We start from the raw sequence: 115,343 nt of genomic DNA on the forward strand, positions 1-115,343 counted from the left end.
ATAAATCAGTTGATAATACTGTACCTTCTACTACATGGTCTAATAAAATTGCTGATACTTCTTCTGCTGATAAAGCATCTAAATCAACACCTTCGAAAGCTGAATTAACTGGTGCAAATACTGTATACTCTCCTCCTGATAATGTCTCTACCAAGCCAGCTTTTACTACTGCTGAGACTAATGTTGATAGGTCATCTGTTGCTTGAGCTAACTCTACGATTGTAGGTAACTCTTCTTCTACCATTAAAACTTCATCAATGATATGTACTACACCATTAGAAGCTTCTACATCTGCTCCAACAACAGTTGCATCTCCAATCATAACTGTTGATCCTTGGATACTTACTGTAAATGTTGCTTGTCCAAGTGTTTGTATTTCTTGGCCATCCTCTAAATCACCTGAAAGCACTGAACCTTCTACAACATGATTTAATAAGATTGCAGCTAGATCTTCTACAGGAACATCATCTATAGAACTTCCATCTAAAAGTGCAGCAAAAGCAGCATTGTTAGGTGCAAATACTGTAAGATTTGCTTCGGGATTGTCTAACGTTCCATCAAGTCCAGCTGCTGTAATTGCAGCGTTTAATGCCGTTAAATTTGTATTGCTTGCAGCCAATCCAGCAATGGTCTGCTCTTGGTTAAGGTCGTTTTCGTTATCTTCTTCACATGATGTAAATGTGAACAACATAGAAAACACAAAAATTAGTTTAAGTAAATCTAAAGTTTTCATCTTGTTTAAAGATTTATGGTTTTGAAATTCGACTTACTTAATTTTGTGTAACGTTTATTTGTTTAAACAATAAGCAGCAAAATTAAACAAAAAATATTTACATCTTAAAATAATACAATAAATTATCACTTAAAATGAAATAAAATCAAGGTTTTAATTAAATATAGTTCAACAAAAAAAAAGTTCATTTTTTTTTTGAAAGAAATTTCGAAAAATGCCAACGTTAAACAAAACGCAAAAAATTAGGCTTAAAATGAAAAAAGCTACCTTCTTTCGAAAGTAGCTTTTTCATATTATTCATAATCTATAGAATAATGAAGTCCTATATTTTCATGTCGACCTTTTGCTCCTGTTATAATTAGATAAGTTATCGTAATCATATTCCTTAATTCACATAAAGGTTGGCTTATTACTGTCTTCTTATATAGTGTTTCTGTTTCATCATATATCAGTCCCGTACGCTTAAAAGCTCTTTTTAAACGTTCGTCTGACCTTACAATACCAACATAGTTGGACATTACTCTTTGTAAATCACTTCTTGATTGAGAAATCAATACCATTTCTTCAGGAACAGTTGTCCCATCTTTATTCCATTCTGGTATTCCTTCTTTCCATGAAGTTTTATCAATCAACTTTAATGCGGTAACATAGGCTTCATGAGCATAAACAGCAGCTTCTAATAATGAATTGGAAGCCAATCTATTTGCTCCATGCAATCCTGTACAAGTACACTCTCCACAAGCAAGAAGATTTCGAATACTTGTCTCTGACTTTGTATTTACTACTATACCTCCACATAAATAATGAGAAGCTGGAGCGACAGGAATTAAATCTTTAGTGATATCAATGCCTGATTCTAGACACTTTTGAAAAATGGAAGGGAAATGATCTTTTAGTTCTGCTTTATCAATCACTGTTGCATCAAGCCAAACATGGTCTTTACCTTCTTTTTTCATTTCAGAATCAATAGCCCTTGCGACAATGTCCCTTGGTGCTAAAGATCCTCTTTTGTCATATCTTTTAACAAAGTCCTCTCCTTTACTATTGCGAAGAATAGCCCCTGCTCCACGCATTGCTTCAGTAATTAAGAAAGCATTTCCTTCATTACCTCTTTGGTATAAAGCTGTTGGATGAAATTGCACAAACTCCATGTGATTTACCAAGCCTTTTGCTCTATAGGTCATCGCTATACCATCGCCCGTTGCAACACTTGGATTGGTTGTCGTATTGTACACTTGACCAATTCCTCCAGTAGCTAATAGAGTAACTTTCGATAATATTGTTTCTACTTCTCCTGATGTTTTATTTAATGCATAAACACCAAAACACTGCGTGTCTTCACGGTATTTGGTCACTACTTCACCCAAATGATGTTGTGTAATCAAGTCGACCGCATAATAATCAGAAAGAATCTCTACATTATCATAGCTTTTTACAGCATTCAATAAAGCTCTTTGAATTTCCTGACCCGTTACATCCTTAAAATGTAAGATTCTATGATCAGAGTGACCTCCTTCTTTGGCTAATTTATAGTCACCATCTTCAGATTTATCAAACTGAGTTCCCCATTCGATTAACTCTCGAATACGGTCAGGTCCATTTTCAACCACTAGTTTAACTACCTCTTCATTATTAATATGAGAGCCAGCATCTAAGGTATCTTTAATATGTTTTTCGTAGGAATCATCGGCATCAATTACAGCTGCGATTCCTCCTTGTGCATATCTAGTATTACTTTCAAACGGATCATCTTTCGTAATAAGACAAATTCTAGGGTGATGATTTTTATCTTGAAAGTGTTCGCATAATTTTAATGCGTAACTTAATCCTGCAATACCAGAACCCACGATTAGAAAATCAACTTTCATCATGGTTAAGTGTAAAAAAATAAAGCTGTTTATATCTTAAATACAAACAGCTTTAATCTATAATTAAGATAGTTCAAACATTTTTTCGATTGAACCGATTGCTTTTAATCGAATATCTTCTGGAACATCTACTTCTGGATATTCATACTGTAAACAGTTATAAACTTTTTCCAATGTATTCATCTTCATAAAATGACACTCAGAACATGCACAAGTGTTATCTTCTTTTGAAGGTGCTGGAATAAGGTTTTTATGAGGAACAGCTTCTCTCATTTTGTGAAGAATACCTGCTTCTGTTGCTACAATATATGCATCCGAATCATCTTCTTGTACATACTTTAATAAAGCTGCCGTTGAACCAACAAATGAAGCTACCTTTAATAAAGGCATTTCAGATTCTGGATGAGCAATGATTTTTGCATGAGGGTATTCTTTGTGTAAATCCAAGATCTTTTCTAATGCAAAAGCTTCATGAACTACACATGCTCCATCCCATAGTAACATATCACGACCTGTTTCCTTCATGATATATTTACCTAAATTTCTATCAGGAGCAAATATAATTTTCTCGTCTTCAGGAAGACTATTAATAATCTTAAGTGCGTTGGTAGATGTTACAGTAATATCAGTATATGCCTTTACTTCGGCAGATGAATTGATATAAGTAACTACGGTATGATCAGGGTGTGCTTTTACGAAATCTCCAAACTCCTTTGCTGGAGCGGCTTCCGCTAATGAACAACCTGCTTTAAAGTCTGGAAGAATTACCTTTTTGTTAGGATTGATAATCTTTGCAGTTTCTGCCATAAAATGAACTCCTGCAAATAAAATTATATCAGCTTCTGTTTCTGCCGCTTTTTGTGCTAGTGCTAAACTGTCTCCAACAAAATCTGCTAAGTCTTGAATCTCAGCATCTTGGTAATAATGGGCTAAAAATACAGCGTTTTTTTCTTCTTTTAAACGTGTAATTTCAGCTTTAAGATCGATTGGGTTGTTTTCCATTACATCGATATAACCCAACTGATCTGCTCTATCTTTAAGCTCTTGTGTAAGCATTTTCATTAATTCTACGAAATTCTATTTAGCGCAAAGTTAATGAAACTTTGGGAATTGAAAGTCCTATAAAAGGTAAAAATAGATTGAACTATTAAATTTTAGGACATTTCTTACAATGCTTCCCTTTTTTCTTATACTTTTTACAACAGTCTTTTTTCTTACAAGTCACATCAGCTCCCATTTCCTCATTTCCTAAAGAAAGCATATCAAGTAAATCTCTACTTGTAGTGGATAAAAATATAGGATCTTGTTGTCTCATGTTTGATCTATTTTATTTAGACTAATTCTACTTAACACTGCAATATATGTCATTAATTAGATTAAATCTAAATAAAGACTCCCTTTTTTTTCACATAAACACTTTTTAAACCATAATCACATTTATTAAAGGGCGTATTCTCAATACTATACACATCAATAGATTGATTTATTTTTCAACAAAATCAATTTCGAAGACATAAATTGAAACATATTTGAGCATTTGATATAATCACATCTATAACAAACTGTATTCAATACAATAAATGTTGTTTTTTTACACATTTCATGAAAATACGTGTAGAAATGTCACCTTTATTAATTTTTCATTTGCATGCTGTCTACATTTCTATATTTTTGTGATAATCGCAATTTTTTTGACGGCATTTATTTTTAGAAAAGGAACGTGGAAAACGAGCATTCAACAAATAATTCAGACCATAATAACGGAGATAAAATTGTTCACATCGATGGTATGTACCAAAACTGGTTCTTAGATTATGCATCTTATGTAATCTTAGAAAGAGCGGTACCAAGCATTTATGATGGACTAAAACCTGTACAACGTAGAATTCTTCATGCTATGAAGGAATTAGACGATGGTAGATTTAATAAAGTAGCCAACATCATCGGTTCAACTATGCAGTATCACCCTCACGGTGATGCATCAATTGGTGACGCAATTGTTCATTTAGGGCAAAAAGAGTTACTGATTGAAACACAAGGTAACTGGGGTGACATCCGTACAGGAGATAGTGCTGCAGCTCCGAGATATATTGAAGCAAGACTTTCTAAGTTTGCTTTAGAAGTAGTTTTCAATCCTAAAGTAACAGATTGGCAACTATCTTATGATGGGCGTAAAAAAGAGCCTATCAACTTACCTGTTAAGTTTCCATTATTATTAGCACAAGGTGTAGAAGGTATCGCCGTTGGTTTAGCGACGAAGATTATGCCTCACAATGTCAAAGAACTAATTAAAGGTTCTATTGATTTATTGAAAGGTAAAAAAGTACATCTTGTTCCTGACTTCCCAACGGGCGGTTTAGCAGATTGTTCTAATTATAATAATGGCTTAAAAGGTGGTAAAGTACGCTTAAGAGCAAGATTAGAATCTCCAGATAGTAAAACTTTATTGATCAAAGAGATTCCATTTACGTGTACTACTTCTAGTTTGATTGACTCTATCATTAAAGCCAATGATCAAGGGAAAATCAAAATCAAGAAGGTAATTGATAATACTGCAAAGGATGTCGAAATTGAAATTCAATTAGCGAATGGTCAATCTCCTGACGTTACTATTGCTGCATTATATGCTTTTACTGATTGTGAAGTTTCTATTTCTCCAAACTCATGTGTGATTGTAGACGAAAAGCCAGTTTTCATGGGTGTAGAAGAAATTCTTAAAAACGATACAGATCATACGGTAAATCTTCTTGAGGCTGAACTAAAAATTAAAGAAGGTGAGTTACAAGAAAAAATCTTATTTAGCTCACTAGAAAAAATATTTATCGAAAACAGAATCTATAGAGACATTGAAGAATGTGAAACATGGGAATCTGTTTTAGAAACAATTGATAGTGGTTTAACTCCATATAAACCAAGCTTCTATCGAGAAATTACTGAGGATGATATCATTCGTTTGACTGAAATCAAAATCAAGAGAATTTCTAAGTTCGATTCATTCAAAGCGGATGAATTATTAAAGAACTTATTAGAAGAGTTGAAAGAAGTTCAATACAACTTAGAGCACCTCATCGACTTTGCAATTGCTTATTTCAATAACTTATTGAAGAAGTATGGTAAAGATTATGAACGTTGTACTGAATTAACAACTTTCGATACAATCCAAGCCTCTAAAGTTGCTGCGAATAATGCCAAGCTTTATGTCAATAAAAAAGAAGGTTTTATTGGTTACAACTTAAAACGTCAGGATGGTGTAGAAGAAGTAATGGATTGTTCGGATATCGATGATATTATTGTCTTTAGAAATACGGGTGAGTATGTAATCACGAAGATCGGAGAAAAGAAATTCGTTGGAAAAGGCATACTACACGCTGAAGTATATATTAAAGGAGACGAAAGAAAAGTCTACAATGCTATTTATTTAGATGGCGCTACAGGTATTACTAGAGTGAAGAGATTCCAAGTGCCTAGTTTCACTCGTGATAAAGAATACAATGTCACGAAAGGATCTCCTAAATCTAAAGTTACGTACTTCTCTTCTAATCCAAATGGTGAAGCTGAGATCGTAGGTGTATCACTTTCTCCTAATTGCTCTGCAAAAGTAAAATCGTTTGAATATGATTTTGCAGATCTTGAGATCAAAGGAAGAAGTTCACAAGGTAATATTCTTACTAAATACCCTGTTCGTAGAGTGACTTTAAAACGTGAAGGTGTTTCTACATTACCAGCAATTGATCTTTGGTATGACGATGCTGTTGGCATTTTAAATAAAGATGAAAACGGTAAGTACTTAGGTAAGTTTAAAGATGAAGACCGCATTATCGTTTTCTATGAAGATGGTGAATATGAATTAACTAACTTTGAAGTAACGAATCGTTATGATGCAAAGAAAGTGGTATTAATTGAGAAATTCTTACCTTATAAAGCAATTTCTGCTGTTCATTATGATACTAATAATAGACAGTATTACATCAAACGTTTCCATATCGAAACGTCAACGATGAACAAACGCTTTAAATTCATCAATGAAGCCAATGCTTCTCGTCTACTTCTTGTCACTACACAACTTTCTCCTGATGCTGAATTAACGTATACGAATGGAAGAAAACGTGAAAAGACAAAAGTGAACTTGAAAGAATTTGTTGAAGTGAAAGGTTGGAAAGCTTTAGGTAATAAGTTGCCTTACGACAAAGTCACTGACGCAAAACTTTTAAGCAAAGATGATCCAGTTGATGAGATTGAACAAACAGAGAAAAATGATTCATCGTCCGACCAGAATAATAAAGAAGATGATGGAAAAGATACATTAAAGTTATTCTAATATAACAATAGGAAAGAGGAGTTTAGGCTCCTCTTTTTTTTAATCAATAAATATCTTTTGCTGAGAAAATGTTCTATTATTTTGGACTAACATATAATACAGTCCTGATTTTACTTTTTCATAAAAAGTTATTTTTACATCAAAATTTTCAGAAGTGGCTTGAACTGTTTTGGTAAAACAACTTTGTCCTAAATTATTAAATACTAATATTTTCACATCGCTGTTTAAAGTTGCATTTTCAATCACAACTGTTATCTCCTCCCCTATATTTATAATATTGGGAGTCAATCTAACATTAAATTTTGATGTATTTTGTTTCATAAAATAAATAGGATCATAGTACACACTTGAACCATCGAGATCAACTTGATGAAGCCGGTAATATGCAAGATCCAAGGGTGATTGATCTATAAAACTATATTCTATAAGTGTATTACTATTTCCAGCCGCTTTTGTTTTATGAATAACTTTCCACTCTTTAAGATTTGATGATCTTTCTAAAGTAAAATAGTCACTATTCTGTTCTGATAAAGTAGACCATTTCAACTTAACTCTATTGGATTTCTCTTGGACAAAAAAGTATTTGAGATTTACTGGCAGGTCTGCATTTTCATTAATTTGAATATCTGAATAAGCACTAGGTGAAATTTGACCTTTATTAAAACCTCCACTTAAATTCAGTATATCATTTGTTCCAAAAGCCCAAAATACAGAAGATGCACCAGCTGATGCATCATAATTCCCATCAAAATTATTGGGCATTTTTGCTATTGATAAATCACCATCTATATTAATCGTTCCATCTAAAAAAAGCATACTAAAACGATCACTTATATATACATCTCCATTAATGTTGAGCACTCCAGCTACAGATAATAATACATGTGATAAATAAACAATTCCAGATGTAGTAATTGTTACTGTATCACCATATTCAACGGTTAAACTCCTTGCAGTGGTTCCTTCATCATCACTTACAAAAGCTATATTATTAGCTGTATTTATCAGTGTACCATCTGCTAAAGTATAATCTTGACTTAATCCTTCTACTTCTGACCCTATATTTAGACCACCCAAAAGTTCTGCTGTTGTAAACTCTATATCCACGGAAGCTGGATCTAAGTTAGGATCACCTCCACCTCCATATATGTGATTAGAATGGGTAATAAATAAAAGTAAAATGAATAAACGAATCATGGTAGGTTGGTTTATTTGAAAAAACACACTTGATTCTTTTTAAGTTCAAACCATTTTGTACAAAAAAAGAGGATTACTCCTCTTTTCATTATTCTTCGATTTCTAAGTGCTGTTTTTCTTCAAATTCATCAGGCAACAACTTTTTAGGATTTAAATTTCCTTTCTTTTTCATCTCATTTACAAGTGAAATAAAATTCCCTTTTCCTTCTGAAAGTTGCCCCATGGCTTTGTCAACATCTTTTTTAGAATCACCAATTCTTTTTTGGAGAAGAACCATTGTTTCTACAAAACCTCTAGCCTTATCATAGATTTTAGTGGCCTGCTTAATGATATCCTCAATGTTTTTTTGCTGATGTTCATTTCTCCACAACTCTTCAATCACTTTCAAAGTAGCCATCAAAGTAGTTGGACCAACAATTACTACTTTCTTTTGATAAGCATATTCCCAAAGTGAATCATCTTCTTGCAATGCCACTAAAAATGCAGGTTCAATCGGAACAAACATCATCACATAATCTAACGTTTTAATTTTATCTAACTGCTGATAATTACGTCTAGAAAGTTCATCAATATGCGATTGTAATGCTCGAATATGTAAGTGTAATTCATGTTGTTGTTCTGCTCTCTCCTCCGCATTGATATACCTTTCATAGGCATTTAGTGAAACCTTTGAGTCGATAATAATTTGCTTTCCCTCAGGATAATTTACAATCACATCGGGCTTTTGTAAATCACCATCTTCTGTTCTATATGTAGGTTGAACTAAGTATTCGTGACCTTCTCTTAATCCTGATTTTCTTAAGACAGAATCTAGAATCATTTCTCCCCAATCTCCCTGGGTTTTTGTATCTCCTTTCAGCGCTTTTGTTAAATTTTGAGCATCTTGAGAAATTTGATGATTCATTTTTCTCAACATTTCTAATTCTGTTCTTAAAGAGGTTCTTTCATTGGATTCTTTTCCATAATTGTCCTCTATTTTCTTTCTAAAGCTTTCGATTTGATCTTTAAAAGGATTTAAAACAGAATCGAGATTATTTCTATTTTGAGAGGTAAATTTCTGTGAGTTTTCTTCAAGAATTTTTTGTGCTAAATTTTCAAATTCAGTTTTGAATCGTTTGTTTAATCCCTCGATTTCTGAGGTCTGCCCCTCTAATTTCTCTTCAAAAAAAGATAATTTTTCTTTTAAGGCTACAATTTCCTCTTTTTGCTGAATCCCTTCCTCTTGGAGGTTTAGATTAAGGTTTTCAAGTTCACCTTTCGCTTTTTGAACTTCTAATAAAACTCCTCTATTATTTGAATTCTCACGTGAGACTATTTCATAACTGTTTTTCAAATCTGTAAATGAAGTACTTAAATCATTTATCTTTAGATTCTTCTCTTCAATCCTAACATTAGCAGTTTGAATATTAATTTTTAAATGCTGATTTTCCTCTTTTAGACTTTGTACAGCCTTTTCATTTAATTCATTTTTTTGATTCAGTTTTAATCTTTCTTTTACTTCTAATTTAAATCGAGCTTCTTCGGAGGCATATTTTTGCTTGTAAAAAAAATAGAGAACACATGCACCTATTAGTAATCCAATAGTGAAACATATAAAAAGTAAAATAATAATGCTGCTTTCCAATTGCATGTTTGTTGACAGTAAAATGATTTAATGTTTGAAGGGTATATTTCGAATAAAGTTACTTTTTTATTAGGTAAATAACACATTACAAACTCAAATTAATTAATACTTTATTGCTTTTCAGTGTATAAGATTTAAGACAATTGTATTAATGTTAAAGTGATACATAAAATAATAAATATTGTTAGACGTCAAATCATAAAGAGTCGTCCTAAATCCACTTAATAGTATATTTTCAACCATTTTATTTTCAACACATTGAATAATACAAATGAATAATAAATTAATGAAACACGATAGCTATATTCTATTATTTCATCTCTTAAATATTCTTTTTATAGATTATTGTTCCTAAATTCTAGTAGTAACTTAGCACTGTTTTTTAACAAAAGGCCAAAAACTATATAATTTTATAACTCAAAAAAGAAAATGAAACAACTAATACTACTATTTTTATGTCTATTCCCATTGTATTCCTTTGCTCAAACCGATTCACTCCTGATGGTCAATGGTGATGTTATAGTTGGTGAAGTAAAAAAAATGGACAAAGGTGTTGTAGAAATAGAAACTGATTATTCTGATTCAAATTTTAAAATAGAATGGAGTGGGATTAAGGAGTTGACTTGTCACACTTATTTTTTAGTGACATTATCGAATGGAACAAGGTTAAATGGTAGAATAACATCTACCAATCCTAAGCTATACCATGTAATCACCGATGATCAAGGAACAGTTGACGTCAAGCCTGAAGAAATAGTTTACCTTAAGTCGGTTGAAAAATCATTCATGAGTAAAATGTCAGCAAATTTTGACTTAGGATATAGTTTTGCGAAAGCTAATAATCTATCACAATTAAATGCCTCTGGTGTCATTGGTTATTTAGCCAATCGTTGGTCTCTAAATTTATCATTGAATAGCTTAAGATCTACACAAGATGATGTTGATGCAATAGAAAGGAATGATGGTACTTTGACTGGTAATTATTTTTTACCACATGATTTTTATGCTACAGCAGCATTTAGTTATTTATCCAATACAGAACAATCTATTAATCTTCGTACAACTACTTCATTAGGTATTGGTTGGTATATTATTCATACAAATGCCGCCTACCTTGGTATATCAACAGGTGCATCATTCTTATCTGAATCCTTTGATGAGACTTTAGATGAAAATGATCAACCTTATATTAAACCATCAAATACTGACGCTGAATGGTATTTACAACTTGATGTGAATTTATTTGACACTGGAGATCTTTCATTTAATTCCAACATAAAAGGATATAGAACAATAGGCGTTGATCGTTGGAGAACCGATTTAACTGCAAATATAAAATACGATTTACCTTATGATTTCTACATTAAAGCAGGAACTGTATTGAACTATGATAGTCAACCTGCAGAGCCAGGGAAAGAAGTCGATTACCAATATACACTAGGTTTTGGTTGGGAATTATAGATTTTTATAAAAAGTTGTCATCATTCTTTATTAAAAAATAACTTTCATGTATTATTTTGGAGTTTGATAATACTGTTACGAGATGACTGATAAGATTTTTTTTAATAAAGTTGGCAAACGAAGAAAGATATTAATCGGTTTAGTGATTACTCTTCTATCATTAAACCTATTACAATTATACTTAAGATCAGATAATACAACTCACCTTCAAGATAGAGTTCAAAGTAAAAATGTCGAATTAGTTTTAACCTATGCTAAATTAGACTCGATTTCTACTGAATTGAACAAACAAATTCAGATATTAGAGATCATGAATGAAGATATTGATTCTCTTACACATCTTAAAAAATCACTAGAACAAGAAAAAAGAGAATTAAGATCTAAACAATTATTAGAGGAAAATAGGTACAATCAAATAAAAAATAAAGTGGTTGTTTATGAGGATATTTTAAAAAGAAGGGATCTTCAAATTACTTCTTTAAAAAACATGAATGATTCCTTAATTACTGAAAATAATTATCTTAAAGAAGAAAAATCATCCCTTACTACAACTATAAATTCTTTGAAGAATGAACAAGGGAAACTTGAGAAAATTATCGATGAGGCGAAGCAATTAAAAGCTTACAATATTTCGATTTGGGGAGGAGATGAAGTCTCTAAACTAAAAGAAGGCAATCATTTTAAGCGAAAAAACACTTCTAAAGTCTCCATACAATTCAATATTACACCTAATAAGTTATTAGAAGGCGATCAGAAAGATATCTTTTTATGCCTAGTTGATGAAGAAGGTGCAACGATTTATAATCCTGATAGTAATATTAAATTTTTTAGATTAAAAGGCTCTAAAGAGAACATGTTTTATACTTCTAAAAAAACATTCTCCTATTCTAAAGATATTGATAAAATGGAGCTTTTATATCAATCAGAAAATTTACTCAATAAAGGTTCCTATAGTGTCAACCTATATTGTGACGGGATGTTATTGGGACAATCCTCATTTTCGATTAACTGATTTTTTCAGATATTATCCTTAATATTTGCCTAATCATCATTTTTTGACATATTTTTTTCTATTTTTCCTATATTATGTATCTTATTCAGATAGTTTTTTTGCAAATTTGAATATTAAGATACTCTGTACATTTTTTATTTTTAGATGAGAGCAAATACTTACAAGGAAATTCCCGAACAAAAACCCGAGCATGCTCCTAAATCCTCTACCTCAATTTGGAGAGAAAGATTGTCTAAACTCAAATTAATTTCTAATGATGAGGGAGATGACAATAGTGGATATATACAAAAAATTATTTTTGTAACTTTTTTAGGTATTCTCTATATCGCAAATGGATTTCAAGCGGAAAAATCACATCTAAGAATCAATAAACTTGAAAAGTCAGTTGAAAAGTTACGTGTTGAATACAGTACCTTAAAATATGACTTTATCAATGAGAGTAAACGATCGCAAATCGAAGAAAGAGTTGCTCCACTTGGATTAGTTCCTTTGGAAAGTGCTCCTATCGTTATCTCAGTTTCCAATTTAGAAGACAATTAATTAATAAATAAATGGGAATTAGAAATTCCATATTACTAAGAGTACGCTTTGCTTTTTTACTCATCGTATTTATTGCTGCAGCAATTATAGTACGTATCTCAGACTTACAATTTTTTGAAAGAGATAAATGGGAAAAAGCAGGAAAAGCAAATAGAGTAAAAGTTAGAAGAGTCGATGCAACAAGAGGTAATATTCTTGCTGATGATGGCAGTCTTATGGCTACTTCTATTCCTTTTTACAAATTAGCTTTTGATCCATGTGTTTCTAACGACAGTATTTTTAACAGTGGCATTGATTCATTGAGTATTTTACTTTCAAAATACTTTAAAGAAAAAAGTGCAGGAGATTATGATAGTCTTTTAAGAAATGCTCGTAAAAAGAAGCGTCGTTATCTGATCTTAAGTCATAAACTTGTCAAACATCAAGATAAAAAACATATTGACAACTGGCCTATCTTTAGAGAAGGACGTCATGCTGGTGGTTTAATATTCTCAAAATACGAGAAGCGATTTAAACCTTTTGATGAGCTGAGTAGAAGAACAATTGGTTTTATCAGTAAAGATGAAAAAGCACAATATACTGGTCGTGGCTTAGAATACAGTTTTAATAAAGACTTAGCCGGTACTGATGGAGAGGCTTTGTTCCAAAGAGTTTCTGGAAATCAATGGAAACCATTGGATGAAGGTGCACAAGTGAGAGCTGAAAATGGTTTGGATATACAAACGACCATCAATATGGATATTGAAGAACATGCACATAATGTTCTTGAAAAAGCACTTATCGATCATGACGCTAACTTTGGTACTGTATTATTAATGGAGGTTAAGACTGGTGAAATCAAAGCAATCGTCAACCTTGGGAAAAATTCAAAAGGAGAATATGTAGAAGATTTTAATTATGCTATTCAAGGTGTAATGGAGCCAGGATCTACATTTAAAAGTGCATCCATGTTAGCTCTTCTTGAAGAATATGATATTGATCTTGATGAACCTGTAAATACTGGGGATGGTAAATATATGTTCTATGATGAATGTATAATGACAGATGCTCACTTTAATGGATTCGGTATGTTAACTGCTGAAGAAGTTATTGAAAAATCATCAAATATTGGTATCTCAAAATTAGTCTTTAAATATTTCAGAGAAGATCCAGAGCGTTTTATGCATTATTTGGATCGTTTCAATTTGACTTCCACAATTGGTTTTCAAATGGAAGGAGAAGGAAAACCTTATATCAACCGCCCAGGAGACCCTAGTTGGTCTGGCTGTTCATTACCTTGGATTTCAATTGGTTACGAAGTAGAGACTTCTCCTTTACAAATGCTTACTTTCTATAATGCAATTGCCAATAATGGTAAAATGGTTGAACCAAGAATTGTCAAGAAAGTATTGAGAGGAAATGAAGTTGTTGCTGAATATGGTGTAAAGACTATTCACAATAGCATCGGTTCAGAAAGATCTTTAAAAGCATTGCAAGGGATGTTGAAAAAGGTGGTGGAAAGTGGAACTGCAAAAAAAATCAATATTACTGAGTTCCCTATTGCAGGTAAAACGGGTACAACGCAAAAAGTAAAAGAAGGAGTTTATACAAAAAACTACTTTACTTCATTTGTTGGTTATTTCCCTGCCGATGCTCCAAGATATTCTATGATTGTCGCAATTGATGAACCTAAAGGTGACAAAAGATATGGTGGTGATGTATGTGCTCCTGTATTCTTAGATATTGCAGAAGTAGTTTATGCAAGAACAACCGAAAGAGATATACATTTTGTAGACAACGAAAACGAAAAAGCTTTTCCTTATATAAAAGCAGGAAATTATAACGATTTATTATTACTATCAGACGCTTTTGATATTCAACAGATATCAGAAAATACCTCTCAGTGGGTTAAAACAAAAGTGAAAGGAGATACGATTGCATGGGTCAATGCCAAAGTACAAAAAGGTAGAATGCCTGATGTTAGAGGTATGACCTTAAGAGATGCAATGTATTTAATTGAAACGGAAGGTGCTTCTGTACATACAACAGGTACAGGTCGTGTTGTTTCACAATCAATCACTCCAGGAGGTCGCGTTAATAGTAAAACAAACGTCTATCTCAAACTACAATAATTGAAGAAACGTGGAGAGAATAAAGAAAATATCAGAAATACTAAAAGGGATAGAATACGACTTGATCCAAGGCGACCTTTCGAATGAGGTGACAGGGATTGAGCTGGACTCGAGAAAATTAACAGACGGCAATCTTTTTATAGCAATAAAAGGAACGGTGATGGACGCTCATCAATTTATCCCCAAAGCGATTGAGTTAGGTGCAACAACAATTTTATTAGAAGATGAACCTGATACACTTCATACAGGAGTAAATTATATTAAGGTTAATAGTACTTCACAAACAGTCGGTTTGGTAGCTGCGAATTTTTATGATAATCCATCTGAAAAGATTAAAGTGGTTGCCATTACAGGTACAAATGGAAAAACAACTGTAGTAACACTACTCCAGAATTTATTCATGAAATTAGGATATAATACTGGAGCATTAACTACTATTGAAAATAAGATCAATGATGAGGTAATTCCAACCAAATTGACAACACCTGATCCTGTTACTTTGCAATACTTATTACATGAAATGGTAAAGAAAAACTGTTCTTTCTGTTTTATGGAAGCTAGTTCACACGCAATTGTTCAAGGACGTTTAAATGGTATCCAATTAACGGGAGCTATTTTCAGTAATATTAGCCATGATCATTTAGATTATCATGGCACAATGAAAGAATATATTAACGCCAAAAAAAGACTCTTCGACACTTTACCAAAAAGTGCATTTGCTTTAGTTAATATTGATGATAAAAGAGGTAATGTAATGTTGCAAAACTGTAAAGGTAAACATTATACTTATGCTCTTCAGACTATGGCAAACTTTAAAGGTAAATTGATTGACAATACTTTTGAAGGTATTCAAATGGACATCAACGGGCATGAAGCCTGGTTCCAATTGATTGGTTCTTTTAATGCCTATAATGTTCTTTCAGCATTTGCTACAGCCTCTTGTTTGGAAGAAGACGAATTGACAACACTTCAAGCATTATCAGAATTACGTCCTGCTAGAGGTCGTTTTGAACAAATTGTTTCCAAAAACAATATTAGAGGCATTATAGATTATGCTCATACTCCAGATGCATTAGAAAATGTATTGGAAACTATTAGAGATATTCGAGAAGAAGGCGAAAGAATCATTACAGTTGTTGGATGTGGAGGAGATAGAGATGCTGCAAAACGTCCCGTAATGGCAAAAACGGCCGCTATGCTGAGTGAAGTTGTTTTTCTAACTTCTGACAATCCAAGAACAGAATCACCAGAAGATATTCTTGAAGAAATGGAAGAAGGGATCTCTCCTACTCAAGCAAAAAGAACAACGGTAATCGTTGACCGAAGAGAAGCAATTCAGAAAGCAGTAGAAATGGCTGAGCCAAGAGATATTATACTTGTCGCTGGTAAAGGACATGAAACTTACCAAGAAATAGAAGGAGTTCGCCATCATTTTGATGATAAAGAGGAACTTTTCAAAGCTTTTAATAATTAATTAGTGCGATCTTAAGAAATTAGAAATATGTTATATCATTTATTTGAATACTTACACGACAAATACGACATAATGGGAGCCGGTCTCTTCCGATACATTACTTTTAGGGCTATGATGGCTACCATTTTTTCTATTTTACATATAGGATTTTTTGGTAAACCAATCATTCAAAAACTTCAAAAGTTACAAATGGGCGAGATCATCAGAAACCTCGGCCTTGCTGGACAAATGGAAAAACAAGGCACTCCTACTATGGGTGGTATCATCATCATTGGAGCCGTTGTATTTCCCGTTTTATTATTTGCTGATTTGAGCAATGTCTATATTCAACTTCTATTGATTACAATTCTTTGGACAGGAACTATTGGTTTCTTGGATGATTATTTAAAAAGGGTAAAAAAGAATAAAGACGGATTAAGTGGACGCTTTAAAATTGTTGGTCAAGTAGGATTAGGACTGATTGTCGGAATAACTTTAGTTTCTAATGAAGATGTAAAAGTTCGTCAATTCTCTGAAAACCTAGACCGTTCGAAACAAGTCTACGAATATGTTGAAGGTGTAGATTATGAAGATCTAAGGACATTAGAAACGACAGTTCCTTTCTTAAAGAACAATGAATTTAACTATGAGACAATCTTCAACAATACGACGGTTTCTCACATTCTATATGTAATACTTGTAATTTTCATCATTACAGCGGTGTCAAATGGTGCCAATATTACAGATGGACTTGATGGATTAGCAGCAGGAACATCAGCAATTATCGCTACAGTTCTAGCCATTTTTGCCTATCTATCTGGTAACATCATTTTCTCAGAGTATTTAAATATCATGTATATTCCTAACTCTGGAGAGATCTCAATTTTCGCAACTGCTCTAGTGGGTGCTTGTATTGGTTTCTTATGGTACAATGCCTTCCCTGCCCAAGTATTTATGGGAGATACAGGTAGTTTAGCTTTAGGTGGTGTTATCGCTTCATTGGCCATCGTTCTTAGAAAGGAATTAATGATACCTCTTCTTTGTGGTGTCTTTTTAATAGAAAACTTATCGGTGATCATTCAAGTATTTTATTTCAAATACACAAAGAAAAAATACGGTGAAGGTAGACGTATCTTTTTGATGGCACCATTACACCATCATTATCAGAAAAAAGATATCCCTGAACCAAAGATTGTAACCCGTTTCTGGATCATCAGTATCTTATTGGCTATCACGACAATTCTAACACTTAAAATCAGATAATAATGGATGAATTATTAATCTTAGGTGCTGGAGAAAGTGGTGTTGGTGCTGCCTTACTAGGAAAAGCAAAAGGTTATAAGGTGTTTGTTTCTGACTTTGGTAAAATCAATGAAGAACAAAAAAAGACGCTGACGGGAAATGAAATTGCTTTTGAAGAAGGTAGTCATGATTTAGCTCCAAAAACACCAAAAGTTGTTGTAAAATCTCCTGGTATTCCTGATACTGTTCCAATTATTCAGTTATTAAAAAAGAATGGTTGTGAAATTATCTCTGAGATAGAATTTGCATCTAGATTTACAGAGGCAAAATTGATTGCGATTACGGGTACAAATGGGAAGACAACAACTACAAAATTAATCCATCATTTACTCACAAAAGCTGGAATTAATGCAGGTTTAGCAGGTAATATTGGAATTAGCTTTGCAAAACAAGTATTAGAAAATAATTTTGATTGGTATGTGTTAGAAATCAGTAGTTTTCAGTTGGATGATATTATTGATTTCCATCCTCATATATCATTACTTTTAAATATCACTCCTGATCATTTGGATCGATATGATTATGATATTCAAAAGTATGCTGATTCTAAATTCAGAATTATAGAAAACAGTACTAAAAATGACTTTTTCATCTATGGTGCTGATGATAAAATTACAAATGAGGAGGTTCAAAAAAGAACAGTTTCACCTCAATTAGTTCCTTTTTCTAATTCATTTCTTGAAGAAGATACATTAAAAATTCCTTTCCAAGGAGATATATTGTCTTTTAACGATTTACCTCTAAAAGGTCCTCATAATGCTTGGAATATGAGTGCTGCTATATTAACAGCATTATACGCAGGTATTTCTCAAGATAAAATTCAAAAAGCGTTACCTTCCTTTGTAGGTGAAAAACACCGTTTACAAAAAGTGGATACTATTGATCGTATTACCTATATCAATGATTCAAAAGCAACAAACGTTGAAGCCGCTTTATTTGCACTTCAGAGTTTTGAAGACCCTATCGTTTGGATTGCCGGTGGTACAGATAAAGGAAATGACTACACTCCATTATTAGATATCGTAAAAAACAATGTAAAAGCATTGATTTGCTTAGGAGTTGACAATAGCAAATTAATAGCTTCTTTCTCTTCTATTATACCAACAGAAGAAACTCAGGACATGAAAGAAGCTATTCAACTTGCGAAAAAATATACAGACACAAACGAAGTAATTCTACTGTCACCTGCTTGTGCAAGTTTTGATTTATTCAAAAACTACATGGCAAGAGGAGATGAATTTATTAAAGCTGTAGAAGAGATAAAGTAAGATACTATGGATAAAATCTTAAAAAAACTAGAAGGAGATAAAGTAATATGGGGTGTGATGATTACACTCTCAATGTTTTCTGTACTTGTGGTTTATAGTGCGACAGGATCATTGGCCTATATGCAAGCTGGAGGAGATAATGAACATTATTTATTACGTCACTCTACTTTAGTTTTTATTGGTTTAATCGGTGCTTTTGTTTGTCATAGAATTGATTATGTCTACTACTCAAGATTGTCAAGGTATGCACTACTTCTATCTATTCCATTATTGATTTTTACCTGGTTATTCGGGTCTGAAATCAACAGTGCATCTCGATGGATTAACATCCCTATAATCAATTTTACTTTTCAACCTTCTGATTTAGCTCGTTTAGCGTTAATTACGAACATGGCTTCAATGCTTTGGAAAAGGCAACGTGATATTGGTGAATTTAATAAAGCAATTGTTCCCCTATTAATTTGGACAGGTATTATCTGTGGATTGATTGGTGTATCTGATATTTCAACTGCTTCTTTGTTATTCTTAACGATAATGCTTCAGTTATTTATAGGTCGTGTACCTGTCAAATACCTTTTCATGTTAGTTGTAATTGGAGCGTTAGCAGGACTCTTTGTTTATCAATTCGGACAACGTGGAGGTACTGCAGTCAGTCGTATTTCTTCGTTTATGAGTGAAACGGATGTACCTTACCAAGCTGAACAATCTTATATTGCAATTTCTACTGGAGGTCTTTGGGGTAAAGGAGTTGGAGATAGTACACAAAGAAACTTCCTACCACACTCCTATTCCGATTTTGTGTTTGCCATTATTGTCGAAGAATATGGTTTAATTGGAGCAATTCTTATCATTGGACTTTATCTCACACTGCTTTATCGGGGTATGACTATTGTGGCCAATTCCCAGAAAGCCTTTGGAGGGCTTTTAGCAGCAGGGTTGACCTTTAGTTTAATCTTACAAGCCTTTGTACATATGGGAGTTGTAGTTGGTTTATTACCTTTGACAGGTCTACCATTACCATTGATCAGTATGGGTGGTACATCTTTACTCTTTACAGGGATGACTGTTGGAATTATCCTAAGTGTAAGTAAATCAACACAAGAAGATTCTGAAGAAGTAAGATTAAAAAGAGCAGAAAGAGCCAAAGAAAGAAAAGGGCAAGAAGGAACAAATCGTCCAAGAAATGTTCGATTAAAACCTTAAGAAAATATTGAAATAATTATCCTTATTAAGGTCTTTAGTATATAAAAAATATGCTGAAGACCTTTTTTTCATATTGTAACAAACACAATTATTACAGATGTAAGGTTTCATTCTTTTTATAAGAAAAACATCAATTAATATCAAAAAAAGCTCAATTTAGACATTATAAGTTTAATAATAAAAGTGATTTAGGAACACTAATTCATATTTTTATAACTAAACTTTCCCATTAATACCTAAAACTATTACATAAGATCCTTTAGCAAAAAGGATTAAAATCAACTCAAATATTCTTTTTTATGTTTAGACAGTATCAACCAAATCTTGTGAATTACTGTGCATACTCCATTAAACAATCATATTCAAAATTTAGTAACCTCAATTGAGAACCATCTCATTATTAATGAAATGGGGTTAATTGAAATATTGCAAAAAAGCCTAGATAAGATTGTTTCTTTCTCGCAGTGTAAATATGGTTTTATTGGAATTGTTGATCAACAAGATGGAGTTCTGAACTATAAGTACTTAGTGGAGAAAAAACCTTCAAATGGTTTTAATCCTTTTGATAAGGCATTATTAAAAAATCCTTTAGAAGTCAATGTTTCAAAAGCATATCAATACCTTAAAGACATTCCCTATATCAAAAAACCAATTTTTTCTTTTGATAAAGATAGAGCTGAAAAAAATCTCCCATGGTATTCCAATATATTAATCCCAATTCACAAAGATGATCATCTTATTGCTGTTTTAGGATTGAATGATCGTAAAAAAGGATTCGGTCAACAATTTTCCCTTAGAATGAAACCTGTGGTAGATACTTTTGGGAAAGTAATTAGAAAATTATCGAAAAATACAGATATAAATAATATACAAAACAATTCTATTTTTGAGACTCCTGTGAATAAGCATATGTATGATATGTTGATTACAATTGACCATCTGTGGAATATCAAAAAGAGAAATTACATTTGGGATAGTAAAATTGGTGTTTCGAAAGAACATATTATGGATTATGTCTTCGATCAAGATTACAATGTATTAGAAGATCTACTTATACTTTCTCAGAAAACAAAAACGTCTCAAAAAGGAAGTATTCGTATCAAAAAGAAAAAGAAAGTCATGATTTTAGCAATCAAAGTGCATTATAATTCCTCTACGAATACCTATGATGTTTTTGCAAAAGATATTACAGTTTCTTCGAACCAAAACATTCAAGATAAAAAGAACATAGACCGCAAGAAAATATTAGATTTCTGCTTTAAAAATCCTGTAATCAACAGTTTCTTTTAAAAAAGGAAAGAGCCATTGAAATAAATTCAGTAGCTCTTTATCATTACAACTTTTCTTCAATTTTAGCTAGCAAATGATGGCCATATAATTTTGGAAGGGAATGATCTTGAGGATTTCGAATACCTAATAATTTTTCAGCTTGTAGCATTGTCAGGTTTCTATACTTTACTTCTAATGAGTTAGTTGCAAAACGATTTTTTAATACATCGTAGCATTCTTCTAATGATAATTCAAAAGGAGATTTTGTAAGCATTTTTATAATGTTTTAAGTACTGAACATTATAAACATCAAAATTTTGGAAGGGGATTCTATTTTTTTGTCATGAATCAGACCACATCTATTGTACCACCGTGGCTTTACTGCTCGGTTGGTATCTATCATAAGATAGCTTTCTTGATGTTTAAATTAACTACTGCAAGTCTACTAGAACATTAAAATAAAATCAAGATTTTTTTTATTTATTAACATGAAATGAATTTGTTGTGGTATATTGAAATATCACAATTTAGTTGTAAATTAATGTCAAACCTAGATGACATGCAATCAAAATATATCTACTTTTTTTCTATACTCTCAATTTTGTTCGGAAGTTGTTGTGAAGAAAACCAACCGATACAGAATTCACCTTATAATCTAGAAATTCCAGAACACTTTGGGAAGCAATTTGTATTACCTGATGACAATCCTTTGACTGAAAAAGGAGTTGAATTGGGGCGTATGCTATTTTATGACAAACAACTTTCTAGAGATTTTTCAACCTCATGTGGATCATGTCATCAGCAAAAATTAGCTTTTACTGACGGGAAAGCTAAAGCGGAAGGTATTCATGGAAGAGTGGGTGAATTTAGTAGTATGTCAACTGTTAATCTCATGTGGACAGGAAAATTCTTTTGGGATGGTAGAGCAGCAAGCTTAGAAAGTCAAGCATTAGACCCTATTCAAAATGTATTGGAAATGGACATGACTCTTGAAGAGGTAGCAGAAAGACTAAGTAATGATCCTAAATATCCTGCTTTATTTGAACTCGCATTTGGAACACCTGAAATAACTCCAGAAAATATAAGTAAGGCCATCGCCCAGTTTGAAAGAACATTAATCTCCGCTAATTCTAAATATGATCGATTAATTTTAGGTACCTATACTCCTACAGAAGAAGAAAAATTGGGAATGGATTTATTCTTAACCCATCCTATTGCTGGTGAAATCAGAGGTGGAAATTGTGGTGATTGTCATTTAGGTGTGCTAACCTCTGGTGATCCTATAGCTTTTAGAGGATTTCATAATAATGGACTAGATACAGATGCTAATCTAAAAGAAGGTATCAAAGGAGTTACTCAAAATGAATTTGACAAAGGCAAATTTAAAGCTCCAACACTTAGAAATATCGCTCTTACCGCTCCATATATGCATGATGGCAGGTTTAATACGCTAGAAGAAGTTTTGGAACATTATGACGAACATATTCAAGAAAGTCGAACATTAGATCCTTTGATTACGGAAGCTAGTAATGAACCTATTTTCCCTGGTGATCCAGTAAAATTACATTTAACTCAAAAAGAAAAAAATGCTATTCTTGCCTTTCTTCATATGCTAACCGATGAGGAATTTGTGAACAATCCAGTACACTCAGACCCTTTTGAAGAGTTGGGAGATCAATAAATAATACTTTAATTTAGGACTCTAAGCTCCAACAAATTAATAATGAGTCAAAACAATAAAGCCTTAACAGGAAATATCTTTTCAATATTTTTTTCATTTTCAATACCTACTGTACTTGGCATGTTAGCAATAACATCTGCGGGTATAATTGATGGAATGTTTGTTGGTAAATTTGTTGGAACTGATGCTTTGGCAGCTGTATCGTTATGTGCTCCTATTTATTCTTTATTATTTGGTGTTCCTATCTTATTTTCTACAGGAGGGGAAGTTTTTTGTGGAAAGTTTATTGGTGAAGGAAATATAAAAAAAGCCAGAGCAACTTTTACTTCCATTTTATTAATCATAGGTATTTTTAGTCTCGTTATTACAATTTTCGGACTATTATTCACAGAAAAAATTGCTTTAATATTAGGAGCTGATGAAAAAATAAAAGCAATAGTAATTGATTATTTGACTGTAATTATTGCACTTACACCGGTGATGTCATGTTATGCCCTTACTTATTTTATTCGAGTTGACGGGAGGCCAAATTTAAGTTTCACATCACTTCTTTTAGTTGCGATTGCTAATATCATATTGGATTATATCTTCATTGTACATTTTCAACTTGGTGTGCAAGGTGCAGCATTAGGCACTTCTATTTCTTATTTTATTTTACCATTGTTACTACTTCCTCATTTTTTCTCCAAAAAAGGAAATCTTTCTTTTTATTTTAATAAAATTGATTGGAACATTATCAAAGGAATTACCTATAATGGTTCTTCAGAATTTCTAAGTGAATTATCAGGAGGTATATTATTTTTTGTGATCAATATTCAAATGATTAAATATTATGGTACTGATGGAGTTGCTGCTTTCGCCATAGTTGGATACTTAATTTATCTGATGATTATGTTTACCTATGGCATGTCTGATGCTTTAAAGTCTATTGTAAGTTTGAATTACGGTGCTAAATTGATGCATCGAGTGATACAGTTCTTTAAGTTATCATTGAAAAGTTCATTTGTTATTGGAGGGATTACAGCATTAATCACCTATTTGTTTATTGATGGTTTTTCTAATCTATTTTTAGATGTTGAAAGTTTACAAGCAAAAGAATTAACAGTTTCATTTACGATTCAAATCTTGCCCGTTCTATTCATTCTAGGCCTCAATATTCTATCTTCTTCTTTTTTCACCGCATTACATCATCCCAAGCCTTCATTAATTATATCTTTATTAAGAACTTTATTTTTACCTGTTGGTTTAATATTTATACTCACGTATTTCTACCAAGGCCATGGTATTATTCCATCAATTGTAGCAGCAGAAAGCATCACATTAATCGTTGTTATTGGTCTTTACTTACACTACTACAAAAGTAAAGAGTGGATAGATGAAGGAAAGAAAGCTTTTGAATAAGCTGAATGGAGAAATATTTTAGGACATTCCATTAATATTCCATTATGTATTATCAATTACTTTAAATTTTCATCAAATTTGGAATAATCAGAAAAACAGATCATTCTAAATATGAGTTTACTAAAAGACCTTCAAAAAAGAAGTAACAATACTTGTGAGCTTTGCGGAGCTCAAGAAAATTTATCCCCATTCTTAGTCGAACCAAAATCCTCTGAAGATGCCAATGACCACGCCTATTTATGTGGTAGCTGTCAAGAACAAATTCAGGATAAAGAAAAGATGGATGCAAACCACTGGAGATGTCTAAATGATAGTATGTGGAATGAAAATCCTGCAATTCAGGTGCTAGCCTGGCGAATGCTAACTCGTCTTAGAAGTGAAGGATGGCCTCAAGATCTATTAGACATGTTATATTTGGATGAAGATACTTTACAATGGGCTGAAGCTACAGGAGAAGGTATCAGCGACGAAGATAAAGTCATCCATAAAGACAGTAATGGTGCAATTCTAGAAAATGGTGATAGTGTTGTTTTAGTAAAAGACTTAAATGTAAAAGGTGCAAACTTCACAGCCAAAAGAGGAACAGCAGTCCGAAATATCTCATTAGTACATGATAATCCTGAACATATTGAAGGAAAAGTAAACGGTCAACAGATTGTTATTCTCACTAAATATGTCAAAAAATAAATAATAAAAGGAGTGCCATTCAAGTACTCCTTTTTTTATATCCTATCAAGATTAATATTCTTTATTATTATAATAAAAACATCAATTATTCGTAAAACAGACACTTTATTTTACATTATTATATAATCTGCATTCGTATTAAAAACCCTTCACTAAAAGTATGTTATTGAGTCATTAACCTTATTGTTTCACATCCTTTTACTTCCTTAATTTGAAATAATCAGAAACATCTATCACGCAATATTACTGTATTTTTAATAAAATGACTTATACAAATAACCAAATAGAAGGATTACAAAATGTACTTTCTAAAGAGTACGATAAAAAGTTATTTCTATCATTTAATGATATCATTTCATATTATTCAAAAGGTTTTAGTTCACAATCCAAAAAAGAAATCGCTCAAAGTATATTATTAATTTATAATATTGATTATAGAGAACATTCTTTATTTATCGAAAACCTATCTTTCTATAAAAAAAAGACGATTATACAACTTCTTCAAGATTTTAATATCATAGATGATACAATTGAAAATCGATGGAAAGAATTTTTGGAAGTTGTTGAAATGGAAACATTAATCTATAGATCTAACATAAAAAATTAGTCTAGCGTAACCTTTTCTTCTTTTTTACTGTCATTCATTTCATTAATATCTCTGTATTGTTGAAATGGAATTTTTAGAAGGTTAACTATCTGACTATTTTCTTCAGATTCCATATGTGTATCAATTCCATAAACTAAAGTACTATTATCTACCTCTTGATAAGTACCAAAAACATGATCCCAAATAGAAAAAATATTCCCATAATTTGTATCAGTTAGGGGCTGTTGATAATGATGATGAACATGATGCATGTTTGGTGTTACAATAACCCAACTTAAAATCTTATCTAATCTCTTCGGTAAAACGATGTTTGCGTGATTAAACTGAGATAAGATTACCGATAGAGATTGATATAAGAAAATCATCCAAATTGGTACACCCACTAAAAACACCCCTAATGTCGTTGCTGTTAGACGTAAAAAACTTTCGCCAGGATGATGTCTATTTGCTGTCGTAGTATCCACATGTGTATCCGTATGATGGATCAAATGAAAAAGCCAGAACCATTTTACTTTGTGATTGAAATAATGGATACTATAAGCACCTACTAAATCTAATAAAGCTAACCCTGTAAAAAGTACTATTGGTAATGGATAACTTTTCATCCACTGCATATACCCAAAATCATTAGCGACAACCCATTCTGATGTTTTTACCATTACAAATGCAAGTGACAAATTAACAACAGCTGTAGTTATCGTAAAAAAGATATTCGTCAAAGCATGTTTCCAACGATTATGTTTTTCAAAACGAAATAAAGGTTGAAATCCTTCAATGATTAGAAAAAACATAATACCTCCTACAAGAAGTAACGTTCGATGGAGAGAAGGCATGGTAGAAAAGTAATCTATTATATTTTGCATTGAATTGGATTTAATCAAAAAGTTTATGTTAAAAAATGAACGGAAATTTGAGCTGTATTTTTAAATCATAGTTTTCAATTTTCTATTTTCATTTCAGTTTCTTTAAAAATAACAATAGATTATTTGAATTTTACAAAACAACTGATAAGTACCATAATATTCTTGGAATAGTACAACGATTTGTGATGGATTTGAAGAGAGAATGACTAGGTTTTAGCCAAAATGTGAACTACTTCATGTATTATTAAAACTTATTCACAACCTTTTTTGAATGTTGCCGTTCATTAAACCACATCACAACAACGATTAACAGATATTAGAAACCACTAATCTAATTAACAATTTGTTGTAAAATACCCCCATTATTTTCAGGTCTTTAAAAATATTTATGTCGTTTTCGACATCAATGGTGACTCATTTCTATGCCCAATTTTTTACTATTACTTTATTGCACTAACACTTTACTGCAAAGGCAATGAACGAGGTTTAAAATCCTTTTTCATTGCCACATTCGCCCACTAAAACCCAAAAGATATTCGAAATACATAATAATATACTCTATTTTATACTACTTGATAATACTTTAATTGTTGATTTAGATACTTATTAGATTGAATTGGATAAGTATTTAGGGGATGCCCCCACAAAGAAAACACAGTATAATTTTAAAGCTCGCCATTATATGGTGGGCTTTATTTATTTTAGAAGTCTCTCTTGTTCAAGTGTTAGTAACCTTTTTATAAAGAAAGGTTGTGACTTCCAATAACCATCTGTAATTGGTGTAATGGCTACACCTGTACTTGTACCACAATGAATCATTTTCACTTCTTTACCTTCAATTTTATACACCATTCCAATATGGAAAATTGATTTATAATCATCAGCATTATCTGTTCCGAAACAAACAACATCACCTTCTTGTACTTCATAAAGATCCACTGTTTTCCCTAGCATTGCTATTCTCTTTGTATTGTGAGGAAATTCAACACCAAATTGCTGATATACATAAAGTACATAACCAGAACAATCAAAGCCTTGATAAGGGTTAATAGCTGAAAATTTGTAAGGAACGCCTATATAATCATCTGCTTTCTTAGCAATTAAATAAGGTGGAATATTAATATTTTCTGCCTTAAAATAAGTTTCATAATTCCCTTCTTGAAATGAAAATGCAAAAGGCGAAAAGGAATTAATTTCTTCTTTCTCATTGACGGTTTCAGCTATTTCAGAATCGATTGTAAAACCCAGTTGTGCTATAGCTCGCAATTCATCATTAAATGTATTATCTGACAAATTATAAGTTGTTTTTGCTAATTGATTTAGATATAAAGTCAATTTATCATGTAAAATTTCTAATGGTTGTTCCCCTGTGGAAACTAAGGCTTCATGTCTTTTATACAATTCCGCACTTCGTTGAATGTACTTCCATTGTGTTTTTGAGAATTTTGGTAAGCTTTGGGCTTTAAACCAACAGGCCCAACTCATATATTTGAATGGATAAGCCGATTTTGTTTCATTTTGATGGGCTTTCATACCCAATTTCATTACTTTATCATATTTCCCTTTATTTAATAATTTCTGAAGTTTTTTTTCATTTTGAGCAATAGTAGAATTGATTAAGCCAATTAAAAAAAATGCGAGTAATAAAAATTTCATATTGTACAGAGGATTAAACTTTATCGATTTATTACCGATTCAAATCAAAGTTGATTAAATTGAATAAAAATAGAGGTTATTTAATTTAGTACTATTAATGTAATCAAAATATCATAAGAAATAAACCATTGAAACTTTTTTCAATGTTCTTAAATTATTTATTTCTTTAGGATAAATTATTCTAACTTTTCTATCAATAGTCATTTTCCCTTAGCATCAATACTAAAGATTTCTGTATGAAATACAATATTCAAGCTGGAGATACTCTATATAGTATTTCTAAAAAGTTTAATACAACAACAGCTGAATTATTATCATTAAATGGTTGGACTAGTCCTCCTCCATTACAAATCGGACAAGAAATAACGGTTAAAAACAATGCTGAAAAACCACAGGTTACAAATTCTGATACGTACACAGTTGTCCAAGGAGATTCATTATATGCTATAGGTCGTCAATTTAATATTAGCCCATCAGCAATACTTTCCTTTAATAATTTAGACCAAAATGCAGGTTTATTTATAGGACAGATTTTAAAAATACCTTCTGCAGAAAAAGCTAATACTCAAAAAGAAAAAAGCCCTACTAATACATCAAAACATATCGTTTCACAAGGTGAATCACTTTATGCTATTAGCAAAAAATACAAGACGACACCACAAGAATTGTTATCCTACAATCAATTAGATAATATTTCTCCACTTTACATTGGACAAGAGCTAAAGATACCTTCTCCGACCGTAAAGGAAACAACGACAACAATTTCTCCATCGCCTTCTATACAACAAAAAAGAATCTACACTGTGATTCAAGGTGACACACTTTATCAAATTTCTAGAAAAGTTGGATTAAGCCCTCAACAGATATTAGAATTAAACGGTTTAGATGGTTCTACTCCTATCTTTATTGGGCAAGAATTAAAAGTGCAAAAGAATCAAGATTCAATTACTCCAACAGTCCATAAACCTACAACAAAACCAATCGTCAAAACTTCTCAAAGGACACATACAGTACAGAGAGGAGAATCGCTATATGCTATAAGTAAAAAATACAAATGTACTCCTGCAGGTATTTTAGCAGTGAACGGAATGGCTCTAGATGCAACAATTTATATAGGACAATCATTAAAAATTCCTACTGAAAACAAGCAAAAAGACCTTTCTTCAAGTACTCCTCAAAATACTTCGGGTACTTCAATAAAAAGAAATATTTACACTGTAAAATCTGGAGATTATATTTCTAAGATTGCAAAACAATTTAATATCACACCACAAGCACTTGTTGCACACAATCATTTACCGCAAGGAAGAATATATGTTGGGCAAGAACTAAAAATACCAACTAACTTATCATCTTCAGAGTCAAACTCTTCTTTACAAGGAAGTCGAGGCATCTATCAATTATCCAAAGTTGATGGGAAACAGAAGATTAATATAAAATTACAAAGTACTATTTCACCTAATAGTAGGATTTCTCAAAATGATCTTCAAGGTATTCAAGCAAGATTAGTAGAACTTGGTGTTTTATCCTCTTTACATTCAGAAAATGCTCAACATCTTAGTAGAAGTAATGGAGGTCAGATTCCAGGTTCAAAGATTCCCAAAACACTTTCTGCAATTAAAAGTCTGCAGAATAAATACCGTTTAAATTGGTGGGTAGAATCCCCTAAAAGAACAGAAATGTTAGGGACAAATAGTTTCACGTATGGTGAAATTCACACCAATGATATTACACACAAATTCCTTAGAGAATTCACAAATTATACACTTACATTTCCACATCCACTTACTGGGCAAAGCGAAACAGCCGAATTTAAAAACTTTGTTAGAAGTGGATATAATCAATATTATGATGGTGTTGGTTATGTTGGGAAATCACTCCCTTCTAGTATTCCATTACATGTATATACTGAAGTTGGGTTGTCTAAAACACTTGCACAAGCAATGCAGGTAGTTTCAAGTCATGAAGGTAATTTTGATGCAATCAACAGTTATGACAAAGCCTTCTTTTCTTATGGATTTATTCAATTTGCAGGAGGTGGAAGAGGTCTAGCTCCTGTGATTGCTAGAATGAAAGTGAGTCAACCAAATCTATTCAAAAAAATCTTTCAATCTGCTGGTATTGATGTCACTTATACCACAAGAAATAATGATATACATCAAGGAGAATTAATTATTAATTTCCCTGGCAAAGGAACACTTAAAGGTGAAGCAGCGGAAAAAGAATTAAGAGGAAACCATCAAATGTATGGGCCTTTTATACGTGCAGCATTCCATCCTGACTTAATCAAAGCTCAAATCGAACAAGCTGTTAAAGCGTATGCTAAACCTGCTTTGGGTATTAAATTAAATATTCAGACAAATGGTTTCAGTTCAAGTAATGTTCCTCTAACTGATTTTATTAATTCAGCGATGGGATTAGGATTCGCTATAGATATGACGGTTAATAAATGGATAGTAAAAACAGGTCAAATGTTTTCAGATGCAATTAACACAATAGCACGGAAAAGGGGATTGATTTCTTTTGAACAATTAGCTTTAATTGATGAAAAAGAAGTCATTCAAGAAATCGTAAATAAGGAAGGCCCTGCCGATAAAAGAGTGGCAGATAGAGGAAATAGTATGATGCATTCAGGATTAAGCTTTGCCAAAAACCCATCCAAGGGTGCAGGTTTAATTGCTTAAAAAAAGGGAAGACACTTCATAAAGTATCTTCCCTTTTTGTTGGATTACAAAAGATTTATCCTTCTAATTGATTCACTAATGTAATATATTTCGATTCTGCATCTGAAGCAGCAGTTCCTTCAATTTTCTTCCATGCATCCCATTTTGCATTTCCTTTAAAATCAAAACCACCAGGTCTATCCGTATTGACATCCCCTACCGTAGCTTGTTTAAAGAGAGCATAAAGTTTTAATAAATCATCATTTGATGGTCTTTCTGAAAGTTGATTTACTCTTACTTGAGCGTCGTTAAAAGCATCTGAAGCCATAATAGTAATAATTGCGTTGTTTATATTTAAAAATTAATCATTAACTCTAGTCCATAATTCTGTTCTTCCAAAGAGTTTGATACCAACGTACCCTCTCATTTTTAAAACATTTGGGCCAGAACTTTGAATACTTCCACTATACGTTTTTCCGGAATCAGGATCATAGACTTCTCCTTTTTCCCATTCACCATTACCTTTATATTCAAAGTCAGTAAGAATAAACATATCTTCCAGTAACCTATCTCTCAAAGAAGCATCAGGATTTAATTTATCAATTCTTGGACCTCCATCTTCTTCTTGATCTCGTTCCATCCAAACAATTCTACCTTGTGCTTTACCTTGATCATCGACTTCAATAGATACATGAGCATCTTTTAAACCCGTCAACCATACTCCTTCAATGAAATTTAATTGAGTATCGCTCATAATGCTTGTTTATTTTAGTGTATTCAAAGAATGTTTATTCACTTAAAAGTAATAAAAAATATGAATCTCTACCAAATAACGGTTAATTTCCGTTGATAAAAATTCATATTTCTTAAAAATTGAATGCTAAATAATTGAATTATTATCTTTTGATAAAGATAAAATCACCTCCCTCATCCCCCGTTTGATTGATAACACCAAACTGAGGGACATTCTCACTATTATTCATTACAGCCACTCTAAAACTATCAAAAAGTCCACGAGCACTAATATATTGTTCTTTATTACTGACTAGTCGTTTCTGTAAATATTTTACAAAGACACTCTCATCAGGTACTTCTTTTAAGGTTCCAGAAGTCATTGCCTTTCTTGACGGCAATTCTTCTAAAGATTTGATTGCTTTGTCCACATTATCAAAAGCTGCTCTAGTCTTAAATATAGAGCCTGAAAAACATGCATCTGAAATCAATAAAACATGTTTTGCACGAAAAGAGGCTACATATTCCTTAATCGTTGAATTCCTCACCCAATTAGCAGTACTTTTTGCTTTTGCGTCAGAAGGTAACCAATAGCCCGCATTGCGTTTTGGATCCCAATGTCCATGCCCTGCATAAAAAATCAATATATGATCATTGTCTGCAGAAGATTCCATCACATTATCAAATTCTTCAATAAGTTGTTCTCTTGTTGGGCTTAATAACAAATGAATATCTTCTTTTTCAAAAGAATAATACGTTGTCAATATTTCTGATAATGCACTTGCATCTTTTTCGGGGTTATCAAGACTAGCAATTTTCCCATCGTTATAGGAATTAATTCCAATTATGATTGCCTTATACTTCGGTTTTGGAACAAAATCCTTGATATCAAAACCTAAGTCAGAAAATGAATTCTTTTCTGGTTTGACCTCTTCTGTATCTTCTTTTTCCTCTTTATCATCAGATTGCGTAGAATTTCTACTTAGTGCCTCCTCTGTCTCTTCTATTTCATTTGGTTTTAATACCTTATTTAAAGCAATCTCATATAATTTCCCATTATTAGAATAATATGCCTTTTGAGTTGAACCATCTATACAAGGTGCATGATTCATTTTACTCTGATTAATAGAAAGAATAGGTTCAGGATCTGACCATGTAGTAGCACTTGTCTTCACTGTCATCATTACATCATAATCAAAATTATCCTCACCTAATCTTGATGTAAATAGCAATGTTTTTCCATCCGGCATTATTCGTGGTTCTTTCTCACTGTATAAATTAACACCTTCTGGTAATCGAGTAGCCTCAGACCATTTATCGCTTTCTTCTAAGGTCGAATAATATATAGCATATTTTAAATCAGTTGGGTCAGAAGCATCTTCTAGTCTACAAAAGTAAAGTCCTTTTCCATCTTTCGTTAATGATGGATACAATTCATATCCTTTTGTGTTCACCCCCCCTTCTAATTTTTGTGGTTTTCCAAGCCTTCTCCCCCACCTTTTCATTCTGTAGATATCACTTCCTGATTTTTTTCCTTTTGCTGAAAAATATATCCAACGGCCATCGTAGCTGATCATAGGGCCTGTTGGGTAAGGAAGATCATCTGGAAGTACCAAAGTAGTAGGAGGCATAAACTTACCATCCACTTTATTTGAAAGTAAAAAGGTGAAACTTTCCTTATTTTCTCTGGCAAATAACAATGTTTTACCATTTGAAGTCACACTTGGGAAACGTTCGTCACCCTCTAAATCAAATTCAACTGGAAAAAGTGATTGCCCATAACAAGTATAAACACCAGATAATAAGAAGAAAAAAAATAAAATTTGACGTCTATTCACAATGCGTATTTTCTATGGATTTAATAATCTGTATCTTTATGCGATTTTATATTAAAAAAAGAAGTTACAAACTTCATACCTCAAAAGATGCAAAAACAAATTGTCAACAACCAAAAGAAGAAGGAATCACCAATCGTAAGTATTTTGGTGAACATTGTCATCCCTTCTTTAATCATGTCTAAACTAAGTGACCCTGAGTATTTAGGTGACACTAATTCTGTTATCATTGCCATTGCATTTCCAATTGTATATGGTCTTTATGACTTTGTTGTTAGAAAAGATGTAAGTATCATTGCCATCCTAGGTTTAGTCAATGTTGGTCTTACTGGAGGTATTAAACTTTTACAACTTCCTTCTGATTACATCGCAATTAAAGAAGCATTAATTCCAGGCTTGATCGGTGTGATTGTATTCATCTCTAATTTCACAAAATACCCATTAGTAGAGAAGCTATTATACAACGAGAATTTTCTTGATGTTAAAAAAATAGAAACTCAACTAAAATTTAGAAATACGAAAGCACAATTCGATAAAAGATTAAAAAATACCTCTTTTATGCTTGCCGGATCTTTCTTCTTATCTTCAGCATTGAACTATATTTTAGCAAAAGTGATTATTAAAAGTGACTCTAGCACAATTGAGTTTACAAAAGAGTTAGCTCAAATGACCGCTTGGAGTTGGGTAGTTATTGCTATTCCATCTACAATTGTAATGATGGGTGCATTAATGTATCTTATTAAAGGAGTCAAAATGTACACTGGCTTTGAGATGCAAGAAGTAATCATTGGAATGGAAGAACCAAAACAGGAGAAATAATGGCAATCATAGGGACATCTATTGAAGAAGCAAAAAAGACATTAGAAAAAGGTCAACTGATTGGCTTGCCTACTGAAACAGTGTATGGTTTAGCGGGAAACGCTTTGAACCAAGAAGCTGCTGCTTTAATTTTTGAAACCAAAGAAAGACCAAGTTTTGATCCATTAATCGTTCATAGTAATTCTTTGGAACGCCTAAAACCTTATATTTCTGAACTTCCAGAAAAGGCAGAACAATTAGCAAAAGCTTTTTGGCCTGGTTCTTTAACGATGGTGCTGCCAAAATCTGAACAAATACATGATCTCATTACTAGTGGATTAGATACTGTTGCGGTTCGTGTACCAAATCATACTTTAACGTTAGAGTTACTTGCTTCATTGGATTTTCCAGTTGCTGCTCCAAGTGCGAACAAGTTTGGTTATATTAGCCCTACCACCGCACAACATGTTGAGGATGGTTTAGGTAAACAAATACCCTATATTCTTGACGGAGGAAGTTGTAATGTGGGTGTAGAATCAACTATTGTAGGCTTTCCAAAAGGTGTACCTACGATTTATAGAAAAGGAGGAATACCTGTAGAAGAAATAGAAAAAGTCATTGGTCCTGTAAAGGTAAATGCCCAATCATCTTCTCAGCCGAAAGCACCAGGAATGTTACATAGGCATTATGCTCCTAATTCTACTTTGCTTTTAGGGTATATCCCTGAATTGATTGAAGAACATAAAAATAAAGATATTGTTACCTTATCATTTAAAGATACATTTGATACTCTTCCAAATGATAAACAGTTTATTCTCTCTCCCACTGGGGATTTAAAAGAAGCTGCACAAAACCTTTTTAAAACTTTACGCTATATCGACAAGCTAAATCCTGATTTTATTTTGGGCGAATGGATGCCGGAAGAAAGTCTTGGAAGAGCTATTAATGATAGAATTAAAAGAGCAGCATCCTTAGGATAGCTGCTCTTCTTTTATTGTTTGAAATTCTTCTGTACTTTGGATTGTAGTCTTAAAAATGAGAGTACATCTTGTTCCAATTCCTTCTTGAGAATCAATAGACAGTTCTCCTTTATTTCTCCTTACAAAATCCTGAACTAAGATCATTCCTAATCCTACTCCTTTTTCTCTAGCGGTACCTTTTTTAGAAAACTGAACTAATGGATCTCTTAAATTCTTTAAATCCAATTCAGTCATACCTACTCCATTATCAGTAATTGTTATTTCCACCTGAGTGTCTCTTTTATACGCTTCTACAGTGATAACACCATTACCATTAGAGGAAGTAAACTTCAGTGCATTCGAAAGGATATTTCTAATTACACAATCTACACTATGTTTATCAATTTTGAGGATAATATTCTCTTCAAAATCTGACATAATTTTAATCTTTTTATCTTGTGCATTGGGCGATAATAATTTTATATTTCGATCTATAATATCTGAAATATTGTTTTCTTTTATATCAAATTTCAATGCATTTGACGCTGATCTAGACCATGAAAGTAAGTTTTCCATTAAACCCATCATATTTTTCATAGAGTTCAACATATCTTTTGAAAGGTGTTGAATCTCATCAGAACTAAAAGCGTTAGATCTTTCCATTAATAATTTCAAGAAACCAATCTGAGTATTTATTGGCCCTTTTAAATCATGAGAAATAATTGAGAAAAATTGATCTTTAACTCGATTACTTTCCATCAATTTCTTTTTAGATGTTTTTAATTTTCTATTTCCTTGTTCTAATTCTGCAAATTGATTTTGTATCATCTCATACATCTCCTGAAAAGAATCCGCCAAAGCTGCTACTTCTTTAGTAGGCTTCTTTAATTCTGAAAAATCGACGTCATTTCCTTTTGCTACATATCCATTTTCAATGACTCTTCTTGTTTTATCTTGAAGAACTGTTATAGGAGATGAAACTCTAGATGCAGTATAATAACCAACGATTACTGTAAACAATACCGCTACTAAAGAGATTAATAAATAAGATAATTTTACTTTCCACATCAAAGAAACGAACCTCCTAGAAACTTCTGTACTTAATGAATCGAATTCAGATTCTATATAAGAGGCTGTACTATTGAGTTTACCTTTTAATCCTTCTGAATTGTTTTTACCCAATTTGTAATAAATTAAGACAATTTCATTATATGCTGATAAAAAGTTACCTGCAGCTTTAATAAACTTTGCATTATTAACAGGATTCTTTTCTAGCTCTTGTTGAAGTTGTCCTGTAGATCTATTGATAGCTAATACATGAGAAGTTTTGGGATCTAACAAGTATTTCATACCATTCAATTGCATTTTATCATACAACTGAACATGTTTTAAATCTTTTAAAGAACTTAAAATTTCAGCATTCTTATACATTTTACCATATAATCCTGTTGAATCTGAACCAAGATCTTTTTTTGCTTGAATTAAATGATATACCTGATCATTGTATCTATCAATAAGGCTATCAATAAAAAGTAAATTGGGTTCTAGTTCCCATTCCTTTATTTGTTCATGATGTAATAAATTATCAATACTGACAGAGACTAGATGTACTCTATTACTTCTTTGCTTCAAGAATTCAGATAATGATTCTTCATTATAATAATTAGAGGAAAGGTCATTTGTAATATCAGTAGCATCCCTTTTGATAAGGTCGAGAACACTTACTTCAAGATTCATTAGCCAAGCTTTCACTTGATCTAATTCTTCACTTCTATGGATGTATTTATACGTTATAAATGATATACAGCTAAATAAGATAGAAAAAGAGATAAAGACCGTTAGTATTCGGCTTCTTAAACTTCCATTGTTCATAATTCAATCGCAAGTTAGTTTATTACATCAAGATAAATAATAATATTAGTATTCACAATAACGCCTCATTTATGTTGAGTAAAAGTTGTAGAAAGTAAGCAAGAGTAAGGTAGTTTGGAAAGAAATTAAATAAGTTTAATTCCTAAAATTGATGCATCATCTGTTTGAATATTATCACTTTTCCATTCTATATATGTTTTCTCAATATATTCTTTTTGAGCTGTGAGTTCTTCTACATGAAGATCAATCAATAATTCTTTTAATCTTTCATTGGTAAAAGGTTGCCCTTCTTTGTTTTCTTGCAAAATAAGCCCATCTGTAAATAGATAAAGTTGAAGGTTTTTGACTCTATTCAAAGGAATATACTGCGTATTAGCAATATACTGTGATGGATCTTCATTTTGCCCTAGTGCAACATCATCACCTGATAATTCCTCAAAACTTTCATCTCTCAAAACAAATACGGACTGCCCAGCTCCTGCGAACTCCAGCATTTGCTTTTGCCTATCCCATACACAGACTGATAATTTTAAGCCTACATCAAAAATAAATTCATCTTTCTTTTTTAAGTCAGTAAATGATTTATTAATGGCTTCAAGAATTCTACTTGATGTCGCTAATCTTTTTACATTGACAACTTCATTAATAATTGAAGTGATTACCATTCTAGCCAAAGCAGCTTTCAAATCATTTTTTCCAGTGTCTCCAAGAAAAAAGAATACTCGACTATCTCTTTCATAAGTACAAATAAAATCACCCGAAATCTCACCTTTTGTACTATGCATATGGAAGAAATTTTCTAAAGAAAGTTGATATAAACTACTGTTATACATCTGTAGTTTGAGTACCCTTTTCACAGATTTCAAATGTTCATGTATTGTTTTATCAGCTGACAATAAAGCATTTTCCAATTGTGATCTTTCAGTGTTTACTTCCTTAGAAACAGCAATAGAATTTTCTAATTCGACGTCTACTTCCGTCAATTTACCTTTTACTTCTTGGAGGTCAATATCAACGGCTCTTTTATCTTCATGAAGTTTCTTTATTTCTCTACTGATAACATCCATTTTTTGAAGCATATCAGTAGAAATTCCCATTTCTTCGTACTTTTTAAGATCAAAAGTCAAAGGAGAATCAACTAAATCATCTAAGGAAGTTTTTAAAGCATATACAGGTCTTGCCAATTTTCTTCCACCATATACTACACCCATCAAGAAAAATACACCGATTATAAACAAAAGAGCATTAAGATAAAATCTTACTTTATACCATTCAGCAAAAGCTTCTTCTTTTCCCCATTCTATAACTAAATACCAATTTAGTCCACCTGTTCTTACCCAATGTGTCATGAAAAGTGCATTAATCCCATTTACAGAAACATCTTCTGTCATGACTAATACGTTCTTTTTACTATTTTCAACAACAGCAGGAGCTACTTTTAATAAACCAATAATCGATTTATCTTTCTTTGCTTGTGCTAACTCTTTTTCAGAAACTCCTTGTTGTGATAACATCAATAATACAGCACTTGGATTATCTCTAAACTGTCTAGTATTAGACCTTAGTTTTCCATCTTTTCCAATCAAATAGATATCAGCAGTCTCCGCATCGTCAACATTGGCAAAATTTCTATTCATTTGCCATTTGTTAGGATTGTAGACATATAATAAATAAACTTTTCGATTACGAATATGAGGTACTTTTACAAGTAAAAAAACGCGTTTTTGATCTCCTTCATAATAATATGGAGTTAAATCCATCCACGAAAAAAGATCATCTTCAACCTTTTCCATTTTATCCTTTAATTGAAGAGATTGAAAAAATTTACCGTCGATAGATGCTCCAATAAGTTTTTCAGAATTCGCAGAAGCCAGTACTTTTTGATCATCAATTAATAGCACATCTTCAACATTGGTGATTTTTTGAAACTGTGTTAATTGACGTTGAATCTTTAGAAAATCTTCTTTTTTCTTTTTGGCTACTTCAGGTATACTATTATTTATGATGTAATGAACGGTATCTGCTTCAAGAGCTACTCTTCCAGAATGTTGGTTTATTTTTTTAAGATTTGACGTCAAAAAGTCAGCATATAATTGCTCAACATTCTCAATGTTTTCACTAACTAATGTCTTTGCTAATAAAGCAGTAGTTTTTTCTTCACTTTCAATAGTCTTTTTTAAGTAATCTGAAATTGCAAGTGTTACATCTTCCAACCTTTCTTCTACCGCTTTCGTTTCAAACCGAGTTAAAACAGAGTTAACGACAACTACAAGGACGAATAAGGCGAGTATTACTATTGTAAAAAAATAAGAAAATATACTTGATTGTATCTTTCTAAACATATAAATATTACTATTAAATCGTTGTTCTTAAGTCAAAATAAGGGATTAGCCTCATTATTATATTAATATAATACCAAAATCAATCCACAGAAACTTTATTTCAATATTTATGTATAATTCGATTCTTTTTTTAATAAAAAAAGAAGCAACCTTATCATTAAGATTACTTCTTCTTTGTATGTTAAGAAAATAACAAGATCTATTTTTTCTCGATCTCTATCATTTTCACTTTAATTACTTTATTCTCTTCAGAGAGTTCATCATCAGAATTTCTTTCAATAACCTGTTTGACTTGTTTTCCATTTTCTAATATAACATCAGCCTCGATCACTGTAATTCCATTTTCAATTGAAACATTCATTGTATTGATCGATTTTACTTTTTCTTGATGTTCTAAGAAAACCGCATTTTCTATTTCTTCAACAAAAAGTTGGTCTTTATCTTCAACTGATCCAGATTGCCCAGTCTTTTTAATTTTTACAATTTTCTTTCTTGATGAATCACTTTCAAAAACATCTATGTCAATATCTAAATTATCATCTGTAGTCCAATTGAGATCCACATTTGTACCGTTAGAAACTTTCTTAACAATACCTTCTAATTCTTCATTAGAAATTAATACTGTTCTTTCCTCCTTTTTACCATTTTCAAGTGATACTTCAGCCATTAATGTAATTCCTTCGTCATTACTATTAATTTTAATATCATTTACTCCTGATACATCTTTACCAAATCGTTCTTTTACATTAGGAAAAAATGAAAGTTCAGAATGTTCAATTGCAGTAGATAGATCTTCCTCTATATTAATTTTCACGGAACTTTCTCCGCAACTAAAAAGGAATAACGAGCTACATAAAGTAATTATTTTTACAAAAGGTTTATACATGAATATAGAGATTTAAACTGAACTGTTAGTAAATATTCACTAAGTAAATGATTATTTAATGAAACACCAACAAAAGCTTAAACAAGAGGCATAGACTTAATCTTTTTTGACAAAATTTCAGAACTAGAAACCTCTAACCAATTATCTAAGAGGTCAGCATAGATACTTCTAAAATCCACACTGTAGATTAAATCTCCTCTATTTAAAGTAGATAAATCAGGTGATTCATTGACAAATCCAGGGTTTCTTAAATTTTTACCAATCAAAAATACATTATTGGCAGCTCCATGATCAGTACCTTGAGAAGCATTTTGAGCAACTCTTCGTCCAAACTCAGAGAATGTCAAAATGATAGTATCATCAAATGTATTTTCCTTTTCTAATTCAGAAACAAAAGCTTCCATACTGTTCGAATAATCTTTTAACAAACGGCTTTGTGTTCCTTTTTGATTAACATGCGTGTCAAAACCACCGAGGTTTGCATAAAACACCTTCGTATGAATTCCTGAATTTATAAGTTCTGAAATATTCTTAAGACTCTTACCTAATTGTGTATTAGGAAATTCCTTTTTACTCTTATAAATTTTACTTTTATCGTAGATATATTCAGCAGATTGATTTGCTTCAGCAAGTGTTTTATAAAGATAGCCTTGATTATCTTCATCTAAATCTTCTTGTTGTGCTTTCTTAGCTAATTGATCAAATTGATCCACCTTCAAACTTCCATAGAATAAACGAGGATCTTCCACAGCAATACCTTTTTTCTCTTCACCCTTCATTGCTAAAGAAAGTGTATTATCAAATTCAATCGCTTCATCAGCACCTTGACAGAAAGAATCCAAATATCTTCCAATCCAACCTGATTGTAAGTACTGATCACTGTCTGATGCAGTATGCCATATATCCATACTTCTAAAGTGTGATCGATTTGGGTTTGGATAACCTACATTATTGATCACTGATAAATATCCTTTATTATAAAGATTAGCGATACCTTTCATTTCACCATTAATACCTAATTCATTACCAAGTTTAATGATATCTTTCTCCTTCAAACTTAAAGTTGGTCTCGCTTTATGGTATAAATCATCCAAATAAGGTACTACCATATTCAAACCATCATTTCCACCTGAAAATTGAACAACAACAATTCTTTTCCCTTTAAAAGCTTCAATATTCTCGCCTAATGATTGCTGTAAGAACATTGGCGTAAACAATGTTCCTGCTGTAAGTAAGGATGCGTTTTTTAAAAAAGATCTTCTTTTCATAGTCACAAAAAATTAACAAAGTTGGTATTCAGGTAATGATAAAATTTGGATTAAATTCTCTTTAAAATCATCTATCTTATTAGAGGCTAAATAATTTTTAGCGTCATCTGACAAATCTCCTCTAATTAAGAGATCGCTTAGAGAACATTTCTTGTCTGATTGATGTGATTCCTCAATTTGGCTCCAATTGATTTCACAATAGAATCTTTTATACTTTTTAGCGTTTCTACGGTCCTCCATAGGATCGCTATCATAATCTTCTTTATAAGCTATAGGAACAGTTCCATTATTCAATAAAATCGATGGTAAGCGTAATCGTTGTGCTAAACGTGAAGCATCGATCCAATTTTTATCACCAGGCCAACCTGCTACATTAGGCGGATTTAGTAATAACTGATCCAAGTTTCTTTGGATTAGAATCCATGTATTTCCTTTTTTAGGATTTAAATCAAATTGCTTTTTCAGCGTAACAATTAATTCGATTGGAGACTTAATTTTAACACCTATATTTTCATCAGCATAAAACCATTTAGATGAAAAAATAAAAGCCATCGTCTCTGCTATATTATAATTACTATCGTATAATTTATTTGCTATTTTTTGGATATGATCATTATTAGGTACTGGATTTACAAAGTATTTATAGATCTTCAATGAGATGAATTGAGCACATTCTTTTTTGGCTAGAATCATATCAAAAACATCATTTCCATCAAAATCCCCTGTTTGTCCAAATATTGTTTTTTCACCGTAATCATGAATCCTTTTTCTGAAGACAAATTCAAAGTTTTTATTGGTACCCCATCCCGTAAAAGCTCTTGCTATTTCTTTTACATCCTTTTCAGTATAACCAATATCTCTTCCTAGGGTAAATAATTCACAAAGTTCTCTAGCGAAATCTTCATTAGGTTTCTTCTTTTTATTTTGTTTTAAGTGAAGATAATTCACCATCGCACTAGATTCTGAGACTGCTTTTAATAAAGTTTTAAAATCTCCTAAGCCGTTTTTCCTTAAAATGTTAATATAATCAATAGAAATATATGGATTAGTGATTCTACAAGCAAAGTGACCATGCCAGAAAAGAGCCATTTTTTCAGCTAAATCATCTTTTCCATAAGACATTTGATCAATCCATCCAATTACAACCTTTCGGTTATACTCATTTTGAAGCTTCTTTCTTTCCCTTCTTTTTTCATCAGTTTGCATCGAATTCATACTGTAATCCAACCTCATTTCTTCTAATGAAGGAATTTCAATAGAAAACATTTCAACCTCAGTAGTTGGTAATAGTGGTGTAATTATATCTTTTGATTTCAAAAGATTATCTGCTTGTTTTCTATTTAAACCAAAGCCTGCTCTAGAGTATAAGTGTAAGAGTTTTTTATACGATTTATTCATATGTTAGTAAAATAAGTAGTTTATAGATCTATATCATTCATTTTAAGAAGGATAGATATAATTCATTTCAAAAATATTATTCTCTAAGCTAATAAATATTTGTAACAAAATCTTTTTTTTAGAAAATTTAAACAAGTCCTTTCTCTTTATACTGTATATTTGAAGAGTAAAAATAATTTGAAATTATTTATCAATAATTATATCCTACAATGAGAAGAAATTTTACTGCTTTAGGAGTCGATTTACCCTCCTTAATTAAAGATTTAGAAAGACAGTGTTTACACGCTAAAAAACATATTTCTTCTCAAAGTCTTGAAGTAGCGATTTTATCCCCAACAGGTAAAAATGAACTTCAACTCATGGAATCTACAAAGTTAATGGAAGTACTTGCTCAACATTTCGAAGAATCTGAAATGGATTTTGAGTTTGGTACTTGTCAAGGTAATGATTATTGTGTTGAAGTAAACTGGTAAATCGTCTATTTATAAAATTATCAACAAACTAGCATGGCTAAAAAAATTCTAATCATAGATGACGAACAAAGTATTCGTTACACACTAAGAGAAATCTTAGAGTTTGAAAACTATGAAATTGATGAAGCAAAAGATGGCGAGGAAGCTTTAGAAAAATTAGTTGTCAATAACTATGACGTTGCTCTATGTGATGTAAAGATGCCAAAGAAAGATGGTATTGAAGTACTAACAAAAGCAATGGAAATGGGAAAAGCCCCCCAATTTATTATGATATCGGCACATGCCAATATTGATATTGCAGTAGATGCAACTAAAAAGGGTGCCTTTGACTTCATTTCAAAACCGCCAGACTTAAATAGATTACTCTTAGCAATTCGTAACGCTTTAGACAAATCATCTTTAGTACAAGAAACGAAAGTTTTAAAGAAACAAGTTGCTAAAAAATACGACATCATCGGAGAAACAGAACCTGTGAAACTGATGAAAGACACCATAGAAAAGGTGGCTCCAACAGAAGCTAGAGTTCTAGTTACTGGACCAAATGGTGCTGGTAAAGAATTAGTTGCTAGATGGATTCATGGCAAAAGTCCAAGATCTAAGCAGCAATTAGTAGAAGTAAACTGTGCTGCAATTCCTTCTGAATTAATAGAAAGTGAATTATTTGGACATGAAAAAGGATCTTTTACTTCGGCACATAAACAACGTATCGGTAAATTCGAGCAAGCCAACGAAGGAACATTATTCCTTGATGAAATTGGTGATATGAGTTTGTCTGCACAAGCGAAAGTACTTCGAGCATTACAAGAAAATAGAATCACAAGAGTTGGTGGAGATAAAGAGATCAAAGTAAATGTCCGAGTTGTAGCTGCAACAAATAAGGACTTAAAAGCTATGATCAAAAATGGTGAATTCAGAGAAGATTTATACCACCGTTTAAGTGTAATTGTCATCAAAGTTCCTTCTCTTGCTGAAAGAAAAGAAGATATTCCATTACTTGTAAAAAAATTCTTAAAAGATATTGCTGGAGAATATGGAAAATCGGAAACTAAGATTACCGATGAAGCACTTGAGAAAATGAAAGAACCTGAGTGGACAGGTAATATCAGAGAACTTCGTAATGTTGTTGAAAGATTGACCATTATGAGTCCAAATGAAATAACAAAAGATGACGTAGAACGATACGCTTTCTTATAAGAAAAAACCTTATCTATTTTTTATGTAGATAAGGTTTTTTTTATGGATGTGAAAATACCCAATGGGAACCATCTTCGAAATACTCTCTCTTCCATATCGGAACAGTTTCTTTTAATGTATTTATAGCGTACTCACAAGCTTCAAAACTTGCTTTTCGATGTGGAGTAGAAACAGCAATTACTACGGCAATCTCTCCAACTATACAATCTCCTACAGCATGGACAATACTTACTTTATCAGCATTGAACTTTTCTTTTACAGATTCAGCTATTTTTTTTAATTCTGAAATTGCCATTGTATCATAAGCTTCAAAAAATAATTTAGTAACCTTTTTTCCTTCTAAATTATCCCTTACTGTGCCTATAAAAACATCAATCGCTCCACAATATTCTGATTTAACACTATCAATTATTTCTGAAGTATCAATCTCTTTCGTTTGTTGTAATAGTATCATAAAGAACTTTTAAAATCATCCACCACTCATAGGAGGTATTAATGCTATCTCATCATTTTGATGAATAATTTCATCTCCTTGAGCATGTTCACCGTTTACTGCCAATGCTATTGATCTTAGTTTTTTTAATTCCACATATTCTTCTTTAAGCTGTTCTAATAATTCAGCTGAAGTCATTGTATCAACCTTCAAAGAATAATCTAATGTATTACTTCCTATTATATCTTTAGTAATACCGAATAATAGTATTTTCATATCTCGAAAGTGCAAAGATTTGTCTATAAATCAAAATAGGATAATTATTAAAAAAATAAAAAAAGGCATACTCCGAAGAATATGCCTTTAGTAAGATCTTATCTCTAAATTATAGAGAAATACCCATGAATGACATGAATGCCAAGCCCATCAAACCTGTGATGATGAAAGTGATACCTAAACCTTTTAAAGGAGCAGGAACATTTGAATATTTCATTTTCTCACGGATAGCTGCTAATGCGATAATCGCAATTAACCAACCTAAACCTGATGAGAAACCATAAACACCTGCTTCAACGATATTATAATCTCTTGGCACCATAAAGAATGCTGCACCTAAGATCGAACAGTTTACTGCGATCAAAGGAAGGAAAATACCTAATGAACCATAAAGCGATGGTGAGAATTTCTCAATAACCATTTCCACTAACTGTACTGTAGAAGCTACAACAGCAATGAAAAGAATATATGTTAAGAAGTCTAAGCTTACGCCCGCATATTGCTCACCTAACCAAGTAAGTGCTCCTTCTTTTAAAATATAGTTATAAACTAACCAGTTTAGTGGTACAGTAATCGTTAATACGAATGTTACCGCAGCACCAAGACCTAATGCTGTGTCCACTTTCTTAGATACGGCCAAATAAGAACACATTCCTAAGAAATAGGCGAACACCATGTTGTCGATAAAGATCGACTTAATTGCAAGATTTAATAAATCCATTTTGTGATCGTTTGTTTTAAGATGAATGTTCTAAGCCTCTTCTACGTAACCATTTCTCCAACGTTGTACCCAAATGATCATACCGATGATAATGAAAGCACCTACTGGAGATGTCATTAAACCGTTATTTACATATGCTTCAGGTAAAACACGAATATCGAATAAAGTACCTGATCCTAATAACTCTCTGAAGAAAGCTACAACCAAGATTACCCATGCATATCCAAATGAAGAACCTAGACCGTCAAGAATTGAATCATATGGCTTGTTAGCCATTGCAAACGCTTCGAGACGTCCCATTACAATACAGTTTGTAATAATTAGACCTACGTATACACCTACCACTTTAGAAACATCGTATAGATAAGCTTTTAATACTTGGTCTACAATAATTACTAATGATGCTACAATACCCAACTGAACGATGATACGGATACGTTGAGGAATTGCATTACGTAAAAGCGATACGATTAAGTTAGAAAAGATAACTACAAATGTTACGGCGATTGACATAACTAGTGTAGGTTCTAACTTTGAAGTTACCGCTAATGCTGAACAGATACCCAATACCTGAACTGTTACTGGGTTATCGTCATCCAAAGGATCAGTTACAATAGCTTTTCTCCTTTTAGAGAATAATGCTTCTGATTTTTTTGCTGCTACAGTTTCTGTGCTCATTTCTTTCGTTTTTTGCTGTAATTAAAATTAACAAATTTCGATCTACTGGGCCATTGAAACCGCAGAAGCACCTTTTTCTAAGAATGGTTTATACTCTTCTAAGTACATTTTAACCATATCATTAAGACCATTTGCAGTAAGTGTTGCACCTGACATACCGTCTACTTCAGAATCAGTAATATTAGTATTACCTTCTCCTTTCAACATAACGATTGGTGTTAACTTACCTCCATTAAAGATCTTCTTACCGATATAACGATCTTGAACAGCTTTATCACTAATTCTAGCACCTAAACCTGGAGTTTCACCTTTATGAGAGAAAACCACACCTTTCACAGTCTCTAAATCAGACTGTAATGCGAAGTATCCCCAGATGTCATTCCAAAGTCCATAACCGTACATTGGCAAAATATAACTATCTACTTTACTACCATCTTCACTCATGAATTTATAAACTGGTAGAATTGCAGATTCTCCTTTCTTTAATTTTTTCCACTCTTTTGAAATATTTAATTTCTGAAGAGCAGCTGCGTCAATTGCTTTACCATCAATACCAACTACTTTAATTCGTTGATCATAAACTTTTGCAATTTCTTTCTTTGGAGAATCGCTCATTTCTGGTAACACTGAAAGCATAATTTGCTTTTTAGTATCTAAAGCGATCTCTTCTTTTTGCTTCTCACTAAGAGAAACTGCAGTAAAAGACAAGATACCACCAAGGATAATTGTCATTGCTACCGCAAAACCGATGACATAACCGTTAGACTGTTGCACGTTTTAATCTTCGTTTTTTGTTTGCATTAACTACATAATGGTCGATCAATGGAGCTAAAACATTCATAAGAAGAATAGCTAACATGATACCTTCAGGATACGCAGGGTTTAATACACGGATAATTACCGTCATTATACCAATTAACGCACCGTAAATCCACTTACCTGTATTTGTTTGAGATGCTGACACTGGGTCAGTAGCCATAAATACGATACCGAAAGCGAAACCACCAATAATTAAGTGGTACCAAGCTGGCATAGCTAGATAAGTAGCACCCTCAGGAGCAAGAACATTTAATAATAATCCCATTGCTAAAGCACCAACGATTCCAGAAATAATGATTCTGAAATCAGCAACTTTCGTCCAGATTAAAATTAAAGCACCAATCAAACACATTAAAGCAGATGTTTCACCAATTGAACCTGGGATTAAACCAATGAAAGATGTCATTGCTAAATCAGCAGGAGATGTAACCCAATGTGCATGCTCTGCAACATATTTTGCAACTTCAGCTCCTTGGTTTTGAGCTTCAACAGCCATACCTAAGAAAGTTGCACCAGTATAACCATCAACTGTTTGTAATCCTTCACCTAATTCAATCCAAACTTTATCACCTGAAATGGCCGCTGGATAAGCAAAGTATAAGAATGCACGAGCAGTTAAAGCTACGTTCAAGATGTTCATACCAACACCACCAAATACTTCCTTAGCAACTAAAACAGCAAAAGCTGATGCTAAACCAATTTGCCATAAAGGTAAAGAGGCTGGAACTACTAGTGGAATTAAAATACCCGTAACAAGGAAACCCTCAGTAAGTGGGTGATTTCTAAATACTGCAAAAGCGGCCTCAACTGTACCACCTGCTGCATAAGAAACAATAATTAATGGTAAAGCTAACTTTAAACCAAAGATAAATTGAGCAACAAAAGATGCTGTCTCAGGGTCATTAGTAGCTAAAGAGTGTTGGTAACCAACATTCCAAATACCAAAAATAATTGCAGGTAACAAAGCGATAACTACTGTAAACATAACACGCTTTAAGTCTACAGCGTCACGAACTTGTACCCCTTTAGATTTTGTCACATCCGGAGGAGTGAACATAAACGTTTCACCTGCTTCGAAAACATAGTAAAGCTTTTCTAGCTTACCACCTTTTTCGAACATAGGCTTTTGTTTTTCTATTAGATCGTGAATGAATTTCATTTCTATAAGATATTATACTTATTTAATTAAGACACCAATTAGTCCAAACGCATTGTATCTAAACCTTGACGAACAATTTTTTGAATATCATGTTTAGAAACATCAATGAATTCACAAAGAGCAAAATCCTCTTCCGCGATTTCATAAATTCCTAAAGCTTCCATATTCTCATAATCGTAAGCTAAGATTGCTTTCAACAAATACATTGGATAAATATCCATAGGTACTACTTTTTCAAAGCTACCTGTTACTGCGAATGGTCTATCTTGACCGTTCATATTAGTATCAAGAGCATAAGTTTTTGAAGCACTACCGAATAAACCGAATGCGTTATGGAAACTCAAACGATTAGTAATTGGTGCTAACCACCCATCTGATAAGAAGAAACGAGCCTTGTTACCTTCTTCAAGGGCAGTAACCATGTTAGAATAATAACCTAGAAAACCGTCTTTTGTTACAGAATATCCTGTTAAAACGTTTCCTGAAACTACACGAACATTATCACCTTTGATTTTTGCAGCTACAATTGTATCCAAACAAGCACCAGCATATGTTTCAACATACTCAGGCGAATCTACTTTTGGACCAGCAACAGCAATAATTCTTTTTGCATCATACTTTCCTTCTTTGAAAAGCTTACCAATCTGAGCTAATCCTTCAGGAGTAATAGTCCAAACTACATCATTAGCGCTTGTGATTGGTGCAGTATGATGAATCTGAACACCAACGTTACCCGCTGGGTGAGGACCTGAGAATTTATTTTTCTCAACGCCTGCAAGACCATCAAATAATGCTGAAGATTTTGAACCATCTAAACCAAGGTACACCTTTGGAGCAAACTTTTTCAATACGTCAATACCAGCTTGGATGAAGCTTTCCTGACCTTTCAAAGTAAACTCATAGTTTGGTGCCAATGGATGGCTATCAAATGTAGATACAAATATTGCTCTCGGTGTATCTGTAGGGTTAGCTACGATAGCATAAGGACGACGTACTAGCTGTGGCCAAACACCACTTTCTAATAAAGTTGCCTGTGCTTCCTCTTTGCTAACCTGATCGATAGGTTTAACCGGGAATTCTTTGTACTCAACTTGCGCGTCAGCTTTCACTACAACGGCAAGTAATTTACGGCGTTCTCCACGTAGAACTTCAACGATTTCGCCGCTTACAGGTGATGTATATTTTACTTCTTCTAATTTCCCATCAATTAAGATTGGGTCACCTGCCTTTACTTTCTCGCCTACTTTAACCACAGCCTTAGGACGAATCATCCCAGGGAAGTCCTCTGGTTTAATGGCAAATGTTGTGGGAGTATCAATGTTCTTAGCAATGCTTTCAACAGCATTACCTACTAGTTTGATATCAAACCCTTTTTTTAATTTCACGTTATTAGACATCGGATATTATCGAGTGACAGAGTAAACGCTCCTATATTTTTATCTGCAAACTTAATAAATTCATATTTGCTTTGAAACTTAATTCACAAGTGATTTTCATTACTTTTTCAAAAAATACTGAATAACAATGAATATCTTTTTGTGCATTAACAAATTATTTAGAATAACAGTTATATCATAAATTGTATATTGCAACGTTATAAAATAAAAACAAAGTAAGAATAACAATTTTTTAAAGCCGTGAATAATACTGAAATATCTGCTATTTGGGAACAAATAAACCATAGAAAAGACGTTGTTAAAGTACACAATTTGCACTTTATCAAGGTAATAGATCAATCTTTAGAGAATCCACATCTTATTGCTTGGGACTTTTATAATAAAGAGGTTACTATCTCTGAAGTACCTTATATCAACACTGTTGATGACCAACCAATCAACCTTAAAGACTATAAATATCTATGGGTTATGGATGATGACCCTAAAGAGCAAGCCTTATTTAGAATCTTACTAAATAACGAAGAAAGAACATTAAATCTTAAAACTTTGTTCCATCCTGCACATAAAAGTTGCAATCTCAAGGTAAAATATTTAGGCATGACTCCTGAAGAAGTAATTGCTGAATAAAAAAAGAACTATCTGTATTTTTGATTAAAAATTTAGACAAACAAACAAAATGTTTAATCTCAATCTTTTAATCAGTTCATACAGATAGTTCTATATACTTCGTATTATGAACAAAAATTTATCTTTCGAAGATAACTTCTTTGTTGGCTACTCTTGTTCTTTTGTTATAGATACCTCCTTCTCCAGCAGGTCCACAACCAATGATCATACTGATCTCAGCATCTTGAGGTAGATCTAATAATTTTTTGATTCTTTTACTGTCAAAACCTTCCATTGGACAAGTATCATATCCTTCAGCTTTCATACTATACATAAAAGTCATCGCCGCAAGTGACACACTCTTATGTAAAGTAATTCTCACATCTGTTTTTGTTACTTGACGAACCATTGGTCTTTTAGTACCTAGATACCATGCATAAGCTTTTTTGAAAACACTTTTTACACTTCCAAGGTGATCGTTGTTATACAGCATTGGAATAAGCTTCTCATAGTAACTTAAGGCCTTTTTCCTATCCTTTGGATCCATATCTTCTTTTAAAGAAGACTTCATTTCATCAAGGTTAAAAGACGCTCTTTCTTTCCATAACTTTGGACGTACAACAAACAACACTAGTTCTCTTGCGGTAGTAGCCGCCTTTTGTCTCATACAATTTTCAGCAACTTCTTTTTTAAGTTCTTCAGAAGTGATTCTGTAGAATTCCCACATTTGCATGTTAGAACTATTAGGAGACAAGGTTGCTCTTTCTAAGCTTCTTTGTACTGCATTATGATCAAAATCTACATCTTGGTCATATATACGTACTGATCTTCTTGATTGAACGATCTCGTCAAAATATTTGGCGTTGTCAGTCATTTTTTTGTCTGATTTGATACTTTAATTGTCAGTGTAATGAACGATTACTATTTTTACAACTACTTTAAATCTAAAATAATTCATCTTTTTAAGTAGCATTTACAAGTAATCATCTAATAATTGCAAATTTAAAAAATTACTATAATTCATTATGTTAAAATTTATTTCTAAACTCTTACTCTTACTCACTATTCCATTTTATATCATCTCTTGTACTAGTGAAGAAGAAGTAGAGACCGGTAACTTGACTTTTTTTGCTGATACGACAGTAGGTTTTTCAAAACAATTTATCACTATCACTATCACTGATAGCAATGATGACGAGGTTATCACAGGTACTTTAAGACAATATGCAACTAACCCAACTTGTGGAATGTCTTCAGATATCGATGTATTTACTGCTGATTTACCTGAAGGAAGATATTTTGTATATGCTGTAGAAGCTGACAGTGAAAACCCTCCTGTTGAAGGTGCTTGGTTTACAGGTTTAGAAGGTTATAGAGTAGATGTAACGGCAGGAACTTGCCAACGTTTTTCTTTAGGTGAAGATCCATTTGATGAAAGACCTAATCCAAATGCACGTTTGAAAGGCTTGAAAATGCTAAAAATTACACAAGTCGGAAATGATTTACTGTAATGAAAAAAAAGAGTTAGTTTTTAAAGCTACCTCTTTTTTTTAACCTCCAATCATTGACATCGATTCAAGATCATTATTATTTAATTTTTCTTCTTCAAATCCTGACAGTTTCTTGGTATCCAAATGCTTTTGGATCTCATTTATGATTAATTCATCTGACACTTCATTTTGAAGTAATTCTTTTATTTTCAGTCCTTTCTGAGAGTATAAGCAATTTCTTATTTCTCCTAAAGAGGTTAATCTTAATCGATCACAAGACCCACAGAAAGTTCTTGAAAAAGCAGGTATTATTCCTAATGAACCTTTTAATTGGATAGAGTTATATACCTTTGAAGTAGAAGCATTTTGATTTTCTGTCAAATCAGAATATCTAGATCTTAATTCTTTTTCAATCACTAAATAGTTCCAATTTGTTTCTACCCCCTCTCCTTTTCCATTAAAGGGCATCTCTTCAATATATCTTACATGAATTGGATATCTTTCAGCAAATTTTGCCATAGGAAGGATTTCATCAGTATTCTTCCCTGCCATTACAACCATATTCACTTTCACATTAAAATTCATTTCCATCATTTTAATGAGTGAACTTTTCACTTTAGAAAAATCATTTCGCCGTGTAATTTTATGAAACTGCTCCTCAGTTGTAGCATCTAAACTTAGATTAATATCTTTTATCCCTAATTGATGTAATCTTGGAAGATATTCTTCTAATAATACGCCATTTGTCGTAATCGCAACTTTCTTTATTCCTTTAATACTGACTAACTGTGTCAGAAAATTGATCAGCCCATTTCTTACAAATGGCTCACCTCCAGTAATACGCACTTTTTCCACACCATTTTCAGCAAGAATACGTACTACTCTCAACATTTCTTCAAAAGACAATAATTTATCTTTCTGAACAAATTTCATATGTTCAGGCATACAATATGTACATCTAAGATTGCATCGATCAGTCACAGCTAATCTTAAGTATTTTATTTGTCTTTGAAATTTATCGATTAACACTATTCAGTAATTAAGGTGTAATGAACTGCAATTTAATAAAAATAAATAGCCCTGTACTCTAAAAATGAATACAGGGCTAAATTATTTAAAGAATTAAAGACTTATAATAAATCTTTATGTGTTAAATCTTTGTATACTTCCCATAATGCAATTGCTACCGCTACACCAATACATGGTTGTGCAACAAATACAAATAAAAACATTAAGTATGGGTTTGGAAACATGATATATGGAATAGAGATTGCCAAACCTACAATCACTAACATACTTTCAATAAAAACTTTTCTCATGATCTAGTTGATTTATTCTGCAGCAGCAGTTAGTGTTTTAATATAATCTTTTACTTCTTCAGCATTTACTACTTCTTTTACATCAGGATCTGAAAGCCATTTATATTCTTTACTTCCTGGTGTTCTTTTAGATGGCTCAGGATGTGCTCTCCCATGGCAATTCAAACATGAAATAGTTGGATTATCACTAGTAAGATTTTCAACAACTGGCTGATGTTCATCCACTGCTTCAAAAGTTCTTGAACCTTCATGACATCCATAACAGTTCATTGAATTAAATTCACCTCTATATCTGATGGGTTCATGATAAGTTTTCGTTACATAACGCATCAAGTGACGATAACCATCCAATTTAGCTTTCATTGTTCCTTGAAAACCATAATCTGCGTGACAACTATAACATTCGTGCTCTGAAATCCAACCATTTTTGTAATGTCGAGCAGCTAATGTTTGAGAATGAGAATCGAACATCATATCATTCGCCATTGGTGCCATAACATGACAACTCTGACAAGAGGTTGACTCTTTTGAAGTAACAAAAACATGATAATTACCTAATAATATGGCTAACAAAGGGAATACAATAATTCCAAAGAGAACCATTGATCTTACCTTTGCAGATAGTTCATGTCTATTTGCTCTTAATTGGTACAGCAATACAACTTCTACGATAAGAACGAATATTGCTAATATGTCTAATATTATTTCCATGATCTTATGAAGTTAACTAATTATACCTTTTTTATACTTACAGCTGTAACCTTATAATCAGGCTCCTTAGATACAGGATCATGATCATCAGAAACAATATTATTTACAAGGAATTTAGCATCATAAAATGCTCCAAATATTACTCCTGGAGTTTCATGCTCTGATACATCAACAATACCTTCCATTTTACCTCTACTACTTGTCACCTCAATACGATCTCCTTTCTTCACATTATTTAAATCTGCATCCTGTGGATGGAATACAAATCTACCTGGCCCTGCTGAATGTTTCAATTCAGGAATTCTATAGGTCATTGTGCCTGTATGCCATTGAGATATAACTCGACCTGTAGTTAAGAATAATGGTTTTTCCTCTGAAACATCCTCCTTACCAGGAATATAAGGACGAGCAAAAACTACTGCTTTTCCATCAGGCTTACCATAGAAATAGACAGGATTACTTGCATTGACATGTTTATCAGCAAATGGATCTCCTTTAATATATCTTCTAACTGTACCTGGGTGATCTTCTGAAGGACAAGGCCATTGAATACCCCTAGCTTCTTTTAAACGTGGATATGTGATTCCACTGAAATCGTATTTACTACTTTTCGATACAATTCTATATTCATCCCAACATTCATTAGGTGTTTTATAAGATATAAGGTCTCCTTTACCCATTCTATTAGCAAAATCAACTAGGATATTGAAATCTGACCTTGCATTACCAACTGGATCTCTAAGTTTTTCTATAATTTGATATCTCCTTTCCGTTTGACCATATACACCCTCTTTTTCAATATATAAAGCTGCAGGAAGAAGGATATCAGCATATTTAGCTGTTTCTGTATCTTCAAATATTTCTGAGACCACCAAAAAGGCTTTTTCCATACCTTCTCTATAATATCTGTTATTAGGTAAACTTTGAGCTGGGTTTGAACACATAATTAATGCAACTTTCACCTCATCTTTTACCATACCATCAAACATCGCTAAAGCATGTCTACCAGGTTTAGGAGCAATTGTTCCCTCAGGTACTTTCCAAAGTTCCTCCATTTCACGTCTATGCTGTTCTTTAGCTACCAAACGACCATTAGGTAATAAGTGAGCTAAAGATCCAGTATCACGAACACCTCCACATGCATTACATTGTCCTGTCAAAGACAATGGTGTTGCCCCTGGGCGACATATCTGACCTGTTATTAAATGAAGTGAATTTAAAGTATTATTAAGAAATACACCTTGAACTCTTTGATTAATTCCCATAGTCCATAACGACATCGTAGCTTTTGATTTAGCAAATTGATACGCTACTTCTCGAATTTCTCTTGGAGTAATCCCCAATTCATCTGCAACTTTTTCTGGGCGATAATCTTTTAAGAATTCTTTATATTCTTCAATGGAGATTTTATTTTTCCCATCACTGAAATTGACACTTTTAGCAATAAAGTCATTATCCAACAAGTCCAACTCGGCCATTACACAACACATAGAGTTAAGTAACAGCATATCCTTTCCAGGTAAAACGGGAAGGTACATATCAGCATGTTCCGCTGTTTTTGTTTTCCTTGGATCTACAACAATAATTTTAACATTCTTATTTGCTTTTTTACGAATCATTATCCTTTCCCACAATGGAGGGTGACATTCATATGCATTTGAACCAATCAAAAAGAATGTTTCCGCGTAATCTATATCTACATAAGCCCCAGGAGGCTCGTCTTTTCCAAAAGTTTGTGTATAACCCACTGCAGCAGATGCCATACAAAGTCGTGGATTACCATCTACATTATTTGTACTAAAACCTGCTTTGAATAATTTATTTGCTGTATATGATTCTTCTATTAGTAACTGACCTGATCCATAAAAACCAACACTATCAGCACCATTTTTTTCCATTGACTCCTTAAATTTAGAAGTCATCAATGTCATTGCTTCTTCCCAAGTTGCCTCCTCTAATTTTCCATTCTTCTTAATTTTTGGAGTTTTTAGACGATTCGGGTTTTTCATCAAAGAGTCAAGCATTGAACCCTTAATGCAAATCACTCCTTTATTATGTGCTTCTTGGTCTCCCCTTACACGAACTAATTTATCTTTATTCATTCCTAACATCACACCACAACCAGTTCCGCAATATCTACAAACTGATTTATGCCAAGATTCCACTGGCCCTTCATCTACGATTAGTTCTGTTAATCCCCAACCACCGAGAGCAGCACCTCCTACAGCGACTGTACCTCCAGTTAGTTTTAAAAAATCTCTCCTCGAAAGGTTAAGATTTTCTTTCTCATTTTTGTTCCCCATTAGACAGTAAGGTTAAACTTTAAATTAGTGTCTTATTATTAATACAGAAATTAAGAATTTTAAGTTTAGGAATTAAAAAAGTGAGTATTTTTTTCTATTAAATATGATGGAAATCATACAAAATTAACTTTATTCTATATTGCCTAAAACAATTTAATATAAAATTGCACGACATATTAATTTAAGATATTTTTACACAATCAATATTTATCTAACTTTTTTTAGTATGTCAAAAAAATTACTAATATCTGCAACGATTTTACTACTGATAAGTAATTTTGTTATTGGTCAAGAATTTACAATCGACGCTCAATTAAAACCTCGATACGAACATAGAAACGGCTTTGGTGCTCTTAGACCTATAAATCCAGCTACTGACAGGCCAGATGATTTTGTTTCCCAAAGATCTCGTTTGCGCTTTTTGTTTAATGATAAAAACGAAAAGTTTAAAATGGGCTTTTCTATTCAAGATGTTAGAACATGGGGAGAAATAAACCATTTTTCAAATAAAGACAATGGTAACCTTACCATACATGAAGCTTATGGTGAATTATTTTTCTCAAAATCATTTTCTGCAAAAGTTGGTAGACAAGAATTAGTTTATGATGACCACAGAATATTTGGTTCTGTAGATTGGGCACAACAAGCTAGAAGTCATGATGCATTAGTTTTGAAATATGAAAAAAACTTTAAACTTCATGCAGGTTTATCAATTGCAACTTCTGGTGAGAGATTATTCTACACACCTCAAGAATATTATAATCCTACTTCAACTAATGGTAAAGCAAATAGTTATAAATCAATGCAGTATTTGTGGTTTCACAAAGACTTAGAAAACTTTAAATTGTCTGCCTTATTCTTGAATCTAGGAATAGAGCAAACGGAGAATGCTAATAGTACTGCAGCTGACGATTATGAGACTGTTTACCAACAAACTATTGGAGCTCATGGTGAGTGGAAACCAGGTAAATTTGGATTAAACTTCAATGTATATTATCAATTTGGAAAATCTGGTGTAGGTACTTCTCAAAAAGATATTAGTGCTTATAATATTATGTTAGACTTACTATTCAATCCAACTGATAAATTAGGTTTAGTCCTTGGTGGAGAAATTTTATCAGGCACATCATATACTGACGCTGGTGGAGATGAAACTAATTTCTTTAATCCTTACTTCGGTACAAACCATAAATTTAATGGACACATGGATTATTTTTATGTAGGAGGAAGGAATCCACAATATGGACTAACTGATATCTATGTAGGTGCCACTTATAAAGTAGATACTAATTGGAAACTGTATGCTAGATATCATTACTTCGCCTCTGCTGCTGATATGTCGGACGGAACCGCAGAGATTAGTAATAGTCTTGGAAGTGAAATTGACATTAACGCCAATTATAAATTTAATAGTTATATCTCAATTCAAGGTGGTTGGTCTGCTATGTTTGCAAGTGACTCAATGCCATATTCAACTAGTGCTAATGAATTTGGAGACCCTAACAAGTTCAATAACTGGGGTTGGTTAGGAATTGTAATCAAACCAACATTATTTTCTTTCAAAAAAGAGGAAGCTCCAGTAGCTAATTAATAATTTATATTTATTCAAGAAGAGGTTGCATAACTCAAGTTATGTAACCTCTTCTTGTATTATTTGATGTCAAAACTGAATTCTATTCATATTTTGAAACTTAGCTTATTGATAATTCATTTCAATGTTAAATCAGCTATTGAAAATGAAGGTATTAATTTGTATAATTTTTTTATTCTTAACTACATCAAGTTTTTGTCAAGAAAATTTTGACATAAATAGAATCAATTATAAGAAAATAGATGGTATCAATGGTGCACATGATATTTTTACAATTGACATTGATGGTGATTCTGACATAGATATCATTTCGGCTTCCTATCTGGATAATAAAGTTTTTTTACACCTCAATACAAATGGGACATTTGACACAACTACTGTTATTACCAATGTAGATGGCATCTATTCTGTTTTTGCAATTGACATGGATGGTGATAATGATATTGATATAGTTACAGCGAGTGAAACCGATGATAAAATTGCTTGGCATGCTAATGATGGTTCTGAAAATTTCACATCAACAACTCTCTCTACAAGTTCAGATGGAGCTAGAGATGTTTATTGTATTGATGTTGATGGTGACACTCACATTGATATTGTATCTGTTAGCTTTAATGATGACAAACTAACTTGGTTTGAAAATACTGGTACTAATGGAGATGCAACTTCATTTACCACTCATGATATTTCTACTTCCATTGATGGGGCAACATCAGTCTATGCAATAGATATAGATAAGGACAGTGATATTGATATTGTAACAGCTGGTTTTAACGATGACAAGATTAGATTACATAAAAATGATGGATCTGAAAATTTCACAGAATCAACTTTATCAAGTGGAGCAGATGGTGCTACAAGTGTATTTTGTGGAGATATTAACAAAGACAGTGAAATAGATATCATTTCAACAAGTAATAATGATGATGAATTAAAATGGTTTGAAAATGATGGATCTGAAAACTTTACTGAAGTAAATATTCATAGTTTTTTGACTGATATAATTGATGCTATGCTAGTTGATGTCAACGGTGATAACTATCTTGATATTGTTGTTGTCAGTTCGAATACATCTATATTTTATGGAGATGTTTATTGGTTTGAAAATAATCAAGATGAAACCTTTACAGAACATGAAATTGTAAAAAGTATAAATGATGTATACGCAGTGGATACAAATCATATGAATGGCGACTCAAATAACGATATAATTATTGCATCTTATTCATTAGATCAAGTCAACATTCTCCAAGGAAATGGATCTCATTTTAATGTTGCTGAAGGTGCCTATGGCATTTATATTTCAGACATAGACAAAGACAATGATAAAGATATTATTGTTGCTGCAGATGATGAATCAAGTGTGTATTGGTATAAAAATGACGGTTTAAATAATTTCACTCATACTGTATTAGGTCAAATCCCGACAACAGCTACCGATGTTTTTGTTATTGACCTTGATGAGGACAATGACCTTGATGTAATTGCAGCTGGTAATTATGATCAAGTTGTTTGGTTTAAAAACGACGGTTCTAACTCTTTTACATTAGATACTCTATTTGAAGATGCAATTTATTTGGAGCAAATAAAAGATATATTCATAATCGACCTTGATAAAGATAATGACTATGATATTTTGACTGCAGCTTCAGCAGGAAATTATTTTTGTTGGTGGGAAAATAATGGTTCTGAAAGTTTTACTAGACACCTATTAGGTTATGAATCCTATGCTTGGGAAATTGAAGCTGTTGACCTTGATGAAGATAATGACCTAGATATTGTAACTGCAGGGTTTTGGAATGATAACCTAAGATGGTGGGAAAATAATGGCTCTCAAACTTTTACCCAAAGAACTATAAGTTTCTCTGCTTCATATATTAAAGATTTTGTTATTGAAGACTTAGATGAAGATGGTGATTTAGATGTTATTGCTTCATCTTCAAAAGTCACTTGGTATAGCAATGATGGAAATGAATCTTTCACTGCGAACGAATTAAGTAATAGTTCATCATCAACAACCAATGTAAAAGTAGTCGATATAGACAATGATAACGACCTTGATATTATCTCTACACATTCCAATGGCAATTTGGAACAACATATTAATGATGGTTCTGAAAATTTCACAACATCGGTTATTCATACAGCAAACGATATGATTGCTTTAGAATTAGCAGATATGAATGGTGATAATAAAATTGATTTATTTTCAGTCTCAGATGAAAGTAATGATGTATCATGGTACCTCAATGGTGGTAGTGATCTTTATGTATCATTAATAGAATTTAGAGGACATAGAATAGCAAATAATGTTTCACTGAGTTGGTCCACAGCAATTGAAGAAAATTCAGATTACTTTATTCTTGAAAAATCATATCACCAAAAACATTGGCAGCAAATAGCAGAAATTAAGTCTTCAGGGAATTCAAGCGTATCACAGCATTACCAATATATAGATAAAAATGAAGATAAAAGAGTTTATTACCGACTGTCAGAGGTTGACCTAAATGGGAGGAAAGAAATTTTCACTCCTATTGAAATAAATAATATCTCTACTTTAACTTCGGCACCTGTAATCAATATATATCCTAATCCTTCGACAAATTATTTTACTATCTCTTCAGCTAATTTACTAGAAGACATCCCTTTTGAAGTTATAAACATACAAGGGGAAATTATGATGAAAGAAAATATTACTCTTACGAATAATAAAATTATTGAACATAACCTACCTCGTGGATTTTACCTTATCAACCTTAAACATAAAAAACACAGTATCACAAAAAAGATTATCGTAAAATAAAAAAGCCCAAAGCATCTAACTTTGGGCTAATTCTAACATATCTAACTATCAATTAATATAAAGCTCTAAACTTAATTGTATTATCAATTGATTTTAAATCTTCTAATAACTCTGGTTGGTACGATTGATCGATATCTGTAATTACATAACCAATATCCTCATTTGTCTTAAGGTATTGACCAAGAATATTACACCCGTGCTTAGCAAATACATTGTTCATTTGTGCTAAGATACCTGATACGTTTTTATGAATATGAAGCATACGATGTCCATTTTCTAAACGAGGCAATTGAACATTAGGGAAGTTTACACTATTAAATGAACTACCTGTATTCACATATTCAATCATTTTACCTGGTACAAAGTCAGCGATATTTTCTTGAGCTTCTAACGTACTACCTCCAATATGAGGTGTTAGAATTAAATTATCCACATCTTTCAAAGGTGCATCGAAAGAATCATTATTATTTTTTGGTTCTACAGGGAATACATCAATCGCAGCTCCTGATAAATGTCCACTTTGTAATGCTTGCTGTAATGCTTCTAACTCTACTACAGGACCTCTCGCTAAGTTTACAAGGATTGCACCTTTCTTCATTTTAGCAATATGTTCACCCGTAAAGTAACCTTTATTTTCTGCTCGTCCATCCACATGAAGTGAAACAACATCACAAGTAGAAAGTAATTCATCTAATGATGAAAGTTTTGTAGCATTACCCAAAGCAAGTTTTTCAACCACATCATAGTAGTACACGTCCATTCCTAGCATTTCAGCAAGAATTGATAATTGAGATCCGATATTACCATAACCGATAATACCTAATTTCTTTCCTCTTACTTCAAAACTACCATTGGCTGATTTACTCCACTCTCCTCTATCCATCTGACGCATACGTCTTGGAATTTGACGCATTAATAAAATAATCTCACCAATTGCCATCTCAACCACAGATCTAGTATTACTAAAAGGTGCGTTAAATACACTCACACCATGATCAGTACATGCCTGAAGGTCAATTTGATTTGTTCCAATACAAAACGCTCCCACTAACATTAAACGATCAGCAGCCTCTACCACTTTTCGAGTTAACATTGTTTTTGAACGAATACCAAGAATATGAACACCTTTGATTTTTTCACAAAGCTCTTCTTCATCAAGAGCACCACCCAGAAGTTCAACTTGATAACCTTCGTCTTCTAATTTTTTCTTAGCGTCTTGATGAATATTTTCTAGTAATAATACTTTGATTTTACTTTTGGGAAATGAAGTTGCCATAGGATGCTTGATAGAATGTAGTATTTCATCAAAGCTACTTGCCTCAATATCAGCATTAGCAAGTACCTTTTCTCTTTTTATATTTTCAGTAAAAGCGTAGAAAGTCTTTGCCAATCCAGCTTCACGGATTTCGTAATCTGTATAACCATCACCGATAACAAGAACATCACCCTCAAGTGATAATTCCTCCATCAGTTTTACTTTACCCTTATGTTCAGATAAAGGATTAGAAGCATCAAAACCAGTTACTTCATTGTTTTCATTATAAGTGAAAGTATTTGCATAAATATTCTCTTCCTTAATACCGAAATCTTTCACCACAGGTGTGATAAAATCTTTAAAACCAGAAGAGACAATTAATACATTCTCTTTTTCTTCTTTAAAAAAGGCTCTATTTCTTTTTACGGATTCAGATACTAGCTTCTTTAATTCATCAGAAAGTTGATCCACATCTTTCTTTGTAGCATCTAATAAGGCCAATCGCTGTTCTAAAGCTTCTCTAAAAGACAACTCACCAGCCATTGCTTGATCTGTAAGTTCTTTAATCTTACTTCCAATTTCTTCTTTTTTGTCAGTCCCTTCATAAAGTATATCACTTAACACATCTAATGCTTCAACTTTAGTGAAAGTACTGTCAAAATCAATTACAAAAAATCTTTTATTAGCCATGTTCATTTGTCTTTTGTTCCAATCGCTATTCAAAAGTATTATATAATCACGACATTTGAATATTTTTTAGCTATTTATTATGATTTTCATAAAAAAAAGTAATGTTTTTTAGTTTATTGAACATTTTTACTCCATTTCTTGAAGTTCTTCTTTAATTTTTTTTGGTAATTTTTTATACACTAAATCATAAGAATGATCGATAAACTCATATAATTTATCATTTGGCACATCACTAAAAACAGTAACAGTATTCCAATGTTTTTTATTCATATGATACCCTTCTTTTACTCCATTGAACCTTTCTCTTAATTCAATAGCTAGTTCAGGGTCACACTTTACATTAAAACTTTCAAAAACATCTACATCTGTCAATACAAACATCTTACCCGCAACCTTGAACACAAGTGTACTTTCATCAAAAGGAAATTCTTCAGTAACTCCTTTTTTAGATAGACAGAAATTTCTAAAATCTTCAATATTCATGTTTCTTATGATTTGATAATACTTTATTTCTAAGCAAAAAAACACATATTTTTCAAATTGTAAATAGATTCTAATTACTTCTATCTAAAAAACTTTTTTTAGATTATTTTTTAAAGTTCATTTGCATTGAAAAAATCCTAAAATATTATCAAACAATTCATCGACTAAACAGTTTAAGGTTTACACTTAGACAAATTATATCATGAAAAACCTATACTTGCTTTTTATATTTTTTACATTATCATCATCCATTTTTGCACAAAAAGGTATAATAAAAGGTACTGTAACTGAATTACCGAATAATGAACCTGTCCCTTTTGCAACTGTTGTAATACAAGGCACATCTACAGGAGCTACTACTAAGGAGGATGGATCTTTTGAAATCAAAAATCTTAAACCAGGCTTATATAATCTTGTTGTTAATTATGTTGGTTTTGGACCAGATTCAAGAGAAGTAGAGGTCTCAAATTCTAGACCTGCAGTTGTTGATTTTAGATTAACACCTTCTACTCAAGAATTGAATGAAGTTGAAGTAATTGCAAATGGTTTTTATAAATCTGATGAATCACCAGTATCTGTACAAAGAATTGGGGTAACTGAAGTTAAAAGAGCTCCAGGAGCAAATCGAGATATCTCAAGAGTTTTACAATCCTTACCAGGTGTTGCATCAACTGCTTCATTTAGAAATGATATTTTGATACGTGGTGGAGCTCCAAACGAAAACAGATTTTATTTAGACGGTATAGAAATTCCTAACATCAATCACTTTGCTACTCAAGGTGCTTCTGGTGGACCTGTAGGTATGATAAATGTTGATTTCATTAAAGATGTTGAATTTTTCTCAGGTGCATTTCCAGCTGGTAGAGGAAATGCATTATCATCTGTGATGGAATTTACCCAAAAAGACGGTAGAACTGATGAACATACTACAAATGTTATTATTGGCACATCTGATATTGGTATTACATTTGAAGGACCGGTATCAGAAAAATCATCACTAATCGTATCGGCAAGACAATCCTATTTACAGGCATTATTCAGTGTTTTAGGTCTACCCTTTTTACCAACATATAATGATTTCCAATTAAAATATAAATACAAAATAGACCAAAGAAACCAAATTTCAATCATTGGACTTGGTGCTATCGATCAATTTAAATTAGCTGACTCTCCAGGTGATCCAACTGATGAAGATTATGAAGAAAACGTATATATCTTAAATAATACTCCAGAGCAATCACAATGGAATTATACAATAGGAGCAAAATATGAGCATTTCAGAGACAATTCAACATTTACATTTGTAGCTTCTAGAAACATGTTGAATAATGCTCAATATAAATATCCTAACAACGATCCTTCTCAACCAAAAACATATGATTATACATCACAAGAAGCTGAAAACAAGCTTAGATTAGAAGGCGTTACATTTACAAATGCAGGATGGACATTTAGTTATGGAGTAAACTATGAATATGCAATGTATAATAATAGAACAGACCAAACATTGTATGATTACTCAACCGGACAATTAGAGACTATTAATTTTAGATCGGATTTAAATTTAAATAAGTGGGGAGGTTTCGCTACAGTAAGTAAAAAGTTAATTCAAGATAAATTGACACTTTCTTTAGGAGCAAGAGTTGATGCAAATGATTATTCAGAAAGCATGAAAAACTTAGCAGATCAATTTTCTCCAAGATTCTCTGCATCTTATCAATTCACACCACGTTGGAGCATAAACTTTAATACAGGTATATATTATCAATTACCAGCTTACACTACTTTAGGTTATAAGGAAGGTGAAGATTTTGTCAACAAAGAAAATGACTTAACCTACATTCGTAATAAACAATTGGTTGGTGGTTTTGAATATAAAATTCCAGAGAAAAACCTAAAATTCACTTTAGAAGGTTTCGAGAAAGTTTACGATCAGTACCCATACTCAGTAAACAACCAAATTTCTTTAGCTAACCTAGGTGCCGATTTTGGTGTAATTGGTAGTGAAGAAGTAACAAGTACGTCTAAGGGTAGATCAAGAGGTATTGAATTTATGGCGCAACAAAAATTCTATAATGGTTTTTATGGAATATTCTCGTATACCTATGTAAATTCTGAATTTACAAATGCTAACCCTGATGAATATGCGCCATCTTCTTGGGACAGTAGAAATATCATTAGTTTAACTGGTGGAAAGAAGCTTGGTAAGAATTGGGAAATTGGAGCAAGATGGCTTTATGCTGGCGGAACTCCTTACACTCCTTATGATGTTGATGCTTCTATGGACAGAGAGGTTTGGGATGCAGAAAGAAGAGGTATAAAAGATTACTCTCAAGTAAACACTGAACGTCTTGGACCATCACATCAACTAGATTTAAGAGTTGATAAATACTACTACTTCGACAAATGGAGTATTAATTTCTATTTCGATATTCAAAATTTATATGGATATTCAGTAGAAGGTCAACCAATTCTTACTACAGAATTAAATCCTGATGGAACTCCAATGGTTGATCCAAATGACCCATCTAAGTATGTTCCAAAGTACATCGCAACTTCCAATGGTATAGTTCAACCATCTATTGGAATTATTGTAGAATTATAAAATTTTCAAAATAAACATCAAAAATCCTCATTTCTTATAATTAATGACATGAGGGTTTGTTTTTTTGTAAATTCTAGAGTTACTTTGAAATCACATACCATTTACATCTAGTAAGACGTAAGTGTTTATAAAGAAGAGGTAAGAGACTAGGCTCAAAGACCCTCTAGCAACCATCTACGAGAAAAGGTGCTACATCCTAGCCTAATTATTAGGGCATATAAACCAAGTATTGGACGTCTGAAAGTCATATCATTACATTCTGGTCAATAATATCCTAAAAGTTAAGCTAACAAAAAGGTCTAGCGTACTCTGTACATTCTTATTTATTTAAAAAGTAAAGAAATAGGTAATGCAAGAGCATTTATATACATATAATAATACCTTCAATTTAGAACTTGGAGGAACATTGAACAAATTAGACCTTTCGTATCAAACGTTAGGAAAAATTAATGAAGATAAATCCAATATCATATGGGTTTGTCATGCATTAACTGGAAATGCTGAAGTCTCAGATTGGTGGAGTGGCTTATTTGGCCATGAAGCAATTTTTAACGCTGAAGAACATTTTATTATTTGTGTAAATGTTATTGGTTCTTGCTATGGTTCAACAGGTCCATTATCCATCAATCCTACAACTAATGAACCTTATTTCGACTCATTTCCACAGGTCACAATAAGAGATATTGTTGCATCTCTTGACTTGTTAAGGAAACATTTAAAAATAAATAAGATTAATACTCTAATTGGCGGTTCATTAGGAGGTCAACAAGCTCTAGAATGGGCTGTATCTCAGCCAGACTTAATGGAAAATCTTATTATTTGTGCAACAAATGCAAAGCACTCACCTTGGGGCATTGCATTTAATGAGTCACAAAGATTAGCAATACAAGCTGATCCAACTTGGGGAGAAAAAGATGTCAATGCAGGAAGCAGAGGCCTTATTGCTGCACGTTCAATTGCTATGCTTTCTTATCGAAATTATAGTACATACGAGAAAACTCAAAGTGAATCAAGCAGTACAGAAACCACTGATTTTAAAGCTTCTTCGTATCAAAAATATCAAGGAGAAAAGTTATTAAAAAGGTTTAATGCTTACTCCTATTGGACTTTATCAAAAACAATGGATTCTCATAATCTTGGAAGAAATAGAGAATCAATTGAAAAGGCACTATCTAGTATAAAAGCATACACTCAAGTGATTGGGATTACATCTGATGTTCTTTTTCCAGTTTCCGAACAACGCTTTATTACACAACACATCCCTAACGTAACATACGAAGAGATAACCTCATTATATGGACACGATGGTTTTCTTGTAGAAACGAATAAAATTGCTGGAGCAATACGTTCATTTTTCAAACAAAAAAAGAAAAAGAAAATTGTTTAAGAAATTAGGCATACATTTTGTAACTTGTCTTTGCAAATGGTCATTAATGACTTCAAACGAGTATCAACATTAGGCTTAAGCTACAATGAAAAATATTAATAAAAGAATTCTATCATCAATTGCCCTATTCACTTTAGGTGCATTAGTATTTTCTTGTGCCCCTCAAGGTAGTGCAAGTGCGAGCTACTTCAAAAAAGAAAGAAAAAAGTATGAAATTATGGATCAACACTCTGAGTGTCCTCAACTTGTAAACACTAGAAAATAATTTCATTCTTTCAATGAATAGAATCCTTTTCTCTTTACATTAATGTTTGAGGAAAGGATTTTTTCATATCTATTTCTCCTGTCTTTAACAGATATTTTTTTAATTTAGAAAAACCATATTCTTATTATTTTTTTTAGCTAAGTATGCAAAGAGATCTTGAAATAGCCGAACTAAGAAGATTAACCCAATTTATTGACGATAATTTTGACTATGATTTCAAAAATTACGCTATGTCTTCTTTCACAAGAAGAGTAAGACGTGTTATTGAATTATATAAATTTAATTCTGTTGAAGCTTTAATTAAAAAGTTAAAATCAGAACCTACTTTTTTCCAGGAATTTGTCACAGAAATCACTGTGAATGTAACAGAGATGTTTCGCGATCCAACTTTCTGGACTTCCCTTCGAGATGAGATAATACCTGATGTAATTAAAGAACATAGGAAAATAAGCATATGGCATGCTGGCTGTTCTTCTGGTGAAGAAGTCATCTCTATGTGTATTTTACTTCATGAATTAAACTGTTTGGAAAATGCTACAATAATTGCAACAGATATCGATCATGCAATTATCAACAAAGCAAAAAAAGCTTCTTTTTCTTCAAAGAATATGGAGCTAAATAAACAAAATTATGAACGCTATGGAGGAAAGAATGATTTCTTTAACTATTTCGTAGAAGAAGGTGGATTCTTTTATATCAAACCTTCATTTATCGATAGAGTTTCTTTTAGAGTTCAAGATCTTGTAAAAGGTAATCCCTTCTCTAAATTCGATTTAATCCTTTGTAGAAATGTAATGATCTATTTTAATCAAACATTACAAAATGAGGTACTAAAAAAACTACATGGAAGTCTTTTTAAATATGGAAATCTTGCCATTGGTTCAAAAGAGTCATTAATATGGTGTGACATAGCAAATAAATTCGTTGTCGTTAATAACGAAGAAAAAGTATATAAGAAGATCAAAGATTAATCCCGAAGTTACACTAAATGGACACATCTCTTTTACATAAAAAATATAAAGGAATTGTCATTGGTGGTTCAGCGGGTAGTTTCAAACCAATCACTAAATTACTTGCAGATCTTCCAAAGGATTTCCCTATTCCAATATTTCTTTGTTTACATAGATTAAAACATGTGAGACATGGATTTATAGAAGCACTATCTATTAAAAGCTCAAAATCTATTATCGAACCATTAGATAAGGAAGCAATTAGAGCTGGAATGGTTTACTTAGCTCCTGCTAATTATCATTTATGTATAGAATTAGGAAATACTATTTCTTTATCAACAGAAGGCTTGATAAATAACTCGAGACCTGCAATTGATCTAACTTTTAAAACTGCAGCTTATGTTTTTAAAGAAAAAGCTATTGGAATTTTATTTTCTGGAGCAAACAAAGATGGTGCTTTAGGAATGAAAGCGATAAAAGAAAAAGGTGGTTTAACAATTATACAAGACCCCGATGAATGTACTATGAATACAATGCCTTTATCTGCAAAAAATGTAACAGAAATTGATTTTTGCTTAGAATCTGAAAAAATTATAAATTTTCTATTAGATTTATACAAGGCTTACCAAAAATAAACGTTACTAAAGAAGATTAGTTCATCTTGTTCAAGCAAACTAATAAGTATTTTGAAAGCAACACAAAAAAGAACAAATATAAGAGAGAAATCAATTCACACTGTATATAAAAAGCCTGCAATAATAGCAGCTTTAGTTTGTGTACTCATTTTCTCCGCAATTCTAATTGTAGAAAATCAATTACCTGGTACTACTAAAAAGTTATTTCTAGGTGACGGCCCTTATAATAGAGAAAACTATTTACTGACTTTTGGTTTCTTGGATTTAACGTCCATTATTCTTGTCATTTATTTCTCGATTAAGAACACACAGGTATTTAATATTATTTTAGGTATCTTATTTATATTTCTTTCTTTTTTCTCTACTTCGAGAATATATAATCTACCAGAAGTAATTTTAAATGCTCTTGAAAGACGTGACGATAAGACTTATGTACAAATAATGGATTTAAGTAGTTCTACATTTTATACTGTAGGCTTTACTTTTGCAATTCTTATATTCCTTTTATTCAGACTAATTTCGGAATTGATGAAAGATCCTGAAGATCACATCATTTATGTGCCTAAATATTATGCTAAAGAAGCTCAAAATAAAGAAGAAGAAGCAAAAGATACTTTTAGAGAAAGGGGACAATTAATTAAGAAAAATATTCAAGCATCTATTTTAAATACTAAAGAAGGTGAAGACAAAGAACAAACTTTACTAAACTCTATTTGTAGAGAATTTCAAGTTTCAACAGGTATTTATTATAAGACAACTATAATGGATGGTAAAAACATGATATCTTATTCTAAAGGATATTCATTTTATTTACCAGAGTCTCAAACCTTAGCCTTTGAATATGGAGAAGGTTTACCTGGTCAAGTTGCCTCAACACAATCTTCAATCATTTCAAATACTATCCCAGAAAACTATATCAAAGTAGTTTCTGGACTTGGTGACTCTGCTCCAAAATCATTAATGATTGCACCAATTTTAGACGCTGAATCTAATTTACTTGGCGTTGTTGAACTTGCCTCATTTAAAGATTTCTCTCCAGAAGACCGAGAAATACTCGACAAAGTAACTATTTGGTTTACTGAAGTTTAAAACATTCTAGAATACTATAGGAATTTATATATATGTTTTTTCAAGACTTAAAGATACGTACTAAAATCACTATAATAATGTTACTCGTTGTAACCATTACCGTAGTGACTATTAGTTCCCTATCCTATTTCCAGACAGAAAATTCTGTAGAAAGAAGATATTCTCAAACTTTTGATGTGATCAGTACTTTAAAAGCTGAGCAGATTGATCAAAAGTTCAAATACATTGAACAAAATCTTAAATATATGGCTAAGTCAGCATTAATTGTAAACAATGCTACTAAGCTAAAATATTTATATCAATCGAAAACGAGATCTTATAAAGACTCCACTTATTATGAAATAAAGAGAAAACTTGACAATGAGCTTTTCCCTAAACAGATTGTAAATGGATATTCTAATATTATAATTACCGATAACAAAGGTAATGTACTATACACAAGTTATACATTCCCTGCATCTGTAATTGTGGGAGATAGAAATAAGAAATTTGAAAAAATTATTAAAAAAGCAAAGACCAAAACTTATTTCTCTGAGCCATTCAATACTGAAAAAGGTGCACATATCTATGTTGTTTCACCTCGTATGAAGTCTAGATTCGGTGAATTAGGCCATGTTATCATTCTCTATAGTTTACATAAAAACATCTATCCTATTGTAGAAAATAGAAAAGGTTTGGGAGATACAGGAGAAATATTACTTTCTAGGCTATCAGATAATGCTTCAAATAATGTAACTATTATCTCCCCTTTAAAAGGAAGTTCAAATCTATTAACTGAAGTGATAAGTCTTGGTGACCCTGTAAACATTGCTGTACAAAAAGCGGCAAAAGGTGACTCCAAGGACTTTGGATATGATACCGACTGGAGAGGTAAAAAGACAATATCATATTGGAACTATATACCAACCACTAATTGGGGTATTGTTGTAAAAATTGATTATGATGAGATTAAAAGTGGCTTAAATGGCTTGATCAGAACCTTCTTTTATACAGCAATTGTCATAATATTCATATCAATGATGATTGCCGTAATATTCTCAAAATACTTAACAAGCCCTATCATAACATTAAAAAACCGACTAAACCTCATCGCTAAAGGTATCCTCCCTCATGAAGTAGTAAATCATATTCATAAAGATGAGATTGGTGAGATGTCGATGGCTGTTCAAGAAGTTGTGAACGGTATGAAAAGAACAGCTAACTTCTCTGAACAAATTGGTGACGGTAATTATGATGCAACTTATACTGCTTTGAGTGAAGATGATACTTTAGGTAATGCTCTAATCAGTATGAGAGATAGTATTCAACGTGCTGAAAAAAGAGATTCTGAGCGTAATTGGATTATTACAGGTGAAGCAGAAATTGGACAAATTCTTCGCAACCACAACGACCTAGTTGAACTCGGTAATGAAGTAATTGCTTTTACTACTGAAAAAATCAATGCTGTTCAAGGTGCTTTCTATGTTGTAAATGGAGCTACTGATGAATTACCAATTGAAGAACAAGAAATTCAATTAATAAGTACTTACGCATACAATAAAAAAAGATTTTTACAGAAGAAATTTAAGTTTGCTGAAGGATTAGTTGGTCAAGCTGCAATAGAAATGGAAATGATTCTAAGAACTGAAATTCCTAGTAGTTATCTTTCTATTACTTCTGGCTTATTGGGTGAACAAAAACCTAAATCTATCTTGATCATGCCATTGATTGCAAATGAAAAAGTATTTGGTATACTAGAGTTTGCATCTTTAGATAATTTCTCGACAATGAAGTTGGATTTTGTAAAAGAAATATCTCAAATCATTGCAAGAACGATCTTCAACATTAAGATTAATGAAAGAACGGTAAAACTATTGAAGGAATCTCAACAGATGAGTTCTGAACTTTCCGTACAACAAGAAATTTTGAGGCAAAATGCTGAAGAAATGGAAGCTACTCAAGAGGAGCTTCAAAGAACTAATCACCGTCTAGAAGAACAAGTCGAGGAAGTGAAGCATTCTCAGAATAGATTACAATCTCTACTTGAAAACGCTTCCGAAGTAATTACAATTTTTGATGAAAAGGCAAAAATCAAATTTGTCAGCCCATCATCTAAACATATTTTAGGATACAAACCATCAGATTTAATTGGTGTATCTTACTTAGACAATCTTCATAGAGACAGTGTTGATGTTGTAAGAGACTTTATTGACTCTCTTGCTAGTTCAAAAAATGAAGAAACTTTCAGTACTCAATACAGATACAAACTACAAGATGGCAGATATATTTGGCTGGAAGCTACTGGTATCAATCTTTCTAATGATCCTGCTATCGAAGGTATAGTAATTAATGCACAAGATATTACTGAAAGAAGAAGAGCTGAAACTGAAAGAAGAATGCGTACACAAATGCAAGCCCTTTCAGAGAATTCTCTAGACTTAATTCAACGATTAAATAGTGAAGGTTCTATCTTCTACACAAACCCTATAATAGAGAACTTAACTGGATTATCAGCTGATCTATTCTTAAATCAAAATATTGAAAATACAGCACTCCCTGAACATATCATTGAGGTATGGAAAGACATGCTTGTTGAAGTATCTACTAAAAAAGAAAAAGTTAGAAGAGAAGTTGAGTTTCCAACTTCATCAGGTAATCGATTCATGACGGTAACTGCAATTCCAGAATTCAATGAAGACAATGAATTTGAAAGTGCATTATTTGTATCTCATGATATCACTGAGCGTAAAAAATCAGAACTTGAAATTCTCTTAAAGAATAAAAAGATTACAGAAAGTATTAACTATGCCAAAAGAATTCAAGGTGCAATCATTCCTGATACTGATATAATAAAAAGGGATCTAAAAGATTGCTTTATTTTATACAAACCAAGAGATGTAGTTAGTGGTGACTTCCCTTGGTACTTCAAAAAAGGCAACGATATTTACATCGCTGCAGTTGATTGTACAGGACATGGTGTACCAGGTGCTTTAATTTCATTAATTGGTTACTTTATTTTAAACGATATTGTACAAAACAACAACTTTATAGCCCCAGGTGAAATGCTTGACCTACTTCATCAAGGAGTTACAAAAACTTTACGTCAAGACTCTAATAGCAGCACTAGAGATGGAATGGATATTGCAATAGCAAAAATAAATCTTGAAGACAGAAAGATTGAATATGCTGGTGCCCATAGACCTCTTTTCTTATTTAAACCTGAAAGTAAAGATTTTGTACAGATCAAAGGAAATAAATTCCCTGTGGGTGGAGAATATAAGACGAGAACAAATTTCACTACTCATGAAATACAGTTAGATGAAGGTGATGAAATCTATTTATTCTCCGATGGATATCCAGATCAGTTTGGTGGCCCAGAAAATCGCAAATTTGGAGCAAAGAGAATTAGAGAAGTTATCTCAAAATCAGAGCATTCCAATATGGAAGAGATTGCTAACACATTAAATCAAACATTTATTGAGTGGAAAGGCAATTCTAAGCAAACTGACGACGTTATAATGATAGGAATAAGATTTTAATCAAGAAAACTTGATTGTTTCCTACGTTTAGTTATATTTGAAAATATTTTTTTACGTATTTATATTAAAATTACACGTAAGAATACAGCACCAACAAAATTTTTAAGTTGGTAATAAAAACTGTTCGGACATATGAAATACATCTACGAACTTCACAGGACAATGCTTGACAAAGATCTTATCTTAGTTTATGAAGGTGAGATTACACAAGATATTACTAAATCTGTATTATCCATGGCTGAAAGAAACATGGACTCATATGGTGAACAGTCAAAGATCAAAAGAAAGGTCTTTAATGTTATGGTAGAATGCTTGCAAAATATAAGTAAGTACGCAGTCCCAATGGAGGAGTCTTCTGATAAAAAGAATAGTGCTGTTTTTATGATTGGAAAAGAGGACAATTCTTATTTTATCACTTCAGGAAACCCAATACTTTCTAAAAATGTAAAAGACATTGCTACAAGATTAGAAAGAATTAACGACCTAGATAAAGACGGTCTAAAAAGCTTATATAAAGACATTATCAAAAATGGTAAGATCTCTGCCAAAGGTGGCGCAGGTCTTGGCTTTATTGATATGGCTAGAAAGTCAGGCGAAAAATTACGCTTTGACTTTGAACCCATCAATGATGAGTTCACATTTTTTTCTCTTAAAACGACAATTCCAAGAAATCTAAAATAACTTTACATGAAAGTCCTTAATCTAGCAGGTACGGAGGATACGCCAAAAGTCATCTTGGACAAAGACAACGAACTGTTCGAAATATCGGGTCGTTCACTTCCAGAAGACTCAGCTGAATTCTTTGCTCCTATCTTAAAATGGATAGAAGAATATGCTGAAAGTGCAAACAGCTCAACCAAGTTTCTTTTTAAACTTGAGTATTTTAACACCGCATCTTCAAAATTGATTCTAGATGTCCTTTCAGCACTAGAAGAAATTGAAAATACAACTATTGCATGGTACTATCATGAAGATGATGAAGACATGCAAGAAGCAGGAGAAGAGTTTGAAGAATTAGTAGAACTTGAATTTGAATTTGAAACTTATTAGTAAAAGTTTCAGTATCAAAAAAACACTTGGCTACTTATGATACCAAGTGTTTTTTTATTTTTAATGCATTTAATCGCTACTTGATGCAATATTTTTCACAATTATTGCATTAAATAAATATAAACTCACTTTTGAGTCTATATTATTTTTTAATAGGAGTTGAATTTCCGAATTACTGTCGGTAATCTATGAGTGAAGAAATATTAAAAGCGCTGACGCAACTTTTTGCAATTATCTCTACACAAGATGAGGGATTAACAGAGACTGAGAGAAAGTTTGTTATCAAATTCTTAAACCAAGAATTAGAAAAGCGTTCTGTAGAAGAATATATTGATTTATATGATCAACTCATCAAAGATGAAGAAGATCGTATTGCAAAAAGAAAAGCAAAAGCGGCTAAAAAGAGAGCTGCTAAAGGTGAATCAGAAAAAGAAACTAACTTATCTGATGCCGTATCTGTACGTAACTCTGTTCGTACATTATCTCTTTGCCGTAAAATCAATAAGACACTAGATCAAAAGCAAAAAACCATTGTAATGGTGAAGCTTTTAGAGTTAGTCGCTTCAAATAAATCCTTTACTCCTCAGAGAATGGATATTATTCATACAGTTGCAGATGTTTTTAACATTCCTTCTGTTGAATATAAATTATTAGAACGATTTGTCATCGAGTCTCACTCTTCTAAAATTGATCACGAAGATATTCTAATTTTTGATGATGAAATGCCTCCTGAAGGAAGTAAGATCAAATTCATTGATTCAGGATTACTTGATGGAGAAATTATTTTTATTCGCTTAAAAAGTGTTTCTCTTTACTTTACAAAATATACAGGTAAAGACACTATCTACCTTAACGGTCAGCCTGTTGCGGCTAATACGGTTCACTTATTCTCTCCTGGTAGTATTTTTAAAACACCTAAAGGTGCTCCTCTATACTATAGTGATTTAGTAAATAAATACAACTCTGATGAAATAGGTGGAAATATTTCTTTCATTGTTGAAAACTTAGAATATAAATTTCCTAATGGTGCTATAGGCCTCAGAGATATCAATTTTGGTGAAAACACCGGTCAATTGATAGGAATCATGGGAGCCTCTGGTGCAGGTAAAACAACTTTATTAAATGTTCTAGCTGGTTTAGAAACACCATCCAATGGTGAAGTAAGAATTAACGGCTATAACATTCATAAAGAAAAAGAAAAAATAGAAGGTGTAATTGGCTATATCGCTCAAGATGACCTTTTAATCGAAGAGTTAACAGTCTTCCAAAACTTGTATTATAATGCTAAACTTTGTTTCAAGGACATGAACGAAGTAGAGTTGACTAATAAAGTAAATGAAGTTCTTTTAAGTCTTGGTTTGGATAGAATCGCCCATCTAGTGGTTGGTAATGTTCTGAATAAAAAAATATCTGGAGGTCAACGTAAACGTCTAAACATTGCTTTAGAATTAATTCGTGAACCTGCTGTAATGTTTGTAGATGAACCTACATCTGGTTTATCTTCTCGTGATTCAGAAAACGTAATTGACCTTTTAAAAGAACTTTCTCTTAAGGGTAAATTAATTTTTGTCGTAATTCACCAACCGTCATCAGACATTTATAAGATGTTTGATAAAATGTGGTTATTAGATACGGGTGGATATCCAGTATTTTATGGTAACCCTATTGAAGCGATCACACATTTTAAGAGTGCTGCAGGCCAAGTTGATAGTGACCAAGGACAATGTAACACTTGTGGTAATGTAAATCCAGAACAGCTTTTCAATATCATTGAAGCCCAAGTTGTGGATGAATACGGTGAATTCACAAATAAAAGAAAGGCTACACCAGAAGATTGGTATCGTATATATTCTGAAACATTCAAAAAACAAGAAGTTGAAGAAGTACATATCGATCCTCCAAAAACTTTAAGAATTCCGTCTAAAATTAAACAAACGGTAATTTTTACAGTAAGAGATTTCTTGGCTAAGTTTAGTAATAAACAATATCTTCTAATCAACCTATTAGAAGCTCCTTTCTTAGCTATATTATTATCTTGGGTAATTTATTACATCAAAGACAATGATTCAGCTTACTTATTTAGACACAATGAAAATGTTCCAGCTTATATCCTTATTGCAATTTTAGTTGCATTATTTATGGGTATGACAGTGAGTGCAGAAGAAATTATTAAAGATAGGAAAATCAAAAAAAGAGAATCATTCCTTAACCTAAGTAGGTCAAGTTATTTATTTTCAAAATTGATTATTCTTTTTGGTTTCTCTGCTATCCAGACTTTTACCTTTGTTTTAATAGGTAATACTATACTTGAAATCCCTGATTTGACTTATCAATACTGGTTAATTCTATTCACGGTTTCATGTCACGCCAACTTAATTGGTTTAAACATTTCATCTGCATTTAATTCCGCTATTACAGTATATATTTTGATTCCAATCTTATTAATTCCACAGATGATTCTTAGTGGATTAATATTCGATTTCAGTAAATTAAATAATACAATTAGTGAGCATGGAAAAACACCATTAATTGCAGACATAATGGCTTCAAGATGGGCATATGAAGGATTATCTGTTGAACAATTCAAAAATAACAGATATGAAAAACCATTTTTCGAAGTTGATATGCAACTTAGTCAGAGTAATTACAAGAGTGCATATTGGGAACCAAGAATGGAAGAAATTCTTTATAATGCACAATTAAATAGTAAAAATACTAATGATAGTACTGCAGTAATTCTTGCTGATGATATCCTAACACTAAGAAATGAAATTAATGCTGATGATTTCTTTAAAGCAATGCCTGAAAAGAAAGAAACTGTATTATCGTTCTTAGAAGATGGGAAAATCTCATCTAGTGAAGGAAATCAGTTTAGAAAAATATTATATGAATCTTCAATTTTTTATAATGACTTCTTAATCAAAGCTGAAGAACAAAGAGATGCTAAGATTTATGAAATGAAAAAGAAATATGGAGATAACTTCAATCTATCAGAATCAAAAGACAAATATTATAATGATCAATTAGAAACATTTGTGAAGAACAAAACTGTTTTAAATCGAACTGTAGTTGATAATAATAGAATTGTTCAATTGATTGATCCAATTTTCTTTGTGAAAGAGAACACATCGGGTGTTCTTGATTATAGAACCCACCTATTTGCACCTGCAAAAAAAGTGTTTGGCACATATATTGACACGTTTACATTTAATGTACTGTGGATTTGGATGATGTCGATTATTCTGTACATTACTCTCTATTTTGAATTACTTAAAAAGTTAATTGAAGGAGTTGAAGTAATTTTCACAAAGATTATCTCTAAAGAAGCATAGTAAAACACAAAATATCCTCTTATATTTTTGGATAAAACTATCTTAGAAAACCGAAATAAGATGAAAACCAAATATCTAAATACATTAGCAGCATCGGTACTCCTTGCTTCAACATTCGCTCAAGCAAGTGACATACCGAAAGAAAAAGTAAAAAATACTACTATAGAAGTTGCACCTTCTCATATTGAACAAGAAATATTACCTGTTAGTGATGTTTTGGAATCTATCCCATCACCGCTTGAAATTTCAGTTTTAATTAAAGAGAATGGAACAGTCTACAATAAAAGCGATTTAAATGCTCCAGACGCAGTTTCAAGATATAATACTACTTTTCAAAAAGCTTTAAACCTTGGTATCTATGGTACTGATTTAGGGTTTGCAAATATTTATGGTAAAAATCAAGATGCAATTAGCTTCCTAAACTCTGTAAAAGATTTAGCAGATGGATTAGGTATCGGAGCATTTTTTGATTACGAAACAATAAAAGAATTAGCTGAAAGTTCAAATCGTTTAGATGAATTAATTCAAACAACGACTTTAAACTTTGAAAAAATTAATAATAACCTAGCCGAAAGAAAAAGAGAAAATGTAAGTGCATTAATCTTAACTGGAGGTTGGATTGAAGCTGTTTATTTAACATCGATGGTCAATTTACGTGAACCAAATGATGTATTAAAAGATAAAATTGGCGATCAAAAAATTGTCCTTGATCAATTACTTCTTGTACTAGATATTTATAAATCTAGTCCTGGTTTTGAAGATTTGATTAACGATCTAACTGCTTTACAAGAAATCTACGATCAAATTGAAGTAGAAGTAATCGTTGGAGAGCCTAAAATGGAAGAAATTGATGGCGTTCTTGTAGTTACAGATGGAACAAGAAGTGTTGTTCATGTAACTGACGGAGATATCCAAAAAATTACAAGTTTATTAAAATCTATTCGTAATAAGGTTATTAGATAATCGACATTACTTCTAAGTGAAAAATACAGAACTATGAAAAAGATATTTTTAGCATTCTCAATTATTTTTGCACTTTTTGCAATCAATGAAGCTTCTGCACAGTGTAACGCTGAACTTTATGTTACAAAAAGTATGAAAGAATTAAATCCTGGATTCCAATTTTCAAAAAGTTATAGAATCGATGGGAGAAATGGCACGCGTCGTAAAATTGAATATACTTGTGTATTAGCAAAAGATACTAGTTATCAAATTACAATTTCAGGTAAAGATGGTGGTGCTCAAGGGTTAATTAGTACGTTGTATAATGCAAAAAGACGTAGAATTATCTCAAGCTTTTATAATAATCGTTTCTTAGGTACATGGACTTACAAGTGTACTTCAACTGGTATTTATTATTTAAGTTTTACTTTTAAAGATTCTAAAAGCTACTGTGGAGCTGCAGTACTTGGATTTAAAAGATAATACTGACAAAATATTAATTAAAAGGGTAGAAGTAATTAACTTCTGCCCTTTTTTTATATTCGAATACTAAAAAAATTGATTAAGTTTGTAAGTCTAAAACAAATGTCTTTCTAGTTAAATACACTTGTTTTTATGTGTTATGAACGATTAAGGTGTAGTTATTAATTTAGGTGCGATAAAATGGACTTATTATCATTAAGAAATCAGATAGATGCTATCGATAATCAAATTCTACGATTATTAAATGAGCGAATGAATGTTGTTAAACAGGTTGGTGAATTAAAAAAGCATGAAAAAACTGCTATTTATAGACCTGAAAGAGAAAAATCTATTATTGATAGATTACATTCTATCTCTAAACAAGATAATGGAACATTAAATCATTCTGCAATTGAAGCTATTTTTCTTGAAGTTTTTGCAGTCAGTAGAAATATTGAATTACCAGAAAAAGTTGCTTTCTTAGGACCTGAAGGTAGTTATACTCATCAAGCAGCCGAAAGTCGTTTTGGTGCAATGAGTGAGTATATTTCCTTAAAAACTATCAAATCTGTTTTTGATAACGTAGAAACTGGAAGAGTACGTTTTGGTGTCGTTCCTATCGAAAATAATCAAGAAGGTACAGTTGCTGAAACTATCGACCAACTTTGCTATCGTAATGTAAAAATTGTTGCTGAACTTCCACTTGCAGTCAATTTTACTTTAGCATCAAAGATGGATGATCCATCAAAAATCAAAAAAATCTATTCAAAAGATATTGCCTTTAGACAATGTAGACAATTCATAGAGGATTATTTTGATGAAGACATTCGTTTAATTCAAGTAGCGTCTACATCTAAAGCTGCAAAACTCGCTCTTGAGGAAGAAGGAGCTGCAGCTATTTGCTCACAAATTGCTGCAAAACTATACAAACTACCTATCTTATATAATAACATTGAGGATAGTCAGGACAATACAACACGATTCTTGATTCTTGCTAAAGATATGGTAAATCAGAAGTCAGGAAATGATAAAACATCAATTCTTGCAAAAATTGGTAATCATCCTGGTGATTTGGCAAACTTCTTGGAAGAATTTAGACAAAGAGATATAAACCTTACTAAAATTGAAAGTAGACCTGCAAAGGAAAAAGATAATTTCAAATACTGGTTCCTAATTGATTTTGATGGTCATTACGAAGAAGGTAAAGTCCAAGAAATTATTCGATTGTATTCTGACACGATTACATTTATTGGAAGTTACGTAAAAATGGTATAATAGAATAAAAATCAATTTTGGTCGTTAGTAAGTTAGAAGTCTACAATAGACCTAAATAGTCAAGAATGAAAAAATACTTTTTAATATTACTTGTTGGTATACTGATTTCAAATATTAGTTTATCAAATACACCACCTAATAAAATTCTTTCCAGTTTTAATAAAGTTTTAGGTGGTGGTAAGTATGATATAGGTAAAGCTATCGTCAAAGCTCATGATTCAGGATACATTATTGCAGGCCGATCAATTGGTACTAGCGGAAATATGGATATGAGTCTGTGGAAAATTGATGAAAGTGGAAACGTAAAATGGAACTTTAAATTTGGTGATACTGAAACTGAAGAAGTTTATGATATTATCCAAACAAAAGACGGTGGTTATATCACTGTTGGTAGTTCTGACTCTTATGGTTTTAGTGTTGACATTAAAGATACATGGGTCGTTAAAGTTAACGCTTCAGGTAAATTAATATGGAGACAAACATATGGTGATCAAACTTCGATTGAAGAAGGTACGACAATACAGTCTACAGAAGATGGTGGATATATCATAGGTGGATCAATTATTAAATTGGACAGTGAAGACCCTAGTGGAGATGCTTATCTTTTAAAGATTGATGACAAAGGTGTTGAACAGTGGAGAAAAACTTATGGAGGAGCTAAAAATGAATCTATTGTTGATATTGTTGTCAATAAAGATAGCTATACAGTTTTAGGAAATACAGAATCTTTAGGTAAAGGAAAATGGGATGTTTGGATGTTTAATACAACATTAGACGGCACTTTATCATGGGAAAAAACTTATGGTGGTGGTGACACTGAAAAAGCAAATCAGTTTGTTCAAACTGCTGATGGTGGATTTGCTATTGTTGGTTATTCATACACATTTGCTGAAGCTAGTTTAGATTGCTGGGTTGTAAAAACAGATAAACTTGGCACTCAAAAATGGCATAAATCTTTTGGAGGATTAAGTTATGACGAAGGACATGGAATTACAATAACTAGTGATGGTGGTTTTGCTGTTGTTGGATATACTGAGGTATGGGTTCCTGATGAGTACGGTGACAATACAAGCTTAGATGGTTTCAATACTTTACTTGTTAAGTTAGATGCTAATGGCAATAAATTATGGGAAAAATCTATTGGCGGAGTGAAAGAACAGAGAGGTAATGCAGTTATTGAAGCTGATAATAAGGATTTAATAATTGTAGGCTCAAAACAAACAAGTGATCAAAACAATTTTGGTATATTATTGATCAGAACAAATCCTAATGGTTCTATTTAATTAAACCTCTAGACCACTGAAAGTAAACTACTTCTATATAGCATTCATTATTCTCTTCACATCTTTTTCTTCATTATATGCACAATCTATTGAAGAAGCGGATAGTTTATACCAAATAAGAGAATACGATAAGGCATTGACACTTTACGAAAAAATTGCTGTCAAAAATATATCATCATGTTCAATTAAGTATAAATTAGGTGTTTGTATTTTTCAATCACCTTTTTCTAAGAAGGATGCTGAACCCTACTTTAGATATTTAATTGAGCATGATTGTTCTGACATGCCTTCCGATACATATTATTATCTTGCATCACTTCTTCATTATCAAAAAGATTTTTTAGATGCTATTAATTTTTATAATGAATTTTTAGAAGCAAGTTCAGCTTCTGATTCTTTATTAATAAAAGAAGCAAGACTTAAAATAGAACATTGTGAAAATGGAATAAAATTATCAAGTAATAATACGCAGTCAAATATTTCATCTCAGGTAATGGAAATTCCAATTAATACTTCCTATGATGAGACCTCTCCTATTATTTCCAAACTTGATAATTTTTTAGTCTTTAGCTCAAAAAGACAAAAAGATAGCTTTAACTATGTCTACGGTGATCAATATAAATTTCTTCCTCAAAATCTTCAAAGTAATGATGACGATGTTTATTTATCCTATCGAAAAGGTATTCAATTTCATCACCCCTACCCTCAATTTAACGGATCTGTAAGAGAAATCTATCCTCTATTTATTCAAGATGGAGCCTATATGTTATTATATATAGAGTACAATTCTGATCAAAGTGGAAAAGGAAATATTTATGAGACAAAAGTCAAGAAAGGAAGATGGTTAAAACCTAAAAAGCTAAACGAAAAAATCAATTCAGCTTATGATGAAAAAGGAGCATTTCTTGCAAATAATGGATCTACGATCTTCTTTGCCAGTAATCGACCTGGAGGAAATGGTGGATACGACATTTATAAAGCTATTAAAATTGGTAAAGATGATTGGTCTAATCCAATTAATTTAGGGCCAACAATTAATAGTGAGTATGATGAAGTATTTCCTTTTATACATAATGACAATAAAACTTTATATTTTTCCACAAATGGTATTTTATCTATTGGAGGATATGATATTGTTACCTCGACGAAAGAAGGTGCTACATGGTCAACCCCTAAGAATCTTGGGATAAACATTAATTCTGCTTATGATGATCTTCAATTTTCTCAGATTCCTAGTAAGAGATATTCCTATTTTTCTTCAAATAGACAAAATAAAGACGCAATTGGTGGATATGACATTTATTCAATATTTAAACCTATACACAAAATGCGAAGAGCAATTGTTACAGGTAATATTGAAGTCTCAAAAAATGGACATAAAATACCCATTCATTTAACTGTTAAAGATCAGAATAATATAACCTACAAAAAATATGTATACGACCCTGATCCTGAAACAGGCAAGTTCTTCATGATTTTATTACCAGGGAAAAATTATTCAATTACGATCAAGTATAATGATCTAGAGTTATATAATTTAAAAATTGATCTCCCAAAAGATACATATCGCTATCAATTAGTCAAAACATTCGAAATGAATGATATAGTTGTATTGAACAAAACTGTTGGATATGACATTACACCACTTGATTCACAATTTGAGGTAACTACTTTTGATCAAATTGAAGATAAAAAAGAAGAAGTTACTGATGCCAGATATGATGCTTTATTAATGCTTATGGAAATGATTGTTGATAGAACAGATAAAGACGGATTAGCTTCTCTTAATGCTTTAGATGATCCTGTTTTAGACCCGGTCATTTCTCAACAAGCAACTGGTAGTCCTGATCCATATTACACCCCTTTATTAGATCTCATCGAAAGGGCTTTTAACGAAGCAAACCCTAATTTATTGACCTCATTAGACAGTATGAGAGGCGATAGCGGCGAAAAGATTATTAAATTATCTGGAAATAATAATAATACAATTTTGGAACAAAGGTTCTATTTCGTGGATCAAGAATTTGACGTTTCTAGAGAAGCACATAAAACATTAAATGAAATTTCTACTTTCGTTCTTCCTCGTGGTGATCTTCAACTACAAATTACTTATTACACACAAGAAGATGGAAGTGAAATAAAATCTACTGACACTTTAACTCAAATGAGAATTAATTCTTTAAAGAATTACCTTGCATCAAATGGTGTACAACAGTGGAAAATTAAAGTAAACGAACAGACAATTAATTCATCTGCTGATAAAGGATGTCTTAAATTATCTATATTAATTAAGTAAGTTTTGAAAAAATATTTTCTAAACATATCCCCCTCAACATTAGCAGCAACTTTTGCGGTTATTTTGATCATGCTTTTGCCAAAAGAAAGTAGGGCTCAATTTGACGAATATGATATCAAAGCTGGTATGATAAATACTTTTGCAAAGTATGTTAATTGGCCATCAAAAGCTTTTGTTGAAGACGATAAACTTGTCCTAGGGATTCTCGGAGATGATCCTTTTGGTGATGTAATTGATAATATGTTTAGAAATAGATATGTCAATGGAAGAGCCTGGGAGATTAGAAGAGGACAAACGATAAAAGATTTAAAAGGTTCACATATCGTATTTATTTCAAAAGGTTTCTCTGAAGAGCAAGTAAAAACATTTTTAGAAGAGATTTATGAAAGAAACAATTCATTTGTTTTGACAATCGGCGACAATATTCCTAACTTTTGTAAAAATGGAGGTATAATTAATCTCACTCCAAACCTTCTTTATACATTAAATATTGTTTCCGCAAACAAAGCTCAATTAACTGTTGATGTTAAGCTGCTTAATCTTGCAAGTGATATAATACCATATGACCCAGATTAGTACAATATTATCGCAATCTTTAAGATACAAACTGATAGGTATCATTATGTTTGTAAGTTTGATTGCATCGTCTTTTTCCACTATCCTTTTTTTTCTTTATGATTTCCAGGAATACAAAGAGACATTTATTAAAGAGACTAAACAACTAGCTAAACTAATCGGTGATAATAATGATGCTTCCGTTGAATTACAACAAATTACCCCTGCTCAACGAAATATAAACGAACTCTTAAATAACAACCCTCAAATACTCACAGGTGTTATTTTTGATAAAGAACAGAGATTATTTGCCTTCTATAGTAAAACTGCACTAGATAAAGCAAAGGAACAAAATAATGAGGCTTATCAAAGAGCTATTCTTGATAAAGATTGGCAGATCTCACACGCTGATTTTATCCCAAGATTTTCTCAAAACAACACTAACTTCTCTCTTTTTGATAATTTCTTAGATATTTACGTAAGTACATTTGATGAGAATGGCAGAATAAATACGGTCTATTTAAGATCTGATCTGAGTTCAGTAAGAGATAGAATTACTACCTACTTCTTTATGTTCTTTATAATTGTAGGCTCTGTATTAATATTTGTCTCCACTCTTTCACTTCCACTACAAAGAACTATTTCAAAGCCAATATTAGACTTAGAAAAAACAGCAAACATTATTTCTAAGAAAAAAGATTATTCTATTAGAATCAAAGAAAGAAGAGACGATGAAATTGGCTTATTGATTGATGCATTTAACGGGATGCTTTCAAAAATTGAATTACAGAATGAGTCTTTAATTCATGCAAAAGAGGTCGCTGAGACGTCCGCTAAGGCTAAACAAGAATTTTTAGCGAACATGTCTCATGAAATCAGAACACCCATTAATGGTGTAATGGGAATGACTGATTTGTTACAAGACACTGACCTCAATGAAGAGCAAAAAAGCTTATTAAAGGTCCTAAAAGGTTCTGCCTCACACTTACTTGTTGTTATAAATGACATCTTAGATATCTCAAAAATTGAATCTGGGAAATTATCTTTTGAGGAACAGCAGATTAATATTAAAGAATTATCTAACTCAATAATCGATGCATTTACAGTACAAACAGATAAGAAAGGTTTAAATACCCTATTAGATATTTCGCAAAAAGTACCTGATAACATTATAGGTGATCCAGTCAGGCTAAAACAAATTTTGATTAACCTCTATTCAAATGCGGTAAAATTTACTTTTGAAGGAAGTATTATTCTTTCTGTTAGAAATAAAAAGGAAGATGATAAAATGATTACTTTGCAGTTCTCTGTGAAAGATACCGGTATTGGAATAGAAAAAGACAAGATTGAAAACATTTTCGATAGTTTCACACAAGCTTCAAATGAAACAACAAGAAAATTTGGAGGAACTGGATTAGGTTTAAGTATATCAAAACAACTTGTTGAACTTCAAGATGGTAAGATGTATATTGAAAGTACACCTAACCTTGGTAGTACCTTTTATTTTGAAATCTCTTTTAAGAAATATGAAGAGTCAAAAAATGAAGTTATCCCACTAGTATTAAAGGAAAATACTAAAGATGATAGTTCAGAAGATGGATCTAAAAAAATCTTACTTGTTGAAGACAATGAAGTCAATCAGATGCTAGTTTTAAGGTTATTAAAAAAATGGGGTTACGCCTCAGATTTAGCTGAAAATGGAAAAATAGCCTTAGAAAAATTGTCTGAAAATGATTATGATTTAATACTTATGGATGTTCATATGCCAGAAATGGATGGATATTCTGCTACTAAAGAAATAAGACAAAGCTTTACAACTTCCAAAAAAGACATACCAATTATAGCAATGACGGCCTCAGCTTTAAAAGGAGAATTCGAAAGATGTCAAGAAGCAGGCATGAATGATTATATCTCTAAACCCTTTAAGAAAGATAATCTTCTAGAAAAAGTTAAAGCTTATACAAATATTGATTCTCTTTCAAAAAACGAATAAGAGAATAATCATTCACTTATTATTTGATAATTTCTATTTTTCTATAAAAAATCTGACTGCTAATTCATAACCCTTAAGGCCTAAACCAGCAATAGTACCTACACAATTTTTAGCCATAAAACTGTGATGTCTAAATGCTTCACGAGCATGAACATTAGAGATATGTACTTCAATAACTTTAGTTTCTACACCAGCAATAGCATCTGCAATTGCCACTGAAGTATGAGTATAAGCTCCTGCATTTAAGACAATTCCATCATATGAGAAGCCTACTTCATGAATAATATCTACCAATGTTCCTTCGTGGTTACTTTGACGATATTCCATCTCTATATTTGGAAATGTTTTTTCTAATTTCTCAAAGTATTCTTCAAAACTTGTATTACCATATATAGTAGGCTCTCTTTTACCTAACAAATTAAGGTTAGGTCCATTTAAAATTAATAGCTTCATTTTATGATTATATTATTAAATTGTCTTGAAAGACGATTTTTATTCGTTTAACTCTAAACTATGTAATCCACACAGTAAAACCAAAATAAACTATGTTTATCCCAAGCATGCTGCTAAAGCAACTGTATACAAGAGGAAGTTTACAAAACACAGAAAAAGGTTTTGAATTCTCCATCAAAAATAGACTCAAAGATGCTGAAATAAAAGAGCTATTACATATAAAAATTGATGATAAAGAAATAGATAAAGAAAAGATTCTATTACATACTGCCGATAAACAAAGTATCAATGCTAATACTATAACTAAAGAAAATCGTCTAGACTTTACCTTAAGAACGCTTATAAAAATTGAAGTAGTTGACCATCCAAATCTTGCTACAGAAAAGCATGAAGTAGAGATTGGTGTGAAAGCTTCTCCATTTGGTACTTTAAAGTTTGCTGTTACTGATGCTATAAAGGATCAAAAAGAAATCGAAGTTAAGATTCCAAGAGATGAGATGGATGATTATGGAGAACCTATCATCAAAAAAAGACAAAAATTCATAGAGGAATTCACAGGTAGTGAAATCAATCATATTGGAAAATACTCAATTGATCCACATGAATTAGGAGGTAATATTGAACACTTTACTGGAGTTGCACAGATTCCAATGGGTTTTGCAGGCCCCATTAGAGTGAATGGTGAGCATGCTATAGGTGAATTTATGATTCCTATGGCAACAACTGAAGGAACGCTTGTTGCATCATATAACAGAGGAATGAAGGTTGCGAACATGTGTGGAGGAATTAAAGTCTCTGTTGTCGATGATGCGATGCAAAGAGCTCCTGTTTTTGAATTTGAAGATGCTAGAGGAGCAAGAGATTTTGTAAGCTGGATCAAAGTTAATTTCAAAAAAATCAAAGAAGAAGCGGAGAGTACATCTTCTATTGCTGATTTAGTATATATTGATCATTTCTTATCGAATAAGTTCGCATTCCTTAGATTTAACTTTAAAACAGGTGATGCAGCTGGTCAAAACATGGTGGGAAGAGCTACATTTGCTGCTTGTAGTTGGATTTTGGATCATTATACGGGTATACGTAATTTCTTTTTAGAATCTAATTTTGCCACTGATAAAAAAGCTTCTCAAATTAATATCATGAGAACGAGGGGTAAAAGAGTTACAGCTGAAATCACCTTAAAGAAAGAAGTATTACAACAGTATATGCGCGTTGATCCAGAACAATTAGATCATCACTCTAGAATATCTGCCATTGGTTCTTTTCTTTCTGGTGTAAACAACACTGGACTTCACTCTCCAAATGGTATTACAGCAATGTTTATTGCCACTGGACAAGATGTTGCAAATGTCTCAGAATCTAGTGCTGCAATTATTTATACTGAACTTACTGATAAAGGAGATTTGTATTTATCCATCACAATTCCTTCACTTATTGTAGCTACATACGGAGGAGGTACAGGTATTGGTACTCAAAAAGAAAGTTTGAAACTTTTAGATTGTTACGGTAAAGGAAAAGCACATAAATTCGCCGAAATTGTTGCTGCCGTAGTATTAGCGGGTGAAATTTCTTTAGCTTCAGCTATTTCATCCTCTGACTGGGTTAGTTCTCATGAACAATATGGTCGAAATAGATAAATAAGGAAAGGCTGTTGAAATTTTACTTCAACAGCCTTTTTTATTTATTCCTCACAATTTCTTTCCAACACACCAACTGATTGGTAAATAATTACATCTGGTAATGTTATTTCTGGAAAGAATGCATCAAAAGCTTTTAAGTTAACATAGTATTTTTGTTTATCTTCATCCCAAACAAATGACTTTACTCCTTCAATATGATTTAGAAGTTCAGACACTTCCGAAAATTCGTTATCTGAATCACAGTTAACTAATGAGGTTATTGGGGTTGATTCTTCTAAAATAAATGAATAAGAAAAATCAGTATTCAGTGTTAATGAAGAAAGCTGTGTGTTTACATCAATAGTTACATGTTCTTGTAAATTATTAATATCCACATCTCCTTTAAGAACTATAATAATCCTTTCAGCGGTAGTTCTAGTATTTAATAATATCTGAATATCATATTCATTTTCCTCCCCTATTTGAGGTAAATTAATACTAACATCTTCTTGATGAAAATAAATTTCTTGAAAAGACCCTGGGTTTACATTTGGATCGTCACAACTAAGTAACACAAAAAGTAAAGTTATAAGAGATAAGATTTTTTTCATAAAAGCAATTTATAGAATTCCACTTCTCTACGAAAATCTTTTTCATATTAAATTACTTTACTTTTTAATATTAAAATAACTTTGTCTCAAAAACTTCTATTTTGTAATATTTTTTCTTCATTTAAAAGAAAATAGGCTACTGGTATAATTGCATACTCCATTCCGACATATAATAAAAGTATAGGAGAAGGAATTCCATCAATTATAATACTCACTGTCCTTCCAATTGCTAAACCAAAACAAAAAACTGCGGTTACAATAATAGCAGCATTTGTATAATTTTCATTTCTAATTCCCAATAAGAAAAACCCTATTAACGCTAAATAGAGACCGCTAACAGCTCTTAAAATATAAGCTGCATCTGTTGACAATGCATTATTTGAAGAAAGAAAAAAAGTACTGAACCATTCTGGTTTTATACCATACATTAACGCAATTATTGATAAAGTAATTGAAAAGAAAATTAGGTATGCTTTTTTAAGATTCATATTCTTTAAATTTTGATTTTAAAAACATCACAAATGCATGATGTCAAACAAAAATAAAGATTGATCTATGATAATTAAATTATTGGTTCATCTCGGAGATTTTCACTAAATCTGTTGCCTTAGCACAATTAACTACTTCTCCAATAACTATTACAGCAGGTGGTTGTATTCCTTTCTCATTTGCTATTTCAACAATATTACTTAGAGTACCGGTTACTATTTTTTGATTCTTTTGTGATGCATTTTGAATTAAAGCAATTGGTTCTTTTTCATTTCTATACATCGAAAATAACTGAGAAATCAATTCTAGTTTACCTACACCCATAAGAATGACAATAGTTGCAGTAGATGCTGCTGCATGTGTTAGATCTTTAGATAATCCACCTGAACAAGTAGTTGCTGTCACAACCCAAAAGCTTTCATTAATTCCTCTTTTCGTAACAGGAATTCCAGCTAACGTTGGCCCTGCTAGTGATGAAGATATTCCCGGAACGACATGACATTCTATTCCAAAACTTTTAGCAAATTCTATTTCTTCTTGCCCTCTCCCAAAAACAAATGAATCGCCACCTTTTAAACGTGTTACCTCTCCATATTCGAACGCTTTTTTTACTATTAACTCATTTGTTTCTTCCTGTTGTAAATGATGTCGCCCTGCCCTTTTACCTACATAAATTTTTTCAACATGTTTTGGTATTAAGTCTAATATCTCTTCAGATACAAGTGCATCGTATAATACAACTTTACTCTCTTTTAGTAGTCTTGCTCCTTTTAAAGTAAGTAATTCAACGTCTCCTGGTCCAGCTCCGATTAAGTAAAAAGTAGGTATCATAGTTTTAATGTTTAGGTGAATTTTACTCAATTATACGTATTTATACTTAACAAGTCAAAATATTCAATTAAATACACACAACAAAAAGAAACTTTATTTTAAAATTTATCAATAAATAAACTTATAAAATACGAATACAATACAATAATTAAACTATTTATGAAAATATATCAATTATTAAACTACTAAGACTTGATCATAAATTACTTACTATTTATTAATTTAAAATCCTTTTTATCTATAAAATTGAATTTTTTTAAGTAACAATTATTGTTTTTTAAGTATTTATACGTAGTTTTACTTAAAATCAATATTAAAACAGGATCAATTATGGCAAAAATAGTTATTGTAGGAAACGGTATGGTTAGTTATAAGCTATGTGAAAAGCTTGTAGAGAAAAATTCATCCGCATCAATTACTGTCATAGGCGAAGAACCTCGTCCAGCGTATGATAGAGTACATTTAAGTGCTTATTTTGAGGACGAAAATGCAGACAAACTTACTATGGCACCTAAAGATTGGTACAACGGAAATGGTATCAATCTAATTACTAGCGAAAAAGTATCTAACATTAACAGACAAGAACAATACGTAACTACACATACAAATACTAAATATGAGTATGATTACTTAGTATTAGCAACAGGTAGTTCCGCCTTCGTACCTCCAATTAAAGGAGTAGAGAAAAAGGGTGTTTTTGTTTACAGAACTATTGAAGACCTAGAGATGATGATGGCTTATGGAAAGAAAGTCAAATCTGCTGCTGTTTTAGGCGGTGGTCTTTTAGGTTTGGAAGCTGCAAAAGCGGCAATAGATATGAATTTAAAAACTTCTGTGGTTGAATTTACTCCTCGACTTATGCCGAGACAAATTGACGAAGAAGGTGGTCTTCTATTAAAATCAAAAATGGAAGATTTAGGTATTGATATTTTACTAGGTAAAGCAACAAGTAACATTGAAGGAGAAGAGACTATGACTGGTCTATCTTTTTCTGATAACACTTCTCTTGATTGTGATATGCTTATCATTTCAGCAGGAATTCGTCCAAGAGATGAATTAGGTAAAGAAGCTGGGTTAAAAGTAGCTCAAAGAGGTGGATTTGTTGTCAATTCATTGATGCAAACTTCTGATGAAAAGATTTATGCTGTTGGTGAATGTGCTTCATATGAAGATATGATTTACGGTCTTGTAGGACCTGGTTATGATATGGCTGAAGTTGTTGCCGAGCAGATTGCAAATGACAACAAAGATTATACATTTACTGGATGTGATATGTCTACAAAATTAAAATTAATTGGTGTAGATGTAGCAAGTTTTGGCGAGCCGTTCTGTGATAACATCCCACATTACCCTATCACAATTAATGATAAAAAGAACGGTATCTACAAAAGAATCAATATAGATTTAGCAGGTAAAAAGTTATTAGGAGGTATTCTAATTGGAGATGCAGATGATTATAACATGCTTCATCAAATGTTTATCAACGAAATGGCTTTACCTCCACATCCACAAGATTTAATTATTAAAAGTTCTGGAGAAGAAGGAGGAGCTGGTATTGGAGTAGACGCACTTCCTGATACAGCACAAGTTTGTTCATGTGAAAATGTATCCAAGGGAGATATCTGCTGTAGTATCAAAGATGATGGAGTTACAGACATTAATGGTATCAAAGCTGCAACAAAAGCAGGTACTGGTTGTGGTGGTTGTATGCCAATGGTTAATAATATCCTTGAGGATACTTTAGCTAAAATGGGTACAGTTGTTCGAAAAGAAATTTGTGAACACTTTACATATACCCGTCAAGAGCTTTTTGATTTGATTAAGGTCAATGAAATTAAATCATACGAGGAATTACTCACTAAATATGGTAAAGGAGCGGGTTGTGAGACTTGTAAACCAGCAGTTGGGTCATTACTTGCTAGTATTTGGAATGATTTGATTTTAAAAGAATCTACAATCCAGGATACTAACGACAGATTCCTTGCTAATATTCAAAAGGGTGGCTCTTACTCTGTCGTACCTCGTATTCCTGGAGGAGAAATAACTCCAGATAAACTAATTGCTATAGGTGAAGTTGCTAAAGAATTTGACTTATATACAAAAATTACTGGTGGTCAAAGGATTGATTTATTCGGAGCTCGATTAAATGACCTTCCTTTGATCTGGGAAAAATTAATTAATGCAGGTTTTGAAAGTGGTCATGCATACGGCAAATCTTTGCGTACTGTAAAAAGTTGTGTTGGTAGTACTTGGTGTCGTTTTGGTTTACATGATTCAGTAGGTTTTGCCATTGAAGTTGAAAACAGATACAAAGGTTTACGCTCTCCACATAAGTTGAAAGGAGGAGTCTCTGGTTGTATTCGTGAATGTGCTGAAGCAAGAGGGAAAGACTTTGGTATTATTGCTACAGAAAAAGGTTGGAATCTTTATGTTGGTGGAAATGGTGGTGCTAACCCTAAACATGCAGTACTTTTAGCAGGAGATATAGATAAGGAAACAGTTATAAAATACTTAGATCGTTATTTAATGTTCTATATCAAAACAGCAGAACCATTACAAAGAACTGCTCCGTGGCAAGAAAAATTAGAGGGTGGAATCGATTATTTAAAACAAGTAATCTGTGAAGACTCTTTAGGAATAGGTGAACAATTAGAAAGAGATATGGAAATTTTAATTGCTCATTACACTTGTGAGTGGAAAGCAGCTATTGAAAATCCAGAAATGAGAAAAAGATTTACGCACTTTAGTAATGATGATTCTCATGATCCAACACAAAAATTCAAAAGAGAAAGAGGTCAGCGTTTCCCAGTTGCTTGGTAAATGCTTAAAATAAGTGAAGTACGCTTCTATTTTAGTGTACTTCTACACTACATTCTCCACCTTTTTAAATAAAGAAAACAATGACATTTGAACATAGTACATTAGAACAAGTTACAACTTGGGTGAAAGCCGGTCATGTTAATGACTTTCCCAAAGACGGAGGTTCATCTATTTTATATAAAGATCAACAGATTGCCGTTTTTAATTTCACGACCATTAATAAATGGTTTGCGACACAAAACCTTTGTCCTCATAAAAAACAAATGATTCTAGCAAGAGGAATTGTTGGAACTCAAGGGGACACACCTAAAGTTGCCTGCCCTTATCATAAGAAGACTTTTTCCCTAGAGACAGGTGAAAACCTCAACGGATGCGAGGATTCTATCACCACATTTCCGATCAAGATAGAAGATGATACCGTATTTGTTGGTCTCGTAGAGGAAAATAAATAGGTGAAAAGTAAATGATTGAAAACACTTCCATATGGAAGTGTTTTCTCTTATAGTTAGAATTTGGGAAAGAATTATTTTGATATTTTTACTTTTACTAAAAGAAAAGCGGAACCTCAAACTGAAGCCCCGCTTTATATCTACTGATGTTTTATGAAATCATTCCTGCTGCAACTGTTTCGTTCGTTGCTTCATCAATTAAGATTAAGCTTCCAGTTGCTCTATTTTTTGTGTAGGCATCAATTAATACCGGAGCAGAGGTTTTTATACTAACCTTACCAATCTCATTCATTTTAAGATCAACAACATCACTTAAACTTTCCATAGTATTGATATCCACTTTATCATCTATAGAAGTAACTATAGCTTCAACTTCATTAGAAGTATGTTTTAGAATGTATTTAGCATTCGGTTTTAATTCACTTCTATTCATCCAGCATAAAGTAGCTGAAAAAGAAGTTACATTTAGAGGTTGATTAACCGCTTTTGCTAATAAATCTCCTCTCGAAAGATCTAGATCATTTTCTAATGTAATTGCAACTGACATTGGAGGATATGCTTCTTCAAGTGGACCATCCATTGTTTCAATAGATTTAATAGAAGTTTGTTTACCTGAAGGTAAAGCAACAACTTCATCTCCTACTTTTAAAATTCCACCATCAACTCTTCCTCCGTATCCTTTGAAAACGTTAGTTTCAATCACTCTTTGAATTGGAAAACGTCCATTCTCAAGATCATGATCATTACTGATTTCAACCGTTTCCAGATTACTTAGTAAAGCACCTCCTGTATACCAAGGAGTCCTTTCAGAATCATCAACAACATTATCGCCTTTTAGCGCTGAAATTGGAATAAAACGAATATCCTCTACTCCAATTTTCGATGACACCTCTAAGAAATCTTCTTTAATTTTATTGAATTGCTCTTCAGAATAATCTACCAAATCCATTTTGTTGACAGCAACAATAATGTGTTTGATTTTCAATAATGAAGCAATATAAGTATGACGTCTAGTTTGTTCTATCACACCATTACGAGCATCCACTAACACAATGGCTAGATTTGCTGTAGAAGCACCTGTTACCATATTTCTAGTATATTGAATATGACCAGGAGTATCTGCAATAATGAATTTACGTTTTGGTGTCGCAAAATATCTATACGCAACGTCAATTGTAATACCTTGTTCCCTTTCAGCTTTAAGACCATCTGTTAATAAAGCAAGGTTTACGTTTTCGTCACCTCTAGACTTACTAGATTTTTCAATGGCTTCTAATTGATCTTCAAAAATTGATTTTGTATCATACATCAATCGACCAATCAGAGTACTCTTACCGTCATCTACACTACCTGCAGTAGTGAAACGCAGTAAGTCCATATTCATGTAAGATTGATCTACAGCAGCTGTAGAATCCTCTCTTTTAATACTTGGATTTGCTAATAAAGTTTCGCTCATAGTTTTGTAGATAATCGTTTAGAAATAACCTTGTAATTTTCTTTCTTCCATTGCTGCTTCTGATCTTTTATCATCCGCACGGTTTCCTCTTTCAGTAGTTCTTGAAGAGGCAACTTCTTGAATGATACCTGTTAAATCATCAGCATCGGATAATACAGCACCTGTACATGTCATATCTCCAAGTGTACGGTAACGAATTAATTTTTCTTCGTACTCCTCTCCTTTTAATAGTGTATTCCAAGGAGATTCTGCTAAAAGAACACCGTTTCTATCCACTACTTTACGTGTATGTGCAAAGTAGATAGATGGTAAGGCTATTTTTTCCAAAGCGATATATTGCCATACATCCATTTCAGTCCAATTAGAAATTGGGAAAATACGGAAATGTTCATAGTCGTTATACCTACCATTGTAAAGTGTCCAAAGTTCAGGTCGCTGGTTTTTAGGATTCCATTGCCCAAATTCGTCTCTATGAGAGAAAAATCTTTCTTTTGCTCTTGCTTTTTCTTCATCTCTACGACCACCACCAAATGCAGCATCAATTTGATACTCTTCTAGTGTTTCTAATAATGTGATCGCTTGCAAACCATTTCTACTTGGGTTTACACCTCTTTCTTCAACAGCAGTCCCTTTGTTGATAGACCCTTGAACAGATCCTACAATTAGATCTAAATCATATTCTTCTACAAGCCAATCTCTATAATCAATAGCTTCAGGGAAATTGTGTCCTGTATCCACGTGAATTAATGGAAATGGAACTTTTCCAGGCCAGAATGCTTTTCTTGCTAAATGAAGCATGACAATTGAGTCCTTACCTCCGGAAAAAAGCATTGCTGGTCTTTCAAATTGAGAAACTACCTCTCTAAAAACGTAAATAGCTTCTGATTCGAGTTGTTTTAAGTGGGTCAGTGTGTAAGACTGCATTCTAAAGTTATTTGTTGTCTGATAATTTAATTATCGGAAGAACAGCCTCTAACAATTGTTTTAAACTTTCCTCCAATGTTTGAGTATGTGTCGGAATTCTTACAAATGGATCAGCAGGAATTTCAAAAGGTGAGTCTAAACCCGTAAAGTTCTTGATCTCTCCTGCTAGTGCCTTTTTATATAAACCTTTCACATCTCTTTCCGCACACACCTCAAATGGTGCATCAATATGTACTTGATAAAAATCTTTTTCACCAATAATGTCTCTTGCTTGAGCTCTAATTTCTTCAGTTGGGCTAATTAATGAGCAAATAGTAATTAGACCTGAAGAAACAAATAATTTTGAAACTTCAGCAGAACGACGAACATTTTCTGTTCTGTCTTCTTCTGTAAAAGTTAGATTACTGTTGATACCTGTTCTTAGATTATCACCATCTAACAACATAGTATGAAATCCTAAATCATATAATGCAAATTCTAATGCTCTTGCTAATGTACTTTTTCCAGATCCAGAAAGACCTGTCATCCATAGTACAATACCTTTTTGATTCAAAGATTCTTCTTTCTTTTCTCTAGACAGTAGAGAATTAAATATCGGATGGATATTCGTTGCTTCGCTCATATGGTTTTAAAGAGTAATTGTTTAAAATTTCATTTTAATTCTACTACCCTATATGTTTTATAGGGCAAATATATAGTAAGCTTTACTATTAACAAATAAATTTGCAAAAAATTAACTTAGTAATACTAATTATTTTAATAATCACATCCATTTTTTGCAATATTTTCATACATTAACAATGCTTATTTAATTTACAACATTTGAATTTAATAAGTTCAATATTATGAATGATCTCACCCCACTTTTTACATTCTTGGATGAACATGAAATCAATTTTCAAGTTAATCAACAAAAGGATCTAACTCCTTATTATCTCATACAACTTTTGGAATATGATGTAACATTACATTTTATTCATCCTTCGGAAAGCACTAAAAATTGGCATCAAGAAAGTAGTCTTATTCATGTTTCAAATAAACTAAATACTCAACGTGTAATTCATTTATGGTATGACGTATTAACTAATCATCAAGAAGCTGTATTTTCAAGACTTTTAGGAATTTTTAATCGCACCACACGTATTCATGCCCGAAAACTAATTGTTCAAAGAATAGACATACATACATTAAATAAATTCATTGAAGAAAATCATATTAATGGTTCTCCAAAAGTAAAGGTTAAATATGGACTTTTTGATCAAAATAAATTAGTTGCAGTAGCTTCATTTAGTGGAAAACGTACAATCAATAATAGAGATGGGCTTAAACATCAATCTTATGAATTAATTCGATATTGTAATCTTAATTATCATACTGTCGTAGGGGGATTAAGTAAAATTCTGAAGCAATTCATTAAAGAATACTCTCCTGATGATATAATGACGTATACAGATTCTGATTGGTCTCTAGGAGAAAGCTTTGGTAAGTTAGGCTTTGAACACTTTGGGAGCTATCCTCCTTTTCCTTTTCATTGGGACCCTAAAACTGAAAAAAAGTTAAGATTAGATGTAAATGAAAGTTATTTTTTTAAGGTTTACAACGCTGGTAGTAACAAATATATATTAAACTTAAATAGGATTAACAATTAAAATTTAAGGGATTACAATTTGTTTATTAACTTATCGCTCAATAATCGTTAGTTTGTGTATATAATCTTATTATTAAAGTAGCTTATCTACTTTGAATAATTCATATGAAAAACTTTTTAGGCATATTTTTTACTCTCTCTCTTTTAACAATAGTTGGTGTTTTTGCCCAGAATTTAAAGATTGAGGCAATAAAGCAAAATATTGAGAAACAAACCGGACAGGAAAGGTGGGATTCTTACATTGAGTTAATGTGGGAATATAGAGACATTGAACCTGAAAAAGCCATATCCATAGGTCAGGAAATTATACTTGAAACAAAATCTAATGCAAAATTTGAGAAAACTGCCAAAGTTCTCAATTTGATGGGTGTTGCCTACAGAAATTTAGGCCAGTATACAAAAGCACTTGATTATTATAAACAAGCCCTTTTACAATCTGACATTATCAATGATATTGAGCAAAAAGGATATGCTTACATCAATATTGGCAACCTTTTTTATCATCAAGGAAATCAATTTGAAGCCTTGAAGAACATGAAAGAGGCTTTACAAATCAGTATGCAAAAGAAGGACAATAGTATGATTGCTTATTGTTACATGAATCTTGGTGATATTCAATTAGCTGCGGATAAATATGATGGAGCCTTAAGAGACTACGAAAAAGCCAAAGAAGCTCGACAATTAGTGCAAGACAAAAATGGTGTAGTCGTTGCAAATTTTAGTATTGGTAAAGTTATTCTTGAAGGAGGAAATCCTTATTTAGCAAGACAGAAATTTATTATATCATTAAATGAGGCAAAACAAAATGATTATACTTCATTAATCTATCAATGTTATGAGTACCTTGGTGAAACCTATATCTATTCTTCTAATGATAGTATGCAGTTTGCTTTAGAAAATTATAATAAAGCATACAAAGGCTATCTAGAACTTCAACAACCTTTAGGGCAAGCTAGAGTACTTTATAAGATGGCTAAGGCTGAATTGGCTTTAAACCACATCAATAAAAGTATAAAGTATGCACAGCTTGGCTTAGAGATTTCAGAAAAATTACCCGCAGTATTTGAGGCATTACAAAATAGTGACGTTTTAGTACAAGCTTTCCAGAAAAAAGGTGACTTTACGAATGAGAATAAAGCTTTAAAAAAGAATATTTTCTATCTACACAAATACAACGATAATGAGAAGTTAAGAAGAGCTCAGATGCTCGACAACTCTATCCAATTGAGTAATAAAGAAAAAGAAATAGATAAACTTTATTACGAAAAGAAATTATCAACTGATCAGATAAAAAATCAGCAATATTTCATTGCAGCCTTAATTGTAGTATTCATTCTGTTGGGAGCTATCGTTTATTTATTGAATCAGAAATCAAAGAAATTCAAACAATTTAGTGAGCAATTAAAAGAAAAAGCAAAGGAGATCCATAAACAAAAAGTAATCATCAATCAGAAAGTGGATGATGAGCATGAATTAAATGAGAAACTTCTTGTAAAAAACATCGAACTAATGGAAGCTTTGGAGCAGTCCAAAAAGATGTATGAACAGCTTGAAAAGAATGATAAATTAGCCTTATTAGGGCAAATGATGGCTGTTGTTGCCCATGAAATTAATAATCCTACCAACTTTATTTATAATAATGTAGTTCCGATTCAAGAAACACTTGCTGATATTCTTACTTACTTTAATGAAATGGAGAATGTTGATCAAGAGAAAATTGAGGATATAGAAGAATGTGGATTATTACTTGATGGAATTCAAGAAGGTGTCAAGAGAATTATGGATATTTCAATTGAATTGAAAAACGTTGTAAAGAGTAATCATGGGCTTCCTAAACCTTTTATGGTTCATGAAAACATTGACACAACAGTCAATTTATTACACAAGAAATATAAATATGATTCGATAGAAATTATCAAAGAATACGACTTATCTGTTTCTGAAATCAATTGTTTAGGTGGTAAAATCTCTCAAGTATTTATCAACTTAATTGACAATGCCTATCAAGCAGTAAAAGAACATACTCCTGATGGTGGATATATTAAAATCAGAACAAAGCTTTTAAAAGATAACGTTGGTATTAGTATTATTGATAATGGAGGAGGAATAAAAGATCTTGATCACTTATTTGAGACCTTCTTTACAACTAAAAAAGATGGTCTTGGATTAGGTTTGATGATTTGTAAAGACATTATTAAGCAACACAAGGGAGAGATTAATGCCTTTAATAATAAAGAGGGAGGTGCAACTTTCTCGATACAACTCCCTCTTGAAATGACTGAGGATTAATAGCCTAATTTCTTTTCAACTAATTGGATCAGGATATGAATTACTTTAATATGAATTTCCTGAATTCTATCCGCAAAACCATGGTGAGGTACTCTGATCTCTACATCAGCCATATCCGCCATGTTACCACCATTTTTACCTGTTAAAGCGATTACTTTAATCCCTTTTTGGTTTGCAGTATGGATAGCATTAATTACATTTTTTGAATTACCGCTTGTACTAATAGCAAATAAAACATCTCCTTTTCTCCCTACCCCTTGTAAGTATCTAGAGAAAACAAATTCAAAACCATAGTCATTACTTACACATGATAAGTGACTTGGATCCGAAATCGCAATTGCTCCAATAGAAGGTCTATCTTCTCTGTATCTTCCTGTAAGTTCTTCAGCAAAATGCATTGCATCACAATGCGATCCACCGTTCCCACAAGACATTACTTTTCCTTCATTTTGAAAGGCTTCTACCAAAAGATCAGCAGCCTCTTCAATTGCTTTTATATTATTAGCATCAGACAAGAATTTGGACAACACTTTTTGTGCTTCCTCCAACTCTCCAATGATTAACTGACTATATTCAGACATAAACTTTAAGTTATATGATATTGTGAAAAGCTATGATATTCTCTTTCACAGTGCAATAATCTTAAAAATTATTTTATTTTTATAAATAAATCTCTCTTATACCTATTAAAAAACTATAACAATGGAGGATATCTCTCAATATCAAGATCTAATTACAGCAGCTTACGGAAATTTTGTCAATATTTATGCCTTCAAGATAGTACAAGCATTAGCTATACTTTTCGTTGGCTTTTTTATTGCAAATAAAGCAGGAAAGTTTGTTTCAAATCAGTTTAAGAAGAAATCGAGTGACAATGGAGCCTTGATTGATTTTGTTGTTTCTCTGACAAAAATTTCTCTGAAGGTAATCATTGTCATCGCTGCAATACAACAAGCAGGAGTTGAAACAACTTCGTTCATTGCTATGTTAGGTTCTGCAGGTTTAGCGATTGGTCTTGCTTTACAAGGTTCATTAGCGAATGTGGCAGGAGGAGCTCTAATCTTAACTTTAAGACCTTTTAAAAAAGGAGATTTTATCGAAGCACAAGGGCATATGGGGTCTGTTGAAGACATAGGATTATTTGTCACCAACTTAAAAACGCCTCACAGAAGACATATTTTCATTCCAAATGGAGCATTGGCAGGTGGAGTTATCAAAAATTATACGAGAGAAGGGTTTGCTCGATGTGATGTGGGGATTGGTATTTCTTATGATGCCAATATTCAAGAAGCACGACAAGTACTATTAGATTTAATAAAAGATGATAAAAGAGTCTTAAATGATCCTGAGCCTCCTGTAGTATGGGTCACAAATCTTGGTGATAGTTCTGTTGATCTTTCCTTAAGAGTGCATTTAAAAGTGGATGATTATTGGAATTTCTTATTTGAAACAACCGAAGCCGCAAAAATTGCTTTTGATAAGGCTGGTATTGAAATTCCTTTCCCTCAACGTGTCGTTCATATGAAAAAGGAAGATTAAAATTAAAATTATAATAATATTAAATAGAGAAAGAGTGTACTTCTAGAAAGTATGCTCTTTTTTCATTTTACAAATAAAAAATTCTACTAATACAATCCGTTGCAATGTAAATAGTATTGAAAATGTAAAAGTGTGAGTAAAATCAACTTGTTACATTGAGATGAAAGTGTAATTTTGTGGTTCGAAGTGAAAAAGCTTCATTGATTAAGATTTTATTTAAGAACAAAATAGAAATATAAAACCATGTTGAAAACAGTAAACCCTACTTCAACAGCCGCTTGGAAAGCTTTAGAAGAGCATTATGCGGAAATGAAAAATACGCACATGAACGATTTGTTTAGCACAAATGCAAACAGAGCTGAAGATTTTTCATTGACTTTTAATGACATCTTTGTTGATTTTTCAAAAAACATCATCAACGACAAGACTTTCCAACTTTTACTAGATTTAGCAAAAGAAACTGGCGTTGCTGAAGGAATTAAGTCAATGTTTGCAGGTGAGCACATCAATCAAACGGAGGACAGAGCTGTATTCCACGTTGCATTACGTAATCAGTCTAACGAGCCTATGCAAGTAGACGGTAAGGATGTAATGGTAGAAGTAAACCACGTATTACGTCAGATGAAAGAGTTCACAAACAAAGTGGTTTCTGGCGAGTGGAAAGGTTATACTGGCAAACCTATTACTGATGTTGTAAACATTGGAATCGGTGGATCTGATTTAGGTCCTTACATGGTAACTGAGGCTTTAAAACCTTACAAAACGAATATTGACATTCACTTTGTATCTAATGTTGATGGTACTCACATCTCAGAAACATTAAAAGGTTTAAATCCTGAGACAACATTATTTATCATTGCTTCTAAAACGTTTACTACGCAAGAAACAATGACAAACGCCAACTCTGCAAGAGAGTGGTTCTTAGAAGCAGCACAAAGTGAAAATCATATCATGATGCACTTCGTTGCTTTATCAACTAATGAAGAAAAAGTAAGAGCATTTGGTATCGCTCCTGAAAATATGTTCCGTTTCTGGGACTGGGTAGGTGGTCGTTACTCATTATGGTCTGCAATTGGTCTTTCTATCGCTTGTAGCATTGGATACGATAACTACGAAGAGTTATTAAAAGGTGCTCACGCAATGGATAACCACTTTAAAACAGCAGAGTTTGATCAAAACTTACCTGTAATTTTAGCTGTTTTAGGCGTTTGGTATAACAATTTCTTTGGTGCTGAAAGCCATGCTTTACTTCCTTATGATCAATATATGCACCGTTTCGCTGCTTATTTCCAGCAAGGAGACATGGAGTCAAATGGTAAGTATGTAGATAGAAATGGAAATCCAGTAGATTACCAAACAGGTCCAATCATCTGGGGTGAGCCAGGTACTAACGGTCAACATGCCTTCTATCAATTGATTCACCAAGGAACTAAATTAATTCCTTCAGATTTTATTGCTCCAGCAATTTCTCAAAACCCTATTGGAGATCATCATCCAAAGTTATTATCTAACTTCTTTGCTCAAACAGAAGCATTGATGACAGGTAAATCTGAAGAAACTGTAGTAGCTGAATTTAAAGCAGCAGGTAAATCTGATGAAGAAATTGAGAAATTAAAGACGTTCAAAGTATTTGAAGGTAATCGTCCTACTAACTCAATTTTATTCAAAAAATTAACACCATTTACTTTAGGGTCTTTAATCGCTATGTACGAGCATAAGATCTTTGTTCAAGGTGTAATCTGGAATATCTTCAGTTTTGATCAATGGGGAGTTGAATTAGGAAAGCAATTAGCCAATAAAATTCTTCCTGAATTAGAAAATGATGAGCAAGTTACTTCTCATGATTCTTCTACAAATCAGTTGATCAACAAATATAAAGAAATGAGATAATCTCACATCGATTATTATTTCTAAGGCACCTAATTGAAAAGTTAGGTGCTTTTTTATTGTCTGACTTAAATGAATTATTCAATATATGGATGATACATTTATTTTTTTAGGATAAAAATACATAAATTGAAGTGTCTAATTTAGACGTCAAATAAATTAATGTGTCAAATTTATAAGAAGTCATGCAACCTTTCATGTGTTGTCATGTCTTTATTAAAAAAACTTTCAAGATGAAAAATTTACTATATACTACTTTTTTATTCTTTGTTTCTTCATTTTTATTTGCTCAGAAGAACGAAATCACAAAAGAAATTGATGTTAAAGATTTTGATACTATCGAATTGTATGGTGCTTTTGATGTAGTATTAAAACAAGGTAAAGTTCCTTTAGCTTATATTGAAGGTAAAGAAAAATATGTCAACGAAGTTACTGTAAAACAAAACGGTAAAAACATCGAATTCAGAAATTCAGAAGACGGAGAAGAAAAAGTAAAATCCACAACAAAAAAAGTGGTATTGTATATTCAATTTGTCAATTTAACAAAGATAGAATCAGCAATGGCTGGTAGTATTTCTACAGACAATAAACTTAATTTCAATGTCATCGATTTAGAGCTTACTGGCGCTGGAGATACTGAACTAGATGTTGATGCTAACGCATTTAATTTGTCATTTGATGGTGTTGGAAGTATCGAACTTACAGGTAGTGCTAGGAATGCAAAATTAGAATGTAATGGAGTAGGCAAGATTGATGCTAAAGATTTTGTAGTAAAAGATCTAGTTGCTGAATGTAATGGCATCGGTAGTATGCATGTCAACGCTGAAAATTCTATTAAAATGAGTGCTACAGGAATCGGCTCTGTAAAGAATCATGGTAATGCTAAAGAAGTTGAATAAATAGATTAAGAATAAATTCAATGAAAAAAGGTTGATGGGTGAAACAAAATCCATCAACCTTTTTTTATTTACTTGAAAATTAATTTAACATACATTTTTGAAGTCTAATTATTTTCTATTAGTTTCAGACCAACACAACCAAACAACTCGAAATAAACAACATGAAGGATAAGCTTCAATATTTAGAAGAAATGAATCGTCAAGCCGAATTGGGTGGTGGCGAAAAAAGAATAGAGGCTCAGCATAATAAAGGAAAACTGACTGCTAGAGAACGTATCGAATTACTTTTAGATGAGAATACTTTTCATGAAGTAGGAAAATTTGTTCGACATAGAGAAGTACAATTCGGGCTAGAAAATGAACATTATTTAGGTGATGGAGTCGTGACTGGCTATGGTAAAATTTCAGGACGTTTAGTGTATGTCTATTCTCAGGATTTCACTGTATTTGGTGGTTCTCTTTCAGAATCTCATGCTGAAAAAATCTGTAAAATCATGGATATGGCCATGAAAAATGGTGCTCCTATTATTGGATTAAATGATTCGGGAGGAGCTCGTATCCAAGAAGGTGTAAAATCTTTAGGCGGTTACGCTGATATTTTTTATAAAAATACGAGAGCGTCAGGTGTAATTCCTCAAATCTCATGTATAATGGGTCCTTGTGCTGGTGGAGCTGTTTATTCACCTGCAATTACTGATTTTATTATGATGGTTGAAAATACATCATATATGTTTGTTACAGGTCCTAACGTAGTAAAAACGGTTACACACGAAGAAGTAACTTCTGAGGAATTAGGAGGAGCTTCAGCACATAGTACGAAAAGTGGAGTTACGCATTTCACGGCTGCAAATGAGGCCATTGCATTACAAAATATCCGAAAGTTATTGAGTTATATTCCTCAAAACTGTGAACAGGACTCTCCACGCTATGACTACTCAACCATAGAATCAGAAGTAAGGAAAGATCTTAATGCTATAGTTCCAGATAATCCAAACACTCCTTATGATATTAGAGATGTTATATTAGGAACAATTGATGAAGATTCTTTCTTTGAAGTTCATGAGGCTTACGCTGAAAATATTGTTGTAGGATTTGCTCGTCTAGGAGGAAAGAGTATTGGAGTAGTAGGTAATCAACCAGCAGTTTTAGCAGGTGTTTTGGATAATGATGCCTCTAAAAAATCAGCTCGATTTGTCCGTTTTTGTGACGCCTTTAATATTCCTTTATTGGTATTTGAAGATGTACCTGGCTTCCTTCCAGGGACAGATCAAGAGTGGAATGGAATTATTTCGAATGGTGCAAAACTTTTATATGCTTTCTGTGAGGCTACAGTCCCAAGAGTGACTGTAATTACAAGAAAGGCATATGGTGGAGCTTATGATGTTATGAATTCTAAACATATTGGTGCTGACTTAAACTACGCATGGCCAACGGCAGAAATTGCTGTAATGGGTGCAAAAGGTGCAGCTGAGATTATCTTTAGAAAAGAAATAAAAAGTGCAGCTGACCCTGAAGCAAAGTTGCAGGAAAAGATTGATGAATATACTGAGGAATTTGCCAATCCTTATCGTGCAGCATATAGAGGTTATATCGATGAAGTGATTAAGCCTGAAAACACTAGAGAGCGTTTAATTGCTGCCTTCAATATGCTTCGTAATAAAGTAGATCAGAACCCTCGAAAGAGACATGGAAATATACCATTATAAGCATTAATATATTGCTAAAATGAAAAGTAGAGCATAGGAAAATCCTAGCTCTACTTTTTTTTCATCTGATAAAATATGTGTGGATTTTCTTACCAATAAATAACACCGTAAAAACACTATTTTAATTTTTACTTTAAACATACCACAACATAAAAATCAGTTGGTAAGTGAAACTATGAGTAATCTCATATGGGTAAAGAAATTCGTCCTAATTGTGTTCAAATATATAATTGTTCGTTTTCAAGTTTAGTCAAAACTCCCATCACCAAAATGATGGGAATTTATTCTTAATGCTTAATTTTTAAATAACTAATAGACACCAATCCATAGTCATTTGTATTTAAAGATTTACCTTTCATAGATTGCATATAATTCCCTGCCTTGAAATAGTTAGAATTACTACTAACACCATTGAAACGGTATATTTCATCTCTTCCTCCACCTGCAAGATTGTAAAGTACAACGTTACTGTTTTCGAAGATTAATTCAAGATGCATTTCTTGATCTAATGCCCAATTGCCATCAATAAAATCACCTGATCCATCATCATTTTCTTCTGTCACCCAACCCATAATTTTAAGGCGAACATTTCCAGAAGATTGATTTGGATCTCCTTCGAACTGTACTCGAATAACATCATCAAAAGTATTCGAAGGTCCATGAATTTGACCGAAGCAAAGTTTACCTGAACTAGGTAGTTGATTTACCTCAACCTTCCATTCCATACGATTCGTTCCGCTTCTACCATCCCAATAGATTTCTGTAGAGCCATCCGCAACCATCTCTCTCAATTCAGTTCTAGGATTTCCAGATCCTGAAGAAGTAGGATACCCTGCATAACATTTGAAATATACTCTTGAGCCATCTTTATAAAACCAATTTGTATTATTGTAAGTCTCTAAATTTGGAATATTGTCCACATATGAAGGGTTGTTTAAGCTACCTGAGAATGCGTTTAATTTCCAATTTTGAAGACCTAATACATCGTATGGATACTCCCCTCCTGGATTTGGATCTACAGGATCAGTAGGTTCAGTTGGATCTGTACCATCACCATCTCCATCCGTTCCAAAAATTTCTACTTCCGTAATGCTATTCCATGAATTAGACGTATTTCCATACCCTACAATTTGAACATAGCGGCCAGATGCATTACTTAGATTGACCGTTTCTAGATTCGATGAATTGCCACTGCTTACTCCCGAATGAACTACTTCCAATGCATTAGTAGCATCTCCAACTAGGATTTCAAAAGTACTAGACCTTTGATCACCTTTGTACCATGCTATATCTACATTATCGATATTTTTTACTGAACCCAAATCATAACGGATCCATTGTCCGTTGCCATTTGCAGACCATCTTGTTCCAAGGTTACCATCGACTGTGTTTGAAGGTCCATTACCATCATTTGCAGATGCAGCAACTCCAGATGGGTTCAATTGCTCTGCTTCTGCTGGAGGATTTGTTGGTGTTGATTCATCCAAAGCGATTAACTCAAAATCATCAAAACGACCTTCTCCGCTATTGTATTCTCCTTTAATTGTAACAGAAGAACCACTTCCTGAATTGAAACTAACGATCTCTTTTTTCCAATCAGAAGCATTTCCACTTCTTGATTTTCGAGCTCCGTTTACAGTAGCTGAAATACGCCAACTTCCTTTGACATAAGCCGACAATTCATAATCTGTATTTGAGGAAATTGAAACTTCTTGTCCAAAAGCACCTCCAGATCCTGATATTTTAGCGGATTTACTACCACTATTTGCATCACCCGAAATAGCCGATGGGTCTACATCATCCCATCCACTCCAATTACTTTCGAAGCCACTATTACTTAGACCGATAGCTATTCTAGCATTACTACCCTGATGTACTAATTCATCATCGATCGTTACTTCTTGTTGATTGTTCGTACAACTTATTGCACCCACAATAAGTACAGTTCCCATTACTTTTTTTGAGAAAAGCTTCCCGTTGAAGTTAAACTGGTTGATCATAATTCAAATCATTTAATTTGTGTGTAAAAATGAAGTGTTTGTCTGTTTCTGTTTATTAGTTCATTCTTATTGGCAAACACTGATTTGTTTGTATGATAGTTAGGATCCTTATTGCTAATTGGATATCAGATTAACTGCACACGAATATCTGATTTATTTGTAGTTCAAAAAGTATTATTCTACTTCTTCAAAATGATGAATTCCTTTTCCCATTGCGAGTTGAGCAATATGAAATACATCCTTAATATGTTCTTCTAAAGCATTGAATTCTTTGTTTTCGATTAAAGTGTTATCAATTAATTGAGAACCTAAACCAACACAATGAACCCCTGCATCAAACCATTTTTTCAATTCATCAAACTGTGGTTGAACGCCACCTGTTGGCATAATGGAAGACCAAGGCATAGGAGCTTTGACTGCTTTCACAAAGTCAGGACCTCCTACTTGTAAACCGGGAAATATTTTTACTACTTCTGCTCCTAATTCTTCCGCTAAAGAAATTTCAGAAACAGAACCACAGCCAGACATCCATGCTATTTTCCTTCTATTACAAACTTTTCCAATTGCTTCATTTAGTAAAGGAGAGACAATAAAATCTGCACCATTTTGGATATATAGACCTGCTGTTACATCTTCCACAATAGACCCCACTCCCATTTTCATTTCAGGAGTTTCTTTTGTTACTTTTAATAAAAGTTGATCAAAGACTTTATGGGCATTATCTCCTCGGTTTGTGAATTCAAAAACTCGGATTCCGGCATTATAACATGCCTTCACTACTTCCCAGCAAATGTCTACATCAGGATGATAAAAGACGGGTACTATTCCACCTTCTTTCATACTTTGCACGACCTCTATTCTTGTAAATCTAGCCATCTAACGGTTGATTTTTTTGATACTATTTTTATCCATAATCTGGAATACTTCTTCTTCCGTTGCAATGTTATAATCACCCGGAATAGAGAGTTTATAAGCAGAGGCAGCTAACGCAAAATCCAATGCTTCTTTGTCAACTACAAACTTTCTTTTACCATGAATGTAAGCAGCCATAAATGAATCACCTCCACCCACTCTATCTACAATAGAAGGGATTTCATGAACATCTCCTTTTACGAAATTTTCTCCATCATAAATTACTCCTGACCAACGGTTGTGAGATGCATTAATTGTTTGTCTTAAAGTTGTGACAACATAATCCAGATTTGGAAAAGCATTCATGACTTCACGACTGATAAACTTATAGCATCTTTTATCAAAACCGTCTACTACTTCGTAATCTGATTCTTGAGGAATAATACCTAAATATTTTGCAACATCTTCTTCGTTCGCAAGACAGATCGTAGTATTTTCCAAAAGCTTTGGCATAATGTGTTTTGGATCTACACCATATTGCCATAATTTACTTCTGTAGTTTAAGTCACATGAAACAGGAATTCCCATTTTATAGGCAACTTCAACCGCTGCTAAATTTGCAGCAGCAGCCCCTTTAGAAAGTGCTGGCGTAATACCTGACCAATGGAACCAATCTGCATCTTTAAGAATTTCTTCCCAATCAAATGTAGAAGCATCCACCTCTGTTATACTTGAACCTGCACGATCATAGATTACATTTCCTCCTCTTAAAGAACCTCCTTTTTCGAGAAAGTACAATCCCATTTTATCTCCACCTAATTGGACTCCTTCTACTCCTGCACCCCATTTTTTTACTTCACGAACAGCAAATTGACCTAATGCATTATCGGGGACAATACTTACATATTCTACATCATCACCATACTGTGCGAGAGAAATAGCAATATTCGCTTCAGCACCACCTACTGTGGCTTCATATTGATTGGCTTGAGAGAAACGAAGGTTGCCCATTGGCGAAAAACGATACAGTAATTCGCCAAATGTTACTACCTTTTTCATATTATGAGAACATTAAACCTCCGTTGATATCAATATTGGTTCCCGTTACAAAAGAAGATTGATCTGAAGCAATACAAGCAACAAAATCAGCAACTTCTTCTGCTCGTCCTTCACGTCCTAGCGGTGTTGAAACAGCTACTTTTTCACGTACAGCAGTTGCTGTAAAAGTATCATGGAAAGTAGTTGCAATCATACCAGGACAAAGTGAATTTACTCTGATATTTTTAGGTCCTAATTCTTTCGCCATAGAGCGTGTAAATGTCATCAACGCACCTTTTGCAGTAGCATATGCACTAGCACCAGGTCCACCACCATCTTTTCCAGCTTGAGAAGCAAAGTTGACGATAGAACCACCTTTTGGCATATGAGGAACGACAGCTTGCGTCATTAAAAAGGCTGTATTTAAGTTTAATTGAATCACATGATTGAAGAAATCAAGGTCCATTTCATCCAACTTCTTTCTAGCTACTAATCCGCCAGCAACGTTGACTAAAATATGAATTTGTTCACCAAATGCATCTATAGCTTGAGTAATTACATTGTCCACATCTTCTTTCTTTGTCATATCACCTTGTACTAAAATTGCATCTCCTCCTAAGGCTTTAATCTCAATTAAAGTTTGTGTTGCTTGCACTTCATTATCGTAGTAATTGATTACTACTTTTGCTCCTTCTCTTGCTAATTTTAATGAAACCTGCTTTCCAATGTCTCTTGCTCCGCCAGTTACAATGGCTACTTTGTTTTCTAATAACATAATCGTGTTGTTTGTTCTCCCTTTCACAGTTGAAATAAATTAATCACCACATGAATAGATTGAATGTGAAAAGGAAGAAGATTTTTAATTAATTGATTTAATTTCTTTAGCGAACAGATAAATTGAACCTACTCCAAGTGGAACAAACGCTGCAATCATCACAAAGATTGGAACATAAGAATAGCTTGAAATTACCGGAACTAAGAAATTCATAATGATAACTGAAAATACGCCTACCGTACCTCCAAGTCCTGCCAATGACCCTACTGATTTACCTGTAAATAAATCACTTGGTATAGTTTGAATGTTGCTGATCACAAATTGGAAACCGAATAAAACCGCAGCTACAATAAGTACAAATTTCAATGCACTATCTGCTAAGACAATAGTTGCCAATAAGCCTGCAAACATTATTATTCCACCTATTAAAATAGTACGTTTTCTTGCTTGGTCTACAGAAGCTCCTGATTGCATTAATTTACCTGAGAAATACCCTCCAGAAATACTTCCTAATGCTGCACCTACATAAGGTACCCAAGCGAAATAACCTATTTCTTTTACATTAAATCCATAAGTATCTGATAGATATAAAGGCATCCAACCTACAAATAGCCACCAAATTGGTTCAATGAAAAAACGTGACATTAAAACTGACCAAGATTCCTTGTGTTTCACAATCTCACCCATGCTTAGACCGGGTTTATCCTCCTTCTTTGTTTCTTGATCAGATTGAATATATTCCTTTTCAGCCTTAGTAATCCAAGGGTGTTTTGCAGGAATTCCTTTATTAATGATTAACCAAGGTATAATCCATAGTAAACCTAAGCCACCTAATAGTAAGAATGTTTTTTCCCATCCAAAAGCTGCCCAAACCACTGCAATTAGTGGAGGTGCGACCACTGATCCTAATGCTGCACCTGAGTTAAATATCCCTTGTGCTAAGGCTCTTTCTTTTACTGGAAACCACTCTGCATTATTCTTTGCAGCACCTGGCCAGTTACCGGCTTCACCCATACCGAGCATTATTCTAAAACCTGCGAAAGACATTACTCCTCTTGCAACTGCATGAAGCATTGTTGCAATTCCCCAAACGGTAATGGAAACGACAAACCCTAAACGCGTACCAATTTTATCAAACATTTTTCCTGAAACAGATTGACCTATTGCATAAGCAATCATAAATACATTCAAGATTAATGCATAATCATTTTTAGACATGTTTAAATCTTCGGCAATATTTGGCCACATCATGGCCATTGCAAGGCGATCTATATAGTTGATAACTGTAGCTAAACAGACCAACCCAATGATCCACCATCGTAATCCTTTTAGTTGGAAGGATTTGGATGAAGTCACAGATTCCTCTGTTGCTTCATTTTCTGGTAACTTAATTTCTGTAGCCATTTTTATATGATAAGATGTTTATTGTTCTAATTCGTTTTTAAATAGGGCGAATGGACCGCCCCATTTATATTTTTCGTTTCCGATTGTGATTTCATGTGTTGTTAGTGTTGAATTGTCAACCGTTGAAAGTATGAAGGTCCATTCTTCATTTTGTTTGTTAGAAAAGTTTACTGCTATATATTCGTCCGTCTGAAATGAAATTTCTAAATTTTTGATATTAGTATAAGTATTCTTTGAAGCCTCTGTTACAGTAGAATAACTGCCATGTGTCTCCAAAATGGATACTAAAGTGTTTCTTCCTTTACTTCCTTTTCTTTGATAAATCAATGAAGGGTCATTACGTAAATTGAAATCTGGATCATTCGCACCTAATTGTGTTTTTGTCAACTGATCACCATTTTTAGAAGCGAAGCTTAAGGTGTAAAATCTAGTTTTATCAAACCAATTGACTTGTTCTGTTTTGTGAATAGTCTGACCGTTTGCTTGATTCCAAAGATGTTGATACCCATATTTTTCACCTAATGGTTCCAAAGTAGTATTTTGTTTTAAAGTAATAGTTGATGACATCAATTGTCCATGATAGTGAAATGGAAGATCATAAGTATGTTCCTCTTCTGCATCTATAATATAGAGATCCAATACTAAAGGATTTTCAAAACCTTCCTGTTCGATTAAAGCTAAAGTTCTATGTAGTTTAATCCCTTCATAAGCATTATTTTCTTTTGCAGAAGTCACTTGTAATTTAGCATCTTCTATTGAAAAAATATAGTCTTCTGGAGCAATTGTATCTGCTGTTTTTACTTTTGCATTAAATTGTGACTTACTATCGACTACTATAGTGTTATGAGCAATAGTTTGCTTTGCCCATGTTTTATTTTCTTTCAGATATCCACCACCATCTTTTTGATGAATATTGACAAATCTTGCTGCACCATAATCTTGAAGTACTTCCTCCCCATTAAAATTTAAACTATACGATAGACGATCAAAATGTCCATGTCCCATTCCATGTTGAGAAAATTTCATAATCAATTCTGCATTTTGATTTCTCAAAACGGCAATACCTCCTTTATCACCATTGGCTCCATCTGATAAGTAAATTGATTTCTTTTCAAATGATTTTCCTTTTCCTTCTGAAATTGCTTTTGTAGCATTCCAACCTGCATAGTTTAATGGTGCTCTATTTTGCAATTGAATTAAAGAAAGCAACCCTTCATCTTGACTTCCATATTGATATCCTAAAGCTAATGCCAATTGTAATTCTATTGAATAATAAGACATTCCTTTTTGAGCATCATTTAATGGAAAAAATTCACCGTTTGCATTTGTCTGTTGTAAAAGAGCATTTACAGCTTTGATTAAAACTCCATTTCTGTACTCAAAAATCTTCATTTCTGGTTTCAAATGTTCTAAAGATAGAGCAAAAATCAGAAAAGGGTACATGGCATATCTTTGGTAATAAGGTCCCTCAGTATAATATCCATCTGGTGAAAATGAATGATCGATTTGAGCTAAAAAACCAGCCTCTTTTTGCCCTTCTTTCTGGATTGCTCCACCATCATTATCTGTAGCAGATTTGTTTGTTAGAGGAAGTCCGTATAATGCCTTTTGAATTAATTCTTCATTATTCATTACCAAACCAATCATCCCTACTCCAGCATTTGCCCATGTACTATGGTTATGAAGTCTATTAAAAAAGTGAGGTGTTTCTACTGATAGAAAGTCTGCCATTGGGATAAATAATCCTTCATTGAATTTCTTTCTTTCCTTTTTACTCAACCAAGTATAAATACTTCCATAAGCTTGGCTTGTATACACTAACCAATTGGCATCATTCAGACATTGCCAGAAAATTTTCCCTCTAGCATATGATTTTTGAGAAGGATGTCTCTCCCAGGTTGGATAACTTTCTAAGTATTTTTCTAAAGTAGTTTTCACAAATTCAGCATACTCTTCCTTACCAGTAAGTTGAAACATTACTCCTGCTTTTTGCATCAAGAAATAATTCTTTTTGTGCTGAGAATGTGTATAACCACCAGCCAAATCTTTAGGAGTAGGAACATCAACACCTTTCTCTAAATAAGGAGCTAATTCTAACTTCACTTTTTCTAACGATGTTTTCCATAAGGTAACCTCTTGGTTGTTCTTATTTATTTGCTCTACTTCAACATCAGTCAGCACAACTGACTGAGCGAAGAGAGACGAAACACACATTAGCACAAGGCTTACTACTATTTGAAATTTCTTTTTCAACATTTCATTTTGATTTTTAATCAAGAATTAAAATCTATTTGAATGATCTAGTGATTTGATTATGATCAGTGTTAGAAGCTGTATTACTATCTTCGAATATAATTTCTAAGCCTACTTACTTCTATAATTTTTTTACTTTAATTCATCAGCTATCATCAGACAATATATTTTTTAATAATCACCCGATAATGTATCGGGTGATTAATGTTTGTTCTATTACTCTACTTTCTTAATTTCAACCAAGTCGTATCTTGTTTCTACATCACCAAAGTTCATTTTGAAACGTAAATTTTCAGTAGCATCACTCGTTTCAACAATATAACTTGTATAAACATATTCAGAAGAATTTGGTGTTA

The 115,343-nt window shown here is 32.5% G+C and carries 95 protein-coding genes and 2 riboswitches (1 of these 97 running past the window's edge); of the genes, 49 read left to right on the forward strand and 46 right to left on the reverse strand.

Going from position 1 to position 115,343, the window contains the following annotated elements; translation table 11 throughout:
- The 4 genes from ACXAHM_RS03605 to ACXAHM_RS03620 all read right to left on the reverse strand — a co-directional run.
- The coding region (locus tag ACXAHM_RS03605; protein ID WP_474959036.1) for a fasciclin domain-containing protein at nucleotides 1-691 on the reverse strand (691 nt) is incomplete at its 3' end.
- Nucleotides 692-1,026: 335 nt separating this feature from the next.
- The gene (gene nadB / locus ACXAHM_RS03610) at nucleotides 1,027-2,604 is read right to left on the reverse strand and encodes an L-aspartate oxidase (protein ID WP_474959037.1); all 1,578 of its coding nucleotides are present in this window, start codon (nucleotides 2,602-2,604) and stop codon (nucleotides 1,027-1,029) included.
- A gap of 60 nt (nucleotides 2,605-2,664) precedes the next feature.
- Nucleotides 2,665-3,657, reverse strand: coding sequence for a quinolinate synthase NadA (gene nadA / locus ACXAHM_RS03615; RefSeq protein ID WP_474959038.1), 993 nt, complete (start codon nucleotides 3,655-3,657; stop codon nucleotides 2,665-2,667).
- 91 nt (nucleotides 3,658-3,748) lie between these two features.
- Nucleotides 3,749-3,916, reverse strand: coding sequence for a hypothetical protein (locus ACXAHM_RS03620; RefSeq protein WP_474959039.1), 168 nt, complete (start codon nucleotides 3,914-3,916; stop codon nucleotides 3,749-3,751).
- Between the two features lie 405 nt (nucleotides 3,917-4,321).
- Between ACXAHM_RS03620 and ACXAHM_RS03625 the strand changes: the two genes are divergently transcribed.
- Nucleotides 4,322-6,919 (forward strand): DNA gyrase/topoisomerase IV subunit A, encoded by a 2,598-nt coding sequence (locus ACXAHM_RS03625; protein ID WP_474959040.1) that lies wholly within the window; start codon nucleotides 4,322-4,324, stop codon nucleotides 6,917-6,919.
- A 39-nt stretch (nucleotides 6,920-6,958) separates the two neighbouring features.
- Here ACXAHM_RS03625 and ACXAHM_RS03630 read toward each other — a convergent pair whose 3' ends face one another.
- Nucleotides 6,959-8,116 carry a hypothetical protein gene (locus ACXAHM_RS03630; RefSeq protein ID WP_474959041.1) on the reverse strand — a complete coding sequence of 386 codons (1,158 nt, stop codon included), beginning with the start codon at nucleotides 8,114-8,116 and terminating at the stop codon, nucleotides 6,959-6,961.
- Nucleotides 8,117-8,204: 88 nt separating this feature from the next.
- A complete protein-coding gene (rmuC, locus tag ACXAHM_RS03635; RefSeq protein ID WP_474959042.1) occupies nucleotides 8,205-9,746 on the reverse strand; it encodes a DNA recombination protein RmuC in 1,542 nt (513 codons plus the stop codon).
- A 423-nt stretch (nucleotides 9,747-10,169) separates the two neighbouring features.
- Here rmuC and ACXAHM_RS03640 point away from each other — a divergent pair, with 423 nt between their 5' ends.
- The 9 genes from ACXAHM_RS03640 (at nucleotide 10,170) to ACXAHM_RS03680 (ending at nucleotide 21,380) form a co-directional block, all read left to right on the forward strand.
- Nucleotides 10,170-11,201: a DUF481 domain-containing protein gene (locus ACXAHM_RS03640; protein ID WP_474959043.1), complete on the forward strand. Its 1,032-nt coding sequence runs from the start codon at nucleotides 10,170-10,172 to the stop codon at nucleotides 11,199-11,201.
- Between the two features lie 82 nt (nucleotides 11,202-11,283).
- Nucleotides 11,284-12,213 carry a coiled-coil domain-containing protein gene (locus ACXAHM_RS03645; protein ID WP_474959044.1) on the forward strand — a complete coding sequence of 310 codons (930 nt, stop codon included), beginning with the start codon at nucleotides 11,284-11,286 and terminating at the stop codon, nucleotides 12,211-12,213.
- Nucleotides 12,214-12,357: 144 nt separating this feature from the next.
- Nucleotides 12,358-12,753, forward strand: coding sequence for an FtsL-like putative cell division protein (locus ACXAHM_RS03650; RefSeq protein WP_474959045.1), 396 nt, complete (start codon nucleotides 12,358-12,360; stop codon nucleotides 12,751-12,753).
- A gap of 11 nt (nucleotides 12,754-12,764) precedes the next feature.
- Nucleotides 12,765-14,864, forward strand: a complete 2,100-nt coding sequence (locus tag ACXAHM_RS03655; protein ID WP_474959046.1) for a penicillin-binding protein — start codon at nucleotides 12,765-12,767, stop codon at nucleotides 14,862-14,864.
- 10 nt (nucleotides 14,865-14,874) lie between these two features.
- Entirely contained in the window at nucleotides 14,875-16,338 is a 1,464-nt protein-coding gene (locus ACXAHM_RS03660; protein WP_474959047.1) for a UDP-N-acetylmuramoyl-L-alanyl-D-glutamate--2,6-diaminopimelate ligase, read from the forward strand.
- 27 nt (nucleotides 16,339-16,365) lie between these two features.
- Complete coding sequence (mraY, locus tag ACXAHM_RS03665; protein ID WP_474959048.1) at nucleotides 16,366-17,580, forward strand: phospho-N-acetylmuramoyl-pentapeptide-transferase; 1,215 nt, start codon at nucleotides 16,366-16,368, stop codon at nucleotides 17,578-17,580.
- A gap of 2 nt (nucleotides 17,581-17,582) precedes the next feature.
- The gene (gene murD / locus ACXAHM_RS03670) at nucleotides 17,583-18,887 is read left to right on the forward strand and encodes a UDP-N-acetylmuramoyl-L-alanine--D-glutamate ligase (RefSeq protein WP_474959049.1); all 1,305 of its coding nucleotides are present in this window, start codon (nucleotides 17,583-17,585) and stop codon (nucleotides 18,885-18,887) included.
- A gap of 6 nt (nucleotides 18,888-18,893) precedes the next feature.
- Nucleotides 18,894-20,090, forward strand: a complete 1,197-nt coding sequence (locus tag ACXAHM_RS03675) for an FtsW/RodA/SpoVE family cell cycle protein (protein WP_474959050.1) — start codon at nucleotides 18,894-18,896, stop codon at nucleotides 20,088-20,090.
- A gap of 408 nt (nucleotides 20,091-20,498) precedes the next feature.
- Nucleotides 20,499-21,380, forward strand: a complete 882-nt coding sequence (locus ACXAHM_RS03680) for a GAF domain-containing protein (RefSeq protein ID WP_474959051.1) — start codon at nucleotides 20,499-20,501, stop codon at nucleotides 21,378-21,380.
- Between the two features lie 43 nt (nucleotides 21,381-21,423).
- On the opposite strand, the gene ACXAHM_RS03685 is transcribed toward ACXAHM_RS03680, so the two are convergent.
- On the reverse strand, nucleotides 21,424-21,633 hold the full coding sequence (locus ACXAHM_RS03685; protein ID WP_474959052.1) for a hypothetical protein: 210 nt from the start codon (nucleotides 21,631-21,633) through the stop codon (nucleotides 21,424-21,426).
- Nucleotides 21,634-21,683: 50 nt separating this feature from the next.
- Nucleotides 21,684-21,786, reverse strand: a riboswitch (SAM-I-IV-variant riboswitch).
- Between the two features lie 132 nt (nucleotides 21,787-21,918).
- Here ACXAHM_RS03685 and ACXAHM_RS03690 point away from each other — a divergent pair.
- The 4 genes from ACXAHM_RS03690 to ACXAHM_RS03705 all read left to right on the forward strand — a co-directional run bounded on the left by ACXAHM_RS03690 (nucleotide 21,919) and on the right by ACXAHM_RS03705 (nucleotide 25,735).
- Nucleotides 21,919-23,040: a cytochrome-c peroxidase gene (locus ACXAHM_RS03690; RefSeq protein WP_474959053.1), complete on the forward strand. Its 1,122-nt coding sequence runs from the start codon at nucleotides 21,919-21,921 to the stop codon at nucleotides 23,038-23,040.
- A 42-nt stretch (nucleotides 23,041-23,082) separates the two neighbouring features.
- A complete protein-coding gene (locus ACXAHM_RS03695; RefSeq protein ID WP_474959054.1) occupies nucleotides 23,083-24,441 on the forward strand; it encodes an MATE family efflux transporter in 1,359 nt (452 codons plus the stop codon).
- Nucleotides 24,442-24,552: 111 nt separating this feature from the next.
- Nucleotides 24,553-25,128 (forward strand): PhnA domain-containing protein, encoded by a 576-nt coding sequence (locus ACXAHM_RS03700; protein WP_474959055.1) that lies wholly within the window; start codon nucleotides 24,553-24,555, stop codon nucleotides 25,126-25,128.
- A gap of 262 nt (nucleotides 25,129-25,390) precedes the next feature.
- Nucleotides 25,391-25,735 (forward strand): hypothetical protein, encoded by a 345-nt coding sequence (locus ACXAHM_RS03705; RefSeq protein WP_474959056.1) that lies wholly within the window; start codon nucleotides 25,391-25,393, stop codon nucleotides 25,733-25,735.
- Here ACXAHM_RS03705 and ACXAHM_RS03710 read toward each other — a convergent pair.
- Both ACXAHM_RS03710 and ACXAHM_RS03715 read right to left on the reverse strand, forming a co-directional pair.
- A complete protein-coding gene (locus tag ACXAHM_RS03710) occupies nucleotides 25,732-26,598 on the reverse strand; it encodes a sterol desaturase family protein (protein WP_474959057.1) in 867 nt (288 codons plus the stop codon). The two genes, ACXAHM_RS03705 and ACXAHM_RS03710, sit on opposite strands and share 4 nt — an antisense overlap.
- A 696-nt stretch (nucleotides 26,599-27,294) precedes the next feature.
- Nucleotides 27,295-28,254 carry a C40 family peptidase gene (locus ACXAHM_RS03715; protein WP_474959058.1) on the reverse strand — a complete coding sequence of 320 codons (960 nt, stop codon included), beginning with the start codon at nucleotides 28,252-28,254 and terminating at the stop codon, nucleotides 27,295-27,297.
- A gap of 236 nt (nucleotides 28,255-28,490) precedes the next feature.
- Here ACXAHM_RS03715 and ACXAHM_RS03720 point away from each other — a divergent pair, with 236 nt between their 5' ends.
- The gene (locus ACXAHM_RS03720) at nucleotides 28,491-30,938 is read left to right on the forward strand and encodes a muramidase family protein (protein ID WP_474959059.1); all 2,448 of its coding nucleotides are present in this window, start codon (nucleotides 28,491-28,493) and stop codon (nucleotides 30,936-30,938) included.
- 55 nt (nucleotides 30,939-30,993) lie between these two features.
- Here the strand turns inward: ACXAHM_RS03720 and ACXAHM_RS03725 are convergent, their stop codons facing one another.
- The 3 genes from ACXAHM_RS03725 to ACXAHM_RS03735 all read right to left on the reverse strand — a co-directional run bounded on the left by ACXAHM_RS03725 (nucleotide 30,994) and on the right by ACXAHM_RS03735 (nucleotide 33,487).
- Nucleotides 30,994-31,245 (reverse strand): acyl-CoA-binding protein, encoded by a 252-nt coding sequence (locus ACXAHM_RS03725; RefSeq protein ID WP_474959060.1) that lies wholly within the window; start codon nucleotides 31,243-31,245, stop codon nucleotides 30,994-30,996.
- A 33-nt stretch (nucleotides 31,246-31,278) separates the two neighbouring features.
- Nucleotides 31,279-31,671 carry a DUF2147 domain-containing protein gene (locus ACXAHM_RS03730; protein WP_474959061.1) on the reverse strand — a complete coding sequence of 131 codons (393 nt, stop codon included), beginning with the start codon at nucleotides 31,669-31,671 and terminating at the stop codon, nucleotides 31,279-31,281.
- A gap of 142 nt (nucleotides 31,672-31,813) precedes the next feature.
- Complete coding sequence (locus tag ACXAHM_RS03735; RefSeq protein WP_474959062.1) at nucleotides 31,814-33,487, reverse strand: caspase family protein; 1,674 nt, start codon at nucleotides 33,485-33,487, stop codon at nucleotides 31,814-31,816.
- Nucleotides 33,488-33,574: 87 nt separating this feature from the next.
- On the opposite strand from ACXAHM_RS03735, the gene ACXAHM_RS03740 reads away from it, so the two are divergent.
- Nucleotides 33,575-34,303: a VC0807 family protein gene (locus ACXAHM_RS03740; RefSeq protein ID WP_474959063.1), complete on the forward strand. Its 729-nt coding sequence runs from the start codon at nucleotides 33,575-33,577 to the stop codon at nucleotides 34,301-34,303.
- On the forward strand, nucleotides 34,303-35,262 hold the full coding sequence (locus ACXAHM_RS03745; protein ID WP_474959064.1) for an L-threonylcarbamoyladenylate synthase: 960 nt from the start codon (nucleotides 34,303-34,305) through the stop codon (nucleotides 35,260-35,262). The genes ACXAHM_RS03740 and ACXAHM_RS03745 overlap by 1 nt, the downstream gene beginning before the upstream one ends.
- Here ACXAHM_RS03745 and ACXAHM_RS03750 read toward each other — a convergent pair.
- The 5 genes from ACXAHM_RS03750 to ACXAHM_RS03770 all read right to left on the reverse strand — a co-directional run bounded on the left by ACXAHM_RS03750 (nucleotide 35,254) and on the right by ACXAHM_RS03770 (nucleotide 43,007).
- Nucleotides 35,254-37,113, reverse strand: a complete 1,860-nt coding sequence (locus ACXAHM_RS03750) for a HAMP domain-containing sensor histidine kinase (protein ID WP_474959065.1) — start codon at nucleotides 37,111-37,113, stop codon at nucleotides 35,254-35,256. The genes ACXAHM_RS03745 and ACXAHM_RS03750 overlap by 9 nt on opposite strands.
- Nucleotides 37,114-37,238: 125 nt before the next feature.
- Nucleotides 37,239-39,455: a PP2C family protein-serine/threonine phosphatase gene (locus tag ACXAHM_RS03755; protein WP_474959066.1), complete on the reverse strand. Its 2,217-nt coding sequence runs from the start codon at nucleotides 39,453-39,455 to the stop codon at nucleotides 37,239-37,241.
- 199 nt (nucleotides 39,456-39,654) lie between these two features.
- On the reverse strand, nucleotides 39,655-40,269 hold the full coding sequence (locus ACXAHM_RS03760) for a hypothetical protein (protein WP_474959067.1): 615 nt from the start codon (nucleotides 40,267-40,269) through the stop codon (nucleotides 39,655-39,657).
- A gap of 149 nt (nucleotides 40,270-40,418) precedes the next feature.
- Nucleotides 40,419-41,609: a DUF1501 domain-containing protein gene (locus ACXAHM_RS03765; RefSeq protein ID WP_474959068.1), complete on the reverse strand. Its 1,191-nt coding sequence runs from the start codon at nucleotides 41,607-41,609 to the stop codon at nucleotides 40,419-40,421.
- A gap of 12 nt (nucleotides 41,610-41,621) precedes the next feature.
- Nucleotides 41,622-43,007, reverse strand: coding sequence for a DUF1800 domain-containing protein (locus ACXAHM_RS03770; RefSeq protein ID WP_474959069.1), 1,386 nt, complete (start codon nucleotides 43,005-43,007; stop codon nucleotides 41,622-41,624).
- Between the two features lie 209 nt (nucleotides 43,008-43,216).
- Between ACXAHM_RS03770 and ACXAHM_RS03775 the strand changes: the two genes are divergently transcribed.
- Both ACXAHM_RS03775 and ACXAHM_RS03780 read left to right on the forward strand, forming a co-directional pair.
- Nucleotides 43,217-43,480: a hypothetical protein gene (locus ACXAHM_RS03775; protein ID WP_474959070.1), complete on the forward strand. Its 264-nt coding sequence runs from the start codon at nucleotides 43,217-43,219 to the stop codon at nucleotides 43,478-43,480.
- A 33-nt stretch (nucleotides 43,481-43,513) separates the two neighbouring features.
- Nucleotides 43,514-44,674 carry a sigma-54-dependent transcriptional regulator gene (locus ACXAHM_RS03780; protein ID WP_474959071.1) on the forward strand — a complete coding sequence of 387 codons (1,161 nt, stop codon included), beginning with the start codon at nucleotides 43,514-43,516 and terminating at the stop codon, nucleotides 44,672-44,674.
- A gap of 40 nt (nucleotides 44,675-44,714) precedes the next feature.
- On the opposite strand, the gene ACXAHM_RS03785 is transcribed toward ACXAHM_RS03780, so the two are convergent.
- From ACXAHM_RS03785 to ACXAHM_RS03815, 7 genes are all read right to left on the reverse strand, one after another.
- Nucleotides 44,715-45,128 (reverse strand): molybdenum cofactor biosynthesis protein MoaE, encoded by a 414-nt coding sequence (locus tag ACXAHM_RS03785; protein ID WP_474959072.1) that lies wholly within the window; start codon nucleotides 45,126-45,128, stop codon nucleotides 44,715-44,717.
- Between the two features lie 15 nt (nucleotides 45,129-45,143).
- The gene (locus tag ACXAHM_RS03790; protein WP_474959073.1) at nucleotides 45,144-45,383 is read right to left on the reverse strand and encodes a MoaD/ThiS family protein; all 240 of its coding nucleotides are present in this window, start codon (nucleotides 45,381-45,383) and stop codon (nucleotides 45,144-45,146) included.
- Between the two features lie 109 nt (nucleotides 45,384-45,492).
- The gene (gene nqrE / locus ACXAHM_RS03795; RefSeq protein ID WP_474959074.1) at nucleotides 45,493-46,104 is read right to left on the reverse strand and encodes an NADH:ubiquinone reductase (Na(+)-transporting) subunit E; all 612 of its coding nucleotides are present in this window, start codon (nucleotides 46,102-46,104) and stop codon (nucleotides 45,493-45,495) included.
- A gap of 30 nt (nucleotides 46,105-46,134) precedes the next feature.
- The gene (locus ACXAHM_RS03800) at nucleotides 46,135-46,782 is read right to left on the reverse strand and encodes an NADH:ubiquinone reductase (Na(+)-transporting) subunit D (protein ID WP_474959075.1); all 648 of its coding nucleotides are present in this window, start codon (nucleotides 46,780-46,782) and stop codon (nucleotides 46,135-46,137) included.
- Nucleotides 46,783-46,824: 42 nt separating this feature from the next.
- Nucleotides 46,825-47,556 carry an NADH:ubiquinone reductase (Na(+)-transporting) subunit C gene (nqrC, locus tag ACXAHM_RS03805; protein ID WP_474959076.1) on the reverse strand — a complete coding sequence of 244 codons (732 nt, stop codon included), beginning with the start codon at nucleotides 47,554-47,556 and terminating at the stop codon, nucleotides 46,825-46,827.
- The gene (locus ACXAHM_RS03810; protein WP_474959077.1) at nucleotides 47,543-48,760 is read right to left on the reverse strand and encodes an NADH:ubiquinone reductase (Na(+)-transporting) subunit B; all 1,218 of its coding nucleotides are present in this window, start codon (nucleotides 48,758-48,760) and stop codon (nucleotides 47,543-47,545) included. The genes nqrC and ACXAHM_RS03810 overlap by 14 nt, the downstream gene beginning before the upstream one ends.
- Before the next feature lie 38 nt (nucleotides 48,761-48,798).
- Nucleotides 48,799-50,145, reverse strand: coding sequence for a Na(+)-translocating NADH-quinone reductase subunit A (locus tag ACXAHM_RS03815; protein ID WP_474959078.1), 1,347 nt, complete (start codon nucleotides 50,143-50,145; stop codon nucleotides 48,799-48,801).
- A gap of 252 nt (nucleotides 50,146-50,397) precedes the next feature.
- Here ACXAHM_RS03815 and ACXAHM_RS03820 point away from each other — a divergent pair, with 252 nt between their 5' ends.
- Entirely contained in the window at nucleotides 50,398-50,784 is a 387-nt protein-coding gene (locus ACXAHM_RS03820; RefSeq protein WP_474959079.1) for a hypothetical protein, read from the forward strand.
- A 118-nt stretch (nucleotides 50,785-50,902) separates the two neighbouring features.
- Here ACXAHM_RS03820 and ACXAHM_RS03825 read toward each other — a convergent pair whose 3' ends face one another.
- On the reverse strand, nucleotides 50,903-51,637 hold the full coding sequence (locus ACXAHM_RS03825; protein WP_474959080.1) for a nitroreductase family protein: 735 nt from the start codon (nucleotides 51,635-51,637) through the stop codon (nucleotides 50,903-50,905).
- A gap of 151 nt (nucleotides 51,638-51,788) precedes the next feature.
- On the opposite strand from ACXAHM_RS03825, the gene ACXAHM_RS03830 reads away from it, so the two are divergent.
- Entirely contained in the window at nucleotides 51,789-52,274 is a 486-nt protein-coding gene (locus ACXAHM_RS03830) for a hypothetical protein (RefSeq protein WP_474959081.1), read from the forward strand.
- Nucleotides 52,275-52,313: 39 nt separating this feature from the next.
- Here ACXAHM_RS03830 and moaA read toward each other — a convergent pair whose 3' ends face one another.
- The 4 genes from moaA to ACXAHM_RS03850 all read right to left on the reverse strand — a co-directional run bounded on the left by moaA (nucleotide 52,314) and on the right by ACXAHM_RS03850 (nucleotide 56,586).
- The gene (moaA, locus tag ACXAHM_RS03835; RefSeq protein ID WP_474959082.1) at nucleotides 52,314-53,282 is read right to left on the reverse strand and encodes a GTP 3',8-cyclase MoaA; all 969 of its coding nucleotides are present in this window, start codon (nucleotides 53,280-53,282) and stop codon (nucleotides 52,314-52,316) included.
- 101 nt (nucleotides 53,283-53,383) lie between these two features.
- Nucleotides 53,384-53,572 carry a hypothetical protein gene (locus tag ACXAHM_RS03840; protein ID WP_474959083.1) on the reverse strand — a complete coding sequence of 63 codons (189 nt, stop codon included), beginning with the start codon at nucleotides 53,570-53,572 and terminating at the stop codon, nucleotides 53,384-53,386.
- A gap of 12 nt (nucleotides 53,573-53,584) precedes the next feature.
- Nucleotides 53,585-54,283 carry a hypothetical protein gene (locus ACXAHM_RS03845; protein ID WP_474959084.1) on the reverse strand — a complete coding sequence of 233 codons (699 nt, stop codon included), beginning with the start codon at nucleotides 54,281-54,283 and terminating at the stop codon, nucleotides 53,585-53,587.
- Between the two features lie 20 nt (nucleotides 54,284-54,303).
- Nucleotides 54,304-56,586, reverse strand: coding sequence for a molybdopterin oxidoreductase family protein (locus tag ACXAHM_RS03850; protein ID WP_474959085.1), 2,283 nt, complete (start codon nucleotides 56,584-56,586; stop codon nucleotides 54,304-54,306).
- A 226-nt stretch (nucleotides 56,587-56,812) separates the two neighbouring features.
- Between ACXAHM_RS03850 and ACXAHM_RS03855 the strand changes: the two genes are divergently transcribed.
- Nucleotides 56,813-58,177 carry an alginate export family protein gene (locus ACXAHM_RS03855; RefSeq protein WP_474959086.1) on the forward strand — a complete coding sequence of 455 codons (1,365 nt, stop codon included), beginning with the start codon at nucleotides 56,813-56,815 and terminating at the stop codon, nucleotides 58,175-58,177.
- A 145-nt stretch (nucleotides 58,178-58,322) separates the two neighbouring features.
- Nucleotides 58,323-60,980 carry a T9SS type A sorting domain-containing protein gene (locus ACXAHM_RS03860; RefSeq protein WP_474959087.1) on the forward strand — a complete coding sequence of 886 codons (2,658 nt, stop codon included), beginning with the start codon at nucleotides 58,323-58,325 and terminating at the stop codon, nucleotides 60,978-60,980.
- 52 nt (nucleotides 60,981-61,032) lie between these two features.
- On the opposite strand, the gene serA is transcribed toward ACXAHM_RS03860, so the two are convergent.
- Both serA and ACXAHM_RS03870 read right to left on the reverse strand, forming a co-directional pair.
- The gene (serA, locus tag ACXAHM_RS03865; protein WP_474959088.1) at nucleotides 61,033-62,925 is read right to left on the reverse strand and encodes a phosphoglycerate dehydrogenase; all 1,893 of its coding nucleotides are present in this window, start codon (nucleotides 62,923-62,925) and stop codon (nucleotides 61,033-61,035) included.
- Between the two features lie 126 nt (nucleotides 62,926-63,051).
- Nucleotides 63,052-63,408, reverse strand: coding sequence for an MmcQ/YjbR family DNA-binding protein (locus ACXAHM_RS03870; RefSeq protein ID WP_474959089.1), 357 nt, complete (start codon nucleotides 63,406-63,408; stop codon nucleotides 63,052-63,054).
- Nucleotides 63,409-63,610: 202 nt separating this feature from the next.
- On the opposite strand from ACXAHM_RS03870, the gene ACXAHM_RS03875 reads away from it, so the two are divergent.
- The 17 genes from ACXAHM_RS03875 (at nucleotide 63,611) to ACXAHM_RS03955 (ending at nucleotide 87,045) form a co-directional block, all read left to right on the forward strand.
- Complete coding sequence (locus tag ACXAHM_RS03875; RefSeq protein ID WP_474959090.1) at nucleotides 63,611-66,013, forward strand: TonB-dependent receptor; 2,403 nt, start codon at nucleotides 63,611-63,613, stop codon at nucleotides 66,011-66,013.
- A 122-nt stretch (nucleotides 66,014-66,135) separates the two neighbouring features.
- Nucleotides 66,136-66,237, forward strand: a riboswitch (SAM riboswitch).
- A gap of 125 nt (nucleotides 66,238-66,362) precedes the next feature.
- A complete protein-coding gene (locus ACXAHM_RS03880; protein ID WP_474959091.1) occupies nucleotides 66,363-67,400 on the forward strand; it encodes a homoserine O-acetyltransferase family protein in 1,038 nt (345 codons plus the stop codon).
- A gap of 85 nt (nucleotides 67,401-67,485) precedes the next feature.
- Nucleotides 67,486-67,665 carry a hypothetical protein gene (locus ACXAHM_RS03885; protein ID WP_474959092.1) on the forward strand — a complete coding sequence of 60 codons (180 nt, stop codon included), beginning with the start codon at nucleotides 67,486-67,488 and terminating at the stop codon, nucleotides 67,663-67,665.
- A gap of 143 nt (nucleotides 67,666-67,808) precedes the next feature.
- Nucleotides 67,809-68,636: a CheR family methyltransferase gene (locus ACXAHM_RS03890; RefSeq protein ID WP_474959093.1), complete on the forward strand. Its 828-nt coding sequence runs from the start codon at nucleotides 67,809-67,811 to the stop codon at nucleotides 68,634-68,636.
- A 17-nt stretch (nucleotides 68,637-68,653) separates the two neighbouring features.
- Complete coding sequence (locus ACXAHM_RS03895; RefSeq protein WP_474959094.1) at nucleotides 68,654-69,250, forward strand: chemotaxis protein CheB; 597 nt, start codon at nucleotides 68,654-68,656, stop codon at nucleotides 69,248-69,250.
- 51 nt (nucleotides 69,251-69,301) lie between these two features.
- Nucleotides 69,302-70,339, forward strand: a complete 1,038-nt coding sequence (locus ACXAHM_RS03900; protein ID WP_474959095.1) for a GAF domain-containing protein — start codon at nucleotides 69,302-69,304, stop codon at nucleotides 70,337-70,339.
- Between the two features lie 77 nt (nucleotides 70,340-70,416).
- The gene (locus tag ACXAHM_RS03905) at nucleotides 70,417-73,857 is read left to right on the forward strand and encodes a PAS domain S-box protein (RefSeq protein WP_474959096.1); all 3,441 of its coding nucleotides are present in this window, start codon (nucleotides 70,417-70,419) and stop codon (nucleotides 73,855-73,857) included.
- A 132-nt stretch (nucleotides 73,858-73,989) separates the two neighbouring features.
- The gene (locus ACXAHM_RS03910) at nucleotides 73,990-74,538 is read left to right on the forward strand and encodes a SiaB family protein kinase (protein ID WP_474959097.1); all 549 of its coding nucleotides are present in this window, start codon (nucleotides 73,990-73,992) and stop codon (nucleotides 74,536-74,538) included.
- A gap of 6 nt (nucleotides 74,539-74,544) precedes the next feature.
- Nucleotides 74,545-74,907, forward strand: coding sequence for a DUF1987 domain-containing protein (locus ACXAHM_RS03915; protein ID WP_474959098.1), 363 nt, complete (start codon nucleotides 74,545-74,547; stop codon nucleotides 74,905-74,907).
- Nucleotides 74,908-75,095: 188 nt separating this feature from the next.
- Nucleotides 75,096-78,239, forward strand: coding sequence for an ATP-binding cassette domain-containing protein (locus tag ACXAHM_RS03920; protein ID WP_474959099.1), 3,144 nt, complete (start codon nucleotides 75,096-75,098; stop codon nucleotides 78,237-78,239).
- A gap of 60 nt (nucleotides 78,240-78,299) precedes the next feature.
- The gene (locus ACXAHM_RS03925; RefSeq protein ID WP_474959100.1) at nucleotides 78,300-79,202 is read left to right on the forward strand and encodes a hypothetical protein; all 903 of its coding nucleotides are present in this window, start codon (nucleotides 78,300-78,302) and stop codon (nucleotides 79,200-79,202) included.
- Nucleotides 79,203-79,235: 33 nt separating this feature from the next.
- Entirely contained in the window at nucleotides 79,236-79,664 is a 429-nt protein-coding gene (locus ACXAHM_RS03930; protein WP_474959101.1) for a hypothetical protein, read from the forward strand.
- Nucleotides 79,665-79,844: 180 nt separating this feature from the next.
- Nucleotides 79,845-80,918 (forward strand): prephenate dehydratase, encoded by a 1,074-nt coding sequence (gene pheA / locus ACXAHM_RS03935; protein WP_474959102.1) that lies wholly within the window; start codon nucleotides 79,845-79,847, stop codon nucleotides 80,916-80,918.
- A gap of 65 nt (nucleotides 80,919-80,983) precedes the next feature.
- Nucleotides 80,984-82,201, forward strand: coding sequence for a hypothetical protein (locus ACXAHM_RS03940; protein ID WP_474959103.1), 1,218 nt, complete (start codon nucleotides 80,984-80,986; stop codon nucleotides 82,199-82,201).
- 283 nt (nucleotides 82,202-82,484) lie between these two features.
- Nucleotides 82,485-84,497 carry a hypothetical protein gene (locus ACXAHM_RS03945; protein WP_474959104.1) on the forward strand — a complete coding sequence of 671 codons (2,013 nt, stop codon included), beginning with the start codon at nucleotides 82,485-82,487 and terminating at the stop codon, nucleotides 84,495-84,497.
- 3 nt (nucleotides 84,498-84,500) lie between these two features.
- Nucleotides 84,501-85,073, forward strand: coding sequence for a YfiR family protein (locus ACXAHM_RS03950; protein ID WP_474959105.1), 573 nt, complete (start codon nucleotides 84,501-84,503; stop codon nucleotides 85,071-85,073).
- A 46-nt stretch (nucleotides 85,074-85,119) separates the two neighbouring features.
- Nucleotides 85,120-87,045: a response regulator gene (locus ACXAHM_RS03955; protein ID WP_474959106.1), complete on the forward strand. Its 1,926-nt coding sequence runs from the start codon at nucleotides 85,120-85,122 to the stop codon at nucleotides 87,043-87,045.
- Nucleotides 87,046-87,078: 33 nt separating this feature from the next.
- Here the strand turns inward: ACXAHM_RS03955 and aroQ are convergent, their stop codons facing one another.
- On the reverse strand, nucleotides 87,079-87,498 hold the full coding sequence (gene aroQ / locus ACXAHM_RS03960) for a type II 3-dehydroquinate dehydratase (RefSeq protein WP_474959107.1): 420 nt from the start codon (nucleotides 87,496-87,498) through the stop codon (nucleotides 87,079-87,081).
- A gap of 92 nt (nucleotides 87,499-87,590) precedes the next feature.
- Between aroQ and ACXAHM_RS03965 the strand changes: the two genes are divergently transcribed.
- The gene (locus ACXAHM_RS03965) at nucleotides 87,591-89,135 is read left to right on the forward strand and encodes a hydroxymethylglutaryl-CoA reductase (protein WP_474959108.1); all 1,545 of its coding nucleotides are present in this window, start codon (nucleotides 87,591-87,593) and stop codon (nucleotides 89,133-89,135) included.
- Nucleotides 89,136-89,179: 44 nt separating this feature from the next.
- Here ACXAHM_RS03965 and ACXAHM_RS03970 read toward each other — a convergent pair whose 3' ends face one another.
- The 3 genes from ACXAHM_RS03970 to cobA form a co-directional block, all read right to left on the reverse strand.
- Nucleotides 89,180-89,728, reverse strand: coding sequence for a hypothetical protein (locus tag ACXAHM_RS03970; protein WP_474959109.1), 549 nt, complete (start codon nucleotides 89,726-89,728; stop codon nucleotides 89,180-89,182).
- An 86-nt stretch (nucleotides 89,729-89,814) separates the two neighbouring features.
- On the reverse strand, nucleotides 89,815-90,216 hold the full coding sequence (locus ACXAHM_RS03975) for a DUF4345 domain-containing protein (protein WP_474959110.1): 402 nt from the start codon (nucleotides 90,214-90,216) through the stop codon (nucleotides 89,815-89,817).
- 79 nt (nucleotides 90,217-90,295) lie between these two features.
- Nucleotides 90,296-91,048: a uroporphyrinogen-III C-methyltransferase gene (cobA, locus tag ACXAHM_RS03980; RefSeq protein WP_474959111.1), complete on the reverse strand. Its 753-nt coding sequence runs from the start codon at nucleotides 91,046-91,048 to the stop codon at nucleotides 90,296-90,298.
- A 330-nt stretch (nucleotides 91,049-91,378) separates the two neighbouring features.
- Between cobA and nirB the strand changes: the two genes are divergently transcribed.
- On the forward strand, nucleotides 91,379-93,868 hold the full coding sequence (gene nirB, locus ACXAHM_RS03985; protein WP_474959112.1) for a nitrite reductase large subunit NirB: 2,490 nt from the start codon (nucleotides 91,379-91,381) through the stop codon (nucleotides 93,866-93,868).
- 80 nt (nucleotides 93,869-93,948) lie between these two features.
- Nucleotides 93,949-94,320: a nitrite reductase small subunit NirD gene (gene nirD / locus ACXAHM_RS03990; protein WP_474959113.1), complete on the forward strand. Its 372-nt coding sequence runs from the start codon at nucleotides 93,949-93,951 to the stop codon at nucleotides 94,318-94,320.
- 148 nt (nucleotides 94,321-94,468) lie between these two features.
- Here nirD and ACXAHM_RS03995 read toward each other — a convergent pair whose 3' ends face one another.
- The 3 genes from ACXAHM_RS03995 to cysC all read right to left on the reverse strand — a co-directional run bounded on the left by ACXAHM_RS03995 (nucleotide 94,469) and on the right by cysC (nucleotide 97,319).
- Nucleotides 94,469-95,695 carry a sulfate adenylyltransferase subunit 1 gene (locus ACXAHM_RS03995; protein ID WP_474959301.1) on the reverse strand — a complete coding sequence of 409 codons (1,227 nt, stop codon included), beginning with the start codon at nucleotides 95,693-95,695 and terminating at the stop codon, nucleotides 94,469-94,471.
- Between the two features lie 96 nt (nucleotides 95,696-95,791).
- Nucleotides 95,792-96,697, reverse strand: a complete 906-nt coding sequence (gene cysD / locus ACXAHM_RS04000) for a sulfate adenylyltransferase subunit CysD (RefSeq protein ID WP_474959114.1) — start codon at nucleotides 96,695-96,697, stop codon at nucleotides 95,792-95,794.
- A 7-nt stretch (nucleotides 96,698-96,704) separates the two neighbouring features.
- The gene (cysC, locus tag ACXAHM_RS04005; RefSeq protein WP_474959115.1) at nucleotides 96,705-97,319 is read right to left on the reverse strand and encodes an adenylyl-sulfate kinase; all 615 of its coding nucleotides are present in this window, start codon (nucleotides 97,317-97,319) and stop codon (nucleotides 96,705-96,707) included.
- Between the two features lie 223 nt (nucleotides 97,320-97,542).
- Between cysC and ACXAHM_RS04010 the strand changes: the two genes are divergently transcribed.
- Nucleotides 97,543-98,346: a hypothetical protein gene (locus ACXAHM_RS04010; RefSeq protein WP_474959116.1), complete on the forward strand. Its 804-nt coding sequence runs from the start codon at nucleotides 97,543-97,545 to the stop codon at nucleotides 98,344-98,346.
- 104 nt (nucleotides 98,347-98,450) lie between these two features.
- Entirely contained in the window at nucleotides 98,451-100,634 is a 2,184-nt protein-coding gene (locus ACXAHM_RS04015) for an ATP-binding protein (RefSeq protein WP_474959117.1), read from the forward strand.
- Here the strand turns inward: ACXAHM_RS04015 and lpcA are convergent.
- Nucleotides 100,631-101,215, reverse strand: a complete 585-nt coding sequence (lpcA, locus tag ACXAHM_RS04020; protein WP_474959118.1) for a D-sedoheptulose 7-phosphate isomerase — start codon at nucleotides 101,213-101,215, stop codon at nucleotides 100,631-100,633. The two genes, ACXAHM_RS04015 and lpcA, sit on opposite strands and share 4 nt — an antisense overlap.
- A gap of 121 nt (nucleotides 101,216-101,336) precedes the next feature.
- Here lpcA and ACXAHM_RS04025 point away from each other — a divergent pair, with 121 nt between their 5' ends.
- The 4 genes from ACXAHM_RS04025 to ACXAHM_RS04040 all read left to right on the forward strand — a co-directional run bounded on the left by ACXAHM_RS04025 (nucleotide 101,337) and on the right by ACXAHM_RS04040 (nucleotide 106,665).
- Complete coding sequence (locus ACXAHM_RS04025) at nucleotides 101,337-102,173, forward strand: mechanosensitive ion channel family protein (RefSeq protein ID WP_474959119.1); 837 nt, start codon at nucleotides 101,337-101,339, stop codon at nucleotides 102,171-102,173.
- A gap of 243 nt (nucleotides 102,174-102,416) precedes the next feature.
- The gene (gene pgi / locus ACXAHM_RS04030; protein ID WP_474959120.1) at nucleotides 102,417-104,063 is read left to right on the forward strand and encodes a glucose-6-phosphate isomerase; all 1,647 of its coding nucleotides are present in this window, start codon (nucleotides 102,417-102,419) and stop codon (nucleotides 104,061-104,063) included.
- Nucleotides 104,064-104,293: 230 nt separating this feature from the next.
- Complete coding sequence (locus ACXAHM_RS04035; RefSeq protein WP_474959121.1) at nucleotides 104,294-104,959, forward strand: head GIN domain-containing protein; 666 nt, start codon at nucleotides 104,294-104,296, stop codon at nucleotides 104,957-104,959.
- Between the two features lie 161 nt (nucleotides 104,960-105,120).
- Complete coding sequence (locus ACXAHM_RS04040; RefSeq protein ID WP_474959122.1) at nucleotides 105,121-106,665, forward strand: acyl-CoA carboxylase subunit beta; 1,545 nt, start codon at nucleotides 105,121-105,123, stop codon at nucleotides 106,663-106,665.
- Between the two features lie 287 nt (nucleotides 106,666-106,952).
- Here ACXAHM_RS04040 and ACXAHM_RS04045 read toward each other — a convergent pair whose 3' ends face one another.
- From ACXAHM_RS04045 to ACXAHM_RS04075, 7 genes are all read right to left on the reverse strand, one after another.
- Complete coding sequence (locus ACXAHM_RS04045) at nucleotides 106,953-108,665, reverse strand: polysaccharide lyase family 7 protein (protein ID WP_474959123.1); 1,713 nt, start codon at nucleotides 108,663-108,665, stop codon at nucleotides 106,953-106,955.
- A 174-nt stretch (nucleotides 108,666-108,839) separates the two neighbouring features.
- Complete coding sequence (locus tag ACXAHM_RS04050) at nucleotides 108,840-109,541, reverse strand: bifunctional 4-hydroxy-2-oxoglutarate aldolase/2-dehydro-3-deoxy-phosphogluconate aldolase (protein ID WP_474959124.1); 702 nt, start codon at nucleotides 109,539-109,541, stop codon at nucleotides 108,840-108,842.
- On the reverse strand, nucleotides 109,542-110,576 hold the full coding sequence (locus ACXAHM_RS04055; RefSeq protein ID WP_474959125.1) for a PfkB family carbohydrate kinase: 1,035 nt from the start codon (nucleotides 110,574-110,576) through the stop codon (nucleotides 109,542-109,544).
- 1 nt (nucleotide 110,577) lies between these two features.
- Complete coding sequence (locus ACXAHM_RS04060) at nucleotides 110,578-111,330, reverse strand: SDR family NAD(P)-dependent oxidoreductase (protein ID WP_474959126.1); 753 nt, start codon at nucleotides 111,328-111,330, stop codon at nucleotides 110,578-110,580.
- 84 nt (nucleotides 111,331-111,414) lie between these two features.
- A complete protein-coding gene (locus tag ACXAHM_RS04065) occupies nucleotides 111,415-112,734 on the reverse strand; it encodes an MFS transporter (protein WP_474959127.1) in 1,320 nt (439 codons plus the stop codon).
- Nucleotides 112,735-112,752: 18 nt separating this feature from the next.
- A complete protein-coding gene (locus ACXAHM_RS04070; protein ID WP_474959128.1) occupies nucleotides 112,753-114,990 on the reverse strand; it encodes an alginate lyase family protein in 2,238 nt (745 codons plus the stop codon).
- A gap of 213 nt (nucleotides 114,991-115,203) precedes the next feature.
- Nucleotides 115,204-115,343, reverse strand: the end of a protein-coding gene (locus ACXAHM_RS04075; protein WP_474959129.1) for a PKD domain-containing protein. It continues 622 nt past the right edge of the window; 140 of the gene's 762 nt are visible here — the last part of the coding sequence; its start codon lies off the right edge, out of view — the gene reads right to left on this strand; the stop codon is at nucleotides 115,204-115,206.

The organism is Flammeovirga sp. AWQ4_249 (assembly GCF_056161045.1).

Bases quoted from the DNA above. Each gene is read 5' to 3' on its own strand.
- ACXAHM_RS04050 (WP_474959124.1), bottom strand. From the start codon at position 109,541: ATGGCTAGATTTACAAGAATAGAGGTCGTGCAAAGTATGAAAGAAGGT.
- ACXAHM_RS03650 (WP_474959045.1), top strand. From the start codon at position 12,358: ATGAGAGCAAATACTTACAAGGAAATTCCCGAACAAAAACCCGAGCAT.
- ACXAHM_RS03915 (WP_474959098.1), top strand. From the start codon at position 74,545: ATGAAAGTCCTTAATCTAGCAGGTACGGAGGATACGCCAAAAGTCATC.
- ACXAHM_RS03845 (WP_474959084.1), bottom strand. From the start codon at position 54,283: ATGGAAATAATATTAGACATATTAGCAATATTCGTTCTTATCGTAGAA.
- ACXAHM_RS03800 (WP_474959075.1), bottom strand. From the start codon at position 46,782: ATGAGCACAGAAACTGTAGCAGCAAAAAAATCAGAAGCATTATTCTCT.
- serA (WP_474959088.1), bottom strand. From the start codon at position 62,925: ATGGCTAATAAAAGATTTTTTGTAATTGATTTTGACAGTACTTTCACT.
- murD (WP_474959049.1), top strand. From the start codon at position 17,583: ATGGATGAATTATTAATCTTAGGTGCTGGAGAAAGTGGTGTTGGTGCT.
- ACXAHM_RS03715 (WP_474959058.1), bottom strand. From the start codon at position 28,254: ATGAAATTTTTATTACTCGCATTTTTTTTAATTGGCTTAATCAATTCT.
- ACXAHM_RS03765 (WP_474959068.1), bottom strand. From the start codon at position 41,609: ATGAAAAGAAGATCTTTTTTAAAAAACGCATCCTTACTTACAGCAGGA.
- ACXAHM_RS03850 (WP_474959085.1), bottom strand. From the start codon at position 56,586: ATGGGGAACAAAAATGAGAAAGAAAATCTTAACCTTTCGAGGAGAGAT.
- ACXAHM_RS03730 (WP_474959061.1), bottom strand. From the start codon at position 31,671: ATGAGCGATACTCAATTAAATTTCATTGAAGGAGTATGGTTGACGGGT.
- ACXAHM_RS04070 (WP_474959128.1), bottom strand. From the start codon at position 114,990: ATGTTGAAAAAGAAATTTCAAATAGTAGTAAGCCTTGTGCTAATGTGT.
- ACXAHM_RS03705 (WP_474959056.1), top strand. From the start codon at position 25,391: ATGACTTATACAAATAACCAAATAGAAGGATTACAAAATGTACTTTCT.
- nirB (WP_474959112.1), top strand. From the start codon at position 91,379: ATGGCAAAAATAGTTATTGTAGGAAACGGTATGGTTAGTTATAAGCTA.
- ACXAHM_RS03945 (WP_474959104.1), top strand. From the start codon at position 82,485: ATGCCTTCCGATACATATTATTATCTTGCATCACTTCTTCATTATCAA.
- ACXAHM_RS03855 (WP_474959086.1), top strand. From the start codon at position 56,813: ATGTCAAAAAAATTACTAATATCTGCAACGATTTTACTACTGATAAGT.
- ACXAHM_RS04060 (WP_474959126.1), bottom strand. From the start codon at position 111,330: ATGTTATTAGAAAACAAAGTAGCCATTGTAACTGGCGGAGCAAGAGAC.
- ACXAHM_RS04045 (WP_474959123.1), bottom strand. From the start codon at position 108,665: ATGATCAACCAGTTTAACTTCAACGGGAAGCTTTTCTCAAAAAAAGTA.
- pheA (WP_474959102.1), top strand. From the start codon at position 79,845: ATGGACTTATTATCATTAAGAAATCAGATAGATGCTATCGATAATCAA.
- ACXAHM_RS03685 (WP_474959052.1), bottom strand. From the start codon at position 21,633: ATGCTTACAAAATCTCCTTTTGAATTATCATTAGAAGAATGCTACGAT.
- ACXAHM_RS03620 (WP_474959039.1), bottom strand. From the start codon at position 3,916: ATGAGACAACAAGATCCTATATTTTTATCCACTACAAGTAGAGATTTA.
- nirD (WP_474959113.1), top strand. From the start codon at position 93,949: ATGACATTTGAACATAGTACATTAGAACAAGTTACAACTTGGGTGAAA.
- ACXAHM_RS03785 (WP_474959072.1), bottom strand. From the start codon at position 45,128: ATGATACTATTACAACAAACGAAAGAGATTGATACTTCAGAAATAATT.
- ACXAHM_RS03895 (WP_474959094.1), top strand. From the start codon at position 68,654: ATGGACACATCTCTTTTACATAAAAAATATAAAGGAATTGTCATTGGT.
- ACXAHM_RS03700 (WP_474959055.1), top strand. From the start codon at position 24,553: ATGAGTTTACTAAAAGACCTTCAAAAAAGAAGTAACAATACTTGTGAG.
- ACXAHM_RS03940 (WP_474959103.1), top strand. From the start codon at position 80,984: ATGAAAAAATACTTTTTAATATTACTTGTTGGTATACTGATTTCAAAT.
- ACXAHM_RS03680 (WP_474959051.1), top strand. From the start codon at position 20,499: ATGGGGTTAATTGAAATATTGCAAAAAAGCCTAGATAAGATTGTTTCT.
- ACXAHM_RS03870 (WP_474959089.1), bottom strand. From the start codon at position 63,408: ATGAATATTGAAGATTTTAGAAATTTCTGTCTATCTAAAAAAGGAGTT.
- ACXAHM_RS03645 (WP_474959044.1), top strand. From the start codon at position 11,284: ATGACTGATAAGATTTTTTTTAATAAAGTTGGCAAACGAAGAAAGATA.
- ACXAHM_RS03830 (WP_474959081.1), top strand. From the start codon at position 51,789: ATGTTAAAATTTATTTCTAAACTCTTACTCTTACTCACTATTCCATTT.
- ACXAHM_RS03970 (WP_474959109.1), bottom strand. From the start codon at position 89,728: ATGAAAAAAATCTTATCTCTTATAACTTTACTTTTTGTGTTACTTAGT.
- ACXAHM_RS03885 (WP_474959092.1), top strand. From the start codon at position 67,486: ATGAAAAATATTAATAAAAGAATTCTATCATCAATTGCCCTATTCACT.
- ACXAHM_RS03905 (WP_474959096.1), top strand. From the start codon at position 70,417: ATGTTACTCGTTGTAACCATTACCGTAGTGACTATTAGTTCCCTATCC.
- ACXAHM_RS03775 (WP_474959070.1), top strand. From the start codon at position 43,217: ATGAGAAGAAATTTTACTGCTTTAGGAGTCGATTTACCCTCCTTAATT.
- ACXAHM_RS03880 (WP_474959091.1), top strand. From the start codon at position 66,363: ATGCAAGAGCATTTATATACATATAATAATACCTTCAATTTAGAACTT.
- ACXAHM_RS03965 (WP_474959108.1), top strand. From the start codon at position 87,591: ATGTTTATCCCAAGCATGCTGCTAAAGCAACTGTATACAAGAGGAAGT.
- ACXAHM_RS03825 (WP_474959080.1), bottom strand. From the start codon at position 51,637: ATGACTGACAACGCCAAATATTTTGACGAGATCGTTCAATCAAGAAGA.
- ACXAHM_RS04010 (WP_474959116.1), top strand. From the start codon at position 97,543: ATGAATGATCTCACCCCACTTTTTACATTCTTGGATGAACATGAAATC.
- ACXAHM_RS03770 (WP_474959069.1), bottom strand. From the start codon at position 43,007: ATGAATAAATCGTATAAAAAACTCTTACACTTATACTCTAGAGCAGGC.
- ACXAHM_RS03640 (WP_474959043.1), top strand. From the start codon at position 10,170: ATGAAACAACTAATACTACTATTTTTATGTCTATTCCCATTGTATTCC.
- ACXAHM_RS03955 (WP_474959106.1), top strand. From the start codon at position 85,120: ATGTTTGTAAGTTTGATTGCATCGTCTTTTTCCACTATCCTTTTTTTT.
- ACXAHM_RS03975 (WP_474959110.1), bottom strand. From the start codon at position 90,216: ATGAATCTTAAAAAAGCATACCTAATTTTCTTTTCAATTACTTTATCA.
- ACXAHM_RS04055 (WP_474959125.1), bottom strand. From the start codon at position 110,576: ATGAAAAAGGTAGTAACATTTGGCGAATTACTGTATCGTTTTTCGCCA.
- ACXAHM_RS03630 (WP_474959041.1), bottom strand. From the start codon at position 8,116: ATGATTCGTTTATTCATTTTACTTTTATTTATTACCCATTCTAATCAC.
- pgi (WP_474959120.1), top strand. From the start codon at position 102,417: ATGTTGAAAACAGTAAACCCTACTTCAACAGCCGCTTGGAAAGCTTTA.
- ACXAHM_RS03725 (WP_474959060.1), bottom strand. From the start codon at position 31,245: ATGGCTTCAGATGCTTTTAACGACGCTCAAGTAAGAGTAAATCAACTT.
- ACXAHM_RS03740 (WP_474959063.1), top strand. From the start codon at position 33,575: ATGCAAAAACAAATTGTCAACAACCAAAAGAAGAAGGAATCACCAATC.
- ACXAHM_RS03810 (WP_474959077.1), bottom strand. From the start codon at position 48,760: ATGAAATTCATTCACGATCTAATAGAAAAACAAAAGCCTATGTTCGAA.
- ACXAHM_RS04025 (WP_474959119.1), top strand. From the start codon at position 101,337: ATGGAGGATATCTCTCAATATCAAGATCTAATTACAGCAGCTTACGGA.
- nadA (WP_474959038.1), bottom strand. From the start codon at position 3,657: ATGCTTACACAAGAGCTTAAAGATAGAGCAGATCAGTTGGGTTATATC.
- ACXAHM_RS03690 (WP_474959053.1), top strand. From the start codon at position 21,919: ATGCAATCAAAATATATCTACTTTTTTTCTATACTCTCAATTTTGTTC.
- cobA (WP_474959111.1), bottom strand. From the start codon at position 91,048: ATGATACCTACTTTTTACTTAATCGGAGCTGGACCAGGAGACGTTGAA.
- ACXAHM_RS03790 (WP_474959073.1), bottom strand. From the start codon at position 45,383: ATGAAAATACTATTATTCGGTATTACTAAAGATATAATAGGAAGTAAT.
- nadB (WP_474959037.1), bottom strand. From the start codon at position 2,604: ATGATGAAAGTTGATTTTCTAATCGTGGGTTCTGGTATTGCAGGATTA.
- ACXAHM_RS03930 (WP_474959101.1), top strand. From the start codon at position 79,236: ATGAAAAAGATATTTTTAGCATTCTCAATTATTTTTGCACTTTTTGCA.
- ACXAHM_RS03710 (WP_474959057.1), bottom strand. From the start codon at position 26,598: ATGCAAAATATAATAGATTACTTTTCTACCATGCCTTCTCTCCATCGA.
- rmuC (WP_474959042.1), bottom strand. From the start codon at position 9,746: ATGCAATTGGAAAGCAGCATTATTATTTTACTTTTTATATGTTTCACT.
- ACXAHM_RS03780 (WP_474959071.1), top strand. From the start codon at position 43,514: ATGGCTAAAAAAATTCTAATCATAGATGACGAACAAAGTATTCGTTAC.
- ACXAHM_RS03890 (WP_474959093.1), top strand. From the start codon at position 67,809: ATGCAAAGAGATCTTGAAATAGCCGAACTAAGAAGATTAACCCAATTT.
- cysD (WP_474959114.1), bottom strand. From the start codon at position 96,697: ATGCAGTCTTACACACTGACCCACTTAAAACAACTCGAATCAGAAGCT.
- ACXAHM_RS04065 (WP_474959127.1), bottom strand. From the start codon at position 112,734: ATGGCTACAGAAATTAAGTTACCAGAAAATGAAGCAACAGAGGAATCT.
- lpcA (WP_474959118.1), bottom strand. From the start codon at position 101,215: ATGTCTGAATATAGTCAGTTAATCATTGGAGAGTTGGAGGAAGCACAA.
- ACXAHM_RS03755 (WP_474959066.1), bottom strand. From the start codon at position 39,455: ATGTTTAGAAAGATACAATCAAGTATATTTTCTTATTTTTTTACAATA.
- ACXAHM_RS03655 (WP_474959046.1), top strand. From the start codon at position 12,765: ATGGGAATTAGAAATTCCATATTACTAAGAGTACGCTTTGCTTTTTTA.
- ACXAHM_RS03995 (WP_474959301.1), bottom strand. From the start codon at position 95,695: ATGGACTTACTGCGTTTCACTACTGCAGGTAGTGTAGATGACGGTAAG.
- ACXAHM_RS03925 (WP_474959100.1), top strand. From the start codon at position 78,300: ATGAAAACCAAATATCTAAATACATTAGCAGCATCGGTACTCCTTGCT.
- ACXAHM_RS03875 (WP_474959090.1), top strand. From the start codon at position 63,611: ATGAAAAACCTATACTTGCTTTTTATATTTTTTACATTATCATCATCC.
- ACXAHM_RS03745 (WP_474959064.1), top strand. From the start codon at position 34,303: ATGGCAATCATAGGGACATCTATTGAAGAAGCAAAAAAGACATTAGAA.
- ACXAHM_RS04015 (WP_474959117.1), top strand. From the start codon at position 98,451: ATGAAAAACTTTTTAGGCATATTTTTTACTCTCTCTCTTTTAACAATA.
- ACXAHM_RS03750 (WP_474959065.1), bottom strand. From the start codon at position 37,113: ATGAACAATGGAAGTTTAAGAAGCCGAATACTAACGGTCTTTATCTCT.
- ACXAHM_RS03675 (WP_474959050.1), top strand. From the start codon at position 18,894: ATGGATAAAATCTTAAAAAAACTAGAAGGAGATAAAGTAATATGGGGT.
- ACXAHM_RS03860 (WP_474959087.1), top strand. From the start codon at position 58,323: ATGAAGGTATTAATTTGTATAATTTTTTTATTCTTAACTACATCAAGT.
- aroQ (WP_474959107.1), bottom strand. From the start codon at position 87,498: ATGAAGCTATTAATTTTAAATGGACCTAACCTTAATTTGTTAGGTAAA.
- ACXAHM_RS03720 (WP_474959059.1), top strand. From the start codon at position 28,491: ATGAAATACAATATTCAAGCTGGAGATACTCTATATAGTATTTCTAAA.
- ACXAHM_RS04035 (WP_474959121.1), top strand. From the start codon at position 104,294: ATGAAAAATTTACTATATACTACTTTTTTATTCTTTGTTTCTTCATTT.
- cysC (WP_474959115.1), bottom strand. From the start codon at position 97,319: ATGAGCGAAGCAACGAATATCCATCCGATATTTAATTCTCTACTGTCT.
- mraY (WP_474959048.1), top strand. From the start codon at position 16,366: ATGTTATATCATTTATTTGAATACTTACACGACAAATACGACATAATG.
- ACXAHM_RS03910 (WP_474959097.1), top strand. From the start codon at position 73,990: ATGAAATACATCTACGAACTTCACAGGACAATGCTTGACAAAGATCTT.
- ACXAHM_RS04040 (WP_474959122.1), top strand. From the start codon at position 105,121: ATGAAGGATAAGCTTCAATATTTAGAAGAAATGAATCGTCAAGCCGAA.
- ACXAHM_RS03920 (WP_474959099.1), top strand. From the start codon at position 75,096: ATGAGTGAAGAAATATTAAAAGCGCTGACGCAACTTTTTGCAATTATC.
- ACXAHM_RS03840 (WP_474959083.1), bottom strand. From the start codon at position 53,572: ATGAGAAAAGTTTTTATTGAAAGTATGTTAGTGATTGTAGGTTTGGCA.
- ACXAHM_RS03695 (WP_474959054.1), top strand. From the start codon at position 23,083: ATGAGTCAAAACAATAAAGCCTTAACAGGAAATATCTTTTCAATATTT.
- nqrE (WP_474959074.1), bottom strand. From the start codon at position 46,104: ATGGATTTATTAAATCTTGCAATTAAGTCGATCTTTATCGACAACATG.